This window comes from Massilia brevitalea (assembly GCF_030711405.1).
GTDB lineage: Bacteria > Pseudomonadota > Gammaproteobacteria > Burkholderiales > Burkholderiaceae_D > Telluria > Telluria brevitalea.
Genome location: NZ_JAULSI010000004.1, coordinates 1 through 115,343 on the forward strand (window position 1 = coordinate 1; position 115,343 = coordinate 115,343).

At 65.1% G+C, this 115,343-nt stretch carries 97 protein-coding genes, 2 pseudogenes and 2 riboswitches (1 of these 101 running past the window's edge); of the genes and pseudogenes, 64 read left to right on the forward strand and 35 right to left on the reverse strand.

Features of this window, described 5'->3' with window-relative positions:
• Positions 1–267: 267 nt before the first annotated feature.
• The 3 genes from gcvP to gcvT form a co-directional block, all read right to left on the reverse strand.
• The gene (gcvP, locus tag QWL29_RS03120) at positions 268–3,150 is read right to left on the reverse strand and encodes an aminomethyl-transferring glycine dehydrogenase (RefSeq protein WP_305821428.1); all 2,883 of its coding nucleotides are present in this window, start codon (positions 3,148–3,150) and stop codon (positions 268–270) included.
• 118 nt (positions 3,151–3,268) lie between these two features.
• Positions 3,269–3,649, reverse strand: a complete 381-nt coding sequence (gene gcvH / locus QWL29_RS03125) for a glycine cleavage system protein GcvH (RefSeq protein ID WP_305821429.1) — start codon at positions 3,647–3,649, stop codon at positions 3,269–3,271.
• A gap of 53 nt (positions 3,650–3,702) precedes the next feature.
• Positions 3,703–4,833: a glycine cleavage system aminomethyltransferase GcvT gene (gene gcvT / locus QWL29_RS03130; RefSeq protein ID WP_305821430.1), complete on the reverse strand. Its 1,131-nt coding sequence runs from the start codon at positions 4,831–4,833 to the stop codon at positions 3,703–3,705.
• Positions 4,834–4,898: 65 nt separating this feature from the next.
• Positions 4,899–4,993, reverse strand: a riboswitch (glycine riboswitch).
• Between the two features lie 16 nt (positions 4,994–5,009).
• A riboswitch (glycine riboswitch) is annotated at positions 5,010–5,095 on the reverse strand.
• Between the two features lie 128 nt (positions 5,096–5,223).
• Between gcvT and QWL29_RS03135 the strand changes: the two genes are divergently transcribed.
• Entirely contained in the window at positions 5,224–5,784 is a 561-nt protein-coding gene (locus QWL29_RS03135) for an ATP-dependent Clp protease proteolytic subunit (RefSeq protein WP_305821431.1), read from the forward strand.
• Between the two features lie 227 nt (positions 5,785–6,011).
• On the opposite strand, the gene QWL29_RS03140 is transcribed toward QWL29_RS03135, so the two are convergent.
• The gene (locus QWL29_RS03140; RefSeq protein WP_305821432.1) at positions 6,012–6,356 is read right to left on the reverse strand and encodes a hypothetical protein; all 345 of its coding nucleotides are present in this window, start codon (positions 6,354–6,356) and stop codon (positions 6,012–6,014) included.
• Between the two features lie 199 nt (positions 6,357–6,555).
• On the reverse strand, positions 6,556–7,878 hold the full coding sequence (locus tag QWL29_RS03145) for a methyl-accepting chemotaxis protein (protein WP_308634822.1): 1,323 nt from the start codon (positions 7,876–7,878) through the stop codon (positions 6,556–6,558).
• Between the two features lie 247 nt (positions 7,879–8,125).
• Between QWL29_RS03145 and QWL29_RS03150 the strand changes: the two genes are divergently transcribed.
• Positions 8,126–10,735 (forward strand): DUF1631 family protein, encoded by a 2,610-nt coding sequence (locus QWL29_RS03150; protein ID WP_305821434.1) that lies wholly within the window; start codon positions 8,126–8,128, stop codon positions 10,733–10,735.
• 58 nt (positions 10,736–10,793) lie between these two features.
• On the opposite strand, the gene QWL29_RS03155 is transcribed toward QWL29_RS03150, so the two are convergent.
• Positions 10,794–11,114 (reverse strand): hypothetical protein, encoded by a 321-nt coding sequence (locus QWL29_RS03155; protein ID WP_305821435.1) that lies wholly within the window; start codon positions 11,112–11,114, stop codon positions 10,794–10,796.
• Positions 11,115–11,522: 408 nt separating this feature from the next.
• Here QWL29_RS03155 and QWL29_RS03160 point away from each other — a divergent pair, with 408 nt between their 5' ends.
• The 7 genes from QWL29_RS03160 (at position 11,523) to QWL29_RS03190 (ending at position 21,060) form a co-directional block, all read left to right on the forward strand.
• Positions 11,523–11,897 carry a hypothetical protein gene (locus QWL29_RS03160; RefSeq protein WP_305821436.1) on the forward strand — a complete coding sequence of 125 codons (375 nt, stop codon included), beginning with the start codon at positions 11,523–11,525 and terminating at the stop codon, positions 11,895–11,897.
• Positions 11,898–12,019: 122 nt separating this feature from the next.
• Positions 12,020–15,544: a chromosome segregation protein SMC gene (smc, locus tag QWL29_RS03165; protein ID WP_305821437.1), complete on the forward strand. Its 3,525-nt coding sequence runs from the start codon at positions 12,020–12,022 to the stop codon at positions 15,542–15,544.
• A complete protein-coding gene (locus QWL29_RS03170) occupies positions 15,541–16,734 on the forward strand; it encodes a cell division protein ZipA C-terminal FtsZ-binding domain-containing protein (protein ID WP_305821438.1) in 1,194 nt (397 codons plus the stop codon). Before smc ends, QWL29_RS03170 begins: the two co-directional genes overlap by 4 nt.
• Positions 16,735–16,741: 7 nt before the next feature.
• A complete protein-coding gene (gene ligA / locus QWL29_RS03175) occupies positions 16,742–19,102 on the forward strand; it encodes an NAD-dependent DNA ligase LigA (protein WP_305821439.1) in 2,361 nt (786 codons plus the stop codon).
• A gap of 35 nt (positions 19,103–19,137) precedes the next feature.
• Positions 19,138–20,013 carry a UTP--glucose-1-phosphate uridylyltransferase GalU gene (gene galU / locus QWL29_RS03180; RefSeq protein WP_305821440.1) on the forward strand — a complete coding sequence of 292 codons (876 nt, stop codon included), beginning with the start codon at positions 19,138–19,140 and terminating at the stop codon, positions 20,011–20,013.
• A 16-nt stretch (positions 20,014–20,029) separates the two neighbouring features.
• Positions 20,030–20,566 (forward strand): peptide deformylase, encoded by a 537-nt coding sequence (def, locus tag QWL29_RS03185; protein ID WP_305821441.1) that lies wholly within the window; start codon positions 20,030–20,032, stop codon positions 20,564–20,566.
• On the forward strand, positions 20,563–21,060 hold the full coding sequence (locus tag QWL29_RS03190; RefSeq protein WP_305821442.1) for a hypothetical protein: 498 nt from the start codon (positions 20,563–20,565) through the stop codon (positions 21,058–21,060). Before def ends, QWL29_RS03190 begins: the two co-directional genes overlap by 4 nt.
• Positions 21,061–21,281: 221 nt before the next feature.
• Here QWL29_RS03190 and QWL29_RS03195 read toward each other — a convergent pair whose 3' ends face one another.
• Positions 21,282–23,036 carry a DUF885 domain-containing protein gene (locus tag QWL29_RS03195; protein ID WP_305821443.1) on the reverse strand — a complete coding sequence of 585 codons (1,755 nt, stop codon included), beginning with the start codon at positions 23,034–23,036 and terminating at the stop codon, positions 21,282–21,284.
• Positions 23,037–23,236: 200 nt separating this feature from the next.
• On the opposite strand from QWL29_RS03195, the gene QWL29_RS03200 reads away from it, so the two are divergent.
• The 6 genes from QWL29_RS03200 (at position 23,237) to QWL29_RS03225 (ending at position 28,260) form a co-directional block, all read left to right on the forward strand.
• Positions 23,237–23,713, forward strand: a complete 477-nt coding sequence (locus tag QWL29_RS03200; protein ID WP_305821444.1) for a hypothetical protein — start codon at positions 23,237–23,239, stop codon at positions 23,711–23,713.
• The gene (locus tag QWL29_RS03205; protein ID WP_305821445.1) at positions 23,714–25,183 is read left to right on the forward strand and encodes a DUF7125 family protein; all 1,470 of its coding nucleotides are present in this window, start codon (positions 23,714–23,716) and stop codon (positions 25,181–25,183) included. It begins immediately after the preceding gene.
• Positions 25,184–25,195: 12 nt separating this feature from the next.
• Positions 25,196–26,554, forward strand: coding sequence for a hybrid sensor histidine kinase/response regulator (locus tag QWL29_RS03210; RefSeq protein WP_305821446.1), 1,359 nt, complete (start codon positions 25,196–25,198; stop codon positions 26,552–26,554).
• A 273-nt stretch (positions 26,555–26,827) separates the two neighbouring features.
• On the forward strand, positions 26,828–27,322 hold the full coding sequence (locus tag QWL29_RS03215; protein ID WP_305821447.1) for an Hcp family type VI secretion system effector: 495 nt from the start codon (positions 26,828–26,830) through the stop codon (positions 27,320–27,322).
• A gap of 12 nt (positions 27,323–27,334) precedes the next feature.
• Complete coding sequence (locus tag QWL29_RS03220) at positions 27,335–27,817, forward strand: BPSL0067 family protein (protein ID WP_305821448.1); 483 nt, start codon at positions 27,335–27,337, stop codon at positions 27,815–27,817.
• Entirely contained in the window at positions 27,814–28,260 is a 447-nt protein-coding gene (locus tag QWL29_RS03225; RefSeq protein ID WP_305821449.1) for an STY0301 family protein, read from the forward strand. Before QWL29_RS03220 ends, QWL29_RS03225 begins: the two co-directional genes overlap by 4 nt.
• Positions 28,261–28,283: 23 nt before the next feature.
• On the opposite strand, the gene QWL29_RS03230 is transcribed toward QWL29_RS03225, so the two are convergent.
• The 7 genes from QWL29_RS03230 to map all read right to left on the reverse strand — a co-directional run bounded on the left by QWL29_RS03230 (position 28,284) and on the right by map (position 38,902).
• Positions 28,284–28,835: a GNAT family N-acetyltransferase gene (locus QWL29_RS03230; protein WP_305821450.1), complete on the reverse strand. Its 552-nt coding sequence runs from the start codon at positions 28,833–28,835 to the stop codon at positions 28,284–28,286.
• Between the two features lie 61 nt (positions 28,836–28,896).
• Positions 28,897–30,396: a peptide MFS transporter gene (locus tag QWL29_RS03235; RefSeq protein ID WP_305821451.1), complete on the reverse strand. Its 1,500-nt coding sequence runs from the start codon at positions 30,394–30,396 to the stop codon at positions 28,897–28,899.
• Positions 30,397–30,731: 335 nt separating this feature from the next.
• A complete protein-coding gene (locus tag QWL29_RS03240) occupies positions 30,732–33,602 on the reverse strand; it encodes an EAL domain-containing protein (protein WP_305821452.1) in 2,871 nt (956 codons plus the stop codon).
• A 4-nt stretch (positions 33,603–33,606) separates the two neighbouring features.
• Positions 33,607–34,473, reverse strand: a complete 867-nt coding sequence (locus QWL29_RS03245) for a phosphate/phosphite/phosphonate ABC transporter substrate-binding protein (RefSeq protein ID WP_305821453.1) — start codon at positions 34,471–34,473, stop codon at positions 33,607–33,609.
• 193 nt (positions 34,474–34,666) lie between these two features.
• Complete coding sequence (locus QWL29_RS03250; protein ID WP_305821454.1) at positions 34,667–35,413, reverse strand: pseudouridine synthase; 747 nt, start codon at positions 35,411–35,413, stop codon at positions 34,667–34,669.
• A gap of 21 nt (positions 35,414–35,434) precedes the next feature.
• On the reverse strand, positions 35,435–38,068 hold the full coding sequence (locus tag QWL29_RS03255; protein WP_305821455.1) for a [protein-PII] uridylyltransferase: 2,634 nt from the start codon (positions 38,066–38,068) through the stop codon (positions 35,435–35,437).
• 9 nt (positions 38,069–38,077) lie between these two features.
• Positions 38,078–38,902 (reverse strand): type I methionyl aminopeptidase, encoded by an 825-nt coding sequence (gene map, locus QWL29_RS03260; protein ID WP_305821456.1) that lies wholly within the window; start codon positions 38,900–38,902, stop codon positions 38,078–38,080.
• Between the two features lie 393 nt (positions 38,903–39,295).
• Here map and rpsB point away from each other — a divergent pair, with 393 nt between their 5' ends.
• From rpsB to QWL29_RS03350, 18 genes are all read left to right on the forward strand, one after another.
• Positions 39,296–40,045 (forward strand): 30S ribosomal protein S2, encoded by a 750-nt coding sequence (gene rpsB, locus QWL29_RS03265; protein ID WP_290424349.1) that lies wholly within the window; start codon positions 39,296–39,298, stop codon positions 40,043–40,045.
• Positions 40,046–40,215: 170 nt separating this feature from the next.
• Positions 40,216–41,124: a translation elongation factor Ts gene (tsf, locus tag QWL29_RS03270; RefSeq protein WP_305821457.1), complete on the forward strand. Its 909-nt coding sequence runs from the start codon at positions 40,216–40,218 to the stop codon at positions 41,122–41,124.
• A gap of 226 nt (positions 41,125–41,350) precedes the next feature.
• Positions 41,351–42,067: a UMP kinase gene (pyrH, locus tag QWL29_RS03275; RefSeq protein ID WP_305821458.1), complete on the forward strand. Its 717-nt coding sequence runs from the start codon at positions 41,351–41,353 to the stop codon at positions 42,065–42,067.
• 35 nt (positions 42,068–42,102) lie between these two features.
• A complete protein-coding gene (frr, locus tag QWL29_RS03280) occupies positions 42,103–42,663 on the forward strand; it encodes a ribosome recycling factor (RefSeq protein WP_305821459.1) in 561 nt (186 codons plus the stop codon).
• Positions 42,664–42,774: 111 nt separating this feature from the next.
• Positions 42,775–43,524 carry a polyprenyl diphosphate synthase gene (uppS, locus tag QWL29_RS03285; protein ID WP_305821460.1) on the forward strand — a complete coding sequence of 250 codons (750 nt, stop codon included), beginning with the start codon at positions 42,775–42,777 and terminating at the stop codon, positions 43,522–43,524.
• Positions 43,524–44,354, forward strand: coding sequence for a phosphatidate cytidylyltransferase (locus QWL29_RS03290; RefSeq protein ID WP_305821461.1), 831 nt, complete (start codon positions 43,524–43,526; stop codon positions 44,352–44,354). Before uppS ends, QWL29_RS03290 begins: the two co-directional genes overlap by 1 nt.
• Positions 44,355–44,392: 38 nt before the next feature.
• Positions 44,393–45,583 carry a 1-deoxy-D-xylulose-5-phosphate reductoisomerase gene (gene ispC, locus QWL29_RS03295; protein ID WP_305821462.1) on the forward strand — a complete coding sequence of 397 codons (1,191 nt, stop codon included), beginning with the start codon at positions 44,393–44,395 and terminating at the stop codon, positions 45,581–45,583.
• 4 nt (positions 45,584–45,587) lie between these two features.
• Complete coding sequence (gene rseP, locus QWL29_RS03300) at positions 45,588–46,937, forward strand: RIP metalloprotease RseP (RefSeq protein WP_305821463.1); 1,350 nt, start codon at positions 45,588–45,590, stop codon at positions 46,935–46,937.
• Between the two features lie 65 nt (positions 46,938–47,002).
• Positions 47,003–49,351 (forward strand): outer membrane protein assembly factor BamA, encoded by a 2,349-nt coding sequence (bamA, locus tag QWL29_RS03305; RefSeq protein ID WP_305821464.1) that lies wholly within the window; start codon positions 47,003–47,005, stop codon positions 49,349–49,351.
• Between the two features lie 52 nt (positions 49,352–49,403).
• Positions 49,404–49,916, forward strand: coding sequence for an OmpH/Skp family outer membrane protein (locus QWL29_RS03310; protein ID WP_305821465.1), 513 nt, complete (start codon positions 49,404–49,406; stop codon positions 49,914–49,916).
• Positions 49,917–49,920: 4 nt separating this feature from the next.
• Positions 49,921–51,015, forward strand: coding sequence for a UDP-3-O-(3-hydroxymyristoyl)glucosamine N-acyltransferase (lpxD, locus tag QWL29_RS03315; RefSeq protein ID WP_305821466.1), 1,095 nt, complete (start codon positions 49,921–49,923; stop codon positions 51,013–51,015).
• Entirely contained in the window at positions 51,005–51,517 is a 513-nt protein-coding gene (gene fabZ / locus QWL29_RS03320) for a 3-hydroxyacyl-ACP dehydratase FabZ (RefSeq protein ID WP_305821467.1), read from the forward strand. The genes lpxD and fabZ overlap by 11 nt, the downstream gene beginning before the upstream one ends.
• On the forward strand, positions 51,517–52,305 hold the full coding sequence (lpxA, locus tag QWL29_RS03325; RefSeq protein ID WP_305821468.1) for an acyl-ACP--UDP-N-acetylglucosamine O-acyltransferase: 789 nt from the start codon (positions 51,517–51,519) through the stop codon (positions 52,303–52,305). The genes fabZ and lpxA overlap by 1 nt, the downstream gene beginning before the upstream one ends.
• On the forward strand, positions 52,289–53,467 hold the full coding sequence (gene lpxB, locus QWL29_RS03330) for a lipid-A-disaccharide synthase (protein WP_305821469.1): 1,179 nt from the start codon (positions 52,289–52,291) through the stop codon (positions 53,465–53,467). Before lpxA ends, lpxB begins: the two co-directional genes overlap by 17 nt.
• 351 nt (positions 53,468–53,818) lie before the next feature.
• Positions 53,819–54,484, forward strand: coding sequence for a ribonuclease HII (rnhB, locus tag QWL29_RS03335; protein ID WP_305821470.1), 666 nt, complete (start codon positions 53,819–53,821; stop codon positions 54,482–54,484).
• Positions 54,481–55,266: a TrmH family RNA methyltransferase gene (locus QWL29_RS03340; RefSeq protein ID WP_305821471.1), complete on the forward strand. Its 786-nt coding sequence runs from the start codon at positions 54,481–54,483 to the stop codon at positions 55,264–55,266. The genes rnhB and QWL29_RS03340 overlap by 4 nt, the downstream gene beginning before the upstream one ends.
• Positions 55,267–55,314: 48 nt before the next feature.
• Positions 55,315–56,511 carry an EAL domain-containing response regulator gene (locus QWL29_RS03345; RefSeq protein WP_305821472.1) on the forward strand — a complete coding sequence of 399 codons (1,197 nt, stop codon included), beginning with the start codon at positions 55,315–55,317 and terminating at the stop codon, positions 56,509–56,511.
• Positions 56,512–56,522: 11 nt separating this feature from the next.
• Positions 56,523–57,110 (forward strand): DUF6151 family protein, encoded by a 588-nt coding sequence (locus tag QWL29_RS03350; RefSeq protein WP_305821473.1) that lies wholly within the window; start codon positions 56,523–56,525, stop codon positions 57,108–57,110.
• Positions 57,111–57,121: 11 nt separating this feature from the next.
• On the opposite strand, the gene QWL29_RS03355 is transcribed toward QWL29_RS03350, so the two are convergent.
• A complete protein-coding gene (locus QWL29_RS03355) occupies positions 57,122–59,470 on the reverse strand; it encodes an FdhF/YdeP family oxidoreductase (protein ID WP_305821474.1) in 2,349 nt (782 codons plus the stop codon).
• Positions 59,471–59,564: 94 nt separating this feature from the next.
• On the reverse strand, positions 59,565–60,398 hold the full coding sequence (locus QWL29_RS03360) for a metallophosphoesterase (protein WP_305821475.1): 834 nt from the start codon (positions 60,396–60,398) through the stop codon (positions 59,565–59,567).
• 411 nt (positions 60,399–60,809) lie between these two features.
• Here QWL29_RS03360 and QWL29_RS03365 point away from each other — a divergent pair, with 411 nt between their 5' ends.
• Complete coding sequence (locus QWL29_RS03365) at positions 60,810–63,110, forward strand: FdhF/YdeP family oxidoreductase (RefSeq protein ID WP_305821476.1); 2,301 nt, start codon at positions 60,810–60,812, stop codon at positions 63,108–63,110.
• A 167-nt stretch (positions 63,111–63,277) separates the two neighbouring features.
• On the opposite strand, the gene ppsR is transcribed toward QWL29_RS03365, so the two are convergent.
• Positions 63,278–64,126 carry a posphoenolpyruvate synthetase regulatory kinase/phosphorylase PpsR gene (gene ppsR / locus QWL29_RS03370; protein WP_305821477.1) on the reverse strand — a complete coding sequence of 283 codons (849 nt, stop codon included), beginning with the start codon at positions 64,124–64,126 and terminating at the stop codon, positions 63,278–63,280.
• 286 nt (positions 64,127–64,412) lie between these two features.
• Between ppsR and ppsA the strand changes: the two genes are divergently transcribed.
• The 8 genes from ppsA to QWL29_RS03410 all read left to right on the forward strand — a co-directional run bounded on the left by ppsA (position 64,413) and on the right by QWL29_RS03410 (position 71,275).
• On the forward strand, positions 64,413–66,848 hold the full coding sequence (ppsA, locus tag QWL29_RS03375) for a phosphoenolpyruvate synthase (RefSeq protein WP_305821478.1): 2,436 nt from the start codon (positions 64,413–64,415) through the stop codon (positions 66,846–66,848).
• Between the two features lie 156 nt (positions 66,849–67,004).
• The gene (locus QWL29_RS03380; RefSeq protein WP_305821479.1) at positions 67,005–67,616 is read left to right on the forward strand and encodes a glycosyltransferase family 29 protein; all 612 of its coding nucleotides are present in this window, start codon (positions 67,005–67,007) and stop codon (positions 67,614–67,616) included.
• Between the two features lie 4 nt (positions 67,617–67,620).
• Positions 67,621–68,058, forward strand: coding sequence for a hypothetical protein (locus QWL29_RS03385; RefSeq protein WP_305821480.1), 438 nt, complete (start codon positions 67,621–67,623; stop codon positions 68,056–68,058).
• Positions 68,059–68,207: 149 nt separating this feature from the next.
• The gene (locus QWL29_RS03390) at positions 68,208–68,582 is read left to right on the forward strand and encodes a hypothetical protein (RefSeq protein WP_305821481.1); all 375 of its coding nucleotides are present in this window, start codon (positions 68,208–68,210) and stop codon (positions 68,580–68,582) included.
• Between the two features lie 56 nt (positions 68,583–68,638).
• A complete protein-coding gene (locus QWL29_RS03395; protein ID WP_305821482.1) occupies positions 68,639–69,061 on the forward strand; it encodes an NfeD family protein in 423 nt (140 codons plus the stop codon).
• Between the two features lie 39 nt (positions 69,062–69,100).
• Positions 69,101–70,027: an SPFH domain-containing protein gene (locus QWL29_RS03400; RefSeq protein WP_305821483.1), complete on the forward strand. Its 927-nt coding sequence runs from the start codon at positions 69,101–69,103 to the stop codon at positions 70,025–70,027.
• Complete coding sequence (locus QWL29_RS03405; protein ID WP_305821484.1) at positions 70,027–70,863, forward strand: SDR family oxidoreductase; 837 nt, start codon at positions 70,027–70,029, stop codon at positions 70,861–70,863. Before QWL29_RS03400 ends, QWL29_RS03405 begins: the two co-directional genes overlap by 1 nt.
• Entirely contained in the window at positions 70,847–71,275 is a 429-nt protein-coding gene (locus QWL29_RS03410) for a hypothetical protein (RefSeq protein WP_305821485.1), read from the forward strand. Before QWL29_RS03405 ends, QWL29_RS03410 begins: the two co-directional genes overlap by 17 nt.
• A 402-nt stretch (positions 71,276–71,677) precedes the next feature.
• Here the strand turns inward: QWL29_RS03410 and QWL29_RS03415 are convergent, their stop codons facing one another.
• Positions 71,678–73,891 carry a TonB-dependent receptor gene (locus QWL29_RS03415; RefSeq protein ID WP_305821486.1) on the reverse strand — a complete coding sequence of 738 codons (2,214 nt, stop codon included), beginning with the start codon at positions 73,889–73,891 and terminating at the stop codon, positions 71,678–71,680.
• Positions 73,892–74,019: 128 nt separating this feature from the next.
• Between QWL29_RS03415 and QWL29_RS03420 the strand changes: the two genes are divergently transcribed.
• Positions 74,020–75,198 (forward strand): PepSY-associated TM helix domain-containing protein, encoded by a 1,179-nt coding sequence (locus tag QWL29_RS03420; RefSeq protein ID WP_305821487.1) that lies wholly within the window; start codon positions 74,020–74,022, stop codon positions 75,196–75,198.
• Positions 75,195–75,371 (forward strand): hypothetical protein, encoded by a 177-nt coding sequence (locus QWL29_RS03425; protein ID WP_305821488.1) that lies wholly within the window; start codon positions 75,195–75,197, stop codon positions 75,369–75,371. The genes QWL29_RS03420 and QWL29_RS03425 overlap by 4 nt, the downstream gene beginning before the upstream one ends.
• Before the next feature lie 30 nt (positions 75,372–75,401).
• Here QWL29_RS03425 and QWL29_RS03430 read toward each other — a convergent pair whose 3' ends face one another.
• Complete coding sequence (locus QWL29_RS03430) at positions 75,402–75,818, reverse strand: hypothetical protein (RefSeq protein WP_305821489.1); 417 nt, start codon at positions 75,816–75,818, stop codon at positions 75,402–75,404.
• A gap of 97 nt (positions 75,819–75,915) precedes the next feature.
• Between QWL29_RS03430 and lepB the strand changes: the two genes are divergently transcribed.
• Positions 75,916–76,587 (forward strand): signal peptidase I, encoded by a 672-nt coding sequence (gene lepB, locus QWL29_RS03435; protein WP_305821490.1) that lies wholly within the window; start codon positions 75,916–75,918, stop codon positions 76,585–76,587.
• Between the two features lie 233 nt (positions 76,588–76,820).
• Positions 76,821–77,981, forward strand: coding sequence for a sensor histidine kinase (locus QWL29_RS03440; RefSeq protein ID WP_305821491.1), 1,161 nt, complete (start codon positions 76,821–76,823; stop codon positions 77,979–77,981).
• On the opposite strand, the gene QWL29_RS03445 is transcribed toward QWL29_RS03440, so the two are convergent.
• Complete coding sequence (locus QWL29_RS03445; protein ID WP_305821492.1) at positions 77,978–79,549, reverse strand: sensor domain-containing diguanylate cyclase; 1,572 nt, start codon at positions 79,547–79,549, stop codon at positions 77,978–77,980. The genes QWL29_RS03440 and QWL29_RS03445 overlap by 4 nt on opposite strands.
• Before the next feature lie 280 nt (positions 79,550–79,829).
• On the opposite strand from QWL29_RS03445, the gene QWL29_RS03450 reads away from it, so the two are divergent.
• Positions 79,830–80,996 (forward strand): multidrug effflux MFS transporter, encoded by a 1,167-nt coding sequence (locus QWL29_RS03450; RefSeq protein ID WP_305821599.1) that lies wholly within the window; start codon positions 79,830–79,832, stop codon positions 80,994–80,996.
• Between the two features lie 160 nt (positions 80,997–81,156).
• Here QWL29_RS03450 and smpB read toward each other — a convergent pair whose 3' ends face one another.
• Positions 81,157–81,606, reverse strand: a complete 450-nt coding sequence (smpB, locus tag QWL29_RS03455; protein WP_305821493.1) for an SsrA-binding protein SmpB — start codon at positions 81,604–81,606, stop codon at positions 81,157–81,159.
• Positions 81,607–81,703: 97 nt separating this feature from the next.
• Here smpB and QWL29_RS03460 point away from each other — a divergent pair, with 97 nt between their 5' ends.
• The 4 genes from QWL29_RS03460 (at position 81,704) to QWL29_RS03475 (ending at position 85,265) form a co-directional block, all read left to right on the forward strand.
• A complete protein-coding gene (locus tag QWL29_RS03460; protein WP_305821494.1) occupies positions 81,704–82,135 on the forward strand; it encodes a type II toxin-antitoxin system RatA family toxin in 432 nt (143 codons plus the stop codon).
• Positions 82,128–82,442, forward strand: a complete 315-nt coding sequence (locus QWL29_RS03465; protein WP_305821495.1) for an RnfH family protein — start codon at positions 82,128–82,130, stop codon at positions 82,440–82,442. Before QWL29_RS03460 ends, QWL29_RS03465 begins: the two co-directional genes overlap by 8 nt.
• Positions 82,443–82,965: 523 nt before the next feature.
• Positions 82,966–83,796 carry a GGDEF domain-containing protein gene (locus QWL29_RS03470; protein WP_305821496.1) on the forward strand — a complete coding sequence of 277 codons (831 nt, stop codon included), beginning with the start codon at positions 82,966–82,968 and terminating at the stop codon, positions 83,794–83,796.
• Positions 83,797–84,089: 293 nt separating this feature from the next.
• Positions 84,090–85,265, forward strand: coding sequence for a GGDEF domain-containing protein (locus QWL29_RS03475; RefSeq protein ID WP_305821497.1), 1,176 nt, complete (start codon positions 84,090–84,092; stop codon positions 85,263–85,265).
• 24 nt (positions 85,266–85,289) lie between these two features.
• Here the strand turns inward: QWL29_RS03475 and QWL29_RS03480 are convergent, their stop codons facing one another.
• Positions 85,290–85,898 (reverse strand): DUF4114 domain-containing protein, encoded by a 609-nt coding sequence (locus tag QWL29_RS03480; protein ID WP_305821498.1) that lies wholly within the window; start codon positions 85,896–85,898, stop codon positions 85,290–85,292.
• Between the two features lie 175 nt (positions 85,899–86,073).
• The gene (locus QWL29_RS03485; RefSeq protein WP_305821499.1) at positions 86,074–86,679 is read right to left on the reverse strand and encodes a DUF4124 domain-containing protein; all 606 of its coding nucleotides are present in this window, start codon (positions 86,677–86,679) and stop codon (positions 86,074–86,076) included.
• 175 nt (positions 86,680–86,854) lie between these two features.
• On the opposite strand from QWL29_RS03485, the gene guaB reads away from it, so the two are divergent.
• The 3 genes from guaB to QWL29_RS03500 all read left to right on the forward strand — a co-directional run bounded on the left by guaB (position 86,855) and on the right by QWL29_RS03500 (position 90,900).
• Complete coding sequence (guaB, locus tag QWL29_RS03490; RefSeq protein WP_305821500.1) at positions 86,855–88,315, forward strand: IMP dehydrogenase; 1,461 nt, start codon at positions 86,855–86,857, stop codon at positions 88,313–88,315.
• 200 nt (positions 88,316–88,515) lie between these two features.
• Positions 88,516–90,126 (forward strand): glutamine-hydrolyzing GMP synthase, encoded by a 1,611-nt coding sequence (gene guaA / locus QWL29_RS03495; RefSeq protein ID WP_305821501.1) that lies wholly within the window; start codon positions 88,516–88,518, stop codon positions 90,124–90,126.
• Between the two features lie 366 nt (positions 90,127–90,492).
• Complete coding sequence (locus QWL29_RS03500) at positions 90,493–90,900, forward strand: lysozyme inhibitor LprI family protein (protein ID WP_305821502.1); 408 nt, start codon at positions 90,493–90,495, stop codon at positions 90,898–90,900.
• A gap of 179 nt (positions 90,901–91,079) precedes the next feature.
• Here QWL29_RS03500 and QWL29_RS03505 read toward each other — a convergent pair whose 3' ends face one another.
• The 4 genes and pseudogenes from QWL29_RS03505 to QWL29_RS03520 all read right to left on the reverse strand — a co-directional run bounded on the left by QWL29_RS03505 (position 91,080) and on the right by QWL29_RS03520 (position 96,330).
• Complete coding sequence (locus QWL29_RS03505; RefSeq protein ID WP_305821503.1) at positions 91,080–92,507, reverse strand: MFS transporter; 1,428 nt, start codon at positions 92,505–92,507, stop codon at positions 91,080–91,082.
• Positions 92,508–92,736: 229 nt separating this feature from the next.
• The gene (gene ftsZ, locus QWL29_RS03510) at positions 92,737–93,867 is read right to left on the reverse strand and encodes a cell division protein FtsZ (RefSeq protein WP_308634834.1); all 1,131 of its coding nucleotides are present in this window, start codon (positions 93,865–93,867) and stop codon (positions 92,737–92,739) included.
• A gap of 273 nt (positions 93,868–94,140) precedes the next feature.
• Entirely contained in the window at positions 94,141–94,929 is a 789-nt protein-coding gene (gene eutC, locus QWL29_RS03515; protein ID WP_305821504.1) for an ethanolamine ammonia-lyase subunit EutC, read from the reverse strand.
• Between the two features lie 10 nt (positions 94,930–94,939).
• A pseudogene (locus tag QWL29_RS03520) lies at positions 94,940–96,330 on the reverse strand (ethanolamine ammonia-lyase subunit EutB).
• Between the two features lie 181 nt (positions 96,331–96,511).
• On the opposite strand from QWL29_RS03520, the gene QWL29_RS03525 reads away from it, so the two are divergent.
• The 4 genes from QWL29_RS03525 (at position 96,512) to QWL29_RS03540 (ending at position 98,382) form a co-directional block, all read left to right on the forward strand.
• Positions 96,512–96,871 carry an ArsR/SmtB family transcription factor gene (locus tag QWL29_RS03525; protein ID WP_305821505.1) on the forward strand — a complete coding sequence of 120 codons (360 nt, stop codon included), beginning with the start codon at positions 96,512–96,514 and terminating at the stop codon, positions 96,869–96,871.
• A complete protein-coding gene (locus QWL29_RS03530) occupies positions 96,868–97,299 on the forward strand; it encodes an SRPBCC family protein (protein ID WP_305821506.1) in 432 nt (143 codons plus the stop codon). The genes QWL29_RS03525 and QWL29_RS03530 overlap by 4 nt, the downstream gene beginning before the upstream one ends.
• Positions 97,296–97,922, forward strand: a complete 627-nt coding sequence (locus tag QWL29_RS03535) for a glutathione S-transferase family protein (protein ID WP_305821507.1) — start codon at positions 97,296–97,298, stop codon at positions 97,920–97,922. The genes QWL29_RS03530 and QWL29_RS03535 overlap by 4 nt, the downstream gene beginning before the upstream one ends.
• 106 nt (positions 97,923–98,028) lie before the next feature.
• Positions 98,029–98,382, forward strand: a complete 354-nt coding sequence (locus QWL29_RS03540) for a VOC family protein (RefSeq protein ID WP_305821508.1) — start codon at positions 98,029–98,031, stop codon at positions 98,380–98,382.
• Between the two features lie 16 nt (positions 98,383–98,398).
• Here the strand turns inward: QWL29_RS03540 and QWL29_RS03545 are convergent, their stop codons facing one another.
• The 8 genes and pseudogenes from QWL29_RS03545 to QWL29_RS26915 form a co-directional block, all read right to left on the reverse strand.
• Positions 98,399–101,230: a DEAD/DEAH box helicase gene (locus QWL29_RS03545; protein ID WP_305821509.1), complete on the reverse strand. Its 2,832-nt coding sequence runs from the start codon at positions 101,228–101,230 to the stop codon at positions 98,399–98,401.
• Positions 101,223–103,157 (reverse strand): phospholipase D-like domain-containing protein, encoded by a 1,935-nt coding sequence (locus QWL29_RS03550; protein WP_305821510.1) that lies wholly within the window; start codon positions 103,155–103,157, stop codon positions 101,223–101,225. The genes QWL29_RS03545 and QWL29_RS03550 overlap by 8 nt, the downstream gene beginning before the upstream one ends.
• Positions 103,154–104,539, reverse strand: coding sequence for a hypothetical protein (locus QWL29_RS03555; protein ID WP_305821511.1), 1,386 nt, complete (start codon positions 104,537–104,539; stop codon positions 103,154–103,156). The genes QWL29_RS03550 and QWL29_RS03555 overlap by 4 nt, the downstream gene beginning before the upstream one ends.
• Before the next feature lie 109 nt (positions 104,540–104,648).
• Positions 104,649–104,837 (reverse strand): hypothetical protein, encoded by a 189-nt coding sequence (locus tag QWL29_RS03560; protein WP_305821512.1) that lies wholly within the window; start codon positions 104,835–104,837, stop codon positions 104,649–104,651.
• 15 nt (positions 104,838–104,852) lie between these two features.
• Positions 104,853–105,116 (reverse strand): hypothetical protein, encoded by a 264-nt coding sequence (locus QWL29_RS03565; RefSeq protein ID WP_305821513.1) that lies wholly within the window; start codon positions 105,114–105,116, stop codon positions 104,853–104,855.
• A 178-nt stretch (positions 105,117–105,294) separates the two neighbouring features.
• Positions 105,295–106,929, reverse strand: a complete 1,635-nt coding sequence (locus QWL29_RS03570; RefSeq protein WP_305821514.1) for a DUF2779 domain-containing protein — start codon at positions 106,927–106,929, stop codon at positions 105,295–105,297.
• A 58-nt stretch (positions 106,930–106,987) separates the two neighbouring features.
• The gene (locus tag QWL29_RS03575; RefSeq protein ID WP_305821515.1) at positions 106,988–107,251 is read right to left on the reverse strand and encodes a hypothetical protein; all 264 of its coding nucleotides are present in this window, start codon (positions 107,249–107,251) and stop codon (positions 106,988–106,990) included.
• A 106-nt stretch (positions 107,252–107,357) separates the two neighbouring features.
• Positions 107,358–107,693: pseudogene (locus QWL29_RS26915) on the reverse strand (hypothetical protein); the annotation flags it as partial.
• 76 nt (positions 107,694–107,769) lie between these two features.
• Here QWL29_RS26915 and QWL29_RS03580 point away from each other — a divergent pair.
• The 6 genes from QWL29_RS03580 to QWL29_RS03605 all read left to right on the forward strand — a co-directional run.
• Positions 107,770–108,183 (forward strand): hypothetical protein, encoded by a 414-nt coding sequence (locus tag QWL29_RS03580; RefSeq protein ID WP_305821516.1) that lies wholly within the window; start codon positions 107,770–107,772, stop codon positions 108,181–108,183.
• On the forward strand, positions 108,183–109,211 hold the full coding sequence (locus QWL29_RS03585) for a helix-turn-helix transcriptional regulator (RefSeq protein WP_305821517.1): 1,029 nt from the start codon (positions 108,183–108,185) through the stop codon (positions 109,209–109,211). The genes QWL29_RS03580 and QWL29_RS03585 overlap by 1 nt, the downstream gene beginning before the upstream one ends.
• Before the next feature lie 103 nt (positions 109,212–109,314).
• Complete coding sequence (locus tag QWL29_RS03590; protein ID WP_305821518.1) at positions 109,315–109,563, forward strand: hypothetical protein; 249 nt, start codon at positions 109,315–109,317, stop codon at positions 109,561–109,563.
• A 461-nt stretch (positions 109,564–110,024) separates the two neighbouring features.
• Positions 110,025–112,109, forward strand: a complete 2,085-nt coding sequence (locus tag QWL29_RS03595; RefSeq protein WP_305821519.1) for a methyl-accepting chemotaxis protein — start codon at positions 110,025–110,027, stop codon at positions 112,107–112,109.
• Positions 112,110–112,112: 3 nt separating this feature from the next.
• Positions 112,113–113,504: a chemotaxis protein CheW gene (locus tag QWL29_RS03600; protein ID WP_305821520.1), complete on the forward strand. Its 1,392-nt coding sequence runs from the start codon at positions 112,113–112,115 to the stop codon at positions 113,502–113,504.
• 110 nt (positions 113,505–113,614) lie between these two features.
• Positions 113,615–115,343: the 5' portion of a glycoside hydrolase family 97 protein gene (locus QWL29_RS03605; protein ID WP_305821521.1), read on the forward strand. The gene runs 410 nt beyond the window's last position; 1,729 of the gene's 2,139 nt are visible here — the first part of the coding sequence; the start codon lies at positions 113,615–113,617; its stop codon lies beyond the right edge, outside the window.

Here is a 115,343-nt window from a genome sequence, read left to right on the forward strand (position 1 = left end):
GAGTCCATCACATTAGGGTGGGCACCCCGTGCCCACGCGGAACGATGATCATTGTTGGCGTTCGTCTCATCGAAACCCGTGCGACTCCGCGGCGTTCGAAAAAGCGTCTCGTTGGCGTTTCTAATGGTGGTTGTGCCGCGGGGCGAGTAGTCGCCGCGCCGGCCAAAGGACACGCACGTAACCGCGTGGGCACGGAGTGCCCACCCTACGTCACCTATAAAAAAGCCCCGCACGCGGCGGGGCTTCGGTTACCTACGGCGAATCAGATCACTCGTAATCGCTGATCGGCGCGCAGCCGCAGAACAGATTGCGGTCGCCGTACACGTTGTCCGCACGGCCGACCGGCGGCCAGTACTTCTTCTTGCGCAGCGACGCCACCGGGAAAGCGGCCACTTCACGGGTATAGGTGTGCTGCCAGTCGTCGGCGGTCACCACCTCGGCCGTGTGCGGCGCACCTTTCAGCGGGTTGTCCATCTTGTCGTACTCGCCGCGCTCGACCTTCACGATCTCGGCGTGGATGGTGATCATCGCCTCGATGAAGCGGTCCAGCTCGGCCTTCGATTCCGATTCGGTCGGCTCGATCATCAGCGTGCCCGGCACCGGGAAGCTCATGGTCGGGGCGTGGAAGCCGAAGTCCATCAGGCGCTTGGCCACGTCTTCGTTCGAGATGCCGGTCTTGTCCTGCAGCGGACGCAGGTCGATGATGCACTCGTGCGCCACCAGGCCGTCGTGGCCGGTGTACAGCACCGGGTAGTGCGGCGCCAGGCGGCGCGCGATGTAGTTGGCGTTCAGGATCGCGACTTCGGTCGCGGCGGTGAGGCCTTCGGCGCCCATCATCGCGATGTACATCCACGAGATCGGCAGGATCGAGGCCGAGCCGTAGGCCGCCGCGCTCACTGCGCCGATGCCTTGTTCGTTGCGCACGTAACCGGTCGACAGCTGGTTCGGCAGGAACGGCGCCAGGTGGGCGCCGACGCCGATCGGGCCGACGCCCGGGCCGCCGCCGCCGTGCGGGATGCAGAAGGTCTTGTGCAGGTTCAGGTGGCTGACGTCGCCGCCGAAGGCGCCCGGCGCGGCCACACCGACCATCGCGTTCATGTTGGCGCCGTCGACATACACCTGGCCGCCGTGCGCATGCACGATCTCGCACAGCTCGCGGATGCCTTCCTCGAACACGCCGTGGGTCGACGGGTAGGTGACCATCACGCAGGCCAGGTCATGGCTGTACTGCCCGGCCTTGGCCTTCAGGTCGGCCAGGTCGACGTTGCCGTTCTCGTCGCAGGCGGTGACCACCACCTTCATGCCGACCATGCTGGCCGACGCCGGGTTGGTGCCGTGCGCCGACGACGGGATCAGGCAGACGTTGCGGTGGCCTTCGCCGCGCGCTTGATGGTACTTCTGGATCACCAGCAGGCCTGCGTACTCGCCCTGCGAGCCGGCGTTCGGCTGCAGCGAAATGGCGGCGTAGCCGGTGGCGGCGCACAGCATGGCTTCCAGCTGGTCGATCATCTCGCGGTAGCCGACCGTCTGGTCCTGCGGCGCGAACGGGTGGACGTTCGAGAACTCGGGCCAGGTGACCGGGATCATTTCCGAGGTCGCGTTCAGCTTCATGGTGCACGAACCGAGCGGGATCATGGTGCGGTCGAGCGCCAGGTCCTTGTCGGCCAGCGAGCGCAGGTAGCGCAGCATCTCGTGCTCGGCGTGGTAGCGGTGGAAGGTCGGGTGGGTCAGGTAGGCGCTGGTGCGCTCCAGGGCTGCCGGGTAGGCGACGGCGGCATCTGCATCCAGCGCGTCCAGGTCCACCTGGGCGCCGTTGCCGAAGATCGAGAACAGCGCAGCCAGGTCGTCGCGCGTCGTGGTCTCATCGAGCGAGATGCCGACGTGGGTGCCGTCGACGCGGCGCAGGTTGATGCCCCGGGCTGCGGCGGCGCCGACCAGGGCGTCGGCATCGGCCGTGCGCACGGTCAGGGTGTCGAAGAAGGTGGCGTTGGCCAGCTCGAAGCCGAGCGATTGCAGGCCGGCGGCCAGGATCGCGGCCTGGCGGTGCACGCGCTGGGCGATGCGCTTCAGGCCTTGCGGACCGTGGTAGACCGCATACATGCCGGCCATCACGGCCAGCAGCACCTGCGCGGTGCAGATGTTCGAGGTCGCCTTTTCGCGGCGGATGTGCTGTTCGCGCGTTTGCAGCGCCAGGCGGTAGGCCTGGTTGCCTTGCGCATCGACGGTCACGCCCACCAGGCGGCCGGCCATCGAGCGCTTGTACTCGTCGCGGGTGGCCAGGTAGCCGGCGTGCGGGCCGCCGAAACCGAGCGGCACGCCGAAGCGCTGGCTGTTACCGACGACCACGTCGGCGCCCCATTCGCCAGGCGCGGCCAGCAGGGTCAGGGCCAGCAGGTCGGCGGCGACCACCACCATTGCGCCCATTGCGTGCAGGTGTTCGCAGGCGGCGCGGTAGTCGCGCACTTCGCCGTTCACGCCCGGGTATTGCAGCAGCACGCCGAAGCAGGTGTCTTCCAGCTTCTCGATGTCGGCGGGTGCGATGCTGCGCACTTCCACACCGATCGGCGTGGCGCGGGTGCGGATCACTTCCAGGGTCTGCGGCAGCACGTCCTCGGCCACGTAGAAGACCTTCGAGCTCGACTTGCCGACGCGCTGGATCAGGGTCATGGCCTCGGCGGCCGCGGTGCCTTCGTCGAGCATCGACGAGTTGGCGATGCCCATGCCGGTCATATCAGTGATCATCTGCTGGAAGTTCAGGATCGCTTCCAGGCGGCCTTGCGAAATCTCTGGCTGGTACGGGGTGTAGGCGGTGTACCAGGCCGGGTTTTCGAAGATGTTGCGCAGGATGACCTTCGGCACGTGGGTGCCGTAGTAGCCCTGGCCGATCATCGATTTCATGACCTTGTTCTTCGAGGCCAGCGCTTTCAGGGTCGCCAGTGCTTCTTCTTCGCTGCGCGGCTGGACGAACTGGCCCAGGTCGAGCGTGTCCTTGCGGCGGATGTTGGCGGGAACGACGGCGTCGATCAGCGCTTCGCGCGTGTCGTAGCCGAGGGTCGACAGCATGGCTGCCTGTTCGGATTCCGATGGGCCGATGTGGCGCGGAATGAAGGAATCGCGTGCTTCGAGGTCAAGGAGGCTGGTGCGGGTCATGGTAGAGGCCAAGAGAAGGTGCTGGCGCGGTGGCGCCGGGGTAGGGAACAGGTACGACGGAGATCGTGATGCGCGTGTCGATACGAAAAGGGACGGCCGCGCCGTCCCCTGGCGACGATCAGTTGCCGGTGGTCTTGCCGTAGGCGTCGGCGTCCAGCAAGCCGTTGATCGCGTTGGCGTCGGTTGGCTGCAGCTTGAACAGCCAGGCGCCGTAGGCGTCGCTGTTGATCGAGTCCGGCGCGTCGGCAACCGGCTGGTTGACGGCGGTGACGGTGCCCGAAACCGGCGCGTAGATGTCGCTGGCGGCTTTCACCGATTCCACGACGGCGGCGTCGTCGCCCGCGGTGAAGGACTTGCCGACCTGCGGCAGTTCGACGAACACGATGTCGCCCAGTGCGTCCTGCGCGTACTCGGTGATGCCGACGGTCAGGGTGCCGTCGGTTTCGAGGCGGACCCACTCATGGGACTCGGTGTATTTCAGGTCGGCTGGGATGTTCATGTAAAAGACTCCTGGTTGGGATGGTGCGGAATTATAAATCGTGAATCGCGGCTTCAGGCAGCCAGCACCTTGCCATTGCGGACGAAAGGCAGCTTGACAACCGAGGCGGCCAGCTTCTTGTCGCGAATCTCGACGTGCACGGTGTCGCCGACCTGCACGTCCATCGGCACGCGCGCCAGGGCGATCGCCTGCTGCATGCTCGGGCTGAAGGTGCCGCTGGTGATTTCGCCGACTGCGCCGGATGCGGCGATGACTTTCTGGTGGGCGCGCAGGATGCCGCCCTTTTCGCGCAGGATCAGGCCGACGAATTGCGCCTGTTGGCCTTTCGCCTGCAGCGCCGCCTTGCCGATGAAGTCGCGTTCCGACACCAGGTCGATCGTCCAGCCCAGGCCGGCGTCGAGCGGGTTCACGCTGTCGTCCATGTCCTGGCCGTAGAGATTCATGCCCGCTTCCAGGCGCAGGGTGTCGCGCGCGCCGAGGCCGGCCGGCTTCACGCCTGCCGCGACCAGGGCGTTCCACAGCGCTTCCACTTGCGTGGCCGGCACGCCGATTTCGAAACCGTCTTCTCCGGTGTAGCCGGTGCGCGCAACCATCGCTTCGCCGAATGCGGTGTCCGGCACGATCACGACATTGAAGGGCTTCATGGCTTCCGATGCGGCTTGCGTCTGCGGCAGCACTTCCCAGACCTTGGCGCGGGCGTTCGGGCCTTGCACGGCGACCAGGGCGATTGCTTTGTCCGTGTCGATCAGGCCGGCGCGGCGCGGGGTGATGCTCAAGCCGCTATTGGTCGCGTCGTTTTGCTGGCGCATCCAGGCGACGTCTTTCTCGGCGGTGCCGGCGTTGACGACCAGGCGGAACCAGTCTTCGCGGAAGAAGTAGACGATCAGGTCGTCGATCACGCCGCCCTCGGGGTTCAGCATGGCCGAGTACAGGGCCTTGCCCGGCACTTGCAGCTTGTCGACGTTGTTGGCCAGCAGGCCGCGCAGGAAGGACCGCGCATTGGCGCCCTCAAGGTCGACCACGCACATGTGGGAAACGTCGAACATGCCGGCGTCGGTACGCACCGCGTGGTGCTCTTCGATCTGCGAACCGTAGTTGACCGGCATGTCCCAGCCGCCGAAGTCGACCATCTTGGCGCCGGCGGCGCGGTGTGCGGAATTGAGCGGGGTCGCTTGGAGCGTCATGGAATCCTCTGGGCAGATATATAAGGGAGCGGCCGCGCACGCCGTTCGAACGGCCGTACGCTGCTGCGCGCCCCTCTGTCCTTGGTACCTGAGAGATAGCGGAAATCCGCCTGCCCCTTCGGTGGGCCAGGGTTGCTGGCCGCTCTCCAGAGTTGGTCCGGTGCGCCGTGCGCGCCGTCCCCTGACCGGTCCTTTTGCCTGAGAGTTTTTGGGTGATGCCCCTTCGGCGGCAGCGTGAACTGCGCTCTCCCGATCAAGACTGTGGAGAATATGCGAGGCTCACGTTGCTGTCAATGAAAGGAGGGGGCGCGCACCGTTGGCGGGCATGCGCGCAGGCTTTTTCCTCGATTTGTTAAACTAGGCTTCACACTTTGCAGGTAGAAAAAGACTATGAGCGAAGATCAAACCAAACACGACAAGGAAGCCTGGTTCACGCTGTCCGGCGACGTCAACAGCGACATGGTGCACCGGGTATTCGAGGCGGTCGGCCACATGACCGAGGACGGCATCGAGACGGCCCACGTGCTGGTGCAGTCGAACGGCGGCTACGTCAGCGACGGCCTGTGCCTGTACAACTTCATGTCGAAGTCGCCGATCGAGTTCGTGATGTACAACGGCGGGGCGGTGGCCTCGATTGCCGTCATCATGTACCTGTCGGGCAGCCGGCGCTATGCCAGCGACACGGCGCGTTTCATGGTGCACAAGTCGCACGCCACGGCCTCGCCGGGTTCGCGTCCGGATGCGCTGAACATCATCGTCGAGGGCCTGCGCGCCGACGACGCGCGTACCGAGTCGATCTTGCGGCGTCACATCGAGCTGTCGCCGGACCAGTGGGCGATCCACCAGTATTCCGACCTGCACCTGAATGCGCGCGATGCGAAAACCGCGCGCATGATCGACGACGTGGCCGATTTTGCGCCGCCAAAAGGCGCGATCCTGCGCAATATCTGAGATCGATTGCCAAAGGCCGTATTGTATTAATCGATCGAGGCGGCGGTGCAAATAGTATTTGCAGTCGAATTAACCCGGCAATAAGTTATTTGCATCGCGACTCCATCGTGCAAATAACCGGTGGTTTCGGCCAATTGGTTCAATTCGTACAGATAATAAAAAAAGCCTGGGCCGTATTGCGCCAGGCTTTTTATTGATAGCCCTTCAAGGGGCGTCGGACCAGCGGATCAACGCTTGCCCTTGCTGCCCTTGCTGCTCTGGCGGCCAAGTTCGAGGTTCTGTTCGGATGCGTCGCTGCGCATGCTGTTGCCCGAGCTGGCGCCCGAACGCGAACCGGAACCCGAGCCCGACTGCTTGTTGCCGTCGTTCTTGTGGCTCTGGCGGCCGGCTGCGGCATGCTGTTCAGGCGTGCCGCCGCGGGTGCCCGCTCCCGATCCCGCCGTCGAGCCTGAGCGCGAACCCGAGCCCGAACCGGACTGCTTGTTTGCGTCGTTCTTGTGGCTCTGGCGGCCAGCTGCCGCATGTTGCTCAGGGGTGCCGCCTTGCGTACCTTTGTTTTGATTCGAGGCCATGATTATTTCCTTTCAATGTAGAGAAATACGTCACTCGCCAAACTACTGCGTTCAATGAGCAGTCAATTCGGTAGCGCCATCATGCGACCCATGCCGTGGAAGAGGTATCGGATGACCGCCTGAGCCCGTGTAGGGGAAACTCCTACATATTCAAAATAAGCGCATCCTCAAATACGTCAATGTAATTCGTGCGCTTTATTTAAAACTCTTCCCAATCGGCGTCCGGTTTGGCCGATGCGCGTGGTGCTGCTGGTGTTGCTGGCGCAGCTGGCGCCGATTTGCCGGTTTTGGGTTTGGCGCCGGGGGCAGGGTGGGGCGCCGCCGTCGCCAGGCGGGGCTTGGCGGCCAGCTTCGCCGGGGCAGGCGCCATGGATTTGTCCAACAGCTTTTCCCTGGCCGGAGCGGAAGGGGCGGGTGTGTCGTTCGCCAGCACGAAGCCGCTTGTTGCGCGCGCCAGCGCCGTTGCCTGCTCGCGTACCGCCGTGGCCGCCGCCGCCGATTCCTCGACCAGGGCCGCGTTCTGCTGGGTGGCCTGGTCCATCGCCGCGATCGCCCCGTTCACCTGCTCGATGCCGGCAGTCTGCTCCATGCTGGCGTCGGCGATTTCGGCAATGATGTCGGTGACGTGCTTCACGCTGCTCACCACTTCCTCCATCGTCTTGCCGGCCTTGTCGACCAGCTGGGTGCCGGCATCGACCTTGGCCACCGAATCGTCGATCAGGGACTTGATTTCCTTGGCGGCCGCGGCCGAGCGCTGGGCCAGGCTGCGCACCTCCGAAGCCACCACGGCAAAGCCGCGCCCCTGCTCGCCGGCGCGCGCCGCCTCCACCGCAGCGTTCAGGGCCAGGATATTCGTCTGGAAGGCAATGCCGTCGATGACCCCGATGATTTCGCTGATCTGCTTCGATGAATCGTTGATCGAGGCCATGGTGCCGACCACGTCCGCCACCACCTGGCCGCCCTTGACCGCCACTTCCGACGCCGACACCGCCAGCCGGTTCGCTTCGTGCGCATGGTCGGCGTTCTGGCGCACGGTCGCCGTCAATTCCTCCATCGACGAGGCCGTTTCCTCCAGCGAGGCGGCCTGCTGCTCGGTCCGCGCCGACAGGTCCATATTGCCGGTGGCAATTTCTCCGGTACCTGTACCGATGCCTTCGGCGCCGGCGCGCACCTCCTTCACCACGCCGGCGAGTTTCAGCGCCAGCGCAGCCATGGCCGCCATCAGCTTGCCGGCTTCGCCGTGCTGCGGCGAGTCGGCACGCACGCGCAGGTCGCCATCAACCAGGCGCTGCGCCAGGGCGCCAGCGACGCGCAGGGTGCGCTGCGCGTCGCTGGCCAGCCAGCTGGAAAAACCGAGCGCCAGGCCCAGACCCAGGCCGAGCGGACCCAGCACACCCAGGTGCAGGAGCGGGCGCCCGTCCTGTGCGCCCAGCTGGACAATTTCAAGCGCATACAAGAGAAAGAACAGGGCAAAGGCGAGGTGGATCTTGATTCTGCTGTCGAGCTGGCGAATGGTCTTCATGGGCGCTCCTGGATAAATAGGGGAGATGGCGGAAGGAGGAACCTAGCAATGTTATGGAAAGGAAATGCGCTGAATTTGTTCAAGCTCAACAGAAAACCTGCCGTTAAGATATTCGCGGCCGCAAGCAACGCAGGACGCCACAGGAGGCGTCTACAACGGCGGGAAATATGTAAATGGGCTATTGCCATGTGGCAATAATGTGCAACAATGGCAGGAGCGGCGCCCCCACGCCGAAGGAATCAACACCATGGCTCAAGCTACCACCGAGACATCCAGCAAAATCCAACCCGCAACGCCAGCGCGCGAGGTCGTGGCCGAACTCGCCCGCAATGCGGCGCGCGGCGCCGGCGAGCAGCTGGGCGGCATGGTCGCGCGCCTGGTGAGCGTCCTGCTCGACCTGACCACGGCCGGCGACGACGCCCAGTCCGCCTACCGCCGCACCCGCGCCGGCAACCTGCTCAAAACCAATTCCTACGCCTTCATCCACTTGGCGGGCGAAGCGCTGGCACGCCATCTCGACGCCGCGGCCGAGGAACTGGCGCCGGCCAGCAAGCCCGATGCCGATCTCGATTCGCTGAGCCTGGTGCCGATCGAGGTCATGGACAGCAAGGTCGCCTTTGGCGCGCTGTGCCGGCCCTTCGAGATCGCCCATTCCGAAGTGCTGGCCAGCATCTGCGTGCGCCTTGGCCTGCTGCTCGGGCGCGACGTGCTGCGCCCCGCGCAGAATCCGCTACGCCCGGACCTGTTCCTGACCGCCGTCCACGAAGCCTGGTGCGCCTTCGAGCCGGATGCCGCTTCCCACGATTTGCTGCTGCCGTTGCTGAGGCCGGATCTCTTCCTCGACCTCGGTGAGCTGCTGGACGCGGCCGACAAGGAACTGCGCGCGCGCAACAAGCAGGCGCGTGAACGTTTCCATATCAGCAAGACTACGGACGCCGCCCGCAGCAGGCGCTCGGGCATGGACGCCGCGCTGGCCCAGCAATTGCGCAACCTGCTGGGCGGCGCCGACGGCGAGCCGCTGATTCCCGAGCTGCCGAACATGCCCCAGGGCAGCGGCTGGCGCCCGAGTTCGGCGCTGGGCTTTGCGATGGCCGTGCCTGCCGTTCCGCAGGAGGCAGGCGCCTCGGTGCCGCCGCAGGCCGGCGCGAATGCCGGGACCACGGGCGTACAAATGGGCGCACAGTTGGGCGCACCGGCGGGCCAGGCGCAAAGCGGCGTGCCGGTATCGGCCGGGCAGGGCGTGGCGTCGATGGCGCCGGCCGGCGCTGCTGTTGGCGTGCCGTTCGTCCAGGCCGGACTGGCCATGCCAGCCGTCGACGGCGGCGCCGCTGTCGCTGGCTTCGTGGTCCCGCTTGCCGGCCCAGGCACGCCGGCGGCGCCCGGCTTCGTGTCGGCGCCAGCCGGCGTGCACGCCGCCAGCATCGGGGGCGCGACGCTGGCCGGGATCCCGGCTGCCGGGGCCGCGCCGGCCTCGTTGCTCGACCTGCTCGCCTCCTTGCAGCCGGGCTTGCCCGCAGTCGGCAGCGTGGACCCGGCGAGTACGGCGCAGGCCGGCAACCCCGCCAGCGTCCCGCACCAGGTGTTCTACCTGCCGCGCCTGAAGCAAAGCCTGCCCCAGGGCAGCCTGTCGCGCGGCGAGGAAAACACGCTTGATCTGCTGTCGCGCATCTTCGAAACGGTTCTGCTTGACGACAACATTCCGCTCGAAACGCGCGAACTGATCCGCTTCCTGCAAGTACCAGTGCTGAAAGCCGCCTTGCTCGACCAAAACTTCTTCTTCGAAGAAACGCACCCGGCGCGGCGCATGATCGACCTGCTGTCGCGCATGGGCTGGGAGCAGCGCCAGGCGCCGGACGACCCGGTGCTGCAGGCGATGCGCCGCGGCGTCGACCGCATCGGCCGCACTGGCGGCGAACCCGGCGCCGAGCCGCAAGCCTTTGCCGAGGCGGTGGCCGAGGTCGAAGCCCAGCTGGCCGCCGAGGAGCGCGCCGCCGAAGCCGCCATTGCCCAGCCGATCGCGCGGGCAACCAAACTCGAAAAACAGACCGTGGCTGGCCGCTCGGCGCGCAACGCCGTGGCGCTGCGTCTGGGCGACGGCGAACTGGTGGCCACGGTGTCGGCCTTCCTCGACAAGCGCTGGGTCGACGTGCTGACCTTTGCCTACATGATCGACGAGGAACGCCCCGGCGCCGTGGAGAACGCCACCCAGACCATGGACGAACTGATCTGGACCGTGAAACCAAAGGCGACCCAGGAACAGCGCAAGGCCCTGATCGCCAAGCTGCCGCCGCTGCTGACCGCCCTGAACAAGTGGCTGGACGCCATCAAGTGGCAGGATGCGGACCGCTTGCAATTCTTTGCCGAGCTGGCCGAATGCCACTTGCAGATCGTGCGCGCGCCGATTGAACTCTCGCCCGAGCGCCAGCTGGAGCTGGCGGTGGAGGCGGCCCAGCAGGATGCACTGCGCCGCATCGCCCTGGAGCAGGCCAGCATCGAGAAGGAGCGCGAGCAAGAGCAACGCGCGCTAGCGGAGCAGACACGCGACGGCACTGCGCCGAAAGAAGCGGCAATCAGCACTGTCGATGAGTTGGAGCGCGGCATGCGCCTGGAGTTCAGGGAGCGTGACGGCAGTGTGCGCAAGGTCAAGCTGGCCTGGGTCAGCCCGCTGCGCACGCTCTTCATCTTCTCCGGTGCCGCGCGCCAGGAATCGTTCTCGCTGCCGGCGGAAAAGCTGGTCGAAGCGGTGCGCTGCGGCAGCATCCGCGTGCTGGCCGTCGAAGGCGTGGTCGGCCGCGTGCTGACCGAAGCGATGCAGGAAGCCGTCAACGATCCGGGGCCGAAGCGCGCGGCTGGCTAGCGAACGCCGGATCAGGCGCCGGCCCGTAGCATTCTCCAGGCGGCCGCAGCCAGTACAACTATCGATGGTTGATGAAGAAGCCCATGCCAAGATGCACCTTGGCGTCGGGCGAGATGCCGGGCGGCCGCGGATAGCGCGCAAGGGCGCGCTTGACAACATCGTTGATCGCTTTCTCGAAACCGCCTGTCTTGTCCTTCCTGTTGTGATAGCGCAAGGCATCGCCGTCGATCACGCCGAGCATGGCGTACTCCTGCGTCTCGCTCTTCTCGATCTCGACCGCAGGTCTGCCCAGATAAAAGACGTATCTGACCTCGGCGCCAAGGCTGAAATCGGCAGCAAGCTCCGGATAGGCCAGTTCCGCCGTCATCATGCTGGACACGGCGAATACATAATTGCATGTTGCCAGGCGCGCTGGTTCCCAGGTGCCGATTTCGGCGACGAAGCGGTCCGGACCTTCAAGGCTGCATGGAATAGGGAATGACGAGCCTGCTCATCCCGCGCTGCGCCCACCACAGGCATTGCGCAAAGGAACTTGTTGTTGCCAGCAGGTTTGAAGCCGCTGAACTGGAACGACGCGAGACGGCAGCAGCGTCGATGACTTGCAGTGCAGCGAGCGCCTGGCGTATTCAGCCCATCGGGCACGGCATTCGCCTGTTTGCTCCCTGCTACAATCCTCTCCCGATTCCGTCCGAGAAGACCATGGGCCATCACGTTCGCATCCTGCGCACCCTGTCCGGCACAACCATACCGATCCATCGCCCCCGAAATCGAGCGTGCCCTCGCCAGCATGGGCGGCAAGCTGGCTTTCCTGCCAGGCAGCGAAGGCGGGCACATCGTCATGCCTGCCCTGGACGACGCGCGCGAATGCATCGTGTGCGAACCCGACGCGTTGTGGGCGCGCAATCCCGACGAGCGCCTGCTGGAAGCGATGATCGAACTGGCGCGCCTGCTCGGTGCGCGCGTGCGCAACGACGACTTCGAGACCTTCCGCAGTCTCGACGAGTGCTACCTGCATCCGGACGACCGCGAGGCTGCCCTGGCGGCGATCCGCCCGGGGCGTTCCGCTCCGCGCCGCGCCAGGGTGATCGCATGCCTGAAACTGCTCTTGCTGGCGACGGTTGCGGCCATCGCCCTGTACCGCAATTTCCAGGGCCCAGGCTGATCCGGCAACGTTGCCCGGACGGCTCGCTTTCCGCCGTTTCGCACATGCCGCAAACTTGGCCGAAAAGCAAGCAACAAATGGTATGATGCGGCTTTCATCGATTCCCGAATAGCCGAAGCACGGTGCGACTATCTTCAATTAAATTGTCGGGATTCAAGTCTTTCGTCGATCCCACCAATTTCCAGGTACCTGGGCAACTGGTCGGCGTGGTTGGCCCGAATGGATGCGGCAAGTCGAACATCATCGATGCCGTACGCTGGGTGCTGGGCGAATCGAAAGCGTCGGAACTGCGCGGCGAGTCGATGCAGGACGTAATCTTCAATGGCTCGACCCACCGCAAGCCTTCGGGCCGGGCCTCGGTGGAACTCGTGTTCGACAACAGCCTGGGCAAGGCTGCCGGCCAGTGGGGCCAGTACGCCGAGATCGCGGTCAAGCGCACGCTCACGCGCGACGGCACCTCGACCTATTACATCAACAGCCAGCCGGTACGCCGGCGCGACATCCAGGACATCTTCCTGGGCACCGGCCTCGGCCCGCGCGCCTACGCCATCATCGGCCAGGGCATGATCGCGCGCATCATCGAGTCGCGCCCGGAAGAATTGCGCGTCTTCCTGGAGGAAGCGGCGGGCGTCTCGAAGTACAAGGAACGGCGCCGCGAGACCGAAAACCGTTTATCCGATACGCGCGAAAACCTGCTGCGCGTGGAAGACATCCTGCGCGAACTGAACGCGAACCTGGAAAAGCTCGAGGCGCAAGCCGCCGTCGCCAACCGCTTCCACCAGCTGCAAAGCGACCAGGAAGAAAAGCAGAAGCTGCTCTGGCTGCTGCGCAAGAACGAAGCCGAAGCCGAACAGAAGCGCTGGTTCCGCGAGATGGAAGAAGCGCAGACCAGCCTGGAAGAGCAGACCGCCAAGCTGCGTAACGTCGAGCTCGAACTCGAACACCTGCGCCAGCATCACTTCGCCGTGGGCGACCGCCTGCACACGGCGCAGGGAGCGCTGTACGCCACCAACTCGGAAATCGGCAGCCTGGAAGCGCAGATCAAGTTCGTGATCGAGTCGCGCACGCGCTTGCAGAACCAGCTCGGCACGCTCGCCGCCCAACGCGATGGGTGGCTGGCGCAGGCCGGTGAATACGAAGAGCAGATCGAGGAAGCCAGCTTCAACGTCGAGGAACTGGCCGCGCGCGCGGAAGGCGCGCAGATCGCGGTGGAAGCGGCCGGCGAACGCCTGCCCGAACTCGACACCGCCTGGCGCGAAGCCCAGCGCAAGGCCGAGGAATCGCGCGCGCGCATCATGCAGATCCAGCAGCGCATCGAGCTGGCTGCCGCGCATGGCCGCAACGCCTCCAATATCCTGAACGGCCTGGCCGTGCGGCGCGAGCGCCTGCAGGCGGAAAAGAACGCCCTCAGCCCGCCGGACAGCAGCCACCTGGCCAACCTGCGCATGCAGCTCGAGGAAAAGCAGCTAACGCTTGAAGAACAATCAATGCTGCAGGAAGAAGCGGGCGAACGCCAGGAAGCGGTGGAAACCGAGCGCCGCGACGCGCACGCCCAGGTCCAGCAGGAGTCAGGCGCGAACGCCAAGCTCGAAGCGCGTCTGTCGGCGCTGAAGCAGATGCAGGAACGGGTGCAAACCCAGGGCAAGGTAGCGCCCTGGCTGCAGAAGCACGAGCTGGGCGGCCTGCCGCGCCTGTGGCAGCAGGTGCAGGTGGAAGAGGGCTGGGAGACCGCGCTGGAAGCCGTACTGCGCGAACGCACCGGCGCCCTGGAGGTATCGAACATCGACTGGGCCAAGGCTTTTCTCGCCGATGCGCCGCCGGCGCGCCTGGCCCTGTATTCGCCGGCGCCAGGCGCGCCCGCCGCTGCCGAGGCCCCGGGCCTGAAGCCCTTCGCCAACCTGCTGAAACTGAACGACCCCGGCCTGCGCGGCGTGCTGAACGACTGGCTGCACCTGGTGTTCGTGGCCGAGGATGCGGCCAGCGCCTTTGCCGAGCGATCGCGCCTGCCGCAGGGCGGTGCTTTCGTCACGCGCCAGGGCCACATGGTGTCGTCGTCGAGCGTGCGTTTCTTCGCACCCGACGCCGAGCAGGACGGCATGCTCGGCCGCCAGCACGACATCGACAACACGGCAAAACAGCTGCGTGCACAAGCCCTGCTGCTGGACGAAGCGCGGAGCCGCGCCACCCGCGCCGACGCCGCCGTCACCGACTTGCAGCGCCGTTTGCAGGATGCGCGCACGCGCGTCGGCACGCTCACGCGCGAGGTCCACGCGCTGCAGATCGAGGTGGTGCGCCAGAGCGAAGTCGAGGCGCGCTTCAACCAGCGCAGCCACCAGATCGACCTCGATTTGAGCGAGATCGGCGCCCAGGAAGCCGAGCAGCAGCAGGTCAAGGCGGAAGCCGAAGAGCAGTTCGAAGTGCTCGACATGGAACTGGCCGAACTCCAGGGCAAGCATGAAGATGGCCAGACCCTGTTCCTGCAGCGCGAAGCGGCGCTGGCCGAGGCGCGCGACAAATTGCGCGACCTCGAACGGGGCGCCCAGGAAGCGCTGTTCGCCGAGAAAACCGCCCGCGCGAAGATCGAGGAACTGCGGCGCAGCATCGCCACCGCCCGGCAGCAGGCGGCCCAGGTGGCGGAAAGCCTGGCGAACGGCCAGTCCGAACTGACGGCGCTCGAATCCGGCACTGCCCACGAAGGCTTGCAGGAACTGCTGGAACGCCGCACCGCCCAGGAGCGCGCGCTGGCCGACGCCCGCCATGAGCTCGACCAGGTGGCCCAGCAACTGCGCCACGCGGAAGAATCACGCATGGGTAACGAGCGCGGTTTGCAGCCGCAGCGCGACCGCATCACCGAAATGCAGCTGAAGGAACAGGCCGCGCGCCTGAACCAGGAGCAGTTCGCCGAAGCGCTGGCCGCCACCGGCGCCGACGAAGCGCAATTGAGCGAGAAGCTCAATCCCGAGCTGAAACCCCAGTACCTGCAGGGTGAAGTCACGCGTTTGACGAATGCGATTTCGGCGCTGGGCGCGGTGAACCTGGCCGCGGTGGACGAACTGGCCACGGCCACCGAACGCAAGCGCTTCCTCGATGCGCAGAACGCGGACCTGAACGAGGCGATCGCCACGCTGGAAGATGCGATTCGCCGCATCGACAAGGAAACGCGTGACCTGCTGCAAGACACCTTCGAGCGTGTGAACACGCATTTCTCGGAGCTGTTCCCGATCCTGTTCGGCGGCGGCCAGGCACGCCTGGTGATGACCGGCGACGAGATCCTCGACGCCGGCGTGCAGGTCATGGCCCAGCCGCCGGGCAAGAAGAACGCGACGATTCATTTGCTGTCGGGCGGCGAGAAGGCGCTGACCGCGACGGCGCTGGTGTTTTCGATGTTCCGCCTGAATCCGGCGCCGTTCTGCCTGCTGGACGAGGTCGACGCGCCGCTGGACGATTCGAACACCGAGCGCTTCTGCCGCATGGTCAAGCGCATGTCGGAACATACCCAATTTCTTTTCATCTCCCATAACAAGATCGCCATGGAGATGGCCAATCAACTGATCGGTGTGACGATGCAGGAGCAGGGCGTATCGCGCATCGTGGCGGTGGACATGGAGTCCGCCGCCCACTTCGCACAAGAGGCACAAGCAGCATGACAGACTTCCAAATGAGCCTGATCGCGGCTGGCGGCGTATTCGTCGTTGGCGTCATCACCTACAACAAGTGGCAGGAGTACAAGGCGAGAAAAACCGTCGAGCGTGCCTTTGCTTCCGACCATGACGACGTCCTGATGCGCAGCGGTGCGGTCGGCGTCGATCGCCAGGAACCGGTGCTCGACGTCGGCATGCCCGGCGCCGAGGCGATGGAGCCGAGCTTCGGCGCGCCAACGAACGCCGCGCCGGACCTGGGCGCTGTGGGTGGCAGCGTGGCCGGCGCCGCCGGCACGGTTGCTGCAGCCTCCACCGCCGCTTCTGCCACGGCCGATCCGCTGGCGCCGCTGGCCGGCGTCGCTCCGCCCGGCGAGACCGCCGGTCCAGCGCCGGCCGAAGTGGCCGAGAGCCTGGTCGACCCGCTGATCGACTGCATGATCCCGCTGGCGCTGGAAGGCGCGGCGCGCGGCGACAAGATCCTGCCTTCGCTGCTCAAATTGCGCCGGGTCGGCAACAAGCCGATCCACTTCATCGGCCTGGCCGTCAGCGGCGACTGGGAACCGATCGTGCACGGCGGCGTGTACACCGAGCTGCAGGCGGGCGTGCAGATGGCCACCCGCACCACGGCCCTGAACGAACTCGAATACTCGGAACTGGTCACGCGCCTGCGCGCGGTGGCCGACGAGATCGGCGCCGAGCCGGCCGTGCCGGACATGATCGAAGTGATGAGCGAAGCGCGTACCCTGCACAAGTTCGTTGCCGGCCATGACGCCCAGCTGGGCGTGAACCTGAAGTCGAACGGCCCCGCCTGGCCGATGAGCACCCTGATCGGCGCGCTGGAAAAGGCCGGCTTCGACGTGCGTCCGGATGGCCGCTTCGCCATGCCCGACGGCCATGGCGGCGTGCTGTTCACGCTCTCGACCAACGTCAACATGGGCGCCGAGAATACCGACCGCCTGACCCTGCTGCTCGACGTGCCGCGCGTGGCCCCTGACCGCGACGGCTTCGGCGCCATGGTCCGGTGCGCGAAAGACCTGGTGGGGCGCCTGGACGCGACGATCGTCGACGACTTCGAGCAGCCGCTGCTCGACGCCAGCCTGGAAGAAATCGCCGGCCAGGTGAAGGAGTTCTACCAGGAGATGGAGGCCTCGGACATCCCGGCCGGCTCCACCCGCGCGCTGCGCCTGTTCAGCTGAGGCGGGCATGAGCGAAGCGCAGGACTACCTGGAGCGCATGGCCTGGCTGGTTGAGGAACTGAACCGCCACATCTACAACTACCACGTGCTCGACGCGCCGACGATTCCCGACGCCGAGTACGACAAGCTGTTCCGCGAGCTGCAGGCACTCGAAGCCGCACACCCGGAAGCGGTGTCGAACGACACCCCGACTTCGCGCGTGGGCGGCGCACCGATCCCCGAGTTCAAGCAGGTGACGCATGCGGTGCCGATGCTTTCGCTGAACAACGGCTTCCAGGACGAGGACGTGGACAACTTCGACCGCCGCGTGCGCGAAGGCCTGGACCTGAGCGCGAGCGCGGGCGCCGTCGACTACGCCGCCGAACTGAAGTTCGACGGCCTGGCCATGAGCCTGCGCTACGAGAACGGCGTCTTCGTGCAGGCCGCCACGCGCGGCGACGGCTACACCGGCGAAGACGTGACGGCGAATATCCGCACCGTGCGCGTGATTCCGCTGCGCCTGCATGGCGACGACATTCCCGCCGTGCTCGAAGTACGCGGCGAAGTGCTGATGTTCAAGGCGGACTTCGACAAGCTGAACGAACGCCAGCGTGAGGCCGGCCAGAAGGAATTCGCCAATCCGCGCAACGCGGCCGCAGGCAGCCTGCGCCAGCTCGACGCGCGCATCACGGCCCAGCGCAAGCTGCGTTTCTTCGCCTACGGCATCGGGCTGCTGGAAGGTGCCGAGATGCCGGCATCGCACTCGCAGGTGCTGGACTGGTTCGACCGGCTCGGTTTGCCGGTGTCGAAGGAACGCGCCGTGGTGAAAGGCAGCGCCGGCCTGCTCGACTATTACCGTGACATTGGCGACAAGCGCCCGACGCTGCCCTACGAAATCGACGGCGTGGTGTACAAGGTCGACCGCCTGGAAGACCAGCGCGCACTAGGCTTCGTCTCGCGCGCGCCGCGCTTTGCGCTGGCCCATAAATTCCCGGCCGAGGAAGCGCTGACAATCGTCTCCGCCATCGACGTGCAGGTGGGACGAACCGGCGCGATTACCCCGGTGGCGCGCCTGGTGCCGGTGTCGGTGGGCGGCGTGACCGTCACCAACGCCACCCTGCACAACGAAGACGAAGTGCGGCGCAAGGACGTGCGCATCGGCGACACGGTCATCGTGCGCCGCGCCGGCGACGTGATTCCGGAAGTGCTGTCGGTGGTGCTGGAACGCCGTCCGGTGCCGGAACCGCCGGTCTACACGCTGCCGACGCAGTGCCCGGTGTGCGGCTCGCACGTGGTGCGCGAAGAAGGCGAGGCCGTGGCGCGCTGCTCGGGCGGCCTGACCTGCGCAGCCCAGCGCAAGGAAGCGATCCGCCACTTCGCTGGCCGCCGCATGATGGACATCGAGGGCCTGGGCGACCGCTACATCGACAGCCTGGTCGAGTGCAATTTGATCCACGGCGTGGCCGACCTCTACACGCTCACGCTGGAGGATCTGCTGCAGATGAAGCGCGCGGCGGACGAGCGCGACGGCACGACCCCCGAGACAGTCAAGCAGGGCAAGGTTGCGACCAAGTGGGCCGACAACCTGCTCGCCGCGATCGCCGCCAGCAAGCACCCGCCGCTGGAGCGCCTGCTGTTCGCGCTCGGCATCCGCCATGTGGGCGAGTCCACCGCCAAGACCCTGGCCGACTGGCTCGGCTCGCTGGCCCTGGTGCGCCGCGCGCCGGCCGCGCTGCTGCGCGTGCTGCCCGACATCGGCGGCACCGTGGCCGAGTCGATTGCCGACTTCTTCGCCGAAGAAAAGAACCAGATCGCGCTGAACGCCCTGCTGGCAACCGGCGTGGCGCCTACCGGCGAACACGCGCCGAAGGCGGCGCTGCGCGAACGCCTGGACGAAGTCCAGCTGCTGGCCGCGCTCGGCATCCCCAGGCTCACCGAACCGCGCGCCCGCCAGCTGCTGGAGGGCCGTACACTGGAAGACCTGGCCTTCCTCAAGGTGTTCGGCGTGTTCGGCCTGCCCGAAGCACTGGTGGTCTCGCTCGACGCCTGGATGGCGGTCGAGGCCAACCGCCAGGCGCTGATGACGCTGTCGGCGCTGCGGCGCGAGCTGCTGGAGGCACTGCCCGAGGAAGCCGAGGCGCCGCAAGGCGCGCTGGTGGGCAAGACCTTTGTCCTGACCGGCACGCTGCCGACCATGTCGCGCGATGCGGCCGGCGCGCTGATCGAGGCGGCCGGCGGCAAGGTCTCCGGTTCGGTGTCGAAGAAGACCTCGTACGTGGTGGCGGGCGCCGAGGCCGGCAGCAAGCTGGAAAAGGCGGAGGTGCTGGGCCTGGCCGTGCTCGACGAAGCGGGCCTGCTGGCGCTGCTGGGTTCGGAAAGCGCTCGCTGAAACAATACCAACAATAGTAATAGAGGACATCATTCATGACGCACATCCGCAAGGCCGTCTTTCCTGTCGCTGGGCTTGGCAGCCGCTTCCTTCCCGCCACCAAGGCGCAGCCGAAGGAGATGCTGCCAGTCGTCGACAAGCCCCTGATCCAGTATGCAGTGGAGGAGGCGGTGGCTGCCGGTATCGAGGAAATGATCTTCATCACCGGCCGTAACAAGCGCGCCATCGAGGACCATTTCGACAAGGCCTACGAACTCGAATCCGAGCTCGAGGCGCACAACAAGCACGAGCTGCTCGACGTGGTGCGCAAGGTGATCCCGAAGAACGTCACCTGCATCTACATCCGCCAGTCGGCGCCGCTGGGCCTGGGCCACGCGGTGCTGTGCGCGCGCCCGGTGGTCGGCAACGAACCGTTTGCCGTGCTGCTGGCCGACGACTTCATGGATGCCGACGGCGGCACGCCGGTGCTGGCGCAGATGACGGCACTGTACGAGGCCGAGCAATGCAGCCTGCTGGCGGTGCAGGACGTACCGCGCGCAAACACGCGCCAGTACGGCATCGTCAGCGCCGCGCCTTACCGGCCCGATCTGGAACTGGTGTCGGGCATCGTCGAGAAGCCGAAACCGGAAGAAGCGCCGTCGACCCTGGCCGTGGTCGGCCGCTACGTGCTGAGCGGCGCCATCTTCGACCACCTGCAGGACCTGGGGGTGGGCAGCGGCGGCGAAATCCAGCTCACCGACGGCATCGCCGCGCTGATGCAGGCCGAGCGCGTGCTGGCCTACCGCTACGCCGGCCAGCGCTACGACTGCGGCTCCAAGCTCGGCTACCTGCAGGCCACCGCCGCCATCGGCCTGAAGCACCCGGAAACCGCCGCCGGCTTCCGCGCATTCCTGGACCAATTGAAGGGATAAGTGAAGGAGTAACATCGTGGCCATCCGCGAAATATTGAAGATGGGCGACCCGCGCCTGCTGCGCGTGGCCGAACCGATCACCGCCTTCGGCACGCCCGAGCTCGACAGCCTGGTCGCCGACATGTTCGACACCATGCACGCGGCCAACGGCGCCGGCCTGGCCGCGCCGCAGATCGGGGTCAATTTGCAGCTGGTGATCTTCGGCTTCCAGAGCAATGCGCGCTACCCGGACGCGCCGCAGGTGCCGGAAACCGTGCTCCTGAATCCCGTGCTCACGCCCTTGTCCGACGACATGGAAGAGGGCTTCGAGGGCTGCCTCTCGGTGCCCGGCCTGCGTGGCAGCGTGCCGCGCCATACCCGCCTGCGCTACGAAGGCGTGGACCAGTACGGCAAGGCCATCCGGCGCGAGGTCGACGGCTTCCATGCGCGCGTGGTGCAGCACGAAGTCGACCACCTGCTCGGCATCCTGTATCCGATGCGGATCCGGGACTTTTCGCGCTTTGGCTTCACCGAAGTGATGTTTCCCGGCCTCGACCCCAGGGCCGACGATTGAGCGCCGCCGCCTGGCCGGGACGGGCCTTCCTGCTGCTGGCGCTGGCCGCGCCGCTGGCGCAGGCCGATGAACTGTTCACCAAAATCGAGGCCGGGCCGAAACGCGAATTCTGGATCGACAGCGGCTTCCGGACCGCGCACTTCGACAGCGACAAGCGCCTGAACGGCAACAACAAGGGCCTGGGCGTCGAATACCGCTTTTCAGGCACGGCGGCGGCCGTCGCCGGCCGCTTCCACAACAGCGACCGCGCCTGGTCGAACTACGCGGGCGTGCTGTGGCAGCCGTATGCGGTGGGCCCGGTGCGCGTCGGCACCGCGCTGGCCGCCTTCGACGGCTACCCGAAGATGCGCAGCGGCGGCTGGTTCCCCGCCGTCATCCCCACGCTGACCTACGACTACGGGCGCGTGGGCGTCAACGTCGGCATCATCCCGAACTACAAGAACCGGCTGTATGGCGGGATTTCGCTGCAGTTGAAGGTGAAGGTCTTCGAATAATTGTCGGCATTCGGGATTCGGCATTCGGCATTCGGCGTAGGGCGTAGGGTGGGCACTTGTGCCCACGCGGTCTCACGGTTCGCATGCCGGCGCCGTCGATCGATGGCGTGGTTTTCAAATGGTGCGGCCGCGTGGGCTCAAGAGCCCACCCTACAAAGCAGCGCTGGCCAGTAACGATCACCGGTGGGGACGAGTACCCACCCTACGCACTCCGGCAATCTTCACCCCGCCGGATACGGGCTCTTGCCCCCTTCGGCAATGAAGCGATCAATCCGCTCCTGCAGCACCGGCAGCGGCACCGATCCCAGCTGCAGCACGGTGTCGTGGAAATGCCGGATGTCGAACTTCGCGCCCAGCGCCTTTTCCGCCCTGGCGCGCGCCTCCATGATCGCCATCTGCCCCAGGTAGTAGGACAGCGCCTGCCCCGGCCACGAGATATAGCGGTCCACCTCGGTCGTGATCTCGTGCTCCGACAGCGCCGTGTTCTCGCGCAGGTAGGCTTGCGCCTGTTCGCGGGTCCAGCCCTTGGCATGGATGCCGGTGTCGACCACCAGGCGCGAGGCGCGCCAGGCCTGGTAGCTCAGCATGCCGAACACTTCGTACGGCGTCTCGTAGATGCCCATCTCGGTCCCCAGGCGCTCGGTGTACAGCGCCCAGCCCTCGCCAAAGGCGGAGATGTAGGCTCGGCGGAAGCGCGGCAGGCCCTTTTGTTCCAGCGCCACCGGCATCTGGAAGGCGTGGCCGGGCGCCGATTCGTGCAGGGTCAGGGCCGGCAGGCTGTACAGGGCGCGCGCCGGCAAATTGTAGGTGTTCACCAGGTAGACGCCGGGGCCGCCGCGGCCCGCCGTGTAGTAGGGCGCCTGGTCGTCCGGCACCGGCAGGATCGCGAAGCGCTGGCGCGGCAGGTAGCCGAAGTACTGGCCGGCCTTGGCGTCGAACTTCTTCGCCACCCAGGCCGCGCGCATCAGCAGTTCTTCCGGCGTCTTCGCATAGAAACGCGGGTCGGTGCGCATGAACTGCAGAAAGGCCGGGAAGTCGCCCTTGAAGCCGGTCTGGGCGATGGTCGTCACCATCTCGGCGCGGATCTTCGCCATCTCGGCCAGGCCGATGCTGTGGATCTCGTCGGCAGTCATGCCCGTGGTGGTGTACTCGACGATCTTCGACTGGTAATACGCCTTGCCGTCCGGGAGGCGCTCGGCGGCCAGCACCTCGCGCGCACCCGGGATGTATTCCTCGCGCATGAATTTCAGTACACGCGCATACGCGGGCTGCACCTGGCTGCGGATCGCGTCCACGGCCTGGGCGCGCAGCGCGGCCTGCTCGGCGGCCGGCATCGATGCCGGCATGGTCTTGAACGGCGTGTAGAACACGGTGTCCTCGGGCGCGGCGTCGGCCACCGAGGCCAGCGAGGCGTCGCGCCCGCTGAGGGTGACCTTCGGCGGCGTGAAGCCGCGCGCCAGGCCGGCGCGCATGTTGTCGAGCTGTTCGCCGAAGTAGCGCGGGTAGCTGGCCAGCTGCGCGAGGTAATTGGCGTATTCCTCGCGGCTGGCGAAGCCCTGGCGCGCGCCATAGGCGACGTCGGTCCAGAAGGCGCTGTCGGCGTTCAGCGGCTGTTCGTATTCGCGAAAGCGCAATTCCTCGACAAAGGCCGCGACCTGGGCGCGGTAGACCTGGTAGTCGAGCCGCGCCGCCGGCGACAGGCCGGCCTGGGGCAGTGCGTCGAGCTGGCGCAGCACGCCCTGGAAATAGGCCAGGCGTGCCGCCTGGGTCTTGGCATCGACGTGCGGCAGCTCCGGGCGCACCTTGCCGCGCGTGTCGTCGTCGCTCGCCAGGCGTTCGCCCACGCGCCACTGCCATTCGGCCTTGTAGATGCTTTCGAAGCGGGCGTCCACCGCCGTGTGTGCGGGCGCAGCCTGCGCGCTGCTTGCCACCAGGATTCCTGCAACGGCCAGGGCCGCGACCAGCGTGTGCTTCATGTTGCTCCTCGTTTTTCTCTGGATTCCGAATAATTGCTAGTTAACATTATGTGCCAAGGCTTTGTCGGCGCATGTTTTTTCTTTCCATACCAACAGAAAGCATTGTTTTCTCACGTTGCGCTGTCCTTTTATAAAAATTGTCGGTATTGCCTCTATAATTGAGGATCAGCCAGCCAGTCGGCGGGCCGTGCACACTTACAATGACAGCTGATCAGCAAGCATGGACCAGAAAAAATGACGCGGAGCTTCCGCCGTCTGATAAAGCCGACATGACGAACAGGAAAGAAACGACCACACCCATGCAAACGCATGAGCAGGCAGACGCGGGCGCGCAGCCGCCCGGGATCAAGCCCTGGCTGCGCCTGGGCGAGCAGCTGACGCCCCTGATCGGCGACAGCGGTTTTTGTGTGTTGTTCGGGCGCGCCGTGCGGCTGACCTCGGTGCAATTTGGTGGCCTGCAAGGGTGCGACCCTTCGAAACCCACTTCCCACCTGTTCGCGTCCCTGACCAGAACCCTGAACGAGCTAGGACCGGAGCAGGCAGCGCTGGCGAATGCCGCGCTGCTCGACACTTTTACTAAGCAGCTGGGAAACCTGATCGGCGCAGCGTTGACGAAGCAACTGTTACAAGACGCAATGGGCGGGGACGGGCAGAAGCATGAACAGGAGCAGAAGTAAATGAACGACAAAGTAGCCTTGGGACTGCTGAAAACAGGCGTGCCGGGACTGGACACGCTGTTGGGTGGCGGACTCCCCGAATTCTCGTTCAACCTGGTTGCCGGGCCACCGGGCAGCGGCAAGACCACGCTGGCGCACCAGATCATGTTTGCGCTGGCGACGGGCGAGCGCCGCGCCCTGTTCTTCACCGTGCTCGGCGAGCCGCCGCTGAAGATGCTGCGCTACCAGCAGCAATTCTCCTTCTTCGACATGAGCAAGGTCGGCCCGGCGATCCGCTACGTCAACCTGGGCGAAAACCTGCGCACCGGCGACTTTTCCGGCGTGCTCGAACGCATCATGGCCGAAGTCGAAGCCTTCCAGCCTTCGCTGGTGTTCGTCGATTCCTTCCGCTCGGTGGTCCAGACCGCCAAGGGCGGCAACGAAGGCGTGGCCGATCTGCAGTTCTTCATCCAGGAACTCGGCACCCGCATGACCACCTGGCAGGCCACGACCTTCCTGATCGGAGAGTACATGCACACCGACCCGGAAGCCAACCCGATCATGACCGTGGCCGACGGCATGCTGTCGCTGACCCAGGCCCACGAGCACAGCACCGTGGTGCGCAAGATGCGTGTGGTCAAGATGCGCGGGCGCGCCCACCTGGCTGGCTCGCACAACTTCCGCATCACCGACGACGGCCTGCGCACCTATCCGCGCATCCTGCCGCCGCTGGCGGCCGACCGCCACCCGGGCGGCATGATCGACCGCGAGCTGCGCCGCATCCAGACCGGCACGCCGGGGCTGGACAAGATGCTCAACGGCGGCCTGCCGCAGGGCCACATGATGCTGGTGGCGGGGCCGACCGGCGCCGGCAAGACCATCCTCGCCACCAATTTCCTGCGCGAAGGGGTGGCCCAGCGCGAGAAGGGCGTGGCCATGTTCTTCGAGAAGGGCACGCCGCGCCTGCGCAACGCCGAACTGGCGGACATGGTGCAGTCCGGGCAAGTGGCGGTGGTCGAGAGCCGCCTGCTCGACCTCACCGTGGACGAACTCATCGACGAACTCGAACATACCCTGCGCCGCACCGGCGCCAAGCGCCTGGTGATCGATTCGCTGTCGGAGTTCGGCCTCTACATGGCGCCGGAATTCCACGCCGATCTGCGCCTGTCGGTGTTCCGCATGCTGTCGGTGGTGGCCAAGCATGGCGTCACGGCACTGGTGACGATCGGCCTCGACGACATGTTTACCGAGCTGCGTTTCAGCCAAGCGAATATTTCCTATCTCACCGACGCAGTGGTTGCCCTGCGCTATGCCGAGGTCGAGGGACAACTGCAAAAATTCATGTCGGTTGTCAAGGTACGCGGTAGCGACCACAGCAGGGATGTGCGCGGCTACCAGATCACCGACGCCGGCATCGAGGTCGACGAATTGCCGACCGGCGTCGAAGGGACGCTCACCGGCGGCTCGGTGCTGCGCGCGCCGGTGCGCTAAGGAGAACTGGGAATGTTCCACGAAGACGACAGCAGTTCGCTGCAGCGTTCCCTCCAGTCCGGCTCGGAGCAGCTGACCCCCGACCCGCTCAGCACCACGCTGCTGCGCCACATCGGCGCCCTCGAAGACGAAGTGGCGCGCCTGCGCGAGTCGCTGCGCGAAAAGGAAGCGCTCGAAGCCACGGTGGAGCGCCTGCGCGAAGCCAACGAGCACCTGGTGGTGGCCGCCATCAACGCCCAGGGCTCGCGCGACGACGCCGAAGCCACCAACCGGCGCCAGAACGAATTCCTGGCCATGCTGGCCCACGAGCTGCGCAACCCGTTGGTCCCGATCAGCATGTCGGCGATGCTGCTGGAGCGCTCGTCCGACGCCTCGCCCCAGCTGCTGAATTTCTCGAAGGTGATCCGGCGCCAGGTCGACCACATGGCGCGCCTGCTGGACGACCTGCTCGACGCCGCACGCATCAGCAGCGGCAAGATCACCCTCAGCCTGGAGCCGATGCCGATCTCGCACGCCATCGACCAGGCGCTCGAAACAGTGCTGCCGCGCATCCGCGAGCGTGGCCAGCACCTGTACCTGAACATGCCGCAAGATCCCGGCGAGCCGGCCGCCACCCGCGGCGACCGCGTGCGCCTGACCCAGGTGTTCACTAACCTGATCGGCAATGCCTCGAAGTACACCGGCGACGGCGGCAACGTCTACGTCGACGTCACGGTGGAAACCGGCGAAGTGGTGGTGGCGGTGCGCGACAACGGCACCGGCATCGCGCCCGAGGTGCTGCCGCACATCTTCGATTTGTTTACCCAGGGCCCGCGCTCGCTGGCGCGCTCCGAGGGCGGCCTGGGCGTGGGCCTGAACGTGGTGCGCAACCTGGTCTCGATGCATGGCGGGACCGTGAGGGCCGAGAGCGGCGGGCTTGGCCATGGCAGCCGTTTCGTGGTGCGCCTGCCGCTGTGTGCGCTGGCAAGCAGTGCGCCGCCACTCGAAGTCGCGGCGACGGAGCCCTCGGGCCGCTGCCGTGTGCTGCTGGTCGAAGACAACATCGACGCCTGCGAAACCCTGAAGGCTTTCCTGGAACTCGAAGCGCACGACGTCACCATGGCGCACGACGGCAAGGCCGGGCTGGAAGCGATGCTGGCGCACGACTACGACGTGGTCGTCTGCGACATCGGCCTGCCCGGCATGGACGGGCTGGAAGTGCTGTCGCGCCTGCGCGCCTCGGGCAAGGCCGCCCAGCCGCTGGCGATCGGCCTGTCGGGCTACGGCCAGGCCGAAGACCGCTCGCGCGCGCTGGCCGCCGGCTTCGACCATTACCTGGTGAAGCCGGTCAGCCCGGATGCGCTGCTGGCGCTGGTGGCGCCGCGGCGGTAGGAGCTGCAATCGCACTGGCTGGAAGGCCCCTCCGTCTTCTAAAGCTGCGGCCGGTCCTGCCCAGTACCCGAGTCGACACTTCGGGTCTGGATTCCTGGCCGCACCTTCGACATATAGTTGCATATCCGGGTCTTTATCTTCCAGTGACCCACCATCTCGAATAACAACATTCCTTGCTTGATTCTCCTTCCTTGAGCGATTGACTCTTCCCAAATTGTCAGCGCTGTGTACGAGCAAAAATCGGCACTTGCTCAATTTACAACGGAGATGAGAATGGCGATCGACGCTTACCTGAAAATCGGCGACATCAAAGGGGAATCCGAAGACGAGAAGCACAAACAATGGGTCGAGGTAAGCCACGTCAACTGGGGTGTAACCCAGCCCCGAGCTTCTACATTATCGACGGCAGGAGGCCATACTAACGGCAAGGCCGATCTGTCGGAAGTCACCTTCACGAAGCTGGCTGACGTTGCATCGCCTATCCTGTTTCAACATTGCGCAATGGGCAAGACCATTCCTAACGCTGTGATCGAGTTCATGCGTGCCGATGGCGATGGCAAGCCGATCACCTATTTCAGACTCGACCTTGAAAACGTCATGGTTGCCAGTTTCCACCCGAACAGCGGGGAAGGCGGCGTCTTGACGGAGCAAGTGCATCTGGCTTACTCGAAAATCAAGGTTTCCTATACAAGGCAGAAGATCGCCGGGGGCGTTGCCGGTAGTACATCTGGCGGCTGGGACTGTGCAGCGAACAAGGTTTGCGCTTGACAAGGAGCCAATATGACGCATCCGGCCAGCTATTCAGGCAATATCGCCGCTTTAGTGCAGCGTTGGACCGAGCAAAAGGCAATAGACGAAAAGGAGGGCAAGCACACCTTCATCGCAAACGGGCAATGTGCCCGGCTCCCGCAAGCGCTAACGAACGTCGGCCACACCAGCCGGTGGCAGCCTGGAGACCGCGTGATCGACGTGACCCGAACGCTTCGGCCGGGTACGGTCATAGCGAACTTTCTCTTCGAGTACGATAAGGCATGGTTTCCGAACTCGCACGGCTGGCATGCTGCGCTATTTGTCAAAGCTGAGGGCTTCAGCATGACAACGGGACGGCCGAGCAAAATATGGCTCTTCGATCAGTATCTGGGAAAGAAGAAGAAAACGCCTGGCGTTCGCTGGATCAATTGTTACACCGATGAGCACGTCAGAACGTACGGCTTCTCCGATTCAGACAATGGGAGTGCCTTTTTTGTCGTGAATACACCATGAGACGCTTACTGATTGTCATACTCGCGTTGTTCTGTTCCGCCGCCGGCGCCGAGGTCTACAAGTGTCCTCAGACCTATCCGCGCAAGGAGGGCCGCGGCACGCCTCTTACAGGGGCATACATGCACATGGGAGAGTTGCGTGGAGATGGCTGGCTGCAAGGTAATGAAGAAGCAGCCCAGGAAGGCTTCGATGTACGCTATGCCTTTCTGGACGAAGAGCAAGCTTGGCTCGTGTGCCAGTACGGAGGCATGAAGAGAAACAAAGGGCGGTTCCACGATGGGCATGAATGGAATCAGTCAGTGGAGGGCTCGACCACTGAATGGTGGATGAAACTTGGTCCCAAAGTCGGTGTTTGCATTGTCGAAGTTCGGGAGGTCAAGCCACCCAACGCCGGCAAAAGCATATGGACGGTGACGACGGCCTGCGCGCGGCCCCGCCTGTAGTTTCGGCGTGAAGCCGGCCAACCTCACCCGCCTAGCGCCGCGACGCTAGGCAGTTGCTGCGCCAACCACTTGGCGCGCGTGATTTCCCAGGCCGCGTGCGGGCTGTCGTACCAGGTTTCCTCGCCGCGGTAGCGCATGCCAAGGCGCGCCATCACTTTCGCCGAGTCGGCATTCTCCGGCTTGCAGACCGCCACCAGCAGCGGCGCCTCCAGGGTGTCGAAAGCCCAGGCAGCCATCGCATGCGCCGCCTCCGACGCCAGGCCCAGGCCCCACTTGTCCGGGACCAGCCTCCAGCCGATCTCGTGCGGATTCGCCGGGTCGCGCCCCAGGTACTGGATGCAGCCGGCGCCAATCACGCGGCCGCTTTCCCGCTCGACGAAGGCCCACCAGGAAAAGCCGTATTGCGCCCAGCGGCCTTTCACCAGGTCGATGGCGGCGCGGGTCTGCTCCGGCGTCTCTGGCTGGCCGGACAGATGGCGCATCACTTCCGGCAGGCGGTTCATCGCCTGCAAGCCATCGAAGTGATGGTCGTCGAAAGCTTCCAGGCGCAGGCGTTCGGTGGTCAGTATGGTCATGGTCTCGTTCGAATAAAAAAAAAGGCCGGTTGAGAAAACCGGCCTTCGTTATTTCACATGCTTACTGGTGCGCGTGATGCGTCGCGGTCAGGCGCCGCATCAGCGGCAGCACGGCCAGCGCGATCAGCGTGCACAGCACGGCGGCGATGCCCAGCTTGTTGAACAGGCTGGTGTAGATCGGCAGGGTCTGCAGCGGATCGGTCATGCCGGAAGGGACGCTGGCCAGGTTGGCGACCACACCGCCCAGGTATTGCGAGATCCCGGTGGCGACGAAATAGGCGCCCATCATGAAGCCGCCCATGCGTGCCGGCACATAGCGCGCCACCATCGCCAGGCCCAGGCCCGACACCAGCAGTTCGCCCAGCGAATACAGGCCGTAGCCGGCGATCATGATCCACGACGAGGTCAGGCCGTTCACGGCGAACGAACCGGCGAAGCCGTAGGTGAAGAAGCCCAGCGCCACCACCGAGAAGCCGAGCGCGAACTTGCCGGCGATCGAGAGGTCCGAGCCGGTACGGCCGGCGCGTGCGTACATGAATGCGAGGACCGGGCTCAGGACCATGATCCAGATCGCGTTCAGGGCTTGGAACTGGGCCGGCGACCAGGTCCACAGGTGAGAACCGAACACGGTGAAGTCGAGGTCGACGTTACGCAGCGCGAACAGCGACAGCGAAGTCGACATCTGCTGGTAGAAGATGAAGAAGAACACGGTCTGCAGCGTGAGGATCAGCGCGGCAATCAGGCCGGCGCGCTCGCTGGCTTCGCTCTTGCGGATCAAGTGGACAAAAATGCCCAGTACCACGATGCCGGCCAGGTAGACGAAGATGCGCGCCAGGCTCTGGTACTGCAGGATCACGGCGGAGACGCCGACGGCGACCACGCCGCCCGCCAGCACCATGGCCAGCTTCGATTTATCCAATGGCAGGTCGTCCGGCAGCGAACCGACGTGGCGGATGGTGGCGTGCATCATCATTACGGTGAGCAAACCGACCACCAGGCCGACCGAGCACACGGCGAACGCCGCGTGCCAGCCGAGTTCGTTGCCGTAGGTGGCATTCACGTAGTCCTTGATGGCGGGCGTGGCCAGCATCGAGACGGTCGAGCCGACATTCACGGCCATGTAGTAGATGGTGAAGGCGGAGTCGATCTTCGAGTCGTCGCCTTCGTAGATCTTGCGCACCAGGTTGGCGGTGTTCGGCTTGAACAGGCCGTTGCCGACCACGATCACGCCGAGGGCCGAGAACAGGAACCAGGTGTTTTCGGTCGGGACCGCCATCAGGGCGTAGCCCAGGGTCAGGATGATGCCGCCGAGGACCATGCAGCGGCGGGTGCCGAGCACCTTGTCGCCGATCCAGCCGCCGATGGCGGGAGCGACGTAGATCAGGGCGGCGGCGGCGCCCCAGACCAGGTTGGCGCGGCTGTCTTCGAAGCCGATGCGCTGCACCATGAAGTACACGATCAGCGCCTGCATGCCGTAGTAGCCGAAGCGTTCCCAGAGTTCGATCAGGGCAACCGTCATGAACGAGCGGGTCTGGCTGTACGGGAGGATTTCCGTTTTCAATTTAATTCCCTTCTTGGATGGACGTTCACCGCTGGCTCGTGACCAGAGGCAAGCGTTGCATGCTACGCCAGGGAATGGGAAGTTGCAATGGTGGCAGGTGTGCTTACAGGGTACATGCGGCGGGTAGTGGGGCTGTTGCCTGTGCTTGTATTGGTGTGCATGATCCGCGTGGGCACGGGGTGCCCACCCTACGAATTACGCCGGTGGTTCGGCGCAGTGCGCCTCGGCGCCAAACCCCGAGCTGGCGATGTTTTCGTAGGGTGGGCACCTGTGCCCACGCGGTCTCACCGGACGAATAACGGCAAACCCTGCGAATGGACTGGACGCCAACTGCATCACGCCGCGATCACCGCCCGCTCCGCCAACAAGGCCGCCGCTGCCGCTGGCGGCAGCGGCCTGCTGATGTAATACCCCTGGATCTCGTCGCACTGGTAGGCCTCCAGCGCCCGCACGTGCCCGATGGTCTCGACGCCTTCCGCCACCACCTTCAAATTCAGGCTGTGCGCCAGGCTGATCACTGCCTTGGTAATGGCCGCGTCGCCGCCGTCGGTCGGCAAATCGCGCACGAAGGTGCGGTCGATTTTCAACGCGTCGAGGGGAAAGCGCTTCAGGTAGGCCAGGCTCGAATACCCGGTCCCGAAATCGTCCACCGACAGCCGCATGCCCTGCGCCTTCAGGTTCGACAGGATCGCTACCGCCGCTTCCGGGTCGGCCATCAGCATCGACTCGGTCAGTTCGAATTCCAGCAGGCGCGGATCGATCCCCGCCGCCGCCACGATGGCGCGCACCGTCTCGGACAGCCCGGCATGCGCCAGCTGGCGCGCCGACAGATTGATCGCCACCGGCGGCACGTTCTCCAGCGTCTCGCTCCAGGCGCCGAGCTGGCGGCAGACCTCGGCGATCACCCATTCGCCCACCGGCAGGATCAGGCCGGTATCTTCGAGGATGGCGATGAAGTCCAGCGGCGAGACCAGGCCGCGCTCGGGATGGCGCCAGCGCAGCAGGGCCTCGAAGCCGCTCACCGCGCCGCTGCCCAGGCGCAGCTTGGGCTGGTAGTGCAGCTCGAATTCGCCGCGCTCGATCGCCAGGTGCAGGTCGGTCTCGGTCTGCAGGCGCCGCGCCGCGGTCGCGTGCATCTCGGCTTCGAAGAAGCGGAAGTTGTTGCGGCCGCTGTTCTTGGCGCTGTACATCGCCGTGTCGGCGCTTTTCAGCAGGGTGGCGGCGTCCAGCCCGTCGTGCGGGTAGCCGGCGACGCCGACGCTGGCCGACACGAAGATCTGCTGGCCCTGCAGCAGGAAGGGGCGCGCCAGGCCGTCGACGATGCAGCGCGCGATGGCTTCGGCCTCGCGCGCGCTGGCCAGGTGCGGTAGCACCACCGCGAACTCGTCGCCGCCCAGGCGCGCCACCACGTCGCCGGGACGCACGCAGTCCTGCAGGCGTCGGCTGGCCTGGGCCAGCAGCTCGTCGCCGACGCTGTGGCCCATCATGTCGTTGACGCTCTTGAAGCGGTCGAGGTCGATGAACATCACGCCGGCGCAGTGCGCACCGCGCGCCGAGCCGGCGATGGCTTCTTCCAGGCAGACCGACAGGCGGTGCCGGTTCGGCAGGCCGGTGAGGGCGTCGTACTGGGCCAGGTAGGTCAGGCGGCTCTTCGCGTCCTCGCGCTCGATGGCGGTGGCGAGGATGTTGGCCAGGCCGTTCAGGAAGCCGTCCTCGTCTTCCTGGAAGGTGCGCTCGACCGGCGCGTAGACGCCGAGCGCGCCGTACAGGCGGTCGTGGCAGACGATGAAGACCTCGATGCTGCTGCCGGCATCCGTTGCGCCGAGCAGGCCATGGCTCCAGCGCGCCAGGTAGTCCGAGGAATCGGGACCTGGAACGTGGGGGAAGGCGGCGCCCGCGGCGTGCGGCGGGAAGCCGTGGCCGGCCTGCAGCGCGGCGCTGCCGCGATCAGGGTCGAAGCCGAACACCGCGGCGTGGCGCACCTGCAGGCCTTCGCAGGCAACCTGGGTGGCCATGGCGAACAGTTCCTGCAGCGGGCCGGCTTCGAGCGCCTTGCGCCCGAGGCGTGCGAGCAGGCCCTGGCGCTTGGCGTTCTGGATGATGGCGTTCTCGAATTCCTTGCGCTCGGTGATGTCGAAGTCGATGCAGATGTATTTTTCCACCAGGCCGGCGCCGTCGAAGATCGGCACCACGGTGCGGCGCCACTGGCGCTCGCCGTCGCGCGAGGACACCTCGACTTCGCCGTTCCAGACACTGTCGGAGGGCGCCCAGGCGCGGCCGCTGCCGGCCAGCGGGGCGCCGACGCGCGCCAGCTCGGCGCCGATCAGTTCCTCGCGCGTATAGCCGGCATGGCGCACGAACTGCTCGTTGACGCCGGTGATGCGGCCCTCGCGGTCGACTTCGCAGACGATGGCCGCCTGGTCGAGCGCGCTCTTGTGCTGGACCAGGGAACTCATCAGCGCGGCGATGCGCTGGCCGTACTGGTCGCGCATGCTGGCGGCGCTGCGGTTGACGGCCTGGATCGCTTCGCGGATCTCGAGCGGCGCGTCGTCGTCCAGGGCTTCGGCGAGGCCGGCGCTGGCCGCGCCTTCGTCGCCGTAGAAGCGCAGGCGTCCCAGGTTTTCCAGCCAGCGCGCCAGCAGAGTGCGCGCCAGCACCAGGCTGACGAACAGGGCGATCGCCGCCAGCCCGGCCGACTGCAGCAGCAGCGACCAGAGCTGGGCGGCGAGCTTGCGTTCGTTGAACGACAGGCGCAGCACGCCGTAGTCCTTGCCGCCGACCGTGACCACGCGGTTGACATCGAACAGCGCGCCGGCGACGCGCTGGGTCATCCAGTCCGGGGCCGGCGCCTGGTAGAGGTCGTCGGGCGCCTCGACGCGGATCACGCCGCCGTCGAGGTCGATGAAGGTGGCGCTGTGGAAGGGCGACTGTACGATCATCGTCGACAGGGTGCGCTTGACGGTGTCGTAGTCGCCGATCACGGCGCTGTCCTCGACCGCCTGCGAGGCCACCTCCACCAGCGTGGACGCTGCATCCTGGGTTTCCTCCACGTGCTGCAGGAACTGGTGGCGGTAGAACATGCCCAGGCCGGCCGTCACGAACAGCAGCATGCTCAGTGCGAACAGCGTGAACACGCGGCCGACCAGGGAGCGCGGCAGCAGGAACCCGTGCAGGCGGGCGAAGATCGCAGGCGGGGTGGAAGGCATGGCCCTAGCGCAGTTCGGCCGGGGCGGCCTGGTAGAAGCTGCGGTAGGCGGCGTAGTCGGCGTCGCTGGCGGCAACGAACGACAGCGGCTCCGGCGCGTGGATCAGTTCCGCGGCGTTGTCGAGGATGCGCCGGCCTTCCGGATCGCGGTGCATGTTGAGGAAGGCGGCGGCGACCGCGCGCACCTGGGCCGCCGGCACGCGCGGCGAGGCCATCAGGGCCAGGTCGTTGAACGGGGCCGAGCTCCACAGCACGCGGAAGTGCTTGTCCTCGCGCCCGGCGTAGTTGGCCACCAGCTGCGAGTTGGCGCCGGCGGCGCGCGCGCGGCCGCTGAACATCTGGGTAAAGGCGGCGTCCATGTTGCCGCCAAAGGCGACCGTCACCGGCACCCCCTGGCGCAGCAGCTGGGCATAGCTCACCTTGTAGGCGATCAGCGCTTCCGGGCCGGGGAACACGACGGTGCTGTTGGCCAGCTGCGACAGGCGGCGGATCGGCGAATCGGCCGGCACCACGATCTGGGCGCGCACCGGCTCGGCGTTGCGGCGCCCGAACACGGTCCAGCCCATCTTGGCGCGCTCGGGGCTGAACAGGTGGTTGGTGAAGGCGAAGTCGACCTCTTTCGCCAGCACATAGCTGGTGGTGTCGGCCGAGGTGCGGCCCAGTTTCAGGTTCAGGCGCACGCCGCTTTTCGTCGAAACGTAGCGCACGATGGGGTTCCAGAAGCTGGCCGAGACCTGCAGGTTGTACTGGTTCACCGGCGAGAAGTTGTAGACCGGCGGTGCGGCGCCAGGTTTCGCTGGGGCGGCATTCGCGTGCACGGCGAGCGACGAACAAAGGAGCAGCGCGAAGCCTGCCCGGAAAGGGGTACGCATGGAAGTCGAGGGGAGCTGTGGAGTCGGACGGCGATGTCATTACGCCAGCCGGCAAATATAACACAATTCCACAAGACAATGTTTATGATCGTTTTTGCAATAGCGTAGGGTGGGTTCTTGAGCCCACCGTGCACGTGGTAAGCACAAATGCGAATGGTGGGTTCGAGAACCCACCCTACCTGATCACGGAGGCTCAGAACGCCTCGTCCGCCCCCAGGTAGCGCCACTGCCCCACCGGCAAATCGCCCAACTTGACGCGCCCGATGCGCACCCGCTTCAGGCCGATCACCTTCAGCCCCACCATGTCGCACATGCGGCGGATCTGGCGCTTCTTGCCTTCCTTTAGGGTGAAGCTGAGCTGGTCCTCGTTCTGCCAGCGCACCTTGGCCGGCAGCAGCGGTTTACCGTCCATCCACAGGCCGTGGTTCAGCTTTTTCAGGTCGCTGTCGGGCAGCTTGCCCGGCTTGGTGTACTGCACCCGCACCAGGTATTCCTTGTCGACGCTGGTGGTCTCGCCGATCAGCTGCTTGGCGATGCGGCCGTCCTGGGTCAGCACCAGCAGGCCGACCGAGTCGATGTCGAGGCGCCCGGCCGGCACCAGCGAGCGCAGCTGGGTGGGGTGGAAGTTTTCCGGGGCCGGATCGTCGGCCCAGCGGTTCTCGGCCTTGATCAGGGCCACGGCCGGCGTGTAGCCATCCTCGGCCTGGCCGCTGACGTAGCCCATCGGCTTGTTGATCAGGACCGTAACGCGCTTCGATTGCTCGGCCGCGGCCTGGCGCTCAACGGTGATGCGTTGCGAAGGCAGCACCTTGCTGCCCAGTTCGGAGATCACCTTGCCGTCGACCCGCACCCAGCCGCGGGCGATCCATTCATCGGCTTCGCGGCGCGAGCACAGGCCGAGTTCGGACATACGTTTGGAAAGGCGGAGCGGTTCGGTCATAGGGCTGCAAACAAAAAAGAATTAATTGGACAGCGCGTCCAGCAGCTCGGTTTCGAGCTGGACCTGCACGCGCGGGTTGTTCAGGTTCGGGCCGTCGATCAGGAACACGTCCTCGACGCGTTCGCCCAGGGTCATGATCTTGGCCGTGTGGAGGTTGATGCGGTAGCGCGTCAGCACATTCGCAATCGCGTACAGCAGGCCGGTGCGGTCATGGGCCGCGATCGACAGCAGGTAGTTCTGGCCGCGCTCGTCGGGACGCATGTCCACGGTCGGCGTGATCGGGAAGTGGCGCGACAGGCGCGACAGGCGGGAGCGCGTCGGCGCGCCCAGCGGCGCCGTTGATGCCAGCACCTCGCACAGTTCGTGCTCGATCAGGCTGATGATGTCGCGGTAGTGCTTGGCGAAGGTAGCGTCGGTGACCAGGAAGGTGTCGAGCGCATAGCCGTCGCGCGTGGTGTGGATCTTGGCGTCGAGGATGCTGAAGTTCTTGCGGTCGAAGTAGCTGCAGATGCGCGCGAACAGGTCCGGCTGGTCCTTCACATACACCGTCACCTGCAGGCCTTCGCCGATCGGCGCCAGGCGCGCCTTGACCACCGGCCGCCCGCTGCCCAGCTTGTCGTGCAGGCAGCGCGTCTGCCAGGCGATGTCGGAGGCGTCGTGGCGCAGGAAGTAGACCACGTCGAGCTGGTCCCACAGCGCTTCGTGGGCATTCGCCGGCAGACCGAACAAACGCAGCGTGGCCAGCGCTTCCTGCTGGCGCATGCGCAGCTCGCGGTCGGCCGAATGCGGTTCGCCCCCCAGCACGCGCAAGGTAATCCGGTACAAATCCTCCAGCAGCTTGGCCTTCCAGGCATTCCATACCTTGGGGCTGGTGCCGCGGATGTCGGCCACGGTCAGCAGGTAGAGGGCGGTCAGGTGGCGCTCGTCCTTCACCACGCCGGCAAAGGCGGCAATCACGTCCGGGTCAGACAAATCCTGCTTCTGCGCCACCTGCGACATGGTCAGGTGCTGCTCGACCAGGAACACCACCAGCTCCGTATCCTCTTCGGAGAGGCCATGCTCGCGGCAGAACGCGAAGGCGTCGGTCTTCCCGAGCTCGGAGTGGTCGCCGCCGCGGCCCTTGGCGATGTCGTGGAACAGGGCCGCCACGTACAGCAGCCAGCGGTCGCGAAAGTTGGCGATCAGGGCGCTGCAGAACGGGTATTCGTGGGCATGCTCGCTCATGGTGAAGCGGCGCAGGTTACGCACCACCATCATGATGTGCTGGTCGACGGTATACACGTGGAAGAGGTCGTGCTGCATCTGCCCGACGATGTTGCGGAAGTTGGGCAGGTAGCGTCCCAGCACACCGAATTCGTTCATGCGCCGCAGTGCGTGCACCAGGCCGACCGGCGCCTTCAGGATGCGCAGGAAGCGCGCCTTGTTGGCCGGGTCGGCGCGGAAGTCGTCGTCGATCAGGTTGCGCGCATGCCAGAGCGCGCGCGTGGTGCGCGCCGTCATGCCCTTGATGTCCGGGCGTTCCGTCATGGCGACGAAAATCTCCAGCACCGCCGACGGCGTGGTCTCGAAGGTATCGTCGCGCACGATGTCGATGAAGCCGTTGACCTCGTTGAAGCAGCCGCCGCACGAGGAACTGAGCGGCCGCGGCACCGAGGGCTGCGGGAACAGCCTCGCCTCGATGTTCTGCAGCAGGATGGTGTTCAGCTGGGTGACGGTCTTCGCGGCCCAGTAGTAGCGCTGCATCAGGTATTCGGATGCGCGCCGCGCGCCCGGTCCCGGCGGGTCGGATGCGAGCCCGAACGATTCGGCAATCGCGGTCTGCACGTCGAACAGCAGGCGGTCTTCGCGCCGCTTGGTCTGCAGGTGCAGGCGCACGCGGATGTCCTTGAATGCGCGTTCCTTTTCCATCAGCTGGCGCGCCTCGACGCGCGTGATCAGGCCGCGCGTGGCCAGCTGGCCCCAGGAATTCGCCAGTCCCGCCGCTTTCGCCACCCACAGGATCACCTGCAGATCGCGCAGCGCGCCCGGGCTTTCCTTGCAGTTCGGCTCCAGCGCAAACGCGGTGTACTCGTACTTGGCGTGGCGCAGGCGCATCTCGGCGGTCTTGGCCTGGAAAAAGGCCTGCGGGTCGAGCGCTGCGCGGTAGCGCGTTTGCAGCTGGGCGAAGAGGGCCGTGTCGCCGGTGACCAGGCGCGCTTCGAGCAGGCTGGTTTGCACGGTGATGTCGGCCGCCGATTCGAGCAGGCATTCGTCCACGGTACGGATGCTGTGGCCGATCTCCAGGCCCAGGTCCCAAAGCAGCTGCACCAGGCTTTCCAGCTTGGCTTGCGTGATGGCGTCGGGTGCCGCGCCGAGCAGGACCAGGACGTCGACGTCCGAATACGGAAACAGTTCGCCGCGGCCGTAGCCGCCGACCGCCACCAGGGCCGTGTTGGCGGGCAGGCGCGCCGCGCGCCAGGCTTCGCCGAGGATGCCGTCGACGCAGCGTCGCAGGCTGCGCAGCAGCTTTTCGGGACGGTCGTCGCGGCGGAAGCGGTCGAACAGCGCCTGGCGTTCGGCTTTCAGCTTCTGCCGGAGTGCGATTCCAATTTCGGGATGCGCGGTCTCGGGATGCGCGGTCCCGGGTTGCGTCTCGTCGCGCTGCGCGGCTGGCATGGGCAATCCTTAGGCGGGAACCGATTCGTGCGGCAGCACGATGGCTGGCGGCGGCGGGGTGCCGGCGGACTGGGTCAGGACTTCATAGCCGGTTTCGGTGACCAGGATCATGTGTTCCCACTGGGCCGAGAGGCTGCGGTCCTTGGTCTTGATGGTCCAGCCGTCGGGCAGGGCCTTGATCTCGCGTTTTCCCGCGTTGATCATCGGCTCGATGGTGAAGATCATGCCCGGCTCCAGCTTTTCCAGCGTGCCGGGTTTACCGTAGTGCAGCACCTGCGGCTCTTCGTGGAAGACGCGGCCGATGCCGTGGCCGCAGAACTCGCGCACCACGCTGTAGCCGTGCTTTTCGGCGTGCTGCTGGATCACGTGGCCGATGTCGCCCAGGTGCGCGCCCGGTTTCACCTTGCTGATACCGAGCCACATGCATTCGTAGGTGATCTCGGCCAGGCGCTTGGCCATGATCGACGGTTTGCCGATGAAGAACATGCGACTGTTGTCGCCGTGGAAGCCGTCTTTCGTGATCACGGTGACGTCGATGTTCATCACGTCGCCATCCTTCAGCGGCTTGTCGTTCGGGATGCCGTGGCAGATCACGTCGTTGAGCGAGGTGCAGACCGATTTCGGGTAAGGCGGGTAACCCGGCGGCTGATAGTTCAGCGGGGCAGGGGTCGTGCCTTGCACGTTGACCATGTATTCGTGGCACAGGCGGTCGAGTTCGGCGGTGGTCACGCCGGGCTTGACGAAGGGCGTGATGTAGTCGAGCACTTCGGCGCCAAGGCGACCGGCAATGCGCATGCCGGCGATTTCGTCGGGGGTCTTGATGGAGATGGACATAGGGGCTTCGGACAAAACAGTCAATATTCGTAACAGCGCGTAACAGCCGAGTAAAGATTTCACTCGCTGCAATATCCTCCACATTATAAGTGATGACGTATGCCCCTGCCGAGGAGTCAATCGTAGGGTGGGCACTCCGTGCCCACGCGGTACGCACGTGCCAATCCTGCGTTGGCCGCGCCGCCGCTTCCCGAAGCAGTGCTGTGCAGCGTCCAGATCATGACAAAGCTTGATATACAACTCAAATCCCGCTAGAATCTCGGGTTGCTCCGATCCTGATCGGGCAATGTTGTCAAAGTAGTCTATTTTATTTATTCAAATCGCGAATGCGACCGCCAAGGGTGCCCTCGAGGTGACTGGTCGTTATTCAAGAATTTAACCCTGGAGAATTACATGTCCGTTACTATGCGCGAAATGCTGGAAGCCGGTATTCACTTCGGCCACCAGACCCGTTTCTGGAACCCAAAGATGGCACCGTTCATCTTCGGTCATCGCAACAAGATCCACATCATCAACCTGGAAAAAACCATGGCGATGTACCAGGATGCGATGAAAACCATCAAGCAGATCTCGGCCAACCGCGGCACCATCCTGATGGTCGGCACCAAGCGCCAGGCACGCGATATCATCGCCGCTGAAGCACAGCGCGCCGGCGTGCCTTACGTCGACCAGCGCTGGCTGGGCGGCATGCTGACCAACTTCAAGACCATCAAGACCTCGATCAAGCGCCTGAAAGACATGGAAGCCCAGATCGAAGACGGTTCGGTCGAGAAGATGTCGAAGAAAGAAGCGCTGATGTTCTCGCGCGAAATGGAAAAGCTGCAGAAGTCGATCGGCGGCATCAAGGACCTGGGCGGCGTGCCTGACGCGATCTTCGTCGTCGACGTCGGCTACCACAAGGGCGCCATCACCGAAGCCGGCAAGCTGGGCATCCCGGTCATCGGCGTGGTCGATACCAACCACTCGCCAGAAGGCGTCACCCACGTGATCCCTGGTAACGACGACTCGTCGAAAGCCATCACCCTGTACGCACGCGGCGTTGCCGATGCGATCCTGGAAGGCCGTGCCAATGCCACCAACGAAGTCGTTGAAATGGTCAAGGCCGGCGGCGACGACTTCGTCGAAGTCTCCGAGCAGGCATAAGCTCAGGCAGGCCTAGCGCCTGCCCCGAGCGCCGAGCGTTGTATACACGCTCTCAAAGGGGTGCCGGTGTTCTGAGCACCCCTTTTTTCAAGCAAAAGAATTCAGCAATAACGTCGTGGAAGCGCCGTTTGGCGTTTTCACTCTGCGACTCACTATTTAGGAGAATACACATGGCAGCGATTACTGCAGCGATGGTCGGCGAACTGCGCGCGAAAACCGACGCACCGATGATGGAATGCAAAAAAGCACTGACCGAAGCCGAAGGCGACATGGGCCGTGCTGAAGAGATCCTGCGCGTCAAGCTGGGCGGCAAGGCATCGAAAGCATCGGCACGCATCACCGCCGAAGGCGTCGTCGCCACCTACATCGCCGGCAACATCGGCGCGCTGGTGGAAATCAACAGCGAAACCGACTTCGTCGCCAAGAACGACGACTTCCTGGCCATGGCCAACCTGGCAGCCAAGCTGATCGCCGAAAACAACCCGGCCGACGTCGCTGCCCTGTCCGAGCTGGACGCCGGCGGCCAGACCTTCGACGCACTGCGTTCGGCACTGATCGGCAAGATCGGCGAGAACATGACCGTGCGCCGCTTCCAGCGTTTCGAAACCACCGGCAAGCTGGCTTCCTACCTGCACGGCACCCGTATCGGCGTCATGGTCGAATACGAAGGCGCGGACGAGCAGGTCGGCAAGGACGTCGCAATGCACATCGCCGCGATGAAGCCAGTCGCTCTGTCGGCTGAGCAAGTGCCTGCTGAAATGATCGAAAAAGAGCGTTCGGTTGCTCAACTGAAAGCACAAGAAGACGCGGACGCCGCTGCTGCTGCTGGCAAGCCAGCCCAGTCGCCGGAAATCCTGGCCAAGCGCCTCGAAGGTTCGGTCCAGAAGTACCTGAAAGAAGTGTCGCTGCTGAACCAGGCATTCGTGAAGAACGACAAGCAGTCGATCGAGCAGATGCTGAAGGCCGCCAACACGACCGTCAAGGGCTTCACCATGTACGTCGTCGGCGAAGGCATCGAGAAAAAGGTTGACGACTTCGCAGCAGAAGTCGCGGCCCAGATGGCTGCCAACAAGCAGTAATAGAAAAGCGGGCCGCAAGGCCCGTTTTTTTAACCCGTCGGTTTTATCGACGGGGTAGGGTGGACACAGATGTCCACCCTACGACTACAAAGACGTGACGCTGCCGTTGCCCAAGAGCGTGCGCGCCAGTTTCACCGCCATCTGTACATTTGCAGATGAAGCCGCAAGCCATGCGCCTGCGGCCGGAACCGAATTTGAACCGAACACTACAGGAGAGCGCCTCATCATGACAAAACCAGCCTACCAACGAGTCCTCCTCAAGCTGTCTGGCGAAGCGCTGATGGGTGACGACCCCTTCGGCATCAACCGCGTCACCATCGATCGCATGGTGGCCGATGTGGCGGAAGTGGCCAAATTGGGTGTCGAGCTGGCGGTCGTGATCGGCGGCGGCAACATCTTCCGCGGCGTCGCGCCCGGCGCCCAGGGCATGGACCGCGCCACCGCCGACTACATGGGCATGCTGGCCACCGTCATGAACGCCCTGGCCCTGGCCGACGCCATGCGCCATGTCGGCATCACCGCACGCGTGATGTCGGCGATCGGCATCGAGCAGGTGGTCGAGCCCTACGTGCGCCCGAAGGCGCTGCAGTATCTCGAAGAAGGCAAGGTCGTCGTCTTCGCCGCCGGCACCGGCAACCCCTTCTTCACCACCGACACCGCGGCCGCCCTGCGCGGCTCGGAAATCTCGGCCCAGATTGTTTTGAAGGCAACCAAGGTCGATGGCGTATATACTGCCGATCCTAAGAAGGATCCGCACGCGACGCGCTACGAGTCGATCACCTTCGACGAAGCGATCGCCAAGCATTTGCAGGTGATGGACGCGACCGCGTTTGCCCTGTGCCGCGACCAGAAGCTGCCGATCAAGGTGTTCTCCATCGTCAAGCCCGGCGCGCTCATGCGCGTGATCATGGGCGAAGACGAAGGTACACTGGTACACGTTTGATTTAACTCTGAAATATTGAATAACAGGAGAGCAGCATGTCCCTAGCTGACGTCAAAAAGAATGCGCAAGAGCGCATGACGAAGTCGATTGAAACCCTGCGCGCCGACCTCGCCAAAGTGCGTACCGGCCGTGCCCACACCGGCATCCTCGACCACGTGATGGTCGACTACTACGGTTCGCCAACGCCGCTGTCCGGCGTGGCCAACCTGACCCTGGCCGATGCGCGCACCATCGCCGTCCAGCCGTACGAAAAGAAGATGCTGAGCACCATCGAGAAGGCGATCCGTGATGCCGACCTCGGCCTGAACCCGTCGACGATGGGCGACATGGTCCGTGTGCCGACCCCGGCGCTGACCGAGGAACGCCGCAAGGAAATGGTCAAGCTGTGCAAGTCGGAAGCCGAAGATGCAAAGATCGCCGTGCGTAACATCCGCCGCGACGCCAACGAGCAGCTGAAGAAAATGGTCAAGGACAAGACCGCCTCGGAAGACGACGAGCGCCGTTCGTCCGACGAGATCCAGAAACTGACCGACAAGTTCGTGGCCGACATCGACAAGCTGGTCACCGAAAAGGAAAAGGAAGTCCTGACCGTCTGACGCAGGAGAGGGCGCAAATGGCGTCCCCGGCCCCGTGCTTGCGCGCTTGCCGCGTTGCGCGGGGTCCGTTTGTTTTATTCCTCTGTGTATTGCCGTGATGGCAAAGGATTTATGATTTTCAAGAGTTCGACGACTGCAGTCCCCGATGTGCCGGCTGTGCCGCGCCACGTCGCGATCATCATGGACGGCAATGGCCGCTGGGCGACCAAGCGCCTGCTGCCGCGCGTGGCCGGCCACGTGAAGGGCGTCGAGGCCGTGCGCGGCGTGGTCGAGGCCTGCGCGCTGCGCGGCGTCGAGTACCTGACGCTGTTTGCGTTTTCGTCGGAAAACTGGCGCCGGCCGGCCGAGGAAGTGTCGCTGCTGATGCGCCTCTTCGTCACCGCCCTCGAGCGCGAAGTGGCGAAGATGCACGCCAACGACATCCGCCTGAAGGTCGTGGGCGATCTGTCGCGCTTCGACCCGAAATTGCAGGACATGATCGCGAATGCCGAGCGCAAGACCGCCGGCAACACGCGCCTGACGGTCTCGGTGTGCGCCAACTACGGCGGCCGCTGGGACATCATGCAGGCCACCAGCAAGATGGTTGCCGCCAACCCCGGCCTGAGCGAGTACACCGAAGAGTTGCTGGCGCCGCACCTGGCGATGGCGTATGCGCCGGAGCCGGACCTGTTCATCCGCACCGGCGGCGAAGAGCGCATCAGCAATTTCCTGCTGTGGCAGCTGGCGTATTCCGAGCTGTACTTTACCGATACCTACTGGCCTGACTTCTCGGCCGAGTCCCTGGACGCGGCGATCGCGTCTTACCAACACCGCGAACGGCGCTTCGGCCGGACCGGCGAACAAGTGGCGAACAAAAACTGATGCTGAAAACCCGGATCATCACCGCGCTCGTGCTGCTGGCAGTCCTGCTGCCGGTCCTGTATTCCAATAACTACACAGCCTTCGCAGTGGTGGCGACCGTGTTCTTCGGCGCCGCGATCTGGGAATGCTTCCGCCTGTTCAACCCGCAGTCGACCAAGGCGCCGATCGTGGCCGCCTTCTGGACCGCAGCCTTCGTCTGGGCCTTCTTTGGCCCGGGCCACCCGAACCCGGTGTTCTGGTACGCGATCTCGCTGCTGCTGTGGGCGCTGCGCTTTGCGCCCTCCTTGAAGGTCGGACTGCCGGCGCTCGATTCCACCGCCAACACCCTGCTCAGCGTGGTGTATGCCGTGTCGCTGGTCGGCTGCTTCGCCGCCATCGTGGCGCTGTACGCCTACTCTCCGCTGTACCTGCTGTCGGTGCTGGCCATCGTCTGGGCCGCCGACATCTTCGCCTACTTCTCGGGCAAGGCCTTCGGCAAGCGCAAGCTGGCGCCATCCATCTCGCCCGGCAAGTCCTGGGAAGGCGCGATCGGCGGCGGCATCGCCGTGCTGGTCATCGCCACCCTGGTCATCGTCTTCGCCGGCGACAGCCTGGCCAATACCTTCCCGGTGCGCGTGCAGGCCAGCCTGGGCTGGGCCGCCACCTGGGCCATCCTGGTCCTGGTCGCCGCCGCCAGTGTCGTCGGCGACCTCTTCGAATCCCAGCTCAAGCGCCGTGCCGGCATGAAGGACAGCAGCAACCTGCTGCCCGGCCATGGCGGCGTGCTGGACCGGATCGACGCCCTGGTTCCCGTACTGCCCCTGGCGGCACTGATCGGCATCTGGCTGTAATACCCGAGCTGTAATACACGGGCTGTAAGGAGCTTCACATGCAACGCATCACCATCCTGGGCGCCACCGGTTCCATCGGCGTCTCGACCCTCGACGTGCTCGCGCGTCATCCCGAGCACTACCAGGTCTACGCGCTGAGCGCGCACAGCCGCGTCGAGGAACTGGCTGCCCAGTGCCGCCAGTTCAAGCCGCAGCGCGCCGTGGTCGGCAGCCCTGAAGCCGCGGCGCAATTGTCGCGCCTGCTGGAGGGCTTGCCAATCGACGTGGCGTATGGCGAAGCCGCCCTGTGCGAGATCGCATCGGGCGCCGGCACCGATACCGTGATGGCGGCGATTGTCGGCGCCGCCGGCCTGGCGCCGACCCTGGCCGCGGCCCGCGCCGGCAAGAAGGTGCTGCTGGCGAACAAGGAAGCCCTGGTCATGTCGGGCCAGCTGTTCATGGACGCCGTGCGCGAGCACAAGGCGACCTTGCTGCCCATCGACAGCGAGCACAACGCGATCTTCCAGTCGCTCCCAAGCAATTACGCGCGCCAGCCCGACGCCTCCGGCGTGGCCAAGATCCTGTTGACCGCTTCGGGCGGCCCCTTCCTGAACCGCGCCGTCGAGACCCTGGAAAACGTCACGCCGGAAGAAGCCTGCAAGCATCCGAACTGGGCTATGGGCCGCAAGATCTCGGTCGACTCCGCCACCATGATGAACAAGGGCCTGGAAGTGATCGAGGCCCACTGGCTGTTTGGCGCACCGGCCGATCGGATCGAGGTGGTGATCCACCCGCAAAGCGTGATCCACTCGATGGTGAGCTACGTCGACGGCTCGGTGCTGGCCCAGCTCGGCAACCCCGACATGCGCACCCCGATCGCGCACGCGCTGGCCTACCCGGAGCGTATCGATTCCGGCGTGGCCCAGCTCGATTTGACCACGATGGCGGCGCTGCAGTTCTACCCGCCCGACTTCGTCCGCTTCCCTTGCCTGGCGCTGGCCTTCGACGCCCTGCGTGCAGGCGGCACCGCGCCGGCGCTGCTGAACGCGGCCAACGAAGTGGCGGTCGAGGCCTTCCTCGAACGCCGCATCGGTTTCCGCGACATCGACCGCGTGGTGCGCCGCGTGATGGACGAGAACACGCATGGCGCAGCGCATGACATCGCAGCCGTGATGGCGCAGGATGAGCATGCCCGCGCTGCGGCAGGGCAGATCGTCGCCGCGCTGGCAGGCAACCCGAACCGGACTTGATACCATGAACTTCCTGTATGCAGTCGCGGGCTTCGTCCTCGCGCTGGGGCCGCTGATCGTCTTCCACGAACTCGGCCACTATCTCGTTGCGCGCCTGTGCGGCGTGAAGGTCCTGCGCTTTTCGGTGGGCATGGGCAAGGTTGTGTGGTCGCGCCGCTTCGGCCGCGACAATACCGAATGGGCCATTTCCGCGCTGCCTTTGGGCGGCTACGTGCAGATGCTCGACGCGCGCGACCCGGCCACCGCACCGAAGGACGAAGCCGACCTGGCGCGCGAATTCACGCGCCAGAATGTGTGGAAGCGCATCGCCATCGTCGCGGCCGGTCCGATTGCCAACTTCTTGCTGGCCATTGTGCTGTTCGGTTTGCTGTTCATGCACGGCGCCCAGGAACCCAGCGCCAAACTGGCGGCGATGGAAACGAACACGCCGGCCTACGCCGCCGGCCTGCGCGGCGGCGACAGCATCGCCGCCGTCAACGGCGAGCCGGTGCAGTCGTTCTCGGAATTGCGCTGGGCCGTCACCCATCTTGCCATCGACAGGCAGGATGCCCACTTCGACGTGAAAGGCGCAAGCGGCAGCAGCTACCGCGCCAGCATTCCGGCCAGCGCCTTCGGCGCCGTCGATCCCGAAGGCGAACCCGACGGCGACCTGATGGGCGCGCTCGGCATGAACGTCTGGATCGGCATGCCGGTCGTGGAGCAGGCCGTGGCGGGCGGTCCGGGCGAACGCGCCGGCCTGCGCCGCGGCGACGTCATCGTGACGGCCGACGGCAAGCCGCTGCTGGACGCAGGCGATTTCGTGCGCACCGTGCGCGCCGCCGCCGGCCGCACCCTGCAGCTGGAAGTGCGCCGCGACGGCAATCTCCTGAGCCTGCCGCTGGTACCGGAGAAGGACCCGAAAGGCCAGGGCGTGGCCCAGGTCCAGCTGGCGCCGGCGGTCGACTTCATTACCGTGCAGGCTGGCCCGTTCGAGGCCATCGGCAAGGGTGCGCAGCGCACCTGGGAGATGACGGCGCTGACCTTCAAGATGATCGCCAGGATCGTCACGGGGCAAGCCTCGCTGAAAAATGTCACCGGTCCATTGACCATCGCCGACTACGCCGGACAGACAGCGCGCATGGGACTTGCGACGTTTTTGGGCTTCATCGCGGTGGTCAGCGTGAGCCTGGGTGTAATGAATCTGTTACCAATTCCAGTGCTGGATGGTGGCCATTTGCTGTATTATTCGCTGGAAGTTTTGACCGGGCGTCCCCTGTCCGAGCGAATCCAGGCATTCGCTCAACGCGCAGGGGTAGGCCTGCTGTTCATGCTGATGGCGCTCGCCGTCTTCAATGACCTGGGACGATTGCTCTGATTTTCCCGCGGCGCCGGCAAACAAGAATATGTATGTTGTCCAATGACTGACCCGTTATTTAGCCAATGAATTCACAACCAGATCGTTTTGCCCTGCCGTTCATTCGCCGCAGCCTGATCGGCGCGGCCGTGCTGGCGCTGTGCGCCGGCCCTGCGTTCGCCGTTAATCCGTTCGTCGTCAAGGACATCCGGATCGAAGGCATCCAGCGTACCGAAGCCGGCACCGTGTTCACGTATCTGCCGGTGCGCGTGGGCGAGACCTTCGACAACGACAAATCCATCGCCGCCATCAAGGCCCTGTACGCGACCGGCTTCTTCAAGGACATCCGCCTGGAAGAAGAAAAGGGCGTGCTGGTGGTGCTGGTCGAGGAACGTCCTGCCATCAACACCGTCGACTTCACCGGCGCCAAGGAGTTCGAGAAGGACATGCTGGTCAAGGCCCTGCGCGAAATCGGCGTGGGCGAAGCCAAGATCTACGACAAGTCGGCGGTCGACCGCGCCGAACAGGAACTCAAGCGCCAGTACCTCTCGCACGGCATGTACGGCGTGAAGATCACGACCACCGTCACCCCGATCGAGCGTAACCGCGTGAACGTCATGTTCAACGTCGACGAAGGCGAGGTCGCGCGCATCAAGCAGATCAACATTGTCGGCAACAAGGTCGTCTCCGACAAGCAGATCCGCGAGATCCTGCAGCTGTCCACCTCGGGCTGGCTGACCTGGTATTCAAAAGCCGACCAGTACTCCAAGACCAAGCTGACCGGCGACCTGGAAGCGATCAAGTCCTACTACCTGGACCGCGGCTACCTCGAAGCGAACGTCGAATCGACGCAGGTGGCGATCACCCCGGACAAGAAGGACATCTACCTCACCATCAACATCACCGAGGGCGAGAAGTACACCGTCTCGAGCGTGAAGCTGGAAGGCGAGACCTTCGGACGCGAGGAAGAACTGCGCGACCTGATCATCCTCCAGGCGGGCAAGACCTATTCCGGCGCGCAGCAGGAAGCATCGAGCAAGCGCATCGCCGCGCGCCTGGGCAGCTTCGGCTACGCCTTCGCCAACGTGAATGCCGACCCGGTCCTCGACCGCGAGAAGCGCGAAGTCGCGTTCACCTTCACCGTCGATCCGGGCAAGCGCGCCTACGTCCGCCACATCAATATTTCGGGCAATACCGTGAGCCGCGACGAAGTCATCCGCCGCGAGTTCCGCCAGTTCGAAAGTTCGTGGTACGACGCCGACCGCGTCAAGCTCTCGCGCGACCGCGTCGACCGCCTCGGCTACTTCAAGGAAGTGAAGATCGAGACGCCGGAGTCGCCGGGCAGCTCCGACCAGGTCGACGTCAACATGACGGTCGAGGAACGCCCGACCGGCAACTTCACCATTGGCGGCTCGTTCTCGCAGGCCGAGAAGTTCACCTTCACGATGGGCGTGCAGCAGGCGAACTTCGCCGGCAGCGGCCAGACCATCGGCTTCGACATCAACACCTCGAAGTACAGCCGCACCTTCGCCGTATCGAACACCAATCCGTACTTCACCGACGACGGCGTGTCGCGCGCGTTCCAGGTCTACCACCGCACGACCCGTCCGCCGCTGTCGAACATTGGCTCGTACACGGTGCGCCAGACCGGCGGCAACATGACCTTCGGCGTGCCGTTCTCGGAAACCGACACCGTCTACTTCGGCGCCGGCCTCGAGCGCACCACGCTGACCACCGACACCACCAGCCCGGAAATCTACAAGCAGTTCGTGCGCCAGAACGGCGGCCCGAACTCGGGACCGTATTCGGGCGTGGGTACCGGCGAAAGCATCGCCATCCCGCTGACGGTGGCCTGGGGCCGCGACAGCCGCGACAGCGCGATCACCCCAAGCTACGGCCGCTACCAGCGCGCCAACCTCGAGGTCGACGTGATCGGCGACTCGAAGTACTTCCGCGCCGTCTACGAACACCAGTGGTACCGTCCGCTGACCTCGTGGATGACGCTGGCCGTGCGCGGCGAGTTCGACTACGGCAAGGGCATCGGCGGCAAGGAATACCCGGTCTTCAAGAACTTCTACGCCGGCGGCATCGGCTCGGTGCGCGGCTACGAAAGCTCGACCCTGGGCGTGGTCGATCCGATCTACGGCGACGCCATCGGCGGCTCGAAGCGCCTGATCGGCAACGCCGAGCTGCAGTTCCCGTTCCCGGGCAGCAGCAAGGACCGCAGCCTGCGCTGGTTCGTCTTCACCGACGGCGGCCAGGTATTCCAGGAGAAGTCGCCGATCCGCCTGCAGGAGATGCGCTACTCGGCCGGTATCGGCCTGTCGTGGATCTCGCCGGTCGGCCCGCTGCGCCTGTCGTTCGCCAAGCCCCTGAACAAGAAAGAGGGCGACCAGATCGAAGGTTTCCAGTTCCAGATGGGGACGGGCTTCTGAGGCAGCGCTTCCGAGTCCCTTCCTTCGTCATTTCTTTTCACCGCGGAGAATTATGTTGAAAAATCTGAAAGCATTGCCCGGGACCCTGCTGCTGGCAGGCCTGTGCGCCGCTCCGCTGGCCCAGGCGCAGAACGCGCCGAGCCGCATCGGCTTCGTGTTCACCGAACGCCTGATGACGGAATCGAAGATGGCCAAGGCGGCCGACGCCAAGATCCAGGCCGAATTCTCGAAGCGCCAGAAGACGAACGAAGAGCTGGTGACCAGGTTCAAGCAGATGAGCGAGAAGTTCGACACCGACGCGCCGCGCCTGAGCGACATCGAGCGCACCCGCCGCGCGCGCGAACTGTTCGACATGGAAAAAGACGTGCAGCGCATGAACCGCGAGTTCCAGGAAGACCTGATGCAGCGCAAGAGCGAAGAGCGCGCCGCCATCGCCACCAAGGCCTTCAAGCTGATCGAACAGATCGCCGAGCAGGAAAAACTCGACGCCGTACTGCAGGAAGCGGCGTGGTCGAGCCCGCGCATCGATATCACGGATAAAATCCTGAAACAGCTGGACAAGTAAAGTTTTGGAACAACGCGAACACATCCCCCGCGGCGTGCGCCTGGGCGACCTGGTCGAGCGCTTCGGCGGCCAGCTCGTCGGCAACGCCGACCTCGTCGTCAGCGCCATCGCTCCCCTCGACAGCGCCGACGCCACCCAGATCAGCTTCCTCAGCAACAGCAAGCTGCGCGCGCTGGCCGCGCAAAGCTCGGCCGCGGCGCTGATCCTGTCGCCGCTGGACGACCCGTCGGTTGCCGCCACCTACGCCGGCAGCCGCATCGTCACCACCAATCCCTACGCCTATTTCGCGCGCACCGCGCAGTACTTCGTGGCGCTGGAAGAAGACGCCGTCACGCCGGGCATCCACCCGAGCGCCGTCGTCGACGCCGGCGCCGAGATCGACGCCACGGCCCACATCGGCCCGCACGTGACGATCGAAGCGGGTGCCGTGGTGAAGGCGGGCGCCATCATCGAGCACGGCTGCTTCATCGGCCGTGGCGCCACCGTGGGCGAGGGCACGCGCTTCTACCCGAACGTGACCTTCCAGCGCGGCTGCATCATCGGCGCGCGCGGCATCGTGCATTCGGGCGCGGTGATCGGCGGCGACGGCTTCGGCTTTGCGGTCGAGGCAGGCGTGTACATCAAGATCCCGCAGACCGGGCGCGTAGTGATCGGCGACGACGTCGACATCGGCTCGAACACCTCGATCGACCGCGGCGCGCTGGCTGACACCGTCATCGAAGACGGCGTCAAGCTCGACAACCAGATCCAGATCGGCCACAACTGCCACATCGGCGCGCACACGGCCATGGCCGGCTGCGTCGGCGTGGCCGGCAGCGCCAAGATCGGCAGCCGCTGCACGTTTGGCGGCGCCGCCATGGTGCTGGGCCACCTGGAGATTGCCGACAACGTGCACATCTCCTCGGGCTCGATGGTGTCGCGCTCGGTGCTCGAGCCGGGCCAGTACACCGGCTTCTATCCGCTGGCGAAAAACGCCGAGTGGGAAAAATCGGCGGCCATCGTCCGCAATCTGAATTCCATGCGCGAGAAGATCCGCACGCTGGAAAAAACCATCAAGACGCTCATTGAGCAGACTCAAGAACAGAAAAATGACGACTGATACCAAGAAGATCACCCTCGACATCAACGGCATCAAGGAATACCTGCCGCACCGCTACCCGCTGCTGCTGGTCGACCGCGTGCTGGATGTCGAACTGGGCAAGCGCATCACCGCCATCAAGAACGTGACCGTCAACGAAGAATTCTTTAACGGCCACTTCCCGCACAAGCCGGTGATGCCTGGCGTGCTGATGATCGAGGCGCTGGCGCAGACCGCCGCCATCCTGTCGTTCATGACCATGAACGTGAAGCCCGACGAGAACTCGGTGGTGTATTTCGTCGGCATCGACAACGCGCGCTTCAAGCGTCCGGTCGAGCCGGGCGACCAGCTGGTGATGGAAGTCGAGATCCTGCGCCAGGCGCGCGGCATCTGGAAATACAAGGCCACGGCCAGCGTCGACGGTAAAGTAGCCGTCGAGGGCGACCTGATGTGCACCATCCGCGGCGCCGCAGAGGCGACCATGAAGGGCGCCGCACCAGCAGACACGGGCGCGGAGGGGTAATGAGCAAGATCCACCCGACCGCGATCGTCGATCCGCACGCCGAGCTCGACAGCTCGGTCGAGGTCGGCCCGTACTCGATCATCGGCCCTCACGTGCGCATCGGCGCGCGCACCGTGGTCGGCCCGCACGTGGTCATCGAAGGCCACACGACGATCGGCGAAGACAACAAGTTCTTCCAGTTCGGTTCGATCGGCGCCGCGCCGCAGGACAAGAAGTGGCAGGGCGAGCCGACGCGCCTGGAAATCGGCAACGGCAACACCATCCGCGAGTTCGTCACCTTCAACCTCGGCACGGCCCAGGACGAAGGCGTCACCCGTTTGGGCGACGACAACTGGATCTCGGCCTACGTCCACCTGGCGCACGATTGCCAGGTCGGCAGCCACACGATCTTCTCGAACAACGCGCAATTGGCGGGCCACGTGCACGTGGGCGACCACGCAATCCTGTCCGGCTACGCCGGCGTGCACCAGTTCTGCAAGATCGGCGCGCATGCCTTCATCGGCATGTACACCAGCCTGACCCAGGACGTGCCGCCGTTCGTGATGGTGTCCGGGAACCCGGCTGCCGCGCGCGGCGTCAATACCGAAGGCCTGAAGCGCCGCGGTTTCAGCCGCGCCCAGATCGACGGCATCCGCGCCGCCTACAAGCACCTGTACCGCAGCGGCCTGACGCTGGAAGAAGCCAAGGCGGCGCTCGAGCAGGAAGAGGGCGCGTCGCCTGAAGCCGCAGGCGACGTCAAGGCGATCCGCGACTTCCTCGGCACCATAACCCGTGGCATCGTCCGATAAGCCTGCAGGCCCGGACATCTCGCTGGCCCTGGTCGCCGGCGAAGTGTCCGGCGACATGCTCGCCGCACGCCTGCTCGCCGGGCTGCGTCCGCATCTTCCCAACGCGCGCTTCCACGGCATCGGCGGCCCGCGCATGATCGAGCAGGGCCTGGTGTCGGACGTGCCGATCGAGACCCTGACGGTGCGCGGCCTGTTCGAGATCATTCCGCGCTACCGCGAAATCAAGGGTATCCAGAACCGCCTGCGCGACCGGCTGCTGGCGGAGAGACCCGCCGCCTTCATCGGCGCCGACTACCCGGGTTTCAACCTCGGCCTGGAAGAACAGTTGCGCGCGGGCGGGATTCCGACCCTGCACTTCGTCGGCCCGCAAATCTGGGCCTGGCGCGGCGGTCGCATCAAGAAGATCCAGCGCGCGGTGTCGCACATGCTGGTGATCTTCCCGTTCGAAGAGCAGATCTACAAGGACGCCGGCGTGCCGGTGACGTATATCGGCCATCCGCTGGCCGAGACCATTCCCCTGGTGCCGGATACCGTCGGTGCCCGCGCCACGCTCGGCCTCGCGCCGGATGCGCGCGTGGTCGCCATCATGCCGGGTTCGCGCATGGGCGAACTGAAGTACCTGGCCGAGACTTTTGTCCGTACCGCCGGCCTGCTGGCGCAACGCGACCCGGGCCTGAGGTTCGTCGTGCCGATGGCGGGCGACAAGCAGCGCGCCTACTTCAACGAGATCGTGGCAAAGGCCGGCCTGGTTAATGTTCCGCTGATGCTGCTCGATGGCCAGTCGCATACCGCGATTGCTGCCGCCGATGCGGTGCTGGTGGCCTCGGGTACGGCGACGCTGGAAGTGGCGCTGTTCAAGAAGCCGATGGTGATCGCGTACAAGGTCATGCGCGCGTCGTGGGAGATCATGCGCCACATGGGCTATCTGCCGTGGATAGGATTGCCGAACATCCTGGCGCGCGAATGGGTGGTGCCGGAATACCTGCAGCACGCCGCCACGCCCGAGGCCCTGTCCGACGCCGTCTGGGCCCAGCTGAACGACAGCGCGCTGCGCGACAGGCTGGCCGCGCGCTTCACGGACATGCACCACAGCCTGCTGCGCAACAGCGCGCAGGAGAGCGCGCAGGCGGTGTTGCAGGTGATTGGGGCGCGGGGCGGGTAGCCGTACGGTGGGCACCCCGTGCCCACGCGGTTACGTGTTGATCCGGAGTCCGTACCAGCGAGGATTCGCTCCGCGCCGCCGAGCATGGATCGGACGCCGACGAGGTGCATTTTGAAGCGCCGGTACGATGCAGCGGCCGCGTCGGAGCGCGGCGCTAACTCGGCGCGCCGTTCCGCGTGGGCACGGAGTGCCCACCGTACGGGGCCAAGCGCCGTAGCGAGAACGCACAGACGGAAGCAGCCCAGCGCCTTTGCTTTCACCCACCCCCATGTACGCGTACAATACTCGGCATTCAAAATGCGCGAATTCAACCGCATACAAGACAAGTTCTGAGAGATTCATAAGCAGCAGATGAGTAAAAAGCGCGTCAACTTCTATCCCGGCCTGCCGCCCCGGCTGCGTCCGTTCACCGAGCTCGACATCGTCTGCGGCGTCGACGAGGCCGGGCGCGGCCCGCTGGCCGGGCCGGTGTTCGCCGCCGCCGTCATCCTCGACCCGAAGCGCCCGATCGAGGGCCTGCGCGACTCGAAGAAGCTGAGCGAAGCGCGGCGCGACGAACTGGCCCCGCAGATCCGCGAGCACGCGCTGGCCTGGGCGATTGCCGAAGCGTCCTGCGAAGAGATCGACACCCTGAACATCCTGCACGCCACCATGCTGGCCATGCGCCGCGCCGTGGAAGCGCTCTCGCTGCTGCCGACCTTTGCCCTGATCGACGGCAACCGCTGTCCGCCGATGGCGATTCGCGCCCACGCCGTGGTCGAAGGCGACGACAAGTGCCACGCGATCTCCGCCGCCTCGATCCTGGCCAAGACCGCGCGCGACGCCGAACTGGTGCGCCTGCACGCGCTGTATCCGGACTACTGCTTCAACCAGCACAAGGGCTACGGCACCGCGCTGCATCTGGAGCGCCTGCGCCTGCATGGCCCGTCGCCGGCGCACCGCCGTTCGTTCGCACCGGTGCGCAACCTGCTGCAGGTGGATCTCTTCGCCGCACCGGAAGAACTGGTGGTCGCATGAAGACGATCTCGTCGCGCGACAACGCGTTTTATAAAGAACTGAAAGCCCTGGCATCGAGCTCGCAGGCGCGCCGCAAGGCTGGCCGCACGCTGCTCGACGGCGTGCACCTGTGCCAGTCCTGGCTCGACTTGCGCGGCGCCCCGGCGCACTGCGTGGTGTCGGAAGAAGCGCTGCACAATCCGGAAGTCGGCAACATCGTCGCTCGCGTCGAACAGCTGCGCGGCCATGTAACCGCGCTGCCGGAAGCATTGTTCGGCGCGCTGAGCCAGGTCGAGCATGGCGTGAATTTGATGTTCCTGGTCGAGACCCCGCATCCGCAGGCGCCGCAGGCCATGCTTGTCTCCGCCGTGCTGCTGGACGGCGTGCAGGACCCGGGCAATGCCGGATCGATCCTGCGCAGCGCCGCGGCGGCCGGCATCACGCAAGTGTTCTGCAGCCCCGGCACGGCTTTTTGCTGGTCGCCCAAAGTGCTGCGCGCGGCGATGGGCGCCCACTTCGTGCTGGAGATATTCGAGAACGTCGACCTGGCGGAACTGGTCAAGGCATCCGATATCGCCGTGCTGGCGATGAGCGGGTATGCCGAGCAGAAGCTGTACGACGTCGATTTGCGCCAGCCGGTCGCCTGGCTGCTCGGGCACGAAGGGCAGGGCGTGGCCGACGAATTGATGGCGCTGGCCTCGCACCAGGTGGTGATCCCGCATGCCGGCCAGGTCGAGTCGCTGAACGTGGCGGCGGCGGCAGCGGTATGCTTCTTCGAACAGCTGCGCCAGCAGCAGGCCTGACTGTAGCGCATTGTAGAATAAACCCGGCGTTTCAACCCTGGAGTAGACATGGACATCGCGCATCTGCACTTCCTGGTCGCCGAAGCCGACAACGGCCAGCGCGCCGCCCTGGTCGAGATGCTGGGCCGGCTCGGCGCCAGCCGCGTCACCGACGTGCCCGACGGGCACATGGCGCTGCGCACCTTCCAGGCCAGCTTCACGCCGCGCCTGCACATCGCCATCATCGACCTCGGCCTGCCGGGCATGGACGGGCTGGAACTGATCCGCAACCTGGCCACGCTCGACACCGGCATCAGCCTGGTGGTCACCGGCGCCCAGCCGGCGAATTTGCTGTTCTCGGTCGAGACCCTGGCCCAGGTGTACGGCATCGACCTGCTCGGCTCCATCGCCAAGCCGGTCACCGCCGCCAAGCTCAAACCCCTGCTCGACAACTACCAGCCGCCGGCACTGCCGGCCGCACGCGCCGCCTCGCCGCACTTTTCGTTTGCCGAAGTCGGCGTGGGCCTGCAGAAGCGCCAGTTCGAGCCCTTCTTCCAGCCGAAGATCGAGCTGGCCACCGGCCAGGTGAAGGGGCTGGAAGTGTTCGCGCGCTGGCGCCATCCCGAGCACGGCATCGTCGGCCCCGGCGCCTTCATGGATGCGCTGGAGCAGAACAACCGCATCGACTTCCTCGACTGGAGCATGATCGAGCTGTCGGTCGAGCGCTGCCGCTGGTTCCACGACCAGGGCACGCCGATTTCCATCTCGATCAACCTGGCGCCCGAGACGCTCGCCCATCCCGCCTTCCTGCGCCAGATCACTGCCTGCCTGGGGCGTCACGCGGTGCTGGCGGACTACATCACCTTCGAGATGCCGGAATCCTCGGTCCTGAACGAAGACCCGAACTTCATCGAACGCCTGGTGCGCCTGCGCATGATGGGCTTTGGCCTCGCCATCGATGACTACGGCACCGGGCGCTCGAACCTGCAGCTGCTGGCGCGTATCCCGTTTTCGGAACTGAAGATCGACCGCAGCTTCGTCGACGGCGCCTCGAAGCGCCGCCCGCTCGGCACCGTGCTGCGCTCCTGCCTGGGCCTGGCGCACAGCCTGGACCGCATGTCGGTGGCCGTGGGCGTGGAAACGCGCCAGGACTGGGATTTCCTGCAGGGGCTGGGCTGCACCTATGCGCAGGGTTACCACATCGCCAATCCGATGGAGGCGTCCGCCTTCCCGGGCTGGCTGGAAGACTGGCGGCATTTCTTCTGAAGGAGGGATCGATGGTCATACGGGTACGCTGCCATTGCGGCAAGCTGCAGGGCGAACTGGATACGAACGCGGTCGCAGCGCGGGCGAAGTGCTATTGCCCCGACTGCCGCGCCTTTGCACGTTATCTCGGCAACGAGGTCGAGATACTGGACGGCGCCGGCGGTACCGAGGTGGCGGCGGCCTTGCCGTCCGGGCTGACATTCACCCAGGGCCTGGACCAGCTGGCCTGCATGTCGCTCAGCCCGAAAGGCCTGTACCGCTGGTACGCCGCCTGCTGCCGCACGCCGATCGGGAACACGCCGCGCGACCCGAAAGTGTCCTACGTCGGCGTGGTGCGCGCCTGCCTCGACGCCACGCCGGCCGAACTCGATGCCCGGCTCGGGCGTTCGTCCATCAACGCGAACACCGAGTCGGCCTACCGCAAGATTCCCAAGACGCCAGGCGGCACGGCCCTGGCCCTGGTGAAGATCGGCAGCAAGCTGCTGGGCGCGCGTCTCAAGGGCGGCTACAGGAACAATCCCTTCTTTGAAGCCGGCAGCGCCACGCCGGTGCGCCAGCCCACGGTGATCTCGAAGGAAGAGCGCGCCCGGCTGTACTGAGACAATCCGTCTCACGCGGCCTGGTCTTCCTCCTCGCGGTCCACGTGGCCGGCCTTGCCGCGGGCCTGCGCGCGCCGCAGCACCACCGGCACCGACTTGTACGAAGGCGTGCCGCTGCGCCGGTCGAAGTTCGCCAGCGCCACCAGCGCGTTCGCTTCCGGATAGTAGGCCGCGATCGACCCCGGCGCGATATCGAAGGCGACGGCGACGAAGTTGCGCACGATGCGCGGCTCGCTGATGTTGTCGAATGCCGCCACCGCCTCGATGTCGACCATGTCGCCATGCTCCAGCCCGCGCGCGGCCAGATCGGCCGCATTCACGAACACCACGTCGCGCCGGCCGGTGACGCCGCGGTAGCGGTCGTTCTTGCCGTAGATGGTGGTGTTGTACTGGTCGTGGCTGCGCACTGTGGCCAGCACCAGCACGTCCTTGGCGTCGGGCCGCGCCAGCGGGCGTTCGTCTTCCCTGGCGCAGGTGATGAAGTGCGCCTTGCCCGACGGCGTACGCCACTCGCGCCGCCCGGCCGGGCTGTCGAGGCGGAAGCCACGCGGCACGCGCACCCGTTCGTTGTAGCCGTCGAAGTCGGGGAACACGGCCTCGATGGCGTCGCGGATGCGGTTGTAGTCGGCAATGAAGCCGTCCCAGTCGATTTTTGATTCGGGCAGGGTGGCCTTGGCGATGCCGGCGACGATTGCCGGTTCCGACTTCAGCAAGCTTGACGCCGGCGGCAGCGAGCCGCGCGAGGCATGCACCATCGACATCGAGTCTTCCACCGTCACCGACTGCACGCCATTGGCCTGCATGTCGAGCTCCGTGCGGCCCAGGCAAGGCAGCAGGAAGGTGTGCTTGCCGACCATCAGGTGCGAGCGGTTCAGCTTGGTGGCGATGTGCACCGACAGATCGAGTTTACGCATCGCCTCGTAGCAGACCTGCGGGTCGGGCATGGCGGTGGGCAGGTTGCCGCCCAGGCAGATCAGCGTCTTCGAGCGGCCTTCGTGCATGGCCTCGATGGCTGCCACCGCGCCGTGGCCGTGTTCGCGCGGGGCCTTGATGCCGAATACGCGTTCCAGGGAATCGAGGAAGCCCTGGCTGGGGATTTCGGTAATGCCGACGGTGCGGTCGCCCTGCACGTTGGAGTGGCCGCGCAGCGGGCAGATGCCGGCGCCTTCGCGTCCGATGTTCCCGCGCAGGAGCAGCAGATTCGCCAGCTGCTGCACGTTGCCGGTGCCGTGGCGGTGCTGGGTGATGCCCATGCCGTAGCAGATGATCACGCGCTCGGCCCTGGCGTAGATGGCGGCGGCTTGCTCGATGTCGGCGCGCGGCAGGCCCGCTATCCCCTCGATCTCTTCCCACGAGGTGGCGTCGAGGTCGGCCACCAGTTCCTTGAAGCCGAGGGTGTGCTCGTGGATGAAGCTGTCGTCGAGCAGGCCCGCGCCACCGGCGGTGCGCTGCTCGGCATCCATCGCCAGCAGCGCCTTCATCATGCCTTTTACGGCCGCGGTATCGCCGCCGATTTTCAGCTGGTAGTAGTGCGAAGCGATAGTCACCGCTTTCCCGAGCGTCATCTCGAGCGCGTGCTGGGGCGACTTGAAGCGCTCCAGGCTGCGCTCCTTGAGCGGATTGAACACCACGATGGGCGCGCCGCGCAGCGAGGCGGCGCGCAGGGTGGCCAGCATGCGCGGGTGGTTGGTCCCGGGGTTGTGGCCGAACGAGAAGATGGCGTCGCAATGGTCGAAGTCTTCGAGCGTGACCGTGCCCTTGCCGACGCCGATTGATTGCGGCAGGCCGACGCTGGTGGCCTCGTGGCACATGTTGGAGCAGTCGGGGAAGTTATTCGTGCCGTATTCGCGCACGAACAGTTGGTACAGGAAGGCGGCTTCGTTCGAGGCGCGGCCGGAGGCGTAGAACTCGGCCATGTTCGGGTCGGGCAGGGCGCGCAGCTGTTCGCCGATGCGCCGGAAGGCGTCATCCCAGGAAATCGGCACGTAATGGTCGGTGGCGGCGTCGTAGACCATGGGGTGGGTCAGGCGGCCTTCCCATTCGAGATAGAAGTCTTCGCGCTCCCAGAGTTCGCTGACGGTATGTTTGGCGAAGAACTCGGGTGTAACGCGCTTGTGGGTCGCTTCCCAGGACACGGCCTTGGCGCCGTTCTCGCAGAATTCGAAGGAAGACCCTTCGCGCGGATCGGGCCAGGCGCAGCCGGGGCAATCGAAGCCCTGCGGCTGGTTTACCTGCAACATGATGGGCGTGCGCGCGGCCGACATGTCGCCGCGCAGGGCCTTGGCCACCGCCTGCAATGCACCCCAGCCGCCGGCGGGGCCACCGTATTCTCCGATTCCTGGAACATCTTTCTTCGACATACATCCTCCTCTAGCAATGGAAGAAATTGTACGGAGATTGTTAAAACATCGACGCTATCAAGACACAAGGAAACAAAGCCGGGCCTGCTCGCGATTACAGTTCGAGCACCAGTCCGGGCCGGAAACCTTCCTGCTCGCCCTTGCTCAGGTAACCGAGCGGATTGGCCACCACGCGGCAGGACCAGGGCCGGCCATCCTCGACTCCGGTGACCGTGTAGTCGTTCATGCAGTGCAGGTGGCCGTGCATCCAGATCTCGGCATACGGGAAGAGCGCATCCATCGCGTTGCAGAAACCGGCCGTGCCCGCCGCCAGCCCGTAGCGCGGGTCGGCGCTGAGCAGGCTGGGGGCGAAGTGGGTGACGGCGACCGTGACGCCATCGAAAGGCTTGGCGAGGGCCGTGCGCAGCCAGGCCTGGCAATCGAGCGACATTTCCCGCAGGCCCTCGGCCAGCACTGGCACGCCATCCTTCAAGGTCGTGTTCTTGCTGAGGTAATAGTTGGCCGCGCGGAAGGCCTTGCCGCGCAATTGCAATTGCTTGGTCAGGTCGGTCTCGCGGCTGGCCAGGGCGTCGAAGTCGCTCCACAGCGTGGTGCCGATGAAACGCACGTGGCCAATGACGATGGTTTCGCGGTCCAGCCATTCGATGCCCAGTTCCTGGCAGGTGGCGCGCAGGCGGGCGTAGGTTTCCTCGTACTCGAGGCCATCGAACTCGTGGTTGCCGGGGATGAACAGCACGCGCGCCTTGGGGGCGCCGGGCCGCAGCGGCGAGAAGCGGGCCAGGCCGAAGTCGGAGCCGGTCAGGCGCGAGCCGGACTGGTAGGAGCCGATGTCGCCGGCGAGGACGACCACATCGGTGTCCGCGGCGACGTGCGGCTGGAAGTCGGCGTAGCGTTCGAGGTGCAGGTCGGAGAAGAGCTGGATGCGCATAGGCGCGCAGTATAGCTGCAACAACAGTGCGCTGCCGCATCGTTGCCGTGGATTGGTGGGCCGTTGTAGGGTGGGCTCTCGAGCCCACGCTGTCTCGTCGGATGAGCAGCGGCGGAAGTACGTAGGGTGGACTCCCGAGTCCACGCGGTCTCATCGGGTGAGTAGCGGCGGAAGCGATGGCGGCCGGGGCGTGCAAGAGGGCGTGTCATCGGGGTTCGTGGGGCTGTTGCCTGTGCCGTTATTGGTGTGCATGATCCGCGTGGGCACAAGTGCCCACCCTGCGGTTGGGGTCGGTGGGTCGGCGCTGTGCGCCTCGGTGGTAATCGCCGGGAATAGGTTTTTTGGTACGCTCGCGCACAGAGCCATGCGCCACCTGCGGTTACGGTGCATGCTCAATAGTAAGGAGATACCATGAGCGAGGAGTCGAAAGGGCTGCGGATCGAGGACCCCACCATGCCGGCAGGCGGCTGGGCTTCGGTGGCCGAGGTGAGCAATATCCTGATGGACCAGCGCACCGTGCTGAAGGACAGCCGCCTGCTGCTCAAGCAAAACAAGCCCGACGGCTTTGCCTGCGTCAGCTGCGCCTGGGCCAAGCCGGCCAATCCGCATCCCTTCGAATTCTGCGAAAGCGGCGCCAAGGCCACGGCCTGGGAAACCACCAGCAAGACCATCGGCGCCGGCTTTTTCGAACAGCACAGCGTGCGCGAACTCGAATCCTGGTCCGACCACAAGCTGGAAGAGCAGGGCCGCCTGACCGTGCCGCTGCGCTATGACGCCGCCAGCGACCGCTACCGCGAAGTGTCCTGGGACACTGCCTTTGCCGAGATCGGCGCCGCCCTGCGTTCGTGTGACCGCGAACAGGTGGTGTTCTACGCCTCGGGCCGGGCCTCGCTCGAAACCTCCTACATGTACCAGCTGCTGGCGCGCATGTACGGCAACAACAATTTGCCCGACAGTTCCAACATGTGCCACGAAAGCACTTCGGTGGCGCTGCAGAAGACCATCGGCGTGGGCGTCGGCACCGTGGTGCTGCAGGACTTCGAGGAGACCGACTGCATCTTCTTCTTCGGCCAGAACGTGGGCGTGAACAGCCCACGCATGCTGCACCAGCTGCAGGAAGCGCGCGAGCGCGGCGTGCCGATCATCACCTTCAATCCCCTGCGCGAGCGCGGGCTGGTGAGCTTCACCAATCCGCAGTCGCCGGTGGAGATGCTGACCGGGAAGGAAACCGCGATCAGCACCCAGTACCATCAAGTGAAACCGGGCGGCGACACGGCCGCCATCATGGGCCTGGCCAAGGCGCTGCTGGCGCTGGACGACGCGGCCGTGGCCGCCGGCGAGCAGCGCGTGCTGGACGTCGCCTTCATCAAGGAATACACGCACGGCTTCGCCGAATTCGAGGCGGCGGTGCGTGCCTGTGCGTGGCGCGACATCGTGCGCGAATCGGGGCTGCCGCAGGCCGACATCGAGAGCGCCGCCGCCGTGTATGCGGGCGCCGGCGCGGTGCTGGGCGTGTACGGCATGGGCCTGACCCAGCACCAGAACGGGGTGCAGAACGTGGGCATGATCGTGAATCTGCTGCTGATGCGCGGGAACATCGGCAAGCCCGGCGCCGGCGTCTGCCCGGTGCGCGGCCACTCGAACGTGCAGGGGCAGCGTACGGTCGGCATCACCGAAAAGCCCGAGCTGGCGCCGCTGGACAAGCTGAAGGAGCTGTACGGCTTCGAGCCGCCGACGAAAACCGGCATGAACACGGTGGAAGCCTGCGAGGGTATCCTGGCGCGCAAGGTGCAGGCCTTCATCGGCCTGGGCGGGAATTTCGTGCGCGCCGTGCCCGAGACCGTGCTGATGGAAGCGGCCTGGCGCGAGATTGCGCTGACCGTGCAGGTGTCGACCAAGCTGAACCGAAACCACGTGATCCACGGCAAGCAGGCCTATATTTTGCCTTGCCTGGGCCGCATCGAGGTCGACCGCCAGGCCGGCGGGCCGCAGGACGTGACGATCGAGGACAGCACCTCGTGCATGCACGGTTCGCGCGGCGCAGCCGAGCCGGTGGCCGATACCCTGCTGTCGGAACCGGCCATCGTGGCCGGCATCGCCAAGGCGACCCTGGACCCGAACCCGCGCGTGGACTGGGACGCCTGGGTCGGCAATTATGCGAAGGTGCGCGACGCCATCGAGGCCACCTTCCCGGACATCTTCACGGACTTCAATGCGCGCATGTGGACACCGGGGGGCTTTCGCAAGCCGGTGGGGGCGGCGCACCGCGTGTTCGAGACCGAAAGCAAGCGCGCCGAATTCACCGTGCCCGAGGCACTGCCGGGCGATCCGGACATGGACGCCGGCCCGCCGGCGCTGCGCCTGTTCACGATCCGCAGCGACGGCCAGTTCAACACCACGATCTACCACAACGACGACCGCTTCCGCGGCGTGTTCGGCAGCCGCATGGTGCTGTTCATGTCGCGTGCCGACATGGCGCGTTTGCAGCTGGAGCAGGGCGACACGGTGGCGCTGCGCACGGCTGCCGACGATGGCGTGCTGCGCCGCGTTGAGGGGCTGGCGGTCGTGCCCTACGACGTGCCCGAGGGCTGCATCGCCGGCTACTATCCCGAGCTGAATCCGCTGATTCCGCTCTGGCATCACGCCAAGGAAAGCAAGGTGCCCGCGGCGAAAGCAATCGACGTGCTGGTGGAGCGCGGAGCCACGGCGTGATCGTTCACGGTGCGGTGGGTTCGAGAACCCACCCTACGAGAGACTAGCAAGCAGCAGTAGGGTGGGTACTCTTACCCACCGGTTTCATCGTTGGCGTTTCGGTACGATCCGGGTGTGCCAGGCAATGCGTGGTGGGTTAGAGAACCCACCCTACGAGAGGCCGGGCATCAATACTCGCGCCGGTCCGGCTTGATCTCCTGCAGGATGGTGGTCGCGATTTCCTCGATCGATTTGGTGGTCGAGGACAGCCAGCGTATTCCCTCGCGCTTCATCATCATTTCCGCCTCGTTCACCTCGTAGCGGCAATTCTCGATCGACGCGTATTTACTCCCCGCCCGCCGTTCGTTGCGGATTTCGGTCAGCCGTTCCGGCGTGATCGTCAGCCCGAACAGTTTATGTTTGAACGGCGGCAGCGACGACGGCAATTTGCCGCGCTCGAAATCGTCGGGAATCAAGGGGTAATTCGCCGCCTTGATCCCGTATTGCATGGCCAGGTAGAGCGAGGTCGGCGTTTTACCCGAGCGCGACACGCCCACCAGGATCACATCCGCCTCGGCCAGGTTCTTGTGCGATTGCCCGTCGTCGTGCGCCAGCGAGAAGTTGATCGCCTCGATGCGGTTCTTGTATTCCTCGGAATCGACGATGTTGTGAATGCGGCCAATGGTGTGCGTCGATTTCACGCCGAGTTCCATTTCCAGCGGCGCCACGAAGGTCTGGAACAAATCCATGTGCATGCCGTGCGAAGCACGGATCACGCCCGACAAGTCGTGCTTCACGAGCGTGGAAAACACGATGGGGCGCTGATTGTCGGCCGCATACACCTCGTTGATGCGGCGCGCGGCGTCGCGGGCCTTGTCGAGTGTGTCGATGAAGGGAATGCGGATCTGGCGGAAACGCATCTCGAACTGGCTCAGCACCGCGTGGCCAAAGGTTTCGGCGGTGATGCCGGTGCCGTCGGAGACGAAAAACACGGTGCGTGCGGTCGGGGGAAGGGCGGGGCGGTTCTCGGCGGTCATATTCAATTCTTGCCTATGCTGACAGATTTGCACGTTACGTGCGGTGTGAAACCGGGGCGCTCGCGGTAGAATGCTCGGCAACGGATTTGCATTGTGCTGCACGGCGCCCAGAATAACAAGAAAGCAGGGCGCCCCCTGCCCGGCACTGCATAGAGCGTGTGAAAAGCCTTCAGGGCAAGGCGTACCGTCGAAGACAGTACGCGAGTACGGCGAGACGGTACAACGCCGCCATGGAGGTTTTTCACGCGCTCGCACAAGTTTCTATCATCAAGTAAGGTGCTTTACCATGACTAACCTGTCCAATGCAGCATTGAAGGAACCCGAACAAGGAGCGGGTGTGTACGTTGCCTCGTTCGAGAGCCTGCGCATGACCGATGTCGAATCGGTCGGCGGCAAGAACGCCTCGCTCGGCGAGATGATCAGCCAGCTCGCCGAAGCCGGCGTGCGCGTGCCGACCGGCTTCGCCACCACGGCGCAAGCCTTCCGCGACTTCCTCGGCCACTCGCTGGATGGCGGCCCATCGCTGGCCGACCGCATCGCCACCCGCCTGGAAACCCTGGACATCGACGACGTGCGCGCCCTGGCCGCCGCCGGCGCCGAAATCCGCCAGTGGATCATCGATACCCCGTTCCAGCCGCGCCTGGAAGACGAAATCCGCGCCTACTACGACCGCCTGGTGGCCGACTCGGAAACCGAGATGTCGTTTGCCGTGCGCTCCTCGGCCACCGCCGAAGACTTGCCGGACGCCTCGTTCGCAGGCCAGCAGGAGACCTTCCTGAACGTGGTCGGCATCGACAACATCCTGGAAGCGATGAAGCACGTCTTTGCCTCGCTCTACAACGACCGCGCGATCTCGTATCGCGTGCATAAGGGCTTCACCCACGCCGAAGTGGCGCTGTCGGCCGGCGTGCAGCGCATGGTGCGTTCGGATACTGGCGCCGCCGGCGTGATGTTCACCATCGATACCGAATCGGGCTTCAAGGACGTGGTCTTCATCACTTCCAGCTACGGCCTGGGCGAAACCGTGGTGCAGGGCGCGGTGAACCCGGACGAGTTCTACGTCCACAAGCCGATGCTACAGCAGGGTAAATCGCCGGTCATCCGCCGCAATATCGGCTCGAAACTGATCAAGATGGAATTCACCGCCGAAGCGAAGGCTGGCCGTTCGGTGAAGACCGTCGACGTGCCGATCGAGATGCGTAACCGTTATTCGCTGACCGATGCCGAAGTCGTCGAGCTGGCGAAATATGCCGTCATCATCGAGAACCACTACGGCCGCGCGATGGACATCGAGTGGGGCAAGGATGGCCGCGACGGCAAGCTGTACATCCTGCAGGCGCGTCCGGAAACCGTGAAGTCGCAGCAGAAAGCCACCGATGCCCAGCAGCGTTTCAGCCTGAAGGGCAGCGGCACCGTGCTGACCCACGGCCGCGCCATCGGCCAGAAGATCGGCGCCGGTCCGGTGCGCGTGATTACCGACCCGGCCGACATGGAGCGCGTGCAGCCGGGCGACGTGCTGGTGGCCGACATGACCGACCCGAACTGGGAGCCGGTCATGAAGCGCGCCGCGGCGATCGTCACCAACCGCGGCGGCCGTACCTGCCACGCGGCGATCATCGCGCGTGAACTTGGCGTGCCGGCAGTCGTCGGCTGCGGCGACGCCACCGAGACCCTGAAGGACGGCACTTTTGTCACCGTGTCCTGCGCCGAAGGCGACGAAGGCAAGATCTACGACGGCCTGCTGGAAACCGAAATCACGGAAGTGTCGCGTGGCGAACTGCCGCCGCTGGCCACCAAGATCATGCTCAACGTCGGCAATCCGCAGCTGGCGTTTGATTTCCAGTCGGTGCCGAACGGCGGCGTCGGTCTGGCGCGCCTCGAGTTCATCATCAACAACAACATCGGTGTGCACCCGAAGGCCATCCTCGAGTACCCGAACATCGACGCCGATTTGAAAAAGGCGGTGGAATCGGTCGCGCGCGGCCACGCTTCGCCGAAAGCCTTCTACGTCGACAAGCTGGCCGAAGGCGTGGCGACGATTGCCGCCGCGTTCTGGCCGAAGCCGGTCATCGTGCGCCTGTCCGATTTCAAATCGAACGAGTACAAGAAGCTGATCGGCGGTTCGCGCTACGAGCCGGACGAAGAAAACCCGATGCTGGGCTTCCGCGGCGCCGCGCGCTACCTGGCCGAGGACTTCGCCGAAGCCTTCGAGATGGAATGCATCGCCATGAAACGCGTGCGCGAAGAGATGGGCCTGACCAACGTCGAGCTGATGATCCCGTTCGTGCGTACCCTGGGCCAGGCCGAGAAGGTCATCGGGCTGCTGGCCAAGTATGGCCTGAAGCGCGGCGAAAACGGCCTGCGCGTCATCATGATGTGCGAAGTGCCGTCGAACGCGATCCTGGCCGAGCAGTTCCTGGAACACTTCGACGGCTTCTCGATCGGCTCGAACGACCTGACCCAGCTGACCCTGGGCCTGGACCGCGACTCCGGCATGGAGCTGCTGGCCAAGGACTTCGACGAGCGCGACCCGGCCGTCAAAGCCATGCTGACGCTGGCCATCAAGGCCTGCCGCGCGCAGGGCAAGTACATCGGCATCTGCGGCCAGGGACCGTCGGACAATCCGGACTTCGCGGTCTGGCTGATGGAGCAGGGCATCGAGTCGATGTCGCTCAATCCTGATTCGGTGGTCGAGACCTGGCAGAAGCTGGCGTCGATGTAAGCTTGAGCAAAATGCAGTAACAAACACCCTGATCGGCCTGGCTGTCGATCAGGGTATTTTTGACGTCGCCGCATAAAAGCGATATTCCTTGATTTGGTGAAAACTTTCTGAGACGATTTAATTTCCTCCGTTGTCAATCTATTCAAGGATGCGCCCATGTACCTGGAATTGCGGATAATTGGCGATTATGGAAGCAAGACAGATTTCATCAAGGAACTCAAGAACGAAATCGGTAGCAACGCGGCAGCCATCGCTTCGACGCTGGCAAAAACCAGCCTCCAGCGTTACGCCAGCATCGTCTTGCCCAAGGTCGTGGCCGCTGAACAAATATTGCATACGACGCATATCCTGTATTTTCTCGAAGGCAGGGACACGATCGTCGTGCATATTGCAGGCAGAATCGTTGCTGATACAAAGGTGCAGGCAAAACGTCTCGCTCGCCGCTTACCGAAACTGTTTGCCGATACCGAAACGAAGTTGAAAATCAGTGCGGTCATCTATGCGCCAGGCTCGGCGGACTTCGATACCCCTGTCATCAAGGGCGAGCAGATGAGCTTTTGGAAGCGTTTGTTTGATACGTTTGCCGAGCGCTGGTTGACCCGCGTCGTGACGCCGGCCATCATTTTCTCGGGAGCCGCAGCATTTTTGCCCAATAGCAGCCTGTTCCAGTCGGCGTCGATCGGCCTGGCCGCTGCTGTCGTGAGCGTAGTAATCGAAGGCATTATCTTTGCGCGCAAAGCGGAAGAATGGGAATGGAAGGAGGTATGAATTCATGAGCAAATTTGATCATGGCGGACGGTCGGCAGAGCAGCACCCCAGTGTCCTCGAAGAACATTTCATCGAAGGCCTCGCCAAGACCCTGCACGCCCCGTGGACCATGCAGCGCGAGGCAGGCAGCGTCGCCTATTCAGATGCCGACCATGAACGACGCTACCGGCCTGACGTCCTGTTGACCAATGAAGTGACAGGTCGGACGGTCGCCGTGGAATTCAAGTCGAACTTGTCGCTTTCGATGAGTAACCTGATCCGATTCAAGCAAATCCAGTCGGCATATGAAGAGGCGGGCACCGAATTCCTTCTTGTCGTGCACAATAATTCAAATGCACCCACCTCGAAAAGCCAACTGGCAGAATATGGCATCAAGGCGATCGACGTGCGTGATCCCGCCCAGGCCGCATACGAAATCGAAAAGCATTTGCCGAATATCTGAGGCTCTCTATCCGTTTTGAGTCATTACCTCGCCCTAAATCTGTGAGGCAACAAATTAGTTGACTCTGTTCCAGAACGCGTTAGACTTTTAGACACCCTCGTCAGCCTTGCGGCGGCGGGGGTTTTTTTCGGATTCAGGGGAGAATGGAAATGAAACGCTTGTCGATTGCCGCAACCTTGTTGGGGCTTATGCTGTCCGGTGCTGCTTTTGCCGACGAAACTGCTTTCTGCAAGACCGAGTGCGAGAGCGCGCACTCGCAATGCAAGGCCAACACGGGCAAGGCCTCAGGCGACGACGCCGTGAAGCTGCTGAGCACCCAGGAAACCAACGGGTTCGCCCGTGCCGCCCAGGATCCGGTGGCCGGCGCCGGCGCCAGGTCGCTGGAGCGCAGCGGCCAGCAGAACCGCCGTGCCCAGCAGCTGGGCATCTGCGACGACAACTACCAGCGCTGCACGCGCAGCTGCGCGCCCGCTGCCGGCGCGAACGATGTGTTCCCGGTTCGCAAGCACGGCAAGACGGGCTGAAGCCGCAGCGGGCGACAAGATGCCCGCCAGCGAGCAAACGACAAGAAGGAGACAAGATGGACGACTGGGTGAACTGGATGATCGGCGCCGGCATCCTGGTGGTGGCGGAGCTGTTCACGGGAACCTTCTATTTGCTGATGATCGCCATCGGCCTGGCCTGCGGCGGTATCGCGGCGATGCTGGGCCTGTCCGGTCCGGTGCAGACCCTGGTCGCGGCGGCCACCGGGCTGGTGGCGACCAGCATCCTGCACCGCAGCCGCTTCGGCCGCCCGGCGAAAACGGGCGCCACGCGCGACCAGAACGTGAACCTCGACATCGGCGGGCGTGTCATCGTCCACGCCTGGAACAACGGCCGTGCGCGCGTGATGTACCGCGGCGCGCAGTGGGATGTGGAGCTGGGCAGCGGCGCCATTGCCGAGGCGGGCGACTTTCGCATCGTGGAAGTGCAGGGCAATCGCCTGATCGTGGCGAATTCATAAGCAAGTCTCATAATTACAACTCATCTATAAGGGATGCTCATGGAACTCGAATTCTCCTTCGGCACGGTGGCATTGGTCATCTTCATCATCGCCATGGTCTTCGTCATCAAGACCATCAATGTCGTGCCGCAGCAGCACGCCTGGGTGGTCGAGCGCCTCGGCAAGTACCACGCGACGCTGGCGCCGGGCCTGAACATCGTCGTGCCTTTTGTGGACCGCATCGCCTACAAGCACGTGCTGAAGGAAATCCCGCTCGACGTGCCGCCACAGGTCTGCATCACGCGCGACAATACCCAGCTGCAGGTGGACGGCATCCTGTACTACCAGGTGACCGACGCCATGCGCGCTTCCTACGGCGCCTCGAACTACGTGCAGGCGATTACCCAGCTGGCCCAGACCACGCTGCGTTCGGTGATCGGCAAGATGGAGCTCGACAAGACCTTCGAGGAGCGCGACCACATCAACACCACCATCGTGAATGCCATCGACGAATCGGCCGCGAACTGGGGCGTGAAGGTGCTGCGCTACGAGATCAAGGACCTGACGCCGCCGGCCGAGATCCTGCATTCGATGCAGCGCCAGATCACCGCCGAACGCGAAAAGCGGGCGCTGATTGCGGCCTCCGAAGGCCGGCGCCAGGAGCAGATCAACATCGCCAGCGGCGAGCGCGAAGCAGCGATTGCGCGTTCCGAGGGTGAACGCCAGGCCGCGATCAACCGCGCCCAGGGCGAGGCGAACGCCATCGTCGCCCTGGCCGAGGCCAGCGCCACGGCACTGCGCCAGGTGGGTGCCGCGATCCGCGAGCCGGGCGGCGAAGACGCGATGAATTTGCGCGTGGCCGAGGAATATGTCGACGCCTTCGGCAAGCTGGCCAAGACCAACAACTCCATCATCGTGCCGGCCAACCTGGGCGAGATGAGCGGCCTGATCGCCAGTGCGCTGCATATCGTGAAGGCGCAGAAGTGATGACCGGCGAAGTGATGACCGAAGAAGTGAAGCGGGTCGTCATCATCACCGGCGCATCGGACGGCATCGGCGCCGAGATGGCGCGCCAGCTGGCGGCCAGGGAAGGCGCCGGCCTGGCGCTGGTGCTGGCCGCGCGCCAGGCCGCGCCCTTGGACGCGGTGGCCGCAGAGTGTATTGCGCTGGGCGCCCAGGCGCTGGCGCTGCCGACCGACGTGGCGATCCAGATCCAGTGCCGCCGGCTGATCATCAGCGCGGTGGAGCGGTTCGGGCGCATCGATGTGTTGGTCAACAATGCCGGGCGCTCGGCGCACGCGCTGTTCGAGGAAGTCGAGGACCTCGGCTGGTACGAAGAGCTGATGCGGGTGAATTTGTGGGGCGCCGTCTGGTGCACCCAGGCCGCGCTGCCGCACCTGAAACGCTCGCGCGGCAGCATCGTCGCCGTGTCGTCGCTGGCCGGGCTGATCGGCGTGCCGGGACGCACCGCCTACAGCGCCACCAAGTTCGCGATGACCGGCTTTTTCGAGGCGCTGCGGGCGGAGCTGAGGGGCGCCGGGGTCAGCGTGACCACGGCCTATCCGGGCGTGGTGGCAACGAAAATCCGTTACCGCGGCTTCAACGCAGCCGGCGAAACGGCAGGGGCCAGCGGCCTGATCGAAGAGGGGGCGATGAGCGTCGAGGAGTGCGCGCGGCTGATCAATGCCGGCATGAACCGGCGCGAGCGCGAAGTGGTCATGACGGCGAAGGGCAGGTTCGGGCGCTTCCTGAAACTGCTGGCGCCGGGCGTGGTGGAGAAGATGGCACTGGCGGCGCTGAAACAAGATGTCCGGCCACGCTGAGCACCGTGTTGCGCAGGACCTGCCCGACGATTACGGGTACGACCCGGTCATGACGCCGCGCGGCGCGTTGGTCGCGCTCTTGGTGCTGATGTTCGTGAGTACGCTGGTCGAGGTCGGCGCGGGCCTGAATAGGCGCGGCGAGCCGGTGCTGTGGTCGTTGCTGACCGGTTTGCTGTCGAGTTTTTTGGGCTTCTACTGGTTCCGGCTCGACCGCGAGCTGCGGGGATGGCCGAGGTCGCGCTGGCTCGGCGTGGCCATTGTGACGATCACGCCGCTGGCGGTGCCTTACTACCTGGCGCGCAGCCGGCCGAAGGGGCGCAAGCTGCGCGGCCTGGCGGGGTTCGTGGGGTATGTGTTCCTGATGCTGGTGGCGTCGATGGCGGGGGCCATCCTGGCGCAGTTGATGTCCTGAGGCGTATCCATTCGATGTTGGCTGCGACCGTACGGTGGGCACGCTGTGCCCACGCGGAATGGTGCGCCGTGTTGGCGCATGACCCAGACAAGACGGTGGATCGTAATTTACGCCAACAAATGATCATTTGTTGGCGTCACGTCTTTGCAACGTCCGCGCCACGAACGCAGTCAACACCCAGCATGCATCCGCGTGGGCACAGCGTGCCCACCGTACGGTCCCTGCCGCCATCCCATCAGGGGCCGCCATCCCATCAGGGGCCGCCATCCCATCAGGCGATACCAGCCCATCAGGTACCGCCATCCCATCAGGCGCCGCCAGCCCATCAAGCATCGTCAGCCGGCATGCGCCAATAAAAAAGGGCGGCAACGCCGCCCTTCGATTCCTGGCTAACAAACATCCTTAGAAATCAATCGTCGCCGTCACCGCCAGCGTGCGCGGCGCGCCGGCCACCAGGTAGCCATAGGTCGGATACCCGCCGCTGGAGGCCCAGTAGTTCTTGTCGGTGACGTTATCGATGCGCGCGCGCAGCGTCACGTCGCGGTCCATCAGGCGCGTAGCCCAGCTGGCGCCGATGTCCAGGCGCGACCAGGCCGGCACCTTTTGCGTGTTGCCGGCGTCGGCAAACTGGGTCGAGGTGTACAGCGCGCGCGCGTTCAGCGACAGGCCCGGCACGTTTGGCACGTCCCAGTCGGCGCCGAGGTTGACCTGGATTTCCGGCACGCCGATCGCTTCCAGGCCCTCGTTGACGCCGCCCTGGGTGCGGCGCTGCTTCGTGTCGAGCAGGGTGGCGCCGCCCAGCACGCGCAGGCCCCTGGTTGGCAGGCCGAACACCGACAGCTCGACGCCGCGGTTGCGCTGCTCGCCAAAAGTTCCGTAGGTGTTGTTGGCGATGAAGGCCAGCGGCTGGCCGGTGGTGAACAGGGCCACGCTGCCGCCCAGCTTGCCGCCGTCGACCTTCACGCCGATTTCCTTCTGGCGCGAGACATACGGCGCCAGCGGCTGGCCGTTGTTGGTCAGCGGCGGCTGGCCAAAGGCGCTGGTCGCCGAGCCGCCTTGCTGCAGCGCCTCGATGTAGTTCGCGTAGAGCGACACGTTCTGCGTCGCTTTGTAGACCAGGCCTGCCACCGGCGTGTTCGCGCTGCGCTCGTAGCTGGCGTTGCCCAGGCCGGTCACGTAGTCGTAGCCGTAGTCCTTCAGGCGCTGGTGGCGGATACCCACGGTCAGCAGCACGCTGTCGTCCATGAACGACAGCGTATCGGCAATCGCCGCGCTCGACAGGATGGTCTTGCGCGTGACGAGCGGGTCGAACATGTTCCCGCCCGACCAGAAGCCGGTCGGCGGCGCCGCCACGTCCACCGGACGGTAGATGTTGGTATTCCAGCCGCTGAAGTCGCCCATCGCATACGCGTTCTTCGACTCCGAATGGTAGCCGGACACCGTAGCCGACAAGGTGTGGCCGATCGCGCCGGTGCGCAGCGAGGTGCGTGCGCCGACTTCGCCGGTCTTCACTTCGTCTTCGCGCACGTTGTCGAAGCGGGTCTGGTAGCCGCTGCCGTCCGCCGCGTTGACGTTCATCGAGGCCAGGATGTTCGATTCGTCGGTCTTGCGCATGCCGAGTGCGGCCCAGGCCACCGAGTTGGCGCCCAGGTCGGCTTCGGCGCGCAGGGTGCCGAAGACGTCGCGCTCCTTCGAGTCCGTCCATGGCTGGGCCCAGTTGCTGCTCGCATCCGGCGCGGCCACGATCGGCAGGCCAGGGCCCACGGTCACGCTCGGGCGGGCGTTGTACAGCTTGTGGTCCTGGTAACCGACGTCGGCCGACACCCGGAAGGCGTCGCCGCGCCAGTCGGCGCCGACCGAGAACACGCTCAGCTCGCGCTCTTCGCGGTCGATGGCGGTGTCGCCGTCGCGGCGCACGGCGTTGATGCGGATGCCGCCGCGGTTATCGGGGCCGAAGCGGCGCGCCAGGTCGGCCGCGCCGTACAGCTGGCCGCCGCTCTCGACACCAATAGTGAACTGGTTCAGGTCCTTGTTCGGCGCGCGCTTCGGCAGCAGATTGATCATGCCGCCGATGCCGCCGCCGCCCGGCGCCGCGCCGTTGACGAAGCTGTTCGCGCCGCGGAAGACTTCCACGCGCTCCAGCAGCTCGGCCGCGACGAACTGGCGCGGCAGCAAACCGTATAAACCGTTATACGCGAGGTCGTCGGAATTCACGGCAAAGCCGCGGATCACGTACAGCTCCTGGTAATTGCCGAAGCCGCGCGCCACGCGCACCGACGGGTCGTTCTGTACCACGTCGGCCACGCTGCGCGCCTGCTGGTCCTGGATCAGGGCGTGGGTGTAGTTGGTGGTGTTGAACGGGGCGCTCATGATGTCGACGTTGCCCAGCAGGCCGAGACGGCCGCCGCGTGCGACCTGGCCGCCGGCGTAGTCGCTCGGCAGGCCCTGGGCCGATGCATCGGCCGAGGCGGTGACGACCACGGTCTGCATCGGCTGGTCCGACGCTGGCTGCTCGGCGGAACCAGCGGCGGGAGCGGTGGTCTGGGCGGCGGCCGAAGCGGAGAAGAGGAGGGCGCCGAGGGCGAGCGGGGTGAGGCGGAACGTCGACTGTTTCATGAAGGAGCGTGCTTTACCAAGCGGTGTTGTTGTTAGATGAGAATGATTCGCAATATTATGCGCCGAAAGCTTGCGGCTGTAAATGAGAACCATTATTATCTGTAGCTCTTCGTCCGTCCCGAGTTTCAATGTCTACCCAATCCCTGCGCTGGTGGAGCTGGATCCACAAGTGGAGCAGCCTGGTCTGCACCGTCTTCATGCTCCTGCTGTGCCTGACCGGCCTGCCGCTGATCTACCACCACGAGATCGGCCACCTGCTCGGCAACGACGTCGAGGCGCCCGCGTTGGCGCCAGAAGTAGCAGCCAATCCGCCCAAGGCCAACCTCGACGAGGTGATCGCCTCGGCCAAGGCCCTGTACCCGAACAAGATCATGATGTACATGTCGCAGGAGCTGGACGAGCCCGCGATCTGGAACGTCACCCTGGGCGACCATCCGAACGACGAGCACTACAAACCGATCGCGGTGGACGCGCGCACCGCGAAAGTCATCACCGAGCCGGCCTTCGAGGGCGGCGCCTTCATGTCGACCATGCTGCGCCTGCACGTCGACATGTTCGCCGGCCTGCCGGGCATGCTCTTCCTCGGCTTCATGGGCCTGCTGCTGATCGTCGCCATCATCAGCGGCGTGGTGCTGTACGCGCCTTTCATGCGTAAACTCGACTTCGGCACCGTGCGCCACGAGCGCAGCACGCGCCTGAAGTGGCTCGACATGCACAATTTGCTCGGCATCGTGACGCTGGTCTGGGCGCTGGTGGTGGGCGCCACCGGCGTCATCAACACCCTGGCCGACGTGCTGCTGAAGGTCTGGCAAGCCACCGAGATCGCCGCCATGATCGAACCCTACAAGGACGCCAAACCTTTGGTAGAGATGGCCTCGGTGGACGCCGCCATGAAGACGGCAGTGGCCGCCGAGCCGGGCATGCAGGTCGGCTTCATCGCCTTCCCCGGCACGCCGTTCGCCACGCCGCATCACTACGGCGTCTACATGCACGGCGACCAGGCCTTCAGCTCGCGCCTGTACAAGCCGGTGCTGATCGACGCCGGCAACGGGACGATTACCGACCGCCGCGAGCTGCCCTGGTACCTGACCGCGCTGCTGGTGTCGCAGCCGCTGCACTTCGGCGACTACGGCGGCGGCTGGATGCAGTTCCTGTGGGCGGTGCTGGACGTCGCCACCATCATCGTGCTCGGCAGCGGGCTGTATCTGTGGCTCAAGCGCGGGCGCAAGGCCAAGGCGGAGGCGAAACAGGAAAAGACGGCGCCGGGCATGCAGCCGGTGCTGGCGCGTTCGGGAGAGCAGCGATGAGCAGCCCCTTCATGAAACTCTGGGGCGTGCCGATCCTGCTCGGCATCCTGACCATGATCGGCCTGCTCAGCGCGCTGTTCGGGGGCGGCATCTGGGATGCCTTGTCCGCCGTGACGCTGGGCGTGCCGGTCGCCGTAGGCGCCTGGTTCAGCCTGCGCCGCAAGCCGGGCTGACCGCTTCCTGGCGCCGCCGCAAAGGGCGGCTCATAGCTCCAGCTGCCCGCCCGCGTGTTCGCCGGAGCGCGGCGCCGGCCTGTCGTGCGCGACCACCGCAACGAGTGCGATCACCGCCAGCGCCACCACCACGCCGGCCGCCATGCTCCAGCGCCGCTGCACCCGCCTGAAGTGCGCCACGCTGTCCCAGCGCCGGCTCCGCCAGGCCGACTGCCGTCCCTTCAGCCCGAGCAGCACCCGCATCACCAGGCCGACGACGGGAACCAGGCCGAGCAGGCCCCACCAGGTCCGGTTCGGTATCGCCCAGATCCAGCTGAACACGAAGCCGCCCCAGGACCAGCCGGCCACGCCTTCGGGCAAGCGATCGGGCCTGCCACTGCCCGAGGTGTTCGCCGGGTCCTTGCTGTTGGCATCGTCGAGCACGCCGTCCTCCATTCGTTCACGCAAAAGGCCCACATTGTAGGCGTTCAGCAGGTCTTAAGCATTGCCAGGAAATCCACGGGTATAACGTTGACAGCAACTCAACCTTACCTGGAGACCGACCATGAAAGACCTCATCCGCGCCAACAAGGGCTTCATCGCATTCCTGCTGCTGTTCGGCGTGTTCCGCACGGCGGTGGCCGACTGGAATCCGATTCCCTCGGCGTCGATGCGGCCGAACCTGCTGGAAGGCGACGTGGTCTTCGTGAACCGCCTGGCCTATGACGTCAAGGTCCCGCTCACCAACAACATCCTCGCCCACACCGGCGAGCCGCAACGCGGCGACGTGGTCACCTTCGATTCGCCGCAGGACGGCATGCGCCTGATCAAGCGCCTGGTCGCCGTGCCGGGCGACGTGGTCGAACTGCGCAACGAACGCCTCGTGATCAACGGCCAGGAAGCGCAGTGGGGCCCGGTCGAGCAGGTGATGGAGCCGCTGGGCGACCACAAGGTGCCGGCGCTGCGCGTGAACGAACGGATTGACGGCCGCATGCGCCAGGTCCAGTTCGTCCCGCGCATCAAGACGCCGGTACGCAACTTCGGCCCGGTGACGGTGCCTGCCGGCCAGTACCTGATGCTGGGAGATAACCGCGACAACAGCGCAGACTCGCGCTACATCGGCTTCGTGCCGCGCAATTTGCTGATCGGCCGCGCCGAGCGGGTGCTGGTCTCGGCCGACACCCTGGGCAACTGGACGCCGCGCTTCGGCCGTTTCGGCCATTCCCTGCGCGATTGAGCGCAGCGGCGGCCCGGCAGGCGGCGCATGCCGTCGCAATTGCGCGACAATCGCTTGTTTCGGCGCCGCGACCGGCGGGCGTCGGCAGTGCTTGGCCGCATCGGGATTATAATGGGCAGAGGAAATATCCCTTCATGACAATCTCCCAACCCGGGCGGCCTGCGGCGCACGTTCCCAGCAGCGATGTCACGCGTGCACCGTCCGGCGACCTGGCTTTTCTTTGAAAGTGCAGCATGACACTGGCAACCGACCAGAATGTGGACGGCCGCGGCATTTCCCCGACCGGAATGCAATTCATCGCCATCCGCGACGCGGTGATGGACCATTGGGAACGGCAGGTGCGCGCCCGGGTCGAAGGCGCCCAGGACCTGCTGCGCCCCGTGCTGACCAATACGCTGCCGGCGTTTTTCGACAACATCGCCGAAGCGCTGCGCCCGGACCACCCGCGCGAGCGGGGATCGAGCGGCAATACCTCGGCCAGCGCCCACGGCGGCGAGCGCGCGCGCATGACGCCTTTCGGCCCCGACCAGGTGATCCACGAATACCAGATACTGCGCGAGTCGATCGCCATGGTGGCGAAGGGCCGGGTGGAGCTGGGCGAGGCCGACTGGCTGGTGATCGACCGCTCGATCAATGCCGCCACGCGCGAGGCAATCCGCGCGTTCACCCGCAGCCACGACGAACTGCGCCACAGGGTCGCGGCCGCGCTCTCGCACGACATGCGCACGCCCTTGTCCGTGGTGTCGCATGGCGCCCAGCTGCTGGGCATCACCTCGGACTGGTCGCAGGTGCGCAACGTCGCGTCCCGGATCGACGCGAATGCGCAGCGGCTGGAAGACATGATGGCGGAACTGCTCGACGCCCTGACTCTCCAGGGTGGCGCGAAGATTCCGCTGCACCTGAGCCGCTTCGACATCCTCGACCTGGTGCGCGAGACCGCCGCCCAGTATGCGCACGGCGCCGATAGCGACGTGGCCATCGGAATCACGGGCGAGCCGGTGCTCGGTCACTGGTGCCGCGCCTCGATGCGGCGGGCCCTGGAAAACCTGATCAACAACGCCATCAAGTACGGCGACCGCGAGACGGTCATGATCAAGGCCGGCCAGACGCGCGGGCGCCTGATGCTCAGCGTGCACAACGAAGGCAATGCGATCCCGGCCGAGCAGCACGGCCGCATCTTCGAATACCTGCGGCGCGAAACCGGTCCACTGTCGGCGACCGGCTGGGGCGTCGGCCTGCCTTTCGTGAAAGCCGTCGGCGAAAGCCACGGCGGCAGCGTGTCGGTGGACAGCTCGCCGGAACTGGGCACCACCTTCCTGATCGACGTGCCGATCGACTGCCGTCCTTTCGTCGGCCAGGCCGGCGTGCCCTCGACGCCTGACGGCCGGTCCTAGGCCGCCGCGCATTCCACGCAGCTGGCCAGGCGATTCCGGCCGTCCATCTTGGCCTGGTACAGCAGCGCGTCGGCCGCCTCGATGCAGGCCAGCGGCGAGACGTCCATCTCGGCCGCCGGGCAGCAGGTGTGCACGCCCAGGCTGATGGTGACTGCGCCGCAGGAACTGTCGGCATGCGGGATGCCGAGCGCCTGCACAGACAGGCGTATCTTTTCGGCCACTGCGCATGCGCCTTCGCTGTCGGTATCCGGCAGAATCACCGCGAATTCTTCGCCGCCGTAACGCGCCGCCAGGTCGGTCGGGCGGCGCGGGCCGGTGGCGATGGCGTCGGCCACGCGGCGCAGGCAGTCGTCGCCGGCCACGTGGCCATAGCGGTCGTTGAATTTCTTGAAGAAGTCGACGTCGAGCAGCACCAGCGAGAAGGGCAGGCCGCTGCGCCGTGCGCGCTCGTGCTCGAAGGCCAGGGTTTCCTCGAAATGGCGGCGATTCGCCAGCCCGGTGAGGGCGTCGCTGTCGGCCAGCTGGCGCAGCGAGACGTTGCGCAGTTCGAGGGTGGCGCGCGCGGCGCGCAATTCGGACTCCAGCGCTTCGCGCACGCGCAGCTGGCGGACCATGCGGCGCACGCCCCAGGCCAGCATGCACACGGCAAACAGCACCACGCAGCTCATCTTGATGACCGCAAACCACCAGTCCTTCAGGATCTCGTCCTTGGCCTGGGCGGTGGCGACCAGCAGCGGGAAGCCGTCGACGTGGCGGTAGCTGTACAGGCGCTCGATGCCGTCGATTTTTGCCACCATCATGGCGGTCCCGACCGGGCCAGTCTTCTTGTACAACTGGAACACCGGCCCGCCGGCGATGCTGGTGCCGACCATCTCCGGCTTGAACGGGCGGCGGTAGAGCAGGGTGCCGTCGTCGATGGCCAGAATGATGGTGCCGGTCTGGCCGACATCGAAGCTGTCGTAGAACTTGCCGAAGAAGTCGAGCCGCAGCGAAGCCATGGCCACGCCGCCGAAGCTGCCGTCGGGACGGTTGATGCGGCGCGTGACGGGGATGGTCAGGATGCCGCTCGAGCGGCTGTGGATCGGCTTGCCGATGCGGGTGCCGGTATCGGCATGGGCCATGTGGTAACGGAAGTATTCGCGGTCGATGTTACTGCCCGGCAGTAAGGCCGGCAGCGAGGTCGCCAGGCGCGTGCCGTCGGCGCCGTACACGAAGAGTTCCTGGATTTCCGCGCTGCCGCCCGTGATGCGTGCCATGCGCGCATGCATGCGCGCGCTGTCGAGGCGGTCCATCCCGTCTTCCTGGCTTCGTTCGACCAGTTCCGCCAGCACCGCGTCGGCGCTGCTCAGCGAGCGCTCGGCATGCGAGGCGAGTGCCCGCGCCATGTTCGCGGTACTCACCGCCGTCTGGTCCAACTCGCCTTGGCGGGACGCCCACAGGCTCCAGGCATGCAGGCCCACCAGCATCAGGCAGAAGGCTGTCATCAGGAGTACCGAGCGCAGCATGATCGGCTTGCGCTGCTGGTCCAGGCGCTGCAGGCGACGGTTAGAATCTGCGGAAGTAGGCATGGCGTGCGGGAAGAACAGGATGGAGCGAGGATAGCCGCACAGGCGAAAGAAATCCATCGAGCAACTTTATTTCTTCCTGGGAGAGGCTTTTCCTTGCTTGCGCGACGGCTCTGAGGTTGCCTAGATACAACAGGTTGCCAGCATGACAAAACCGCAGGTCGCCCTGCTCGGGCTTGCCGGCGCCAAGGGGCCTGCCGGTCGATTGCCGCAAATCTCTGTACAATCGCGGGCCGTGCGCCGTCTGTCGTGGCGCACCACGATTACCTGGAAAGCCTTCCCGATGTACCGAATTCTGACCGTCGTCCTGGCCTGCCTCGGCATGGCCGGGGCGCTTGCGATCGACACCTATCTCCCTTCCATGCCCGCCATCGGGCGCGACTTTGGCGTTGGCCCGGTGGCCGTCCAGCAGACGCTGAGCGTGTTCCTGTTCACCTTTGCCTTCATGATGCTGTTCTACGGCACCCTGTCCGATTCCTTCGGCCGGAGACGCGTGATCCTGGTGGCCATGGTCCTGTACACGATCGGCTCGATCGGCGCCGCCTTTGCGCCGACCTTCGGCTGGCTGCTGGCCTTCCGCGCGCTGCAGGGCCTGTCGGCCGGCGCCGGTTCCGTGATCGGCCAGGCCATCGTGCAGGACCGCCTGAAGGGCGCCGAGGCGCAGAAGATGATGTCGAACATCATGATGGTGTTCGGCCTGGCCCCGGCCATCGCCCCGATCCTGGGCGGCTGGCTGCACGTGCACTTCGGCTGGCGCTCGACCTTCATCTTCCTGGCCGTGTTCGGCGTGCTGCTGATCCTGGCCTGCCTGAAGCTGCTGCCGGAAAGCCTGCCGGTCGAAAAGCGCCAGGCTTTCCATCCGGGCACCATTGCGCGCAACTACGGCAAGGTGCTGCGCCACCCGCAATTCCTGCTGCTGTCGCTGTCGGTGGGGCTGGCCTTTGGTGGGCTGTCGCTGTACATCGGCTCGGCGGCCAACTTCGTGATGGTGATCCTTGGCTTGCCGGAAACGGCGTTCGCCTGGATGTTCATTCCGCTGATCGGCGGCATGGTGGCTGGCTCGGCCTGGGGCGGCAAGCGTGCGGCGAAAACCGACCCGGTCAAGCTGAAGTGGATCGGCTTTGGCTTCATGGCGGCCTCGACCGTGCTGAACATCGGCTACAACGCGCTATTCCCGGCGGCGATTCCGTGGGCGGTGCTGCCGCTGGCGATCTATACCTTCGGTCTCGCCGTGGCGATGCCGGCGATCCAGATGAACGCGCTGAGCCTGTTCCCGGACAACCGCGGGCTGGCGTCGTCGATGCTGGGCTTCATCCAGATGATGTCGTTCGCGCTGGTGTCGGGGCTGGTGGCGCCGCTGCTGTTCGAGAGCGCGTTCCTGCTGGCGTGCGGGGTGGGAGTGGGGCTGGTGCTCAGTTTCCTGGCCTGGCGGGCGAGCAAGCTGGCTTGATGGATCGGCTGCTCAGCCGGTAGTTGAACGCGTGGGCACGGGGCGCCCACCCTACGGTGCCGGAGTTACAGGCTGAAGCATACGTAGGGTGGGCGCCCTGTATCCACGCGTTGATTGCCGAACTGATGATTATTCGTGTCCGACGATCCGGCCTGCGACATCAACGCCGATTCTGCTTCATCGCCGAATCCACTTCGCGCTTGGCGTCGCGGTCTTTCTCGGTGGCGCGCTTGTCGTGCTGCTTCTTGCCTTTGGCCAGGCCGATCTCGCACTTCACGCGGCCGCCCTTGAAATGCAGGTTCAGCGGCACGAGCGTGTAGCCCGAGCGTTCTACCTTGCCGATCAGCTTGTCGATCTCGGCGCGCTTGAGCATCAGCTTGCGCGTGCGCAGCGCCTCCGGGTGGCTGAACGACGATGCCGTGGTCAGCGCGCTGATGTGGGCGCCGAACAGGAACAGCTCGTCCCCGCGCGAAACCACATAGGCTTCCTTGATCTGGACGCGTCCCTCGCGGATCGCCTTGACTTCCCAGCCTTCCAGCACGATGCCGGCCTCGTAGCGGTCCTCGATGAAGTAATCGAAAAATGCTTTCTTGTTATCAACAATGCTCATGAAATAGCGAAAACTCGCGGGTCGGTTAAACTACTGCTGTCGCGCCTGGATTGGCGCAAAATGCAACTTGTCCAACATCATAACAAACGGTTGACCAATGGCAGTAGTGCACAAATCAGTTTTCTTAGGCTATAGCGCAGAACAGATGTTCGATCTGGTCGCGAAGGTAGAAGATTATCCGAAGTTCCTGCCCTGGTGCAGCGGCGTGAAGCTGATCGAACGCACCGACGACAAGCTGGTGGCCAGCCTGGGCATCAATTTCCACGGCGTGAAGCAGAGCTTCACCACCTCGAACCACAACCAGCGCCCCACGCAGATGAAGATGCACCTGGTCGACGGTCCCTTCAAGATGCTGGAGGGAACCTGGAATTTCAAGGCCCTGCGCGCCGACGCCTGCAAGATCGACTTCGACCTGCACTATGAATTCTCCAGCATCATCCTGGCCCAGCTGGTCGGCCCGGTGTTCGGGATGATCGCCAACAGCATGGTCGATTCCTTCTCCAAGCGCGCCGAGGCGGTGTATGGCTGATGCGGTAGACGAATCCCTGCAGGTCTACGTCAGCTACGCCACCGCCGAGCGCGAATTCCTGCGCCCGCTGCGTGTCGCACCGGGCACCACCATCGGCCAGGCCGTCGAGACCAGCGGCGTGCTCGCCGAGTTCCCCGAGATTAACCTGGTCACCCAGCCGGTCGGCATCTACGCCAAGAAGAAAACCCTCGACACTGTCCTGCGCGAGCGCGACCGCATCGAGATCTACCGTCCCCTGATCGCCGACCCCAAGGATTCGCGCCGCAAGCGCGCAGCCAGGAAAGACGCGCCGCGCGCTGCGTCCTGACCGGACTGCATGACCCTGCCGCCTGACGTTGTAGCCTGAGAGGCCGCTGGCAGCGGCGCCGGCATGCATGATCGTGCCTGAATTCGCCCGGCGATGGCGATATTGGTATTGTTTTACGGTAAGATGGCGAGCCTTTGCGGCTTCTTCTGCCTCTTGCCCCGTATGATAAGTGCCCTGAGTCTCTTGCTGATAACCACTGGTCTGGCGGTCGTGATGCTGTTCGTCCTGACCTCGCTGGCCGGCAGCAAGATCGCGGGCGTGCGGGAATGGGGGCAGGCAAACGGCATCGCCATCCTGGGCCTGGCGCTGGCGGCCTGCCGCGGCATCGTGCCCGATTTCCTGTCGATCGAAGCGGGGAATGGCCTGCTGGCGGTGGCGATCTGCCTGATGCTGGCCGGCTTCCGGCGCCATCTCGGCCTGCCGGTGCCGACGCGCCTGCTGGCCGGCGGCTGCGCCATCACCGTGGCGGCGGTGGCCGTGTTCCATTACGGGGGTCGATTCGCTACCGCTGCGCACGGTGGCCGTGTCGCTGTTCCACGGCATCGTCTGCTGCGCCATCGGCTTCGGCATTCCCCTGCCGGCCCAGGCGCGCCTGCGCTACGCCTACCTGTTCACCAAGGGCGCGGCGCTGCTGCTGGCCCTGGGCCACCTGGTGCGCGGACTGGCCTTTGCCTTCCAGTCCGACGTGCCGGCCGGTTTCCTCGAACCCACCACCCAGAACCTGGTCTTCTTCGCCCTCGGCACCCTGGCCTTGCCCGGCCTGACGCTGGGGGCAGTGATGATGGCGAACGCGCGCATGGTGTCCGACGCTACCTATGCCGCCGAGCACGACCACCTGACCGGCGCCCCCTCGCGCCGCGCCTTCTTCGCCGCCGCCGAGCGCGAGCATGCACGCGCCGTCCGCCACGGCAGCGAACTCGGCATGCTGGTGCTCGACGTCGACTACTTCAAACGCATCAACGATACCCACGGCCACGCCATCGGCGACGGGGTGCTGCGCGACCTGGTGCGGCAAACCCGGGACACCATCCGCACGGTCGACTATTGCGCGCGCATCGGCGGCGAGGAGTTCGCGGTGCTGCTGCCGGACGCCAGCCTCGAGACCGCGCTGGCCGTGGCCGAACGCCTGCGCGCCGCGCTCGACCGCTCGCTGCGGGCCGCGCCTGGCCTGGAAGTAGCGTATACGGTGAGCATCGGTGCGGCCATGCTGGCCGAAGGCGAAAGCGTCGCCGGCCTGCTGGCGCGCGCCGACGCCGCCCTGTACGCGGCCAAGGCGGGTGGCCGCAACCGCGTGGTCAGTGCGGCCATCCCCTGGCGCCGCCAACATGCGGCCGGGCGCGGCGCATTCGGCTGAGCGTGACCAGCAAGGCCAGCCGAAAAGTGCCTACCAAATACCGGATCGCATAGCAATATTCATACTAGTAATATGTAAATATTGGTATGCACATCATAAGCAAGCCTCAGGCGTAGTTGCGCTATTGCAAGCGGCTGGGAATGGTTGGGCGTTTCTTGATATCATGACGGGCTTTCCTCGGGACTGACCGGAACAGGTCCGACAGCCGGCAGGGCGCCTCCATTCGCCCGACATCGGCACAGGGAACAGCTGCCTGCGGCCTTGCCGCCATCTTCCGGCTACTTTCCTTCACGATGCTGAATGCACTGAGTCTGCTATTGGTTACCACCGCCTTTTCGGTGGTCATGTTGCTGGTGCTGTCTTCGCTCGCCGGCAGCAAGGTCGCGGGCATCCGCGAATGGGGCCAGGCGAACGCGCTTGCCGTCATCGCGCTGCTGTTGTTCGCTTCGCGCGGCGTCATGCCCGACGTGCTCTCGGTCGAGGTGGCCAACGGCATGTATATCGCCACCATCGCGCTGATGTACGCCGGCTTCCGCCGCCATGTGGGCCAGCCGGTGCCGGAAGCCTTGCTGGTCGGCGGCGGCGCCCTGACCCTGCTGGCGGTGACGGTCTTCCACTACGGCTGGAACTCGCTGCCGCTGCGCACCGTGGCCGTGTCGGGCTACTACGCCGCCATCTGCTTCGCGATTGCCGCGACCCTGCCGATCCCGGCCGAGCGCCGCCTGCGCTACCCGTTCGCGTTTACCCGCATCGCCGCCTCGGTGGTGGGCGCGATCCACGTGTCGCGGGCGCTGTTCTACGGCTACACGGCTGCATCGGCGCCGCTCTTTCTCGACCCCGCCACCTACAACCTGGTGTTCTTCGGCTTCGGCACCATGGCGCTGCCGGCCCTGACGCTGGGGGCGGTGATGATGGCGAATGCCCAGGTGATTTCGGAAACGGCCTACGCGGCCGACCACGACCATTTGACCGGCGCGCCGTCGCGGCGCGCTTTCTTCGCCGCTGCCGAACGCGAGCATGCGCGCGCCGCACGCCGCGCGAGCGGCCTGGGCCTGCTGCTGATGGACGTCGACCATTTCAAGCGCATCAACGATACCCACGGCCACGCCGTCGGCGACCTGGTGCTGCGCGACCTGGTGCTGCACACCCAGGAAGTGGTGCGCAAGATCGACTATTGCGCGCGCCTGGGCGGCGAGGAATTCGCGGTGCTGCTGCCGGACGCCAGCCTTGAGACCGCCCAGCACGTGGCCGAGCGCGTGCGCGCCGCGCTCGACCGCTCACTGCAGGTGGCAGGCGCGACGAAGCCTGTCGCCTATACGGTGAGCATCGGCGTGGCCATGCTGGAAGAGGGCGAGAACATCACGGGATTGATGGCGCGCGCCGACAAGGCGCTGTATGCGGCCAAGGCGGGCGGGCGCAACCGGGTGGTCAGCGCCGCGCCGCTTGATGCGCGCGGCGAAGAGGCCTAGTTTGCCCCTTCGCCGGCAGACTGCTTACGCCTGGCGCGCGCGTTTGGCCTTGCGGCTTGCCGCCAGGCCGGCCACGCCAGCCATGAGCAGGGCGATCGACGCCGGTTCCGGCACGTCGGTGACATCGGCCACGTTCACGAACACGAAGCGCTCGTCGTTGTAGTCGAAGTCCCCACCGCGCGGCAGGTCCTCGAAACCGATGAAGACGCCGGCCGGGATCTTGTCGTCGCCCGCGTAGGCCGACGAGAAGATGTGGTTGTAGCCGCCGTCGTTCATCGAACGGTCGGAATAGAAGGGGCCGATCGTGCCCGGGTTGATGTTGAGCAGCTTGAAGACCAGGCGGTCGCCGGCGGTCACCGCACCGAAGTTCAGCACCTGGCCATACACGGAGGTCTGGTTGTTCAGGCCCTGGATGCCCGTTTCGACGCCATTCACCAGCAGCGTGATCTCGTTCATGTAGCCGGCGTCGGAGCCGGCGAAATAAGCCGTTACCTCGCCGGTCGACGCCGCGATGAACTGGTATTGCACGGTGTTCTCGATGCCGGGCTGGTCGTAGGGCAGCGGGACGGCCATGGCAGGAGCGGCAAAGCCCAGGGCGAGAGCGGCGGCAAGGCTGGCATACAGGTTTTTCATTGTTGTTCCAATTAGAATGTTAAGGCTAGCCTAAAAGCAATAAGCGTGCCTTAAAGAATTAATTTAATGGAAACAATAAGTTGCTGACGGCATGATTTGTTTCCAATTTGCCGCTGTAAAGAAAATCGACGCCGGTGCCATCGATCCTGCGAAGGAGCGCTGTTGAATGCCGGCGTCAGTTGCACTCCGCCGCCATGGCGTTGGCGCGGGCGCTGCGCTGGGTCCGTTCGGCATCGCTCAGGTAGCGCTTCTGGCCATCGGTGCCGACATCGGCAATGCGAATACCCGAGTCGAGCATCTGCTTGGCCTTGCGCACCTCGCCGCAGTGCTCGGTTTTCTGGGCAGCGATGCGTGCCTGCTCCTGGGTCTTGAGATCGGCTTCCTGGCTGTCCTTCAGGCGCTTGCGGAAGTCGGCGTCTTTTTCGGCCAGGGTTTGCGGGCCTTTAGTGGCTTGTTTTGCGGTGGCAGCCGAGTCGCCCGGCGCGGCGGGGCTTGCCGGGTTGGCCGGGACGAGCGGCGCGGGCAGTGGCAGCGCGCTCCTTGCAGCAGGCGCCGTGGCGGCAGGCGCGGCCGGCTGGACCGAGATGGTTGGCAAGCCCGGCGCCTTCAGGATGCGCGCGGGCGACGTGCCGGGCGGCGGCGGCTGGTCCGAATAATGGCGCACGCCTTTTGGATCGACCCACACGAACTGCGCCTGCGCCAGGCCGGCGGCGAGCAGCATGGCCACGGCGGCGGCACGGCGCAACAGCGCAGCAGGGGAGGGTGAAGCGAATAATGGCATGACAGGTAACATCGAATATTTCCTTACGTAACTATTCGAGATTTCGCCATGATTCCCCCTGGCTGTCAATCGCGGGAACGGCTCAGCTCCCATTCCTTGCCATTATTTCGAGGGTCCGTGCGCCGCAAACCACAGGTTTCTGTATAATTCGCTTTTGCGCCTATAGGAAAATGCTATGCGTCTACTCCAAAAAGCACTCACGTTCGATGATGTGCTGCTCGTCCCGGCCTACTCCAATGTTCTTCCGGCTGACACTTCCCTCCGTACCAAGCTGACCCGGAACATTACGCTGAACATCCCGCTGCTGTCCGCGGCGATGGACACCGTGACCGAGGCGCGCCTGGCCATTGCGATGGCCCAGGAAGGCGGCATCGGCATTATCCACAAGAACCTGCGCCCGGCCGACCAGGCCCGTGAAGTCGCCCGTGTGAAGCGTTTCGAAGCCGGCGTGCTGCGCGACCCGATCACCGTTCCGCCGACGATGACCATCCGCGACGTCATCGCCCTGCAGCACCAGCACGGCTTCTCCGGCTTCCCGGTCGTCGAAGGCAAGCAGCTGGTCGGCATCATCACCAACCGCGACTTGCGTTTCGAGGAAGACCTGGACGCGGAAACCCGCACCAAGATGACCCCGCGCGAGAAACTCGTCTACGTGAACGAGGAAGCGGACACCGAGGAAGCCAAGCGCCTGATGAACAAGCACCGCCTCGAGCGCGTGCTGGTCGTCAACGACGCCTTCGAGCTGCGCGGCCTGATCACTGTCAAAGACATCATGAAGTCGCACGAGCACCCGTTCGCATCGAAAGACGCGCAGGGTAAACTCCTGGTCGGCGCGGCCGTTGGCGTGGGCGAGAAAGACCGCGAACGCGTGGAACTGCTGGTCGCCGCCGGCGTCGACGTGCTGGTGGTCGACACCGCCCACGGCCACTCGCAAGGCATCCTCGACGCCGTCAAGACCATTAAAACCCGCTACCCGCACGTGGACGTCATCGGCGGCAACATCGCCACCGCGGCCGCCGCCAAGGCGCTGGTCGAGGCCGGCGCGGATGCAGTCAAGGTCGGCATCGGCCCAGGCTCGATCTGCACCACGCGTATCGTCGCCGGTGTCGGCGTGCCGCAGATCACCGCGATCTCGAACGTGGCCGAAGCTTTGGAAGGCACGGGCGTGCCCTGCATCGCCGACGGCGGCATCCGCTTCTCGGGCGACGTCTCGAAAGCCCTGGCAGCCGGCGCCTCGACCGTCATGATGGGCTCGATGTTCGCCGGCACTGAAGAAGCGCCGGGCGAAGTCATCCTGTACCAGGGCCGTAGTTATAAATCCTACCGCGGCATGGGTTCGCTGGGCGCGATGGCCGAAGGCTCGGCCGACCGCTACTTCCAGGACGCCTCGTCGAAAGCCGAGAAGTTCGTCCCGGAAGGCATCGAAGGCCGCGTCGCCTACAAGGGCAGCGTGCTGGCGATCATCTTCCAGCTGGTCGGCGGCGTGCGCCAGTCGATGGGCTACTGCGGCTGCGCGACGATCGACGAACTGCGCGAAAAAGCGGAATTCGTCGAGATCACCTCGGCCGGCATGCGCGAATCGCACGTCCACGACGTACAAATCACCAAGGAAGCGCCGAACTACCGTTCGGAATAATCCAGAAAGCGGCCGATAACGGCCGCTTTTGGTATTGGCTTCTGCCACTGTCCTGGCCGCTCGTGTTGCGTTGACCGTAACGGCGGCCACGACTGGTTTTCGTAGGGTGGGCACCTGTGCCCACGCGGTCTCACCTGGTGATCAACGGCAACGCAAACCCTGTCCACGAACGACAATATTCTTACTTTTTGACTGCCTCAATGCACTCCAAAATCCTCATCCTCGACTTCGGCTCCCAGGTCACCCAACTGATTGCCCGCCGCGTGCGCGACGCCGGCGTGTTCTCCGAAGTCTTCCCCTACGACATCGGCGACGACTTCGTCCGCAACTACGGCGCTTCCGGCGTCATTCTCTCGGGCAGCCACAACTCGACCCTGGAAGGCGACTCCCCACGCGCCCCGCAAGCCGTGTTCGAACTCGGCATCCCGGTGCTGGGCATCTGCTACGGCATGCAAACCATGGCCGCCCAGCTCGGCGGCAAGGTCGAAAACGGTAAAGTGCGCGAATTCGGTTACGCCGAAGTGCGCGCCCGCGGCCACACCAAGCTGCTAAACGGCATCAACGACTTCGTCACCGGCGAAGGCCACGGCATGCTGCGCGTCTGGATGAGCCACGGCGACAAGGTGCTGGAAATGCCGCAAGGCTTCAAGCTGATGGGCTCGACCGACAGCTGCCCGGTGGCCGCCATGGCCGACGAAGAACGCCGCTTCTACGCGCTGCAATTCCACCCGGAAGTGACCCACACCACGCAAGGCGAAGCCATCATCGGCCGCTTCGTGCACGAGATCTGCGGCTGCAAATCCGACTGGAACATGCCGGACTACATCTTTGAGGCCGTCGAGAAGATCCGCGCCCAGGTTGGCAGCGATGAAGTCATCCTCGGCCTGTCCGGCGGCGTCGACTCCAGCGTGGCCGCGGCCCTGATCCACCGCGCCATCGGCGACCAGCTGACCTGCGTTTTTGTGGACCACGGCCTGCTGCGCAAGGACGAGGGCAAGATGGTCATGGACATGTTCTCGAAGAACCTCGGCGTGAAAGTGCTGCGCATCGATGCCGAAGACCAGTTCATGGGCCACCTGGCCGGCGTGACCGATCCCGAGCAGAAGCGCAAGATCATCGGCCGCGAATTCGTGGAAGTGTTCCAGGTGGAAGCCGGCAAGCTGAGCAATGCGAAATGGCTGGCGCAGGGCACGATTTATCCGGACGTGATCGAATCGGCCGGCAAGGGCAAGAAGGGCCAGACTATCAAGAGCCACCACAACGTGGGCGGGTTGCCTGAAACCCTGAACCTGAAGCTGCTGGAGCCGCTGCGCGAATTGTTCAAGGATGAAGTGCGCAAGCTGGGCGTGGCGCTGGGGCTGCCGCATGACATGGTGTATCGTCATCCGTTCCCGGGGCCGGGTCTTGGGGTGCGTATCCTGGGTGAAGTGAAGAAGGAGTATGCGGACCTGCTGCGCGAGGCGGATGCGATCTTTATCGAAGAGCTTCGGAATACGCCGTTTGAATTGCCAGCAGTGGCCGGGATCGATCCGGGCAAGGCGCCGGTGAACTGGTACGAGGCGACGTCGCAGGCGTTTGCGGTGTTCCTGCCGGTGAAATCGGTGGGCGTGATGGGTGACGGGCGGACCTATGAGTACGTGGTTGCACTGCGTGCGGTACAGACGCTGGACTTCATGACGGCGCAGTGGGCGCATTTGCCGCATTCGCTGCTGGGGAAGGTTTCGAACCGGATCATCAACGAGGTGCGTGGGTTGAATCGCGTTGTGTATGACATTTCGGGGAAGCCGCCGGCGACGATTGAGTGGGAATAACTAATGGCTCGGCAGTAACTGGCGAGCTCAGGCAATAGAGCAGACGGAAGCCCCTCATTTCAGGGGCTTTTTTTATTGTCCGGGCTGGTTATGACTGGCCCATCGGGCCGCAGGGAAGAGTGCCTCGATACCTAGGGGCCGAGCTCATTAGGTAGGCTTATAGCGGCATTTGAATCACGGTGGATGTCAGAACCGGTGGATGCGCGCCATGATCATACATAGCCGACTTCTCGGTCCGGTAGGATTACGGAGGGTTAAAACAAGATTATGATGATGACTCCTGCACAATTGAAGCATATCTGATTCTTAGCCAAGGAATAAAGGCGAACCATCGATGCCTTGTGCACCTCACTCATTACCGACACCATGAAAATCTTGACAACCGCTTTCTTGTTGCTCTTGTCGAATTCAGCGGGGGCAGCAGAGCCAACGTTCACCAAACAATATAAAAACTGCATCGAGCGCGATGAATCTGGCAGTCCTATGGAGCGAATTGATTGCATGGTGTCCGAAACGAAAAGACAGGGTGCAATGCTGGAGGCAACATACAAGGCGGTGCTGAAGGAAACGCCCAAAGTGGGACAAGTAAAGCTGCGAGAAGCACAGGGCGATTGGCTAAAGTATCTCGCTTCGAACTGCGATTCCTTTTATGACGCTGGCGAGCAGGTTGGCGGGATGCTTGCTCGCGAGGAAGCTCGGGCAGATTGCGTGATGAACATGACGAGAGATCGCAAAGAAAATCTTAAAGCGCTGCTTGAGACCAGAACCATGTAATTTCTTTGGTGAGCTATGTACGGCGCATGCGGTAGAAGCTTGAAAAGCTCGCTTCGGCGAACTTTTTCACGAGCTTCGGCAGTCCGTAGCTAATTGCCTAGGCATGTCTCGAAATTGGTTCACCCGGGGATGCTGCGAAGATCGCACCTGTTCAGGAAACCGTGGTGATTCAGGACAGCTTATTTAGGCGGCATATTGCTCTGCCGCACCCAGATAAAAGCGCAGACGGCTGCCGCAGCTGCACTAACAGCACACACCGCCAGCGCCGCATGAAACGGCCCTAGCAGCGCACGCCCCTGCGCCGTAAGCACCACACCCAGCATCGCCGTCGCAATCAGCCCGCCACCACGCGCCACCGCGCTGTTGAAGCCGGACGCGATCCCGGTATGGCTCTCGTCCACCGACGACAGCACGGCCGTGGTCAACGGCGCCGCCACACACGCCATGCCCAGCGCGATCACTAGCATGGCCGGCAGCACCGTCGTCGTATAGCTGCCGCCTCCGATGCGCATGGCCAGCAGGAAGCCGCCTGCCACGATCAGCGCACCGATCGATAACGGCAGGCGCGAGCCATGCCTGGCGGCGAAGCGGCCCATGAACGGCGAACCAATCGCCAGCACGATCGGGAAGGGCAGCAGCGCCGCCCCGGCCTCCTTGGCCGAATAATCCAGCGCCTGGATCAGCACGAACGGTACCAGCAGCATCAGGGCGCCGAGCGCGCCGTACAGCAGGAAAGTCATCAGGTTCAGCCCGGAAAAGCCGCTCCCGCCGAACAGTTTCAGGGGCAGCATGGCGCGCTCGCCGGCGCGCCGCTCGACCCACACGAAGGCCAGCAGGATCGCGACTCCGGCCGCGAGCGCCATTCCCGCCCACAAGGTCAGGTGTTTTTGGGTCGATGCCTCGGCCAGGCCCCAAGTGAGGCAAGCGAGCCCCAGGCTGGCGAGGGCAGCGCCGAGCGGGTCGAGCGGGACCCGCTTGCCGTTCGTCTTCACCTGCACGAAGCGCCACGCCATGAAGATCGCCAGCGCCGCAATCGGCAGGTTGATGTAGAAGACCGCGCGCCAGCCCACGGCGTCGATCAGCCAGCCGCCCAGCAATGGTCCGATCGCCCCGGCCCCGGCGCCGGCCGCGGCCCAGATACCGACAGCCCGGCCACGTTTCTTGCCTTCGAAGGTCGCGCTGAGGATGGCCAGGCTGTTCGGCAGCACCAGCGCCGCGCCCACGCCTTGCAGCACCCTGCCGGCGACCAGTAGCGATAGCCCCGGCGCAAGCGCGCACAGCAGCGCGGCCAGCGCGAACACGGCCATGCCGATCACGAGCATGCGCTTGCGCCCGTAGTGGTCGCCCAGCGCACCGCCCAGCAGCAACAGCGAACTGAGCGGCAGCAGGTAGCCGTTGACCACCCACGAGAGGTCGGCGCCGCGGCCGCCCAGGTCCTGTCCGATTGCCGACAGGCCGACGTTTACCACCGAGCCGTCGATGAACGCCAGGCTGCTGGCCAGGATCGAGGTGCACAGCACCAGGTTCGGGTGGGCGGGCGCCTCGGCATGCGCCGGCGCGGCGCCTGCGGCGAGCGCGCGGTCGCAGTCGCTGGGCAGGACGCTCACGCGCGGGCCTGGAAAACGTGGGATGTAGGCGGTGGCAGCATCACGGCATCGTGCCAATCCGCTGGGTTAGTGTCTGTTCGCATGCGCACACTCGAGCCTGCTGTCGTTGCGGAGGCAAGACTCGGTGTCGTCGTCAAAAAAAGGCCTGGACGACGATCCAGCGCCGCCACACGGCAGCCCGGGGTCCCGTCCTATGTGGCAGAGATCAGATCCTTGTCCGCACAAGCACTCAGCGCGACAAGGAATCGGCCTGCGCACCCTGCTGCGATCCTTGCTGTCCCTCCTGCTGCGATCCCTGCTGCAACGCAACCGGCCGGACCGACGCGTGCAAGGCCGATGGCCGCAGCACCGGCCCGGGCGGCACACCCGGCCGCATTGGCAACGCGCGCCTGGTATTGAGCGCCAGGTCGCTTGGCCGGTTCAGGCCCGTGGCCACCACCGTCACGCGCAGCTCGTCGCCCAGCGTCTCGTCGAAGACCGCGCCGAACTTGATGATCGCGTCCTCGCCCGTCTGCGCGCAGATGGCGTTCATCACCTGCCTGGTCTCGCGCAGTTTCAGCGTGTCCTCGGACGCCGTGATGTTCACCAGCACTCCGCGCGCGGCGCGCAGGTTGGCGCCATCGAGCAGCGGACAGGCGATCGCTTCCTCGGCCGCCCTGGCGGCACGGTCGTCGCCGGCGTGCTGGGCGGTACCCATCATCGCCATGCCGGTCTGGCGCATCACCGTGCGCACGTCCTCGAAGTCAACGTTAACCATGCCTGGTACGGCGATGATGTCGGCGATGCCGGACACCGCCTTGCTGAGCACCTCGTCGGCTGCGGCAAAGGCCTGCTTCTGGGTGACGTCCTCGCCCAGGACTTCCTCCAGCCGGCTGTTCAGCACGATGATGAGCGAATCGACGCAGCGCGCCAGCGTCGCGATGCCTTCCTCGGCCACGCGCATGCGCCGCGGTCCTTCGAATGCAAAGGGTTTCGATACCACGGCCAGCGTCAGGATGCCCAGTTCGCGCGCCACTTCGGCGATCACGGGGGCCGCGCCCGTGCCGGTGCCGCCGCCCATGCCTGCGGTGATGAACACCATGTCGGCCCCTTTCAGCGCGTCGGCGATGATGCTGCGTTCGCGCGTGGCGCTCTCGCGTCCGAGTGCCGGATCGCTGCCGGCGCCGAGGCCGCTCTCGCCAAGCTGGATGCGGTGTTCAGTCCGCGTGTTGGACAGGGCTTGCGCGTCGGTATTGGCGCAAATGAAGTCGAAGGCGGGCGCTTCCGACGCTGCCATGTGGTTGACGGCATTGCCGCCGGCGCCACCAACGCCGATGACCTTGATGACCGTTGCTGGCTGAGAAAGTTTAGATTCGGACAAGAGAAAACTCCGTATGAAGAAAGTGCAGTCAGCCGCGCTGTTACCGGCGCGTCACCTACTGCTTGACACCAAGCCCTGTAGACTACTTGCTGAAATGCGCACGCGAAAGTCCGAAAACGTTTCAATCGAAACCATTTGTAAGAGCGCGTGCAAGGGCGCCAAAGGACTGGCAGTGGCAGTGTCGAGCGCCGTGCAGGCAGGCGAGCGGCGCGCGCTTGCCGCAACCAGGGGGCGCTGGTCGGTGCAAGCTTCCGGTGGTTCCTCCTTGTACAGTCAAAGCAGGAATTTGTCCTCAGTACGCCCCACCCGGGCATTTCCGGCCACGCTCTCATCCTTGAGATGAACGCCGGACAATTGCCGCCTGTACGCTTCGACCAGCAGGTAATGCACTCTTTCCGCCGCGTCGTCGACGCGCAGTCCCGCCGGCCTGACATTCGAGATGCAGTTACGGCGTTCGTCGGTCAGGCCAACGCGTGGCGCCCAGGTCAGGTACAGGCCCATGCTGTCGGGCGAACTCAGGCCCGGCCGTTCACCGATCAGAACCAGCACGATCTTCGCCGCGAGCAGTTCGCCGACCTCGTCGCCGACCGCCACGCGGCCCTGCTGCACGATCGCGGCAGGCGCCAGCTGCCATGCCCGCGCTTCCAGACGCGCATGCAGCGCCTGCAGAAGCGGTGCTGCATGGCGCATGATGGCGAGCGCCGACAGGCCGTCCGTCACGACGATGGACAGGTCGAATGCACGGTCGCCGTGCTGGGCGAGCAGCACCTGCCGCGACGCCGCATCCAGTTGCCGCCCCAGGTCGGGTCGCTGCAGATACATGTTCCGATCCGCCGCCGCGCTGTGCAGCAGCAGCGGGCAGGGCGCAGCCGGCCAGGCCTGCGCCAAGGCTGCGCTTAATTCCATCGTATCGAGCGCCTGGTGCACAGCATCGCGCGCCCGCGCATGGCCCAGCTGGAAGTCGAGCTGGGCGCGGGTGGGCTGGCTGGTCCCGCTGTGCCCAAGCCCGATGCGGGCGGCGGTGAATCGGCGCAATGCCTGCCAGGGATCGAGTTCCGTCATCTCGGCTCTTTCAAGAAAGCTGCAACAGCGCACGCTGGAACAACGCCGGTAGCGCGCGCCCGAGCGTGGGCGTCGCATCGTCGGTAAAAATGCCCAGCTCGCGCAGCCAGGCGTAGAATTCGGGCGCCGGCAGCAGGCCGAGCGCACGGCGCGCATACAGGGCGTCGTGGAAGGAGGTGGTCTGGTAGTTCAGCATGATGTCGTCCGCGCCAGGCACGCCCATGATGAAGGTGCAGCCGGCCGTGCCGAGCATCGTCAGCAGCACGTCCATGTCGTCCTGGTCGGCTTCCGCATGGTTGGTGTAGCAGACGTCGACGCCCATCGGCAGGCCGAGCAGCTTGGCGCAGAAGTGGTCTTCCAGGCCGGCGCGGATGATCTGCTTGCCGTCGTACAGGTACTCCGGCCCGATGAAGCCGACGACGGAATTGACCAGCAGCGGGTCAAAAGCGCGTGCCACCGCATAGGCGCGCGCTTCGGCCGTCTGCTGGTCGAGGCCGTGGTTGGCGTTGGCGGACAAGGCACTGCCCTGGCCGGTCTCGAAGTACATGACGTTGCTGCCGAGGGTGCCGCGCGCAGGGAGAGGGCTGCCTCGCGCGCTTCGCGCAGCAGCGCCAGGTCGATGCCGAAGGCGGCGTTGGCCGCCTGGGTCCCGGCAATCGACTGGAACACGAGGTCGACCGGCGCGCCGCGTTCGATGGCGGCGATGGTGTTGGTCACGTGGGTCAGCACGCAGGACTGGGTGGGAATGGCGTAACGGCCGATGATCTCGTCGAGCATTTTGAGGAGCTTGACCACCTGCTGCACATTGTCGGTGGCCGGGTTGATGCCGATGACGGCGTCGCCGCTGCCGTACATCAGGCCGTCGAACAGGCTCGCCGCGATGCCGGATGCGTCGTCCAGCGGGTGGTTCGGCTGCAGCCGCGTCGACAGGGTGCCGGGCAGGCCGATCATGTTGCGAAAGCGCGTGACGACGCGGCACTTGCGGGCGACCAGCACCAGGTCCTGGATGCGCATGATCTTCGACACGGCGGCCGCCATCTCCGGCGTGATGCCCGGCGCGACCTGCGCCAGCCGCGCCTCGTCGGCCTCGTCGCCGAGCAGCCAGTCGCGAAAATCGCCGACCGTCAGGTGGCGGATCTGCGCAAAGGCGGCGGCGTCCACGCTGTCGACGATCAGGCGCGTCACCTCGTCCGTTTCGTACGGCACCACCGCCTCGTTCAGGAAGGTCGTGAGCGGCAGTTCGGCCAGGGCCATTTGCGCCGCCACGCGCTCTTCGCCGCTGCCTGCCGCCACGCCGGCCAGGTAGTCGCCGGAGCGCGCGGGCGAGGCCTTGGCCAGCAGCTCGCGCAGGTCGGCGAAGGCATAGGTCCGGCTACCGACTTGGTGGGTGATCCGACTCATCGCGCGCTCCGTGGTGCTTGCACAAGAAAGCTCCGGTACTGCCGCATTACCCGGCAGGACGGCTTATCCTGCCACATTTTCGCGCCGCGCGGACAGTGCGCCGCACCGGCTTTTCCGCTCCGTGCCCGGACCGCGCACACATTCTCCTTGCAAGTCGAATACTTCACCCTATAGTGAAGTAATGCACACGGTGAGCCTCGACACCATTTACCGCGCGCTGGGCGATCCATCCCGGCGCGCGATGCTGCAGCGGCTGGCGGACGGGCGCTCGCTCACGGTCAGCGAGCTGGCGGCGCCCCTGCCGCTGGCCATGCCGACCGTGCTCAAGCACCTGGACGTGCTGGAGCGGGCCGCGCTGGTGTCCCGGCACAAGACCGGCCGCACGGTCAGCGTGACCCTGCAGCCGGCCGCCCTGGCCGAAGCGCTGGCCTGGCTGCAGCGCACCGAGACGTTCTGGACGAGCCGCCTCGACCGGCTTGCCACCGTGGTTGGACCCGCGCGGCCCAACGAGCCGCCCGCATCCGAGGAGGAACCGCCATGACCAGCCTCACCATCGTCCGTGTCATCGAAGCGCCGCCCGCGGCCGTCTTCGCCGCCTTCGTCGAACCCGACAAGATCGCCCTGTGGTGGGGCCCCGACGACGGGCCCGTCACGCTTGCGGAAGTCGATGCCCGTGCCGGCGGCCGCTTCCATGTGCGCTTTCGCATGCTGGACGGCAGCGAGCACGGCTGCTTCGGCAACTTCGAAGTCTTCGAGCCGCCGCACCGCCTGGCCATGAGCTGGTCGTGGGAGGGCGAGGACACACCGGCCTCCTACGTGCAGGCGACGTTCAAGCCATCGGGCGCGCAGCACACCGAGCTCACCTTCGTGCATGACAAGCTGCAGGACGACGCCACGCGCAGCAGCCACGAACAAGGCTGGAACGGCGCCCTCGACAAGCTGCAGCGCAAGGCAGGGAGGCTGGCATGATCACGGTCACCGCCATGAAATGGGCGCCGCCCTTTGCCGCCGGCCAGGTGCGCGACCACCGCGTGCGCTGGATACTCAACGAAGTGGGCTGGCCCTACGAGATCAAGCTGGTCGATGCGCCCACCATGAAATCAAGCAGTTACAGCCAAGAGTTGCAGCCCTTCGGCCAGCTGCCGGTGCTGGAGGAGGAGGGCCGGCCGCCGGTCTTCGAGAGCGGCGCCATCGTGCTCGACATCGCCATGCGCGCCGGCCGCTGCATCGCCGCCGACGGCACCCCCGAGCGTGCCGCCGCGCTGCAATGGGTGATTGCCGGCCTGAACTCGATCGAACCCATGCTGTTCAACGTGGCTGAGGTCGAGTACTTCATGGACGACGAAGCGGCCAGGAACACCAGGCGTCCGGTCGTCGTGAAATTGGCAAAGGAGCGGCTGGCGATGTTGGAGCAGGCGCGCGCCGGGCGCGACTGGTTCGTGGGCGACGGCTTTACGGTTGCCGACCTGATGCTCGCCTCCATCCTCAAGATTGCCGACCGGCTGGCACTGCTCGACGAACTGCCGGACCTGGCAGCGTGGCAGTGGACCATCCTTGCGCGCCCCGCGCATGTGCGGGCCGAGCAGGACTAGCGCGCCGATATCGCCCGCCACACGGTTGACGACATGCGCTACGACGCGCTGCCGGGCGAGAACGACGACACCCCGACATCAACCACTGCAAGGACAGGAGCCTGATATGACGATCGACAACGCATTGGCCAGCATGGCCGTGAAGGACCTCGACAAGTCCGCCGCGTGGTACGCCGAACTTCTGGGTTGCACGGGCCGCCGGCCCATGCCCGAAGTCGCGGAGTGGATGTTCCCCCGTGGCGGAGGGCTGCAGGTGTATCTCGGCCCCGAGCGTGCCGGCAATTGCTCGTTCACGCTGGTGGTCAGCGACATCGACACGGTTGCGCGCCAGCTGGAAGCGCTGGGCGTGCAGACCGGCGCCCGGACCGACAGCGAGCGCGTCAGGACGCTGATGATCAAAGACCCGGATGGCAACAGCATTGCCATTGCCGAGGCGCTCGATCCAGGGCTGGCGCGCTAGGCGCCCGGCCATGCATTCATAGGCGGCCCGGGTAGTCTCGTTCTGGAACGTCCTCAGCCCCGAAACGGGCAGGGTAGGGATCTTCCAGCACAGACTTGGCCATGGGCTGCCGCAGGAAATCCTGCCAGCCAGGCCGCGTCAAACGTACTTCCCTGTCGAAGCTGCCTTGAACGCAACGGTCCATTTTTTCCTCGACCGCGTGCTTGCGCTCGATGAATGAACCGACCTGGTCCTCGTCGAAGCTGTTCTTCAGGTAGGGATAGTTAATCTCCAGCGTATTCATGCCCGCGGCAGCTGCCGGCTCCTTCAGGAGCTGGTTGACCTTGCCGAACAGCCGGTCGATGCGTCCGACCCGTTGCTCGTTGTCGCCCGGTGTCCATGCAATGCCGTAGTGGTGCACCTTCCTGCACTGGAGATGAAGGTTGATGCCTTCCTGGAAGACCGATGTCGCTACCAGCGTATTCGGATAGAACGGGCTGTTAAAACCGAGGATCAAATGCTGTCGATGGCTGGACTCGCCGCTGGCAAACCAGGCAGGGCTGGATAGCGTCGTCAGCGTTCGCCAGCCCTTTTGCCAGTCGTCGGCCTTGTGCTTGACGATCTTGCGGCAGAGTTGTTCAAAGGTGTCGAGCGCTGCGCCGAAATACTTCAGGAGCAGGGAGCCGGCGATCCGTTCGCGCACGTAGGCGACGAAATCCTGGTAGCGCTGGTGGACATTCGCATGCTGCTTCCTGGGCGGCAGCGCGCGCTGGAAGCGCGTATGCCAGCAGTAAAGCTCGACGATGACGGGACTGGCGAAGAGGAACCCGGCCTGGATATAGTTGCCGAAGTTCTCCGCGATCTTCGGTTCGCTGGCCGCCCAATGCCGCAAGATTGCCTGCTGCTTAGGGTGCAGGTGCGGGAAGACCAGCGACCACAGCGTCTCGATCTCAGCCCCGCCATCGTAGCAGTGCGTCTCGGCATTGGCCGGCCGCATCTTCGCCAGTTCCTTGTCTGTGAGCAGGCCATGTGCGGCGAGGCGCTGCGCCCGCGCCGCCTTGATGTAGTCGGCACGCGGCTTGTCGCCCTGGTGGACTTCATAGTATTCGGTATAGCCGCCCGTCAAATAGTCGGACGCAGGCTCCACGAACATGGCGTGGATGCTGGTCGATCGGCGCAGCGAGAGACTGAAGCGGGAACAATCCGTTGGCGGTGGCGGCGGCGCCTGCTTGTCCTTGGCTTTTTTCGTGACGAACAAGTCGGCGATCCTCGAACTCAGGTAAGCATCCTGTTCAAGATCCTCCTTATCCTTGCCCTCGTCCTCGGTATCGCCGTTACCTTCGCCGTCACCAGCATCTTCCGGCACGGCAGCGCCCGTATTGGCCCCGGCGTCCTCGACCAGTTCATTGAAGCCGTCGCGCGACCAGCGCTGGGTCTTGCTCCAGCGCCGGACCCGCGGATCGTCCTCGTCCAGGCCCCACGCCTGGCAAAGCTGGCGCGCGAATACCTCGTCGTAATGTTCATTGATGCGTTTGGTCAGCTCGCGCACGGACGGGATACGCCGTACGAAGACGAGGTGCTTGTCTTCGTGCAGAGGGTGCTGCCGGTCCGCGGCAAACAGACCCCGGGGCGCACATTGCTCGATCAGCCTGTCATATTTTGGATGCCCCGGGGCACGGCCGAACATGCCGTAGTATTCCTTGCCCATGTCACGCAGCAGCTGTGTGTCGGGAGCGACGGAAAAATCGTCCGTGCCATCCTTGTCGGACGGCTGGGTATGGCCAGTGGTTTCCGCATGCTCGAACTTGTCAGGCCCGGACGACTCGAATGCCTCGAGGAAGCCGTAGAGCATGCGACGATTCTCCTTCACGCCCTCGGGTTTGTGCACGAGCCTGTGCTGGTACAGCGCGAAGAACATTTCGGCTTCCGGACGGTCCGTGAAATCGCAGGGCGTGGCGATTTCATTGCGGTACTGGTGCTTCGTATACCCGGCATCGGCGCCGGCCATGATGCGGAAGCGGCGCAGCGCGTACTTCTGCATCAGTTCCTCGGCAGGCGGCCGTTGCTCTGCGCTACCGAGATCGGTGAAATAGCTCAGGATATTGCCGATGTCGGCCAGCTGGGTATGGCTGGGGGTGGCGGTAAGAACCAGCGTGCGCTGGCCGATGCGGCTGTCCGGTCCACCGAAAAACGCGCGTGCCGCGGCGGCACGTTGCGAGCCGCCGTCCTTGTTACGGAAGTAGTGCGCCTCGTCGACGATGACAAGGTCGAAGCCGGCACCGCCGAGTGCGGCCTGGATCTGCTCGTGCACCTCGCCGGCGGCCCTGTGTGCGGCGTCCTGCTTGTCCTTCTCGCCGTTATCGCCAACAAGTCCGCTGAGCGAATGTATCGTGGTCAGATACAGCTGCGCGGGTTGCTCTTCTGCCGAGCGCTGCGCGATTGCCTTGGCCAGCTCGCGCAGCTGGAAGTGGAGTGCTTCCCGCGGCACCGGTTTGCCGTCGGCGCTGGACTTGACACGGTCGTCGGCGTGGCGGTAGTGCCGGTCAATAAAGGCATCCCGTTCGATGAGCCAGTGGTCGCAGATATCGCGGTTTGGCGCCATCACGAGGATTTTCGCGTCGGGTTTCATGCGCCACAGCAGGGTGGCGACGCCGAGCGCCTGGAAAGTCTTGCCCATGCCGACTTCATCGGCAAGAAGGGCAACGCGCTGCGTCGACAACAGGTTCCAGAGACGCGCGACCCCTTCGGCCTGGAGCGAAGCCATGCTGGGCACGGCGTGTGCATCATAGTCCCATGCGGCATCCTCCTCATCGAAGTTGATGAGTTTCGCTACCTGACCCGGCTGCAAGCCTCCCCACTGCTCACTCATAATGGCACTGACCTCTAACAAGATTGACATAGTCGCCGCGCACTGCGGCGGGAGCGGCAGGCACCTCGATGCGAAGGCTGCGCCATCGCGACGGGGGCACTGGCGTGTAGCCTTTCGCACGCTTGGGCGCGCTGTGCAACAGCGAGGCGTGCCGCGCCTGTACGCATTCGCACAGCGAGCGCACTTCGTTCGCCAGGAACCAGTTGAACACCTCACGTCCGGTTTTCTTGATTTCGTCCCGCATCTTGTCGACCAGCTCCAGCAGGCACCCGGGCCATGAAAACACGTGATTCTCAAGATCATCGAGTTTCTCCAGTTGCAGCAGCCGCTGGCGGTACAGATGCATCGCATGGAACAGCCGGAAGTAGCTCACCCCGACCCGATCCGGTGCATCGCTGTCGGGAGCGGCATCCGGCTCCGGGAGCGCGTCACCGGGCAAGGACAGGGGATCGTTGTCGAGCGGCGTGCGCAAGGGCAGGTCGTGGAGCGACTGTGGATCGTCCCCTTGCACGACGGCTTCCAGCAGGTCCTGCAGCGTGTCGAAGGCCTGGGCACGGCGCGATCGCAGGTTCGTTTCCTGCACCAGCGCGCGATGGATTTCCACATCGCCGCGATACACGATAAACACACGGTCCCGCAACAATGCGCGATCGTCCACCGCCAGGTCGCCCGGATTCCTGGGCTGGCACGGCGCGTCCCATTCGAGCCTGACCGGCTCGCTTACCCCGGGCAGCCGGACCGAAAAGCCGTCCCCGGATTCAGTTCCGAGCCATTGTCCATCGAACATGTACGCGTGCGCGTGCCAGTCGAAGCGCACGTGCAGGTCGAAAGGCGGCAGCAGGTCGACCGTGAGGCTTTCCTCATCGAGCTGTTCGGATGAAGCAAAATCGGTGGCGCCCAGCGCGAGTCGCTTGCCGTGGGCCTTCTGCCAGCCATGGTCGTCCTTGACGATGAATCCGGCCTCGACATTGTTGTCGGGACTCCATTCGCCGTGCTCGTCGCGCACGCTGTTCGAGCCCGGGCCCGTAAAGTTCCAGGATCCGATGGCGAGCTTCCCCGGCAGCTTCCAGAGCTTGGCGTGACACAGCTTGGTTCTCTCGTGGCGCGGGGCAGGATTGTCGTAGGCGGCCAGCTGGCCTTGCGCCAGCATCCGTTCCAGCGCGTCGCTCCACTCGGTGCGCAGGTACTTTCCTTCGAGGCGGTCCGGTACCAGGTGAATGCGCAGATCCTCGATGCCGGCGGCGGCCTGCAGCTTGCCGACGAAGCCGGCAAGGTCGCGCGGCAGGTAAGGGGACCAGACGGCCAGGTCGCTGCCGGCCGCACCGGCGAGCAGCTGTTCCGGGAAAGTCTTGTCCTGGTAGCTGTGTACGAAGGACCAGTTCTCGGTTTCGTCGGTCAAGCCTCGACCGTCGCGCAGCGTGCAGGGAATGTCGGCAGCCCGGCACAGGTGCTTGAAGAAGTCGCGGATTTCGTGATGGTTTTTCCGGGTCGTGACCTCGTAGAACTGGAAGGCTTCGAGATTGCGTCCCCACCCGGACAGCGTGAGGTTGGCGCTGCCGGCGCCGATGACCCGCTTGCCATTGTCGTCTTCCAGATAGATCACCTTCGGATGAAACAGGCTGGTGTCGGAAAAGTAGTCCGCCGTGCGCGTGGGCCGCACCCCGTGCACCGGTATGCAGGTGCGCTTTACATGCCGGGTCTCGAGGAAACGTGGGTCGCAGAATATCCGGAAATCGGTGCCGCTGGATGTCAGTTCCTGCTGCAGCTGCTCGTACTCCAGCCGGCTGCGCGGTGGATTTGCGCCTAGCGCCATGGGCAGCACATAGGTTTCCACGAACTCGATATCGGCGTTGAAGCTGGTGAACCAGGCATGGCGCAGCTTGCCCATGCCGCTGACCTGTTTCTGGAGTTCTGCAAGAAGCTTCATGCGGCAGCGCCTTTCAAACCGTTCACGAAATTCCTGAACTGCGGCAGGTAATATTCGTTGTACCAGGCGCCTGGCGGCCAGGCTGCCGGGTCGGGGCGGGGCAAGGTGCGGGCATTGACCTTGATCGTGCCGTCCTGCTGGACCGACAGCCACGGCGCCTGGCCGCGCGCCTGCATGACGCGCGCGTGGTAGTCGGACAGCAGGCGGATCTGCTGGCCCAGGTCCCCGGTATTCGCCACATGCTGCAGTTGCGTGAGGCGTTGCGCAGCCGCGCTGCCCCGCACAGCCTGCAGGCCGGCATGGTTCTTTACGCCCTCGGCGAGCCCGCCCAGGCGTGCGTTGTCCCTTCCGAACCGTTGCCAGTGCCCGGCAACGTCGGCAACGGTGTGCGTCCGCTGGGACGCCATCAGGGTGAACAGCAAGGCGCAGTCGGAAAGGAAGGGTTCCAGCTGCGTGATGTGCTGCAGCTTGGCTTGGTCTTCAGGGGCCAGGCCTGCGTGCAAGGCTTGCTCCAGCGTGGCCTGCGGGGCCAGCTCGTCCGCCTGCCCGGCTTCGAGCACACCCAGCAGTGCGCCCGCCGCGCCGCTATCGAGTTCCGTTTGCGACAGCCAGAAATCGCGGGCGTAGGCGCCCACCACGGTTGGCGAAGCAAAGGCGCGGGCATACGCATGCGAGAGTTCGTCCGGCACCTTGTCCGCGAAATCCAATGTGCCCTCGTGGTGCAGCGTTCTCACGCATTCCTTGAGGTAGGGATGGAGCTGGCTCGCGAGCTCGTTGAGCAGCGTGTTCTTTTCCCCGGTGATGAACTGTTCGGCAGCGGTCCAGCGCGGCTGGGACGCGGGCTTGTTGTAGTTGTAGCTGCCGTCAAAGAAACCGATGTTCATCAGCGGCGACTTGTAGCGGCCGCTGACACCCAGGCCCAGCTGGCGCACCAGGATGTGTCCCGCGGGTCCATGGGTGAAGATGAGCGTCGGGTTGCGGTTGTCTTTTTCCGAGCTAGCGCGCGCCTTCGATATGCCGAGGATGCCGCCCGTGGCCAGCGTGCCGGTCTGTTCATGTCGGAGCATGGAATAGACGAACAGGTTCTCGAGGAACACCAGGCAGGCTTGCTTGAAATGCAGCGAGTCCTTGTCCTGGTATTTCTTTTGCAGAGACGTGCTGAGCAGGGCCGCGTCGTCGTTGACCAGTTTCCGGATGAGGAAATGATGAAACAGGTTCAGGGTGTAATTTCGAACGTCGTTCGATACGGAATTGATCCGGTTGCTGAATACCTGACGGCCAAAGGCCGACCAGATGATCAGGGTGCCGATCGGGTCGATATACGAGTCGCCCGACAGGCTCTCATCGAATTCGGTGAGATACTGCTCTAAAAACAAGCTCATGCTGGTGGCTCGAAAGATGGTCTGGATGTGAAACGCCTGCTTATTCGCTGACGGCCAGGTAGACCTCGTCCACCGACAGGCCTTTCATGATCAGCTTGACCATCGCTTCCTACTGGTACAGATCGACCTTGTATTTGCCGGAATTGGCCTTGTCCGCTTTGTAGAGCATGTCGCGTGCTTCCGTCTCGGACACGGTTCTTGCCAGCTTCTTCTCCGCGCGCTGCGCAGCGTCCCTTGCCTCGATATCGAAGGCGTTGGCAATGCCTGCGCTGACGTCGTCCCAGTCGTAGGCCAGCACCGCCGCCTTGTCGTGTTACCAGTCCCTGGCCTCTTGATAGGCGATGCCAGGCTCGCCGGTGGCGTTGACACCCAGGCAGGCCAGGTTGGGCAAGCCCAGTTTTTCGCAGATCAGCTGCACGACCAGGAGTCGGGTACCGATATTCGTGGGAATCGCCGCCTCGATGTACGGCGCCCTGGCGTGGGCCTTCCTAGTCTGCTCGATGAGTTTTCCGTAGCGGATCGTGATGTCGCGTTCCGCCTCCGGTTTCCTGAGCTCTTCCTTCAGATGCGCGAGCAAGACGGCAAAATAGAGGGGCGCGCAAGCGCAACGCTGATTACGGTAATGTTAGTGGATGGCATCTGAAATATCGTTATAGAATTTATTGCAATCTCGCAATAATACCCGAAGCGGGCGTGCGCCGGAGGCAAAGACCAAGGCACCGGCAATCAGCGCCGCCGTGGCGTTGCGACCGCCTTTAGCCCCCGGCCCTGGCGTCATCCCCCACCTCGCCGAGCCAGGCAATGAACTCCTCGGCCGACATCGGTTCGCTCATCTCCTGCCCGGACGCCAGGATGCGCGCGAGCAGCTCGCCGTTCTGCAGGATGCGCCGCTCAAGATCGCAGGCTCCCTCCCGCCCCGAGAAGAACGCCCACAGCCGCACCATGGCCAGCGTATCGAGGTGGCAGTAGTCGAGCAGCTGGCCTTCGATCTGGCGCTTGCGTTCAAGTGCGGTATCCGGCGCGATCGCTTCCAGAAAGGCGTGCATCGCCGCGCCGCCGTCCTGTACCCCTTCGAGCCGGTCGTAGCGCAGGTCGGGTGCGATGGCCGGCAGCACGCGCTTGATGCTCCAGCTGCCTTCCTGCGCGGGATGGTAGTAGCGCTGGCGCGCCACCGGCAGCAGGTCCACCACGCGCGCGTTGATCGCCAGCAGGGCCGGGGCCAGGTCGGGGAAGCGCGCCGCCAGTTCGGCGATGCGCGCGGTCTCGAACCCGGCGTTGTAGACGAAGACCGGACCCGCGCCGCGGCAGGCGTCGACCAGCGCTTCGGCAAAGGCGCGCGAGGGATCGTTCCCGGACAAATCGAGGAAGGCGCGGTGCTCCAGTTCCCCGGTCTCGTCCAGACTGTGCACGCTGAACTGGAACGGAATCATCTGGAACGGACGGGTGCCGGCCCAGACCGGCACCGCGAAGGCGATGGTCTCGAAGTCGATGAACCAGGCCGGCGGCGGGTAGGGAGCCAGGTCGGCGGCGGCGCCCTGGGCGTCGACGTAGGCCGTGCCGGCCAGGGTATGCTGCTTGACGCGCAGCTGCATGGCGTTCAGGAGGGCGTCCGGCACTTCGCGCATGTCGGCGGCGCCCTCGTCGATGTGCTGCTTCAGGGCGCGGCTGGCGATGCGCGGCAGCCAGCGTACCGGATAGTCGGCCTGCAGCATGCCGGCAGTGCAGTGCGCGGTGAAGCCGCATGCATGCGGGCTGGCGCAGTGGTCCCCGGGGCGGACGGCCGGCTCCTGCTCCTGCGCCGCCACCTCCTGGGCGCGGGCCACCCAGGCCGCGACCTCGGCGCTGCGCCCAAATGCTTGCGCGCTCAGGTCTTCCTCGACCAGCAGGCCGCGGTAGTCGCCGTTCCCGGGATATACCCAGCTGCTGTCGATGCGGGCCAGCGCGATGCCGTCGAGCGCGACGCCGGCCGCGCGCGCCACGAAAGCCTGGATGGCCGCATCGTCGCGGTGGTAGTCCTTGAGTTTGGTGGCGGACTTGACTTCGACCATGCGCCAGCGCCCTGCATTGGGATCGAGCGGTAGCAGGATGTCGGCAAAGGCGAGGGCGCCATCAGCCTCGAAGCCTGCTTCGAAGACCGGTTGCGCGCCGGCGAGCAGGTCGCGGCTGCGTGCCAGCGCCGCGTCGATGCCGTCGCCCATGGGATCGAGCAGCACGCCCTGGCGCTCGGGGTCGTACAGCCGGCGCGCCAGCTCGCCAACCCGGTGCCCGTTTGCGAACACGGCCTGGCTGGCGTCGTCGTCCTGGCGCAGACCGGGGCGGTGCAGTTCGAGCCAGAGGCGGCGTTCGCACTGGCGGAAGGCCAGTAGCTTGGACTTGGACAGGCGCGGCATGGACGTACCTTCATGGTGAAAGATTATGTCAATATTATTGCTTATTTGAAATAAAATGTCATGGCGCCGATTGCTTGCTCCCAGTGATGCCGGAGGTGGAGGTGGAGGCAGCGCAGCGCAACAGGAAGGCGCCGAACAGTTCGCACAGCAGGGGAATCTGGGTGTCGAGGCGATGGCCGCCCGGCACCAGGTGCAGGGTGCAGCCGCGCAGCCGCGCAAATGTAACCGAGTTCTCGCAGGGGATGACCTCGTCGTCCCAGCCGTGCACGATCTCCGCCTGGGTGGCCAGGATGGCGGGAGCCGCGACCGGGTAGTCCGGCATGTAGAGCGCGGGGGGCGAGCAGGAACACGCCGTCGGCGTCGACCCACACCGAGGCTTCGGCGGCAACCCAGCCGCCCATGCTCGACCCCACCAGCAGCAGCGGCTGGTCCACGCCCTTGCAGGCATCCCGCAGCTGGTCCAGGCGTACGCGCGGATCGGTGGTATGCGCGTAGTCGAGACTCAGCACGTCCCAACCGTGCTGCCGCGCGACGCCGGCCAGCGCGACGATCTTGCTGCCGTTCGGGCCGCTTTCTTTTCCGTGCACGAAATGCACCAGTCCCTTGCTCATTGTGGTTCTCCGTTGACATGACCGGTCGCCAGCGGCGCCGGTGGTGTCCAGTGCCGGCAAGTATACGGGCGAGGGCGACAGGCGCCGTCGCAGCGCTGTCGCAGTCCCTGCGGCCTGGGGCAATACCACGATCGCGAGCGGGCCTGTCGACATTTCTTATTGACAATATCTTTGCTAAGATGGGATGGTGAACCACTACCCGTGGCCGCCACTTGGCTGCCCCTTGCACATGCCTGCGCTGATCGAACACATCGACGCCATCGCGCGCAAGACGGGCCGCGCGGTCCTCTACCTCGAATTCCATCCGCAACCGTATCGGGAATGGCGCGCCTACCGTTTCGAGGACGATCCGATGCGCGCCGAGGTGCTGGCCTGGCTCGACGCGCACGGCGTGGAATGGGCTCCCTGCGGCCCGATCGCGGACCCCGCAATGCTGGCGCCCTGGCTCGGCCAGGTCTGGCTCGACGTTCCCTACGACGAGGCGCTGCCCGCCTACTGCGCGCTGCGCGACTACCTGGAACACCCGGACGGGACGATGCGCCATGCCGGGGTGCGCTTCTACGTCATGCCGCTCGATCTGGCGATGCAGAATGCCGCGCATGACGAACCGGGTTTCTGGGAACGCCAGGCGGAGGAATTCTGATGGCGACCAACCAGCAATCGCTGCTGCGCCAGTGGCACATGCTGCGCATGGTGCCGCGCGCGCCATTGAAGGTATCGGCGCGCGAGCTGTGCGAGCGCCTGTGCGCGGCCGGCTTCGCGGTGGTCAAGCGCACCGTCGAGCGCGACCTGAAGGAACTGTCCGATGTGTTCCCGATCGTGGCCGACAGCCGCGACAAGCCGTATGGCTGGAGCTGGCTGCGCGAGGCGTCGAGCTTCGACCTGCCCGGACTGACCCTGCCCGAGGCCCTGACCCTGTCCCTGGTCGAGCAGCATTTGCAGCACCAGCTGCCGCCGAACGCGGTCGATGCGCTGCGCCCGCACTTCCAGTCGGCGGCGCGCACCCTGGCGGCGGTGGACGACGCCGCGGCGCCGCGCGCCTGGCTGGGCAAGGTGCGCAGCGTGCCGCCCCAGCAACCATTGCTGCCGCCGCGCATGGACGACGACTGCCAGCGTGTCGTCTACATGGCGCTGATGCAGGACCGCCAGCTCCGGCTGCACTACCGCAAGCGCGACGCCGACGCCACGATCGTGTATCCCGCGGTGCATCCGCTGGCCGTGGTGCAGCGCGGCGGCCTGGTCTACCTGGTGTGCACCTTCGGCAGCTACGACGACGTCCGCACCATCGCCCTGCACCGGCTGCAGCAGGCCGAGGCGCTGTACGAACCGGCGCGGCGCCAGCCCGGCTTCGACGTCGATGCCTTTATCGCGTCCGGCGAGTTCGGCGTGATCGCCGGTGCGCCAATCACCCTGCGCGCCGTGTTCACGCGCGCCGCCGGCGAACACCTGTTCGAAACGCCGCTCAGCGCCGACCAGGTGCTGGCGCCCGACGCGGCGGGAGGCCTGCAATTGTCGGCCACCGTGCCGCATACCCGTGCGCTGGTGTGGTGGCTGCTCGGGTTCGGCGACGGGGTGGTGATCCAGGAGCCGGCCGGGCTGCGCGCGGAGCTGGCCGGCATCGCGCGGCGCATGGCGGCGGCGTATGGGACCGCGGCGTCCCTCCCGGCTTAGGCCAGCAGCGCGGCACCGTCGTAACACTATTCCGGCAGCGCCACGCGTGCGCCACGGCCGCGTCCCCCTGACTACCATGACAGCATCGAAACAACAGGAGAACATGATGCCGCGAGGAGCCAGCCCGAAACGCGAACGCGAAGCCAAGAAACTGGAACGCAAGTTCAAGAAGGAAAAACGCTACAAGGGACGCGAGGATGAAGTCGCGGCCCGCATCGTCAACAAGCAGCGCGCAGCCGCCGGCGAAACCAAGACGCGGCACAAGCCGAAGCGCCGCACGGCATCGCGCCGCAAGAGCCGCAGCAGCCATTCGCGCACGCGGCGCAGCACGGCGAAGAAGTCCTCCAGCTGATCTTGGACCAAGCCGGGGGGGGGGGCCCCGGGCAGACCGCCCGCCCNCCAAGACGCGGCACAAGCCGAAGCGCCGCACGGCATCGCGCCGCAAGAGCCGCAGCAGCCATTCGCGCACGCGGCGCAGCACGGCGAAGAAGTCCTCCAGCTGATCTTGGACCAAGCCGGGCGCGCGGCAGCCGTCACTGCCGCGCGCCCGCTCCATGCCTGCGGTGATTCTGACTGCATGCGTTGTCAAGTTGCAACGAACCCATGCGCAAACGCGCAGTCAATACCGCGTTCAATTGAATACTGAACAGCAATATCGTTCTATCCTGCTATTCTAGTTTCCTCTTGGAAATTTCCATTTAGTACCGCAATCCCAGCACGCATCGTACGAGGCCTGCCGGTCGGATCACGCACATCCGTCCCGCAGCATGCATGGCTGCGCCTTTTCATCGACCACCTACAAACAGAATAAGCATGCTCACTTCCGCTACCCTCGCCACTGCCGACAGCCGGCTCGACATGGCCCATGCCGCCCTCGACGCCATCCAGCGCACCCAGGCCGTCGTCGAATTCGACATGCAGGGCCATGTCCTGCACGCCAACCAGAACTTCCTTGATGCGATGGGCTACACGCTGGGCGAGATCGTGGGCCGCCACCACCGCATGTTCTGCGCCGCCGACTACGTGGCCTCCGAAGCCTATGGCGCGTTCTGGAACACGCTCGGCAGCGGCCAGCCGAGCCAGGGCGAATACATGCGCCTGGGGTGCGACGGGGTGCCGGTGTGGCTGCAGGCCTCGTACAACCCGGTGTTCGACGGCGAGGGCCGCCCGGCCAAGGTGATCAAGTTCGCCACCAACATCACCGCATCCAGGCTGCAGCAGGCCGAGAATGCGGCCAAGATCGACGCCATCGACCGGGTCCAGGCCGTCATCGAATTCGGCCTCGACGGCAGCATCCTGCACGCCAACGCCAGCTTCCTGGACACGCTCGGCTATACCCTCGACGAGCTGAAAGGCCAGCACCACCGCCTGTTCTGCGAGCCGGCCTACGCGGCGTCGCCTGAATACGCGCTGTTCTGGGCGCACCTGGGCAAGGGCGAAGTCCACGCCGGCCAGTTCAAGCGCCGCCACAAGGCCGGGCGCGATGTCTGGATCAGCGCCTCGTACAACCCGGTGTTCGGCGCCGACGGCAAGCCCGTCAAGGTGATCAAGTACGCCACCGACATCACTGCCCAGACCTTGCGCAACGCCGACTACGAAGGCAAGAGCCAGGCCATCGACCGGGTCCAGGCCGTGATCGAGTTCGACTTGCAGGGCAGGGTGCTGACCGCGAACGCCAACTTCCTCGATGCCATGGGCTATGCGCTGGACGAGATCCGCGGCCAGCACCACCGCATGTTCTGCGACCCGGCCCTGGCCGGTTCGCCCGAGTACCTGGCGTTCTGGGACCGCCTCGGGCGCGGCGAGTTCAACGCCGGCGAATACCGCCGCGTCACGCGCGCCGGCAAGGAAGTCTGGCTGCTGGCTTCCTACAACCCGATCTTCGACGCCGACGGCACGCCGATCAAGATCGTCAAGTTCGCCACCGACATCACGCAGCAGAAGCGCCAGGACACCGAGGTCAAGGGCAAGCTGGAGTCGATCGGCCGTTCGCAGGCCGTGATCGAATTCGATTTGCGCGGCAATGTGCTGAGCGCGAACGATAACTTCCTGCGCACCATGGGCTATACAAGCGACGAAGTCGCCGGCGCCCACCACAGCATGTTCTGCGACCCGGCGCTGGTAAAAAGCGCCACCTACCGCCATTTCTGGGCCAACCTGGCGCAGGGCCAGTTCCAGTCCGGGCGCTTCCAGCGGCGCGGCAAGCACGACGCCGACATCTGGATCGTCGCCACCTACAACCCCATCCTCGACGTCAACGGCAAGCCCTACAAGGTGGTGAAGTTCGCGATAGACGTCACCGAGCAGGTGCACCGCGAGGAGCTGGTCAGCGCCAAGGTCAAGGCGATTGGCGGCGTGCTGAACGAACTGACCCAGTCGATCGCGGCGATTGCCCAGGGTTCGCAGCAGTCGAGCGAACTGGCCACGCGCACCCAGCGCGACGCCGCCGAAGGCAGCAAGCTGCTGGACCGTTCGCGCCAGTCGATCGGCGCGATCCAGCAGGCCTCGGGCGACGTACGCGAGATCATCGACACCATCAGCGACATCGCCGGCCAGACCCACCTGCTGGCGTTCAACGCGGCAATCGAGGCGGCGCGCGCGGGCGAGCACGGCAAGGGCTTCTCGGTGGTCGCCAACGAGGTGCGCAAGCTGGCCGAGAAATCGGCGCTGGCCGCACGCGAGATCGCCAAGCTGATCAACGAAACCGTGACCCGCGTCGGCGAAGGCACGCGCCTGTCCGGCGAGGTCGAGGATGCGTTCGGGCGCATCGTCGACTCGGTGGAAAAGACCAGCGCATCGATCGGCGGCATCCATGCCTCGACCAGCGCCCAGGCCAGCGCCACGCGCAACGCCTCGGTGCTGCTGGGCGAACTGGAACGCATCGCGACGGAGCGCTGAGCGATGCCGTCGGCAACATTCCTGCACCTGGCCGAGGCCGGGATCGGCTCGGTATGGGTCGGTATTCCGGCGCACAGCGTGCTGCAGGCGCTCACGCTGCCGCCGGCGCTGGCACTGCTTCCGCGCCGCCATGGCGCCCTGCTTGGGGTGGTGGAGCACGAAGGGCGGCTGGTGCCGGTGGTCGACCTGGCGCGCTGGGTCGACGTCGGCACGGCGCCGGCGGAAGAACGGTCCGGTACGGCGGCAGCGGCGCGCGTGCTGATCCTGCACGCCGGCGGGCGCACGATCGGCCTGCAGGTCGACCGCGTCGGCGGCCTGGCCGAGGTGGCGGCGCACGAAGTCACGCGCCTGCACCACGACGATTCCGAGGACGAAGTCTTTCACTGCGTGGTGCGCGCGCCCGCCAGCGGCCGCATCCTGAGCCTGCTCGACGTCGACCGCCTGGCGCGGCTGGCCGCGGCCTGGCATCAGGACGCCGGCGCGTTGCACGATACGGATGCGGATGCCGCGATGCCGCCCGCCACGGCGGACGGGCCGTCGCCTGTTGCGCGTTCGTATGCGGTGCTGCAGGCGGGCGCCGCGCGGCTGGCGCTGGCGGCCGATGCGCTGACCGAAGTGCTGCCGATGCCGGCGCTGGAACCGCTGGGCGCCGGCATGGCCTACTGCAGCTGGCGCGGACGGCACGTGCCGGTGCTGGCGCATGCGGCGCTGGGGCTGGAGGCAATGGCGGACGGCGCCGCGCCCGCGTTGCTGGCGATCGTCGAGCACGGCGGGCTGGCGCTGGGCTTGCCGGTGCACGCGGCCCTGAGCCTGCAAACCTTCGATACGGCGGGGCTGGCGCCGGCGGACGGCTGGCTGTTTGCATTGTTCGAGCCCGATGGCTCGCCGCTGCGCCTGCTCGACGAAGCGCGCCTGTTCGCGCGCTTCCCGGAGGCGGAGCTCAGCCGCGATGCGGGCACGGGCGCCAGGCGCGGGATGGAGCAGGATCGCCGTGCGGCCAACGCCACCGCCTACATCGTGTTCGAAGGCGACGGCGTCTATGCCACCGCCATCAACACGGTGGAGCGCATCGTCAGCCTGCGCGAGGTGGCGAGCGATGGCAAGGGCGCCATGGCCTGGGAAGGCCGGCCGATCCCGATGCGCGATTTGCGTAGCGGCGTGGGCGATGCTGCCGAGGGAGCCGATGCCGTACGCGGCGACGTGATGGTGGTGCGCAGCGGGACAGGCTGCGTCGGCTACGTCGTCGCGCGCGTGCACCTGCTGCTGCCGCCCGGCAGCGGGCGGATCTACCGCATGGGCGGCGCGGGGGCAGGATGGGAGTTCATCGCAACAAGCGGTGACGACGCCGAGCAGGCCAGTTATCGGATCGTCGACCTGGGCGCGCTGGCGGCTTGAGTCGGCAACGAGGAGTTGCCGCTTCCCCGCAGGCGCCCACTCGCGCGAGCGCTTCGGTGATCGGGGCTGGAGTGGAGCGGAGCGTGGTCTTGTTAAGTATATAATTACTTATGACCAATATCTTCCGCCCCCATTCCCTACGCGCGCTGTTGTTGCGATGCCTGCTGCTGGCGTTCTGCCTGTCGGCCCATGCGGCCAAGGCCGAGGAAATCCAGTCGCCGAACCGCAACCTGACGCTCCACTTTGCGCTCGGCGCGGCTGGCGCGCCCACCTACAGCCTGAGCTACAAGGGCCGTCCGGTCATCAAGACCAGCCGCCTCGGCCTGGACCTGAAGGAGGGCCCCGGCCTGACGGATGGCTTTGCCGTGGCGTCCACCAGCACCAGCGCCGTCGACGAGCGCTGGAACCCGGTGTGGGGCGAGGTCAAGACCATCCGCAACCATTACACCCAACTCACCGTCACGCTGACCCAGGCAGCCACCAGGCGCACGATGCTGCTGCACTTCCGCCTGTTCGACGACGGCCTGGGCTTGCGCTACGATTTCCCGAAGCAGCCGAACCTCGACTATGTCGTGATCAAGGAAGAGCGCACGCAGTTTGCGCTGGCCGGCGACCACAAGGCCTTCTGGCTGCCGGGCGACTACGACACCCAGGAATACCACACCACGACCTCGAAGCTGTCGGAAGTGCGCGGCCTGATGAACAAGGCGGTCACGCCGAACGCCTCGCAGACCACCTTCTCGCCGACCGGCGTGCAGACGCCGCTGATGCTCAGGAGCCAGGACGGCCTGTACATCAACCTGCATGAAGCGGCGCTGGTCGACTATGCGGCGATGTCGCTCGACCTCGACGACAGGAACATGGTGCTCGAATCGCACCTGACGCCCGACGCGCGTGGCGACAAGGGCTACCTGCAGACGCCAGCGGTGACGCCATGGCGCACGGTCATCGTCAGCGACCGGGCCGGGGACATCCTCGAATCGAAGCTGGTGCTGAACCTGAACGAGCCGACCCGGTACAAGGACGTTTCGTGGATCAAGCCGATCAAGTACGTGGGCGTGTGGTGGGAGATGATTACCGGGCGCAGTTCCTGGTCGTATACCGACGAAGGCAACATCAAGCTCGGCAGCTTCGACTATGCCAGGGCCAAGCCGAACGGCACCCATGCCGCGAATACCGCGAATGTGAAGCGCTATATCGATTTCGCCGCCAAGCACAAGCTCGATGCGGTGCTGGTCGAGGGCTGGAACGTGGGCTGGGAAGACTGGTTCGGCAAGCACAAGGACGAGGTGTTCGACTTCGTCACGCCGTATCCGGACTTCGACGTGCAGGAGCTGCACCGCTATGCGGCCAGCAAAGGCATCAAGATGATGATGCACCACGAAACCAGCGGTTCGATCCGCAACTACGAGCGCCACATGGACGCGGCCTACCGTTTCATGGCCGAGAATGGCTACAGCGCGGTGAAGAGCGGCTACGTCGGCAACATCCTGCCGCGCGGCGAATACCATTATGGGCAGTGGATGAACAACCATTACCTGTATGCGGTGACCGAGGCGGCCAAGTACAAGATCATGGTGAATGCCCATGAAGCGGTGCGCCCGACCGGCCTGTCGCGCACCTATCCGAATTTGATCGGCAACGAGTCGGCGCGCGGCACCGAGTACGAATCGTTCGGCGGCAACAACGCGGACCACACGACCATCTTGCCGTTCACCCGGCTGATTGGCGGACCGATGGACTATACGCCCGGGATTTTCGAGACGCGGATCAGCGCGTACAACCCGAAAAATAAATCGTTCGTGCACAGCACGCTTGCGCGCCAGCTGGCCCTGTACG

Excerpts from the sequence above, each read along its gene's own strand:
- gcvP (WP_305821428.1), bottom strand. The coding sequence starts at position 3,150 with ATGACCCGCACCAGCCTCCTTGACCTCGAAGCACGCGATTCCTTCATT.
- gcvH (WP_305821429.1), bottom strand. The coding sequence starts at position 3,649 with ATGAACATCCCAGCCGACCTGAAATACACCGAGTCCCATGAGTGGGTC.
- gcvT (WP_305821430.1), bottom strand. The coding sequence starts at position 4,833 with ATGACGCTCCAAGCGACCCCGCTCAATTCCGCACACCGCGCCGCCGGC.
- QWL29_RS03135 (WP_305821431.1), top strand. The coding sequence starts at position 5,224 with ATGAGCGAAGATCAAACCAAACACGACAAGGAAGCCTGGTTCACGCTG.
- QWL29_RS03140 (WP_305821432.1), bottom strand. The coding sequence starts at position 6,356 with ATGGCCTCGAATCAAAACAAAGGTACGCAAGGCGGCACCCCTGAGCAA.
- QWL29_RS03145 (WP_308634822.1), bottom strand. The coding sequence starts at position 7,878 with ATGAAGACCATTCGCCAGCTCGACAGCAGAATCAAGATCCACCTCGCC.
- QWL29_RS03150 (WP_305821434.1), top strand. The coding sequence starts at position 8,126 with ATGGCTCAAGCTACCACCGAGACATCCAGCAAAATCCAACCCGCAACG.
- QWL29_RS03160 (WP_305821436.1), top strand. The coding sequence starts at position 11,523 with ATGGGCGGCAAGCTGGCTTTCCTGCCAGGCAGCGAAGGCGGGCACATC.
- QWL29_RS03170 (WP_305821438.1), top strand. The coding sequence starts at position 15,541 with ATGACAGACTTCCAAATGAGCCTGATCGCGGCTGGCGGCGTATTCGTC.
- ligA (WP_305821439.1), top strand. The coding sequence starts at position 16,742 with ATGAGCGAAGCGCAGGACTACCTGGAGCGCATGGCCTGGCTGGTTGAG.
- galU (WP_305821440.1), top strand. The coding sequence starts at position 19,138 with ATGACGCACATCCGCAAGGCCGTCTTTCCTGTCGCTGGGCTTGGCAGC.
- QWL29_RS03195 (WP_305821443.1), bottom strand. The coding sequence starts at position 23,036 with ATGAAGCACACGCTGGTCGCGGCCCTGGCCGTTGCAGGAATCCTGGTG.
- QWL29_RS03200 (WP_305821444.1), top strand. The coding sequence starts at position 23,237 with ATGACAGCTGATCAGCAAGCATGGACCAGAAAAAATGACGCGGAGCTT.
- QWL29_RS03205 (WP_305821445.1), top strand. The coding sequence starts at position 23,714 with ATGAACGACAAAGTAGCCTTGGGACTGCTGAAAACAGGCGTGCCGGGA.
- QWL29_RS03210 (WP_305821446.1), top strand. The coding sequence starts at position 25,196 with ATGTTCCACGAAGACGACAGCAGTTCGCTGCAGCGTTCCCTCCAGTCC.
- QWL29_RS03215 (WP_305821447.1), top strand. The coding sequence starts at position 26,828 with ATGGCGATCGACGCTTACCTGAAAATCGGCGACATCAAAGGGGAATCC.
- QWL29_RS03220 (WP_305821448.1), top strand. The coding sequence starts at position 27,335 with ATGACGCATCCGGCCAGCTATTCAGGCAATATCGCCGCTTTAGTGCAG.
- QWL29_RS03225 (WP_305821449.1), top strand. The coding sequence starts at position 27,814 with ATGAGACGCTTACTGATTGTCATACTCGCGTTGTTCTGTTCCGCCGCC.
- QWL29_RS03230 (WP_305821450.1), bottom strand. The coding sequence starts at position 28,835 with ATGACCATACTGACCACCGAACGCCTGCGCCTGGAAGCTTTCGACGAC.
- QWL29_RS03240 (WP_305821452.1), bottom strand. The coding sequence starts at position 33,602 with ATGCCTTCCACCCCGCCTGCGATCTTCGCCCGCCTGCACGGGTTCCTG.
- QWL29_RS03245 (WP_305821453.1), bottom strand. The coding sequence starts at position 34,473 with ATGCGTACCCCTTTCCGGGCAGGCTTCGCGCTGCTCCTTTGTTCGTCG.
- QWL29_RS03250 (WP_305821454.1), bottom strand. The coding sequence starts at position 35,413 with ATGACCGAACCGCTCCGCCTTTCCAAACGTATGTCCGAACTCGGCCTG.
- QWL29_RS03255 (WP_305821455.1), bottom strand. The coding sequence starts at position 38,068 with ATGCCAGCCGCGCAGCGCGACGAGACGCAACCCGGGACCGCGCATCCC.
- map (WP_305821456.1), bottom strand. The coding sequence starts at position 38,902 with ATGTCCATCTCCATCAAGACCCCCGACGAAATCGCCGGCATGCGCATT.
- rpsB (WP_290424349.1), top strand. The coding sequence starts at position 39,296 with ATGTCCGTTACTATGCGCGAAATGCTGGAAGCCGGTATTCACTTCGGC.
- tsf (WP_305821457.1), top strand. The coding sequence starts at position 40,216 with ATGGCAGCGATTACTGCAGCGATGGTCGGCGAACTGCGCGCGAAAACC.
- pyrH (WP_305821458.1), top strand. The coding sequence starts at position 41,351 with ATGACAAAACCAGCCTACCAACGAGTCCTCCTCAAGCTGTCTGGCGAA.
- frr (WP_305821459.1), top strand. The coding sequence starts at position 42,103 with ATGTCCCTAGCTGACGTCAAAAAGAATGCGCAAGAGCGCATGACGAAG.
- uppS (WP_305821460.1), top strand. The coding sequence starts at position 42,775 with ATGATTTTCAAGAGTTCGACGACTGCAGTCCCCGATGTGCCGGCTGTG.
- QWL29_RS03290 (WP_305821461.1), top strand. The coding sequence starts at position 43,524 with ATGCTGAAAACCCGGATCATCACCGCGCTCGTGCTGCTGGCAGTCCTG.
- ispC (WP_305821462.1), top strand. The coding sequence starts at position 44,393 with ATGCAACGCATCACCATCCTGGGCGCCACCGGTTCCATCGGCGTCTCG.
- rseP (WP_305821463.1), top strand. The coding sequence starts at position 45,588 with ATGAACTTCCTGTATGCAGTCGCGGGCTTCGTCCTCGCGCTGGGGCCG.
- bamA (WP_305821464.1), top strand. The coding sequence starts at position 47,003 with ATGAATTCACAACCAGATCGTTTTGCCCTGCCGTTCATTCGCCGCAGC.
- QWL29_RS03310 (WP_305821465.1), top strand. The coding sequence starts at position 49,404 with ATGTTGAAAAATCTGAAAGCATTGCCCGGGACCCTGCTGCTGGCAGGC.
- fabZ (WP_305821467.1), top strand. The coding sequence starts at position 51,005 with ATGACGACTGATACCAAGAAGATCACCCTCGACATCAACGGCATCAAG.
- lpxA (WP_305821468.1), top strand. The coding sequence starts at position 51,517 with ATGAGCAAGATCCACCCGACCGCGATCGTCGATCCGCACGCCGAGCTC.
- rnhB (WP_305821470.1), top strand. The coding sequence starts at position 53,819 with ATGAGTAAAAAGCGCGTCAACTTCTATCCCGGCCTGCCGCCCCGGCTG.
- QWL29_RS03340 (WP_305821471.1), top strand. The coding sequence starts at position 54,481 with ATGAAGACGATCTCGTCGCGCGACAACGCGTTTTATAAAGAACTGAAA.
- QWL29_RS03345 (WP_305821472.1), top strand. The coding sequence starts at position 55,315 with ATGGACATCGCGCATCTGCACTTCCTGGTCGCCGAAGCCGACAACGGC.
- QWL29_RS03350 (WP_305821473.1), top strand. The coding sequence starts at position 56,523 with ATGGTCATACGGGTACGCTGCCATTGCGGCAAGCTGCAGGGCGAACTG.
- QWL29_RS03355 (WP_305821474.1), bottom strand. The coding sequence starts at position 59,470 with ATGTCGAAGAAAGATGTTCCAGGAATCGGAGAATACGGTGGCCCCGCC.
- QWL29_RS03360 (WP_305821475.1), bottom strand. The coding sequence starts at position 60,398 with ATGCGCATCCAGCTCTTCTCCGACCTGCACCTCGAACGCTACGCCGAC.
- QWL29_RS03365 (WP_305821476.1), top strand. The coding sequence starts at position 60,810 with ATGAGCGAGGAGTCGAAAGGGCTGCGGATCGAGGACCCCACCATGCCG.
- ppsR (WP_305821477.1), bottom strand. The coding sequence starts at position 64,126 with ATGACCGCCGAGAACCGCCCCGCCCTTCCCCCGACCGCACGCACCGTG.
- ppsA (WP_305821478.1), top strand. The coding sequence starts at position 64,413 with ATGACTAACCTGTCCAATGCAGCATTGAAGGAACCCGAACAAGGAGCG.
- QWL29_RS03380 (WP_305821479.1), top strand. The coding sequence starts at position 67,005 with ATGTACCTGGAATTGCGGATAATTGGCGATTATGGAAGCAAGACAGAT.
- QWL29_RS03385 (WP_305821480.1), top strand. The coding sequence starts at position 67,621 with ATGAGCAAATTTGATCATGGCGGACGGTCGGCAGAGCAGCACCCCAGT.
- QWL29_RS03390 (WP_305821481.1), top strand. The coding sequence starts at position 68,208 with ATGAAACGCTTGTCGATTGCCGCAACCTTGTTGGGGCTTATGCTGTCC.
- QWL29_RS03395 (WP_305821482.1), top strand. The coding sequence starts at position 68,639 with ATGGACGACTGGGTGAACTGGATGATCGGCGCCGGCATCCTGGTGGTG.
- QWL29_RS03400 (WP_305821483.1), top strand. The coding sequence starts at position 69,101 with ATGGAACTCGAATTCTCCTTCGGCACGGTGGCATTGGTCATCTTCATC.
- QWL29_RS03405 (WP_305821484.1), top strand. The coding sequence starts at position 70,027 with ATGACCGGCGAAGTGATGACCGAAGAAGTGAAGCGGGTCGTCATCATC.
- QWL29_RS03410 (WP_305821485.1), top strand. The coding sequence starts at position 70,847 with ATGTCCGGCCACGCTGAGCACCGTGTTGCGCAGGACCTGCCCGACGAT.
- QWL29_RS03415 (WP_305821486.1), bottom strand. The coding sequence starts at position 73,891 with ATGAAACAGTCGACGTTCCGCCTCACCCCGCTCGCCCTCGGCGCCCTC.
- QWL29_RS03420 (WP_305821487.1), top strand. The coding sequence starts at position 74,020 with ATGTCTACCCAATCCCTGCGCTGGTGGAGCTGGATCCACAAGTGGAGC.
- QWL29_RS03425 (WP_305821488.1), top strand. The coding sequence starts at position 75,195 with ATGAGCAGCCCCTTCATGAAACTCTGGGGCGTGCCGATCCTGCTCGGC.
- lepB (WP_305821490.1), top strand. The coding sequence starts at position 75,916 with ATGAAAGACCTCATCCGCGCCAACAAGGGCTTCATCGCATTCCTGCTG.
- QWL29_RS03440 (WP_305821491.1), top strand. The coding sequence starts at position 76,821 with ATGACACTGGCAACCGACCAGAATGTGGACGGCCGCGGCATTTCCCCG.
- QWL29_RS03445 (WP_305821492.1), bottom strand. The coding sequence starts at position 79,549 with ATGCCTACTTCCGCAGATTCTAACCGTCGCCTGCAGCGCCTGGACCAG.
- QWL29_RS03450 (WP_305821599.1), top strand. The coding sequence starts at position 79,830 with ATGTACCGAATTCTGACCGTCGTCCTGGCCTGCCTCGGCATGGCCGGG.
- smpB (WP_305821493.1), bottom strand. The coding sequence starts at position 81,606 with ATGAGCATTGTTGATAACAAGAAAGCATTTTTCGATTACTTCATCGAG.
- QWL29_RS03460 (WP_305821494.1), top strand. The coding sequence starts at position 81,704 with ATGGCAGTAGTGCACAAATCAGTTTTCTTAGGCTATAGCGCAGAACAG.
- QWL29_RS03465 (WP_305821495.1), top strand. The coding sequence starts at position 82,128 with ATGGCTGATGCGGTAGACGAATCCCTGCAGGTCTACGTCAGCTACGCC.
- QWL29_RS03475 (WP_305821497.1), top strand. The coding sequence starts at position 84,090 with ATGCTGAATGCACTGAGTCTGCTATTGGTTACCACCGCCTTTTCGGTG.
- QWL29_RS03480 (WP_305821498.1), bottom strand. The coding sequence starts at position 85,898 with ATGAAAAACCTGTATGCCAGCCTTGCCGCCGCTCTCGCCCTGGGCTTT.
- QWL29_RS03485 (WP_305821499.1), bottom strand. The coding sequence starts at position 86,679 with ATGCCATTATTCGCTTCACCCTCCCCTGCTGCGCTGTTGCGCCGTGCC.
- guaB (WP_305821500.1), top strand. The coding sequence starts at position 86,855 with ATGCGTCTACTCCAAAAAGCACTCACGTTCGATGATGTGCTGCTCGTC.
- guaA (WP_305821501.1), top strand. The coding sequence starts at position 88,516 with ATGCACTCCAAAATCCTCATCCTCGACTTCGGCTCCCAGGTCACCCAA.
- QWL29_RS03500 (WP_305821502.1), top strand. The coding sequence starts at position 90,493 with ATGAAAATCTTGACAACCGCTTTCTTGTTGCTCTTGTCGAATTCAGCG.
- eutC (WP_305821504.1), bottom strand. The coding sequence starts at position 94,929 with ATGACGGAACTCGATCCCTGGCAGGCATTGCGCCGATTCACCGCCGCC.
- QWL29_RS03525 (WP_305821505.1), top strand. The coding sequence starts at position 96,512 with ATGCACACGGTGAGCCTCGACACCATTTACCGCGCGCTGGGCGATCCA.
- QWL29_RS03530 (WP_305821506.1), top strand. The coding sequence starts at position 96,868 with ATGACCAGCCTCACCATCGTCCGTGTCATCGAAGCGCCGCCCGCGGCC.
- QWL29_RS03535 (WP_305821507.1), top strand. The coding sequence starts at position 97,296 with ATGATCACGGTCACCGCCATGAAATGGGCGCCGCCCTTTGCCGCCGGC.
- QWL29_RS03540 (WP_305821508.1), top strand. The coding sequence starts at position 98,029 with ATGACGATCGACAACGCATTGGCCAGCATGGCCGTGAAGGACCTCGAC.
- QWL29_RS03545 (WP_305821509.1), bottom strand. The coding sequence starts at position 101,230 with ATGAGTGAGCAGTGGGGAGGCTTGCAGCCGGGTCAGGTAGCGAAACTC.
- QWL29_RS03550 (WP_305821510.1), bottom strand. The coding sequence starts at position 103,157 with ATGAAGCTTCTTGCAGAACTCCAGAAACAGGTCAGCGGCATGGGCAAG.
- QWL29_RS03555 (WP_305821511.1), bottom strand. The coding sequence starts at position 104,539 with ATGAGCTTGTTTTTAGAGCAGTATCTCACCGAATTCGATGAGAGCCTG.
- QWL29_RS03570 (WP_305821514.1), bottom strand. The coding sequence starts at position 106,929 with ATGCCGCGCCTGTCCAAGTCCAAGCTACTGGCCTTCCGCCAGTGCGAA.
- QWL29_RS03575 (WP_305821515.1), bottom strand. The coding sequence starts at position 107,251 with ATGCCGGACTACCCGGTCGCGGCTCCCGCCATCCTGGCCACCCAGGCG.
- QWL29_RS03580 (WP_305821516.1), top strand. The coding sequence starts at position 107,770 with ATGCCTGCGCTGATCGAACACATCGACGCCATCGCGCGCAAGACGGGC.
- QWL29_RS03585 (WP_305821517.1), top strand. The coding sequence starts at position 108,183 with ATGGCGACCAACCAGCAATCGCTGCTGCGCCAGTGGCACATGCTGCGC.
- QWL29_RS03590 (WP_305821518.1), top strand. The coding sequence starts at position 109,315 with ATGATGCCGCGAGGAGCCAGCCCGAAACGCGAACGCGAAGCCAAGAAA.
- QWL29_RS03595 (WP_305821519.1), top strand. The coding sequence starts at position 110,025 with ATGCTCACTTCCGCTACCCTCGCCACTGCCGACAGCCGGCTCGACATG.
- QWL29_RS03600 (WP_305821520.1), top strand. The coding sequence starts at position 112,113 with ATGCCGTCGGCAACATTCCTGCACCTGGCCGAGGCCGGGATCGGCTCG.